The sequence below is a fragment of the Arthrobacter sp. zg-Y750 genome (assembly GCF_020907365.1).
Taxonomy (GTDB): Bacteria; Actinomycetota; Actinomycetes; order Actinomycetales; family Micrococcaceae; genus Arthrobacter_B.
In genome coordinates, this window is the sequence record NZ_JAJJOC010000001.1 from 1 (window position 1) to 114894 (window position 114894).

At 65.8% G+C, this 114894-nt stretch carries 100 protein-coding genes, 1 tRNA gene and 1 other RNA gene (1 of these 102 only partly in view); 45 read left to right on the forward strand and 57 right to left on the reverse strand.

Annotated features, from left to right (window positions below; all coding sequences use genetic code 11):
- A partial coding sequence (locus LOC57_RS00005) for a hypothetical protein (protein ID WP_229957416.1) occupies positions 1 to 231 on the reverse strand: 231 nt, incomplete at its 3' end.
- 392 nt (positions 232 to 623) lie between these two features.
- Between LOC57_RS00005 and LOC57_RS00010 the strand changes: the two genes are divergently transcribed.
- Positions 624 to 696 (forward strand) — tRNA-Arg (locus LOC57_RS00010).
- Positions 697 to 780: 84 nt separating this feature from the next.
- Here the strand turns inward: LOC57_RS00010 and LOC57_RS00015 are convergent.
- Positions 781 to 1257, reverse strand: coding sequence for a DUF6176 family protein (locus LOC57_RS00015; protein WP_229957418.1), 477 nt, complete (start codon positions 1255 to 1257; stop codon positions 781 to 783).
- A gap of 200 nt (positions 1258 to 1457) precedes the next feature.
- Between LOC57_RS00015 and LOC57_RS00020 the strand changes: the two genes are divergently transcribed.
- The 6 genes from LOC57_RS00020 (at position 1458) to LOC57_RS00045 (ending at position 6962) form a co-directional block, all read left to right on the forward strand.
- Positions 1458 to 2027: a TetR/AcrR family transcriptional regulator gene (locus tag LOC57_RS00020; RefSeq protein WP_229957421.1), complete on the forward strand. Its 570-nt coding sequence runs from the start codon at positions 1458 to 1460 to the stop codon at positions 2025 to 2027.
- 157 nt (positions 2028 to 2184) lie between these two features.
- Positions 2185 to 2970 carry an ABC transporter ATP-binding protein gene (locus LOC57_RS00025; protein WP_229957423.1) on the forward strand — a complete coding sequence of 262 codons (786 nt, stop codon included), beginning with the start codon at positions 2185 to 2187 and terminating at the stop codon, positions 2968 to 2970.
- Positions 2967 to 3683 carry an ABC transporter ATP-binding protein gene (locus LOC57_RS00030; protein ID WP_227913823.1) on the forward strand — a complete coding sequence of 239 codons (717 nt, stop codon included), beginning with the start codon at positions 2967 to 2969 and terminating at the stop codon, positions 3681 to 3683. Before LOC57_RS00025 ends, LOC57_RS00030 begins: the two co-directional genes overlap by 4 nt.
- Complete coding sequence (locus LOC57_RS00035) at positions 3683 to 4561, forward strand: branched-chain amino acid ABC transporter permease (protein WP_229957425.1); 879 nt, start codon at positions 3683 to 3685, stop codon at positions 4559 to 4561. Before LOC57_RS00030 ends, LOC57_RS00035 begins: the two co-directional genes overlap by 1 nt.
- Positions 4558 to 5685, forward strand: a complete 1128-nt coding sequence (locus LOC57_RS00040) for a branched-chain amino acid ABC transporter permease (RefSeq protein WP_229957427.1) — start codon at positions 4558 to 4560, stop codon at positions 5683 to 5685. Before LOC57_RS00035 ends, LOC57_RS00040 begins: the two co-directional genes overlap by 4 nt.
- Positions 5685 to 6962, forward strand: coding sequence for an ABC transporter substrate-binding protein (locus LOC57_RS00045; RefSeq protein ID WP_229957429.1), 1278 nt, complete (start codon positions 5685 to 5687; stop codon positions 6960 to 6962). The genes LOC57_RS00040 and LOC57_RS00045 overlap by 1 nt, the downstream gene beginning before the upstream one ends.
- Before the next feature lie 105 nt (positions 6963 to 7067).
- Here the strand turns inward: LOC57_RS00045 and LOC57_RS00050 are convergent, their stop codons facing one another.
- From LOC57_RS00050 to LOC57_RS00060, 3 genes are all read right to left on the reverse strand, one after another.
- Positions 7068 to 7520 carry a MaoC family dehydratase gene (locus LOC57_RS00050; RefSeq protein WP_227924920.1) on the reverse strand — a complete coding sequence of 151 codons (453 nt, stop codon included), beginning with the start codon at positions 7518 to 7520 and terminating at the stop codon, positions 7068 to 7070.
- A gap of 2 nt (positions 7521 to 7522) precedes the next feature.
- Positions 7523 to 8296: a 3-oxoacyl-ACP reductase FabG gene (gene fabG, locus LOC57_RS00055; RefSeq protein WP_229957431.1), complete on the reverse strand. Its 774-nt coding sequence runs from the start codon at positions 8294 to 8296 to the stop codon at positions 7523 to 7525.
- A 180-nt stretch (positions 8297 to 8476) separates the two neighbouring features.
- The gene (locus LOC57_RS00060) at positions 8477 to 9451 is read right to left on the reverse strand and encodes a helix-turn-helix domain-containing protein (RefSeq protein WP_229957433.1); all 975 of its coding nucleotides are present in this window, start codon (positions 9449 to 9451) and stop codon (positions 8477 to 8479) included.
- An 81-nt stretch (positions 9452 to 9532) separates the two neighbouring features.
- On the opposite strand from LOC57_RS00060, the gene LOC57_RS00065 reads away from it, so the two are divergent.
- Positions 9533 to 9736, forward strand: coding sequence for a hypothetical protein (locus LOC57_RS00065; RefSeq protein ID WP_227913816.1), 204 nt, complete (start codon positions 9533 to 9535; stop codon positions 9734 to 9736).
- Between the two features lie 69 nt (positions 9737 to 9805).
- Here the strand turns inward: LOC57_RS00065 and LOC57_RS00070 are convergent, their stop codons facing one another.
- Entirely contained in the window at positions 9806 to 10402 is a 597-nt protein-coding gene (locus tag LOC57_RS00070; protein ID WP_229957435.1) for a DinB family protein, read from the reverse strand.
- A gap of 112 nt (positions 10403 to 10514) precedes the next feature.
- On the opposite strand from LOC57_RS00070, the gene LOC57_RS00075 reads away from it, so the two are divergent.
- Positions 10515 to 11492, forward strand: a complete 978-nt coding sequence (locus LOC57_RS00075) for a helix-turn-helix transcriptional regulator (protein ID WP_227924924.1) — start codon at positions 10515 to 10517, stop codon at positions 11490 to 11492.
- Between the two features lie 34 nt (positions 11493 to 11526).
- Complete coding sequence (gene hrpA / locus LOC57_RS00080; protein ID WP_227924925.1) at positions 11527 to 15465, forward strand: ATP-dependent RNA helicase HrpA; 3939 nt, start codon at positions 11527 to 11529, stop codon at positions 15463 to 15465.
- 1766 nt (positions 15466 to 17231) lie between these two features.
- Here hrpA and LOC57_RS00085 read toward each other — a convergent pair.
- From LOC57_RS00085 to LOC57_RS00095, 3 genes are all read right to left on the reverse strand, one after another.
- Positions 17232 to 17660: an HIT family protein gene (locus LOC57_RS00085; protein ID WP_229957592.1), complete on the reverse strand. Its 429-nt coding sequence runs from the start codon at positions 17658 to 17660 to the stop codon at positions 17232 to 17234.
- Positions 17661 to 17753: 93 nt separating this feature from the next.
- On the reverse strand, positions 17754 to 18620 hold the full coding sequence (locus LOC57_RS00090; RefSeq protein ID WP_229957437.1) for a sulfurtransferase: 867 nt from the start codon (positions 18618 to 18620) through the stop codon (positions 17754 to 17756).
- Entirely contained in the window at positions 18620 to 19276 is a 657-nt protein-coding gene (locus LOC57_RS00095; RefSeq protein WP_227913811.1) for an MBL fold metallo-hydrolase, read from the reverse strand. Before LOC57_RS00095 ends, LOC57_RS00090 begins: the two co-directional genes overlap by 1 nt.
- Positions 19277 to 19377: 101 nt before the next feature.
- On the opposite strand from LOC57_RS00095, the gene LOC57_RS00100 reads away from it, so the two are divergent.
- Positions 19378 to 19821 (forward strand): Fur family transcriptional regulator, encoded by a 444-nt coding sequence (locus LOC57_RS00100; protein WP_227913810.1) that lies wholly within the window; start codon positions 19378 to 19380, stop codon positions 19819 to 19821.
- Between the two features lie 33 nt (positions 19822 to 19854).
- Here LOC57_RS00100 and LOC57_RS00105 read toward each other — a convergent pair whose 3' ends face one another.
- From LOC57_RS00105 to LOC57_RS00125, 5 genes are all read right to left on the reverse strand, one after another.
- Positions 19855 to 20739 (reverse strand): metal ABC transporter permease, encoded by an 885-nt coding sequence (locus tag LOC57_RS00105; RefSeq protein WP_227913809.1) that lies wholly within the window; start codon positions 20737 to 20739, stop codon positions 19855 to 19857.
- Positions 20726 to 21592 (reverse strand): metal ABC transporter ATP-binding protein, encoded by an 867-nt coding sequence (locus tag LOC57_RS00110; RefSeq protein ID WP_442860693.1) that lies wholly within the window; start codon positions 21590 to 21592, stop codon positions 20726 to 20728. The genes LOC57_RS00105 and LOC57_RS00110 overlap by 14 nt, the downstream gene beginning before the upstream one ends.
- The gene (locus tag LOC57_RS00115) at positions 21547 to 22506 is read right to left on the reverse strand and encodes a metal ABC transporter solute-binding protein, Zn/Mn family (RefSeq protein ID WP_229957439.1); all 960 of its coding nucleotides are present in this window, start codon (positions 22504 to 22506) and stop codon (positions 21547 to 21549) included. Before LOC57_RS00115 ends, LOC57_RS00110 begins: the two co-directional genes overlap by 46 nt.
- Positions 22507 to 22627: 121 nt before the next feature.
- Positions 22628 to 23692: a hemolysin family protein gene (locus LOC57_RS00120; protein ID WP_227913806.1), complete on the reverse strand. Its 1065-nt coding sequence runs from the start codon at positions 23690 to 23692 to the stop codon at positions 22628 to 22630.
- Positions 23689 to 25062 (reverse strand): hemolysin family protein, encoded by a 1374-nt coding sequence (locus LOC57_RS00125; RefSeq protein ID WP_227913805.1) that lies wholly within the window; start codon positions 25060 to 25062, stop codon positions 23689 to 23691. The genes LOC57_RS00120 and LOC57_RS00125 overlap by 4 nt, the downstream gene beginning before the upstream one ends.
- A gap of 468 nt (positions 25063 to 25530) precedes the next feature.
- Between LOC57_RS00125 and LOC57_RS00130 the strand changes: the two genes are divergently transcribed.
- The 6 genes from LOC57_RS00130 to LOC57_RS00155 all read left to right on the forward strand — a co-directional run bounded on the left by LOC57_RS00130 (position 25531) and on the right by LOC57_RS00155 (position 36521).
- Positions 25531 to 29349 carry a multifunctional oxoglutarate decarboxylase/oxoglutarate dehydrogenase thiamine pyrophosphate-binding subunit/dihydrolipoyllysine-residue succinyltransferase subunit gene (locus LOC57_RS00130; RefSeq protein WP_229957441.1) on the forward strand — a complete coding sequence of 1273 codons (3819 nt, stop codon included), beginning with the start codon at positions 25531 to 25533 and terminating at the stop codon, positions 29347 to 29349.
- 62 nt (positions 29350 to 29411) lie between these two features.
- Positions 29412 to 30011, forward strand: coding sequence for a GDSL-type esterase/lipase family protein (locus tag LOC57_RS00135; RefSeq protein ID WP_229957443.1), 600 nt, complete (start codon positions 29412 to 29414; stop codon positions 30009 to 30011).
- Between the two features lie 273 nt (positions 30012 to 30284).
- On the forward strand, positions 30285 to 32042 hold the full coding sequence (locus tag LOC57_RS00140) for an ABC transporter family substrate-binding protein (protein ID WP_229957445.1): 1758 nt from the start codon (positions 30285 to 30287) through the stop codon (positions 32040 to 32042).
- Between the two features lie 110 nt (positions 32043 to 32152).
- The gene (locus tag LOC57_RS00145) at positions 32153 to 33685 is read left to right on the forward strand and encodes an ABC transporter permease subunit (protein WP_229957447.1); all 1533 of its coding nucleotides are present in this window, start codon (positions 32153 to 32155) and stop codon (positions 33683 to 33685) included.
- A gap of 11 nt (positions 33686 to 33696) precedes the next feature.
- Complete coding sequence (locus LOC57_RS00150; RefSeq protein ID WP_227913800.1) at positions 33697 to 34740, forward strand: ABC transporter permease; 1044 nt, start codon at positions 33697 to 33699, stop codon at positions 34738 to 34740.
- The gene (locus tag LOC57_RS00155) at positions 34737 to 36521 is read left to right on the forward strand and encodes an ABC transporter ATP-binding protein (RefSeq protein ID WP_227913799.1); all 1785 of its coding nucleotides are present in this window, start codon (positions 34737 to 34739) and stop codon (positions 36519 to 36521) included. Before LOC57_RS00150 ends, LOC57_RS00155 begins: the two co-directional genes overlap by 4 nt.
- Positions 36522 to 36587: 66 nt before the next feature.
- Here the strand turns inward: LOC57_RS00155 and LOC57_RS00160 are convergent, their stop codons facing one another.
- Positions 36588 to 37553 (reverse strand): zinc-binding dehydrogenase, encoded by a 966-nt coding sequence (locus tag LOC57_RS00160; RefSeq protein WP_229957449.1) that lies wholly within the window; start codon positions 37551 to 37553, stop codon positions 36588 to 36590.
- Positions 37554 to 37693: 140 nt separating this feature from the next.
- On the opposite strand from LOC57_RS00160, the gene LOC57_RS16570 reads away from it, so the two are divergent.
- Positions 37694 to 37768, forward strand: a complete 75-nt coding sequence (locus LOC57_RS16570) for a 50S ribosomal protein bL37 (protein WP_369299106.1) — start codon at positions 37694 to 37696, stop codon at positions 37766 to 37768.
- A 93-nt stretch (positions 37769 to 37861) separates the two neighbouring features.
- Here the strand turns inward: LOC57_RS16570 and rsrA are convergent, their stop codons facing one another.
- Entirely contained in the window at positions 37862 to 38122 is a 261-nt protein-coding gene (gene rsrA, locus LOC57_RS00165; RefSeq protein WP_227913797.1) for a mycothiol system anti-sigma-R factor, read from the reverse strand.
- Positions 38119 to 38799 (reverse strand): sigma-70 family RNA polymerase sigma factor, encoded by a 681-nt coding sequence (locus LOC57_RS00170; RefSeq protein WP_227913796.1) that lies wholly within the window; start codon positions 38797 to 38799, stop codon positions 38119 to 38121. Before LOC57_RS00170 ends, rsrA begins: the two co-directional genes overlap by 4 nt.
- A 267-nt stretch (positions 38800 to 39066) precedes the next feature.
- On the opposite strand from LOC57_RS00170, the gene LOC57_RS00175 reads away from it, so the two are divergent.
- The 6 genes from LOC57_RS00175 (at position 39067) to LOC57_RS00200 (ending at position 44989) form a co-directional block, all read left to right on the forward strand.
- Complete coding sequence (locus LOC57_RS00175) at positions 39067 to 39615, forward strand: DoxX family protein (RefSeq protein WP_227913795.1); 549 nt, start codon at positions 39067 to 39069, stop codon at positions 39613 to 39615.
- A 5-nt stretch (positions 39616 to 39620) separates the two neighbouring features.
- On the forward strand, positions 39621 to 40946 hold the full coding sequence (gene aroA / locus LOC57_RS00180; RefSeq protein WP_229957451.1) for a 3-phosphoshikimate 1-carboxyvinyltransferase: 1326 nt from the start codon (positions 39621 to 39623) through the stop codon (positions 40944 to 40946).
- A 2-nt stretch (positions 40947 to 40948) separates the two neighbouring features.
- Positions 40949 to 42064 carry a ribosome small subunit-dependent GTPase A gene (rsgA, locus tag LOC57_RS00185; protein WP_227924934.1) on the forward strand — a complete coding sequence of 372 codons (1116 nt, stop codon included), beginning with the start codon at positions 40949 to 40951 and terminating at the stop codon, positions 42062 to 42064.
- A gap of 81 nt (positions 42065 to 42145) precedes the next feature.
- On the forward strand, positions 42146 to 42955 hold the full coding sequence (hisN, locus tag LOC57_RS00190) for a histidinol-phosphatase (RefSeq protein WP_227913792.1): 810 nt from the start codon (positions 42146 to 42148) through the stop codon (positions 42953 to 42955).
- A 2-nt stretch (positions 42956 to 42957) separates the two neighbouring features.
- Positions 42958 to 43731 carry a class I SAM-dependent methyltransferase gene (locus LOC57_RS00195; protein WP_227913791.1) on the forward strand — a complete coding sequence of 258 codons (774 nt, stop codon included), beginning with the start codon at positions 42958 to 42960 and terminating at the stop codon, positions 43729 to 43731.
- A 166-nt stretch (positions 43732 to 43897) separates the two neighbouring features.
- Positions 43898 to 44989, forward strand: coding sequence for a carboxylate-amine ligase (locus tag LOC57_RS00200; protein ID WP_229957453.1), 1092 nt, complete (start codon positions 43898 to 43900; stop codon positions 44987 to 44989).
- A gap of 7 nt (positions 44990 to 44996) precedes the next feature.
- Here the strand turns inward: LOC57_RS00200 and LOC57_RS00205 are convergent, their stop codons facing one another.
- The gene (locus LOC57_RS00205; RefSeq protein WP_227913789.1) at positions 44997 to 46709 is read right to left on the reverse strand and encodes an alpha,alpha-phosphotrehalase; all 1713 of its coding nucleotides are present in this window, start codon (positions 46707 to 46709) and stop codon (positions 44997 to 44999) included.
- A 199-nt stretch (positions 46710 to 46908) separates the two neighbouring features.
- Here LOC57_RS00205 and LOC57_RS00210 point away from each other — a divergent pair, with 199 nt between their 5' ends.
- On the forward strand, positions 46909 to 47409 hold the full coding sequence (locus tag LOC57_RS00210) for a DUF1269 domain-containing protein (protein WP_227913788.1): 501 nt from the start codon (positions 46909 to 46911) through the stop codon (positions 47407 to 47409).
- Positions 47410 to 47481: 72 nt separating this feature from the next.
- Here the strand turns inward: LOC57_RS00210 and LOC57_RS00215 are convergent, their stop codons facing one another.
- Complete coding sequence (locus tag LOC57_RS00215; protein ID WP_227924938.1) at positions 47482 to 47931, reverse strand: MarR family winged helix-turn-helix transcriptional regulator; 450 nt, start codon at positions 47929 to 47931, stop codon at positions 47482 to 47484.
- 142 nt (positions 47932 to 48073) lie between these two features.
- Here LOC57_RS00215 and LOC57_RS00220 point away from each other — a divergent pair, with 142 nt between their 5' ends.
- Together LOC57_RS00220 and LOC57_RS00225 are read left to right on the forward strand one after the other, a co-directional pair.
- Entirely contained in the window at positions 48074 to 49276 is a 1203-nt protein-coding gene (locus LOC57_RS00220; RefSeq protein WP_229957455.1) for an ABC transporter permease, read from the forward strand.
- Between the two features lie 90 nt (positions 49277 to 49366).
- Positions 49367 to 49753, forward strand: coding sequence for a hypothetical protein (locus LOC57_RS00225; protein WP_227913785.1), 387 nt, complete (start codon positions 49367 to 49369; stop codon positions 49751 to 49753).
- On the opposite strand, the gene LOC57_RS00230 is transcribed toward LOC57_RS00225, so the two are convergent.
- The 8 genes from LOC57_RS00230 to prfB all read right to left on the reverse strand — a co-directional run bounded on the left by LOC57_RS00230 (position 49750) and on the right by prfB (position 56359).
- Positions 49750 to 50382 (reverse strand): uracil-DNA glycosylase, encoded by a 633-nt coding sequence (locus LOC57_RS00230; protein WP_229957457.1) that lies wholly within the window; start codon positions 50380 to 50382, stop codon positions 49750 to 49752. The two genes, LOC57_RS00225 and LOC57_RS00230, sit on opposite strands and share 4 nt — an antisense overlap.
- Before the next feature lie 268 nt (positions 50383 to 50650).
- Positions 50651 to 51022, reverse strand: a transfer-messenger RNA (tmRNA) gene (gene ssrA, locus LOC57_RS00235).
- 65 nt (positions 51023 to 51087) lie between these two features.
- Complete coding sequence (locus LOC57_RS00240; RefSeq protein WP_227913774.1) at positions 51088 to 51447, reverse strand: hypothetical protein; 360 nt, start codon at positions 51445 to 51447, stop codon at positions 51088 to 51090.
- Positions 51444 to 51917: an SsrA-binding protein SmpB gene (gene smpB / locus LOC57_RS00245; protein WP_227913773.1), complete on the reverse strand. Its 474-nt coding sequence runs from the start codon at positions 51915 to 51917 to the stop codon at positions 51444 to 51446. Before smpB ends, LOC57_RS00240 begins: the two co-directional genes overlap by 4 nt.
- A 44-nt stretch (positions 51918 to 51961) precedes the next feature.
- Entirely contained in the window at positions 51962 to 53362 is a 1401-nt protein-coding gene (locus LOC57_RS00250) for a M23 family metallopeptidase (protein ID WP_227913772.1), read from the reverse strand.
- Positions 53363 to 53435: 73 nt separating this feature from the next.
- Positions 53436 to 54338 carry a permease-like cell division protein FtsX gene (gene ftsX, locus LOC57_RS00255; protein WP_227924943.1) on the reverse strand — a complete coding sequence of 301 codons (903 nt, stop codon included), beginning with the start codon at positions 54336 to 54338 and terminating at the stop codon, positions 53436 to 53438.
- Positions 54335 to 55084, reverse strand: coding sequence for a cell division ATP-binding protein FtsE (gene ftsE, locus LOC57_RS00260; RefSeq protein WP_227913768.1), 750 nt, complete (start codon positions 55082 to 55084; stop codon positions 54335 to 54337). The genes ftsX and ftsE overlap by 4 nt, the downstream gene beginning before the upstream one ends.
- A 156-nt stretch (positions 55085 to 55240) precedes the next feature.
- Complete coding sequence (gene prfB / locus LOC57_RS00265; RefSeq protein WP_227913766.1) at positions 55241 to 56359, reverse strand: peptide chain release factor 2; 1119 nt, start codon at positions 56357 to 56359, stop codon at positions 55241 to 55243.
- A gap of 159 nt (positions 56360 to 56518) precedes the next feature.
- On the opposite strand from prfB, the gene LOC57_RS00270 reads away from it, so the two are divergent.
- A complete protein-coding gene (locus LOC57_RS00270; RefSeq protein ID WP_227913764.1) occupies positions 56519 to 56824 on the forward strand; it encodes a hypothetical protein in 306 nt (101 codons plus the stop codon).
- Positions 56825 to 56854: 30 nt separating this feature from the next.
- Here LOC57_RS00270 and LOC57_RS00275 read toward each other — a convergent pair whose 3' ends face one another.
- On the reverse strand, positions 56855 to 58405 hold the full coding sequence (locus LOC57_RS00275) for a DUF2142 domain-containing protein (protein ID WP_231700390.1): 1551 nt from the start codon (positions 58403 to 58405) through the stop codon (positions 56855 to 56857).
- Between the two features lie 203 nt (positions 58406 to 58608).
- Between LOC57_RS00275 and LOC57_RS00280 the strand changes: the two genes are divergently transcribed.
- Entirely contained in the window at positions 58609 to 59124 is a 516-nt protein-coding gene (locus LOC57_RS00280; protein WP_227913761.1) for a GtrA family protein, read from the forward strand.
- Positions 59125 to 59127: 3 nt separating this feature from the next.
- On the opposite strand, the gene LOC57_RS00285 is transcribed toward LOC57_RS00280, so the two are convergent.
- The 8 genes from LOC57_RS00285 to LOC57_RS00320 form a co-directional block, all read right to left on the reverse strand.
- Positions 59128 to 59583, reverse strand: a complete 456-nt coding sequence (locus LOC57_RS00285; RefSeq protein ID WP_227913760.1) for a hypothetical protein — start codon at positions 59581 to 59583, stop codon at positions 59128 to 59130.
- Positions 59580 to 60029 (reverse strand): hypothetical protein, encoded by a 450-nt coding sequence (locus LOC57_RS00290; protein ID WP_229957461.1) that lies wholly within the window; start codon positions 60027 to 60029, stop codon positions 59580 to 59582. The genes LOC57_RS00285 and LOC57_RS00290 overlap by 4 nt, the downstream gene beginning before the upstream one ends.
- Positions 60013 to 60357: a TadE family protein gene (locus tag LOC57_RS00295; protein ID WP_331460617.1), complete on the reverse strand. Its 345-nt coding sequence runs from the start codon at positions 60355 to 60357 to the stop codon at positions 60013 to 60015. Before LOC57_RS00295 ends, LOC57_RS00290 begins: the two co-directional genes overlap by 17 nt.
- A 53-nt stretch (positions 60358 to 60410) precedes the next feature.
- Positions 60411 to 60680, reverse strand: a complete 270-nt coding sequence (locus LOC57_RS00300; protein ID WP_227913758.1) for a hypothetical protein — start codon at positions 60678 to 60680, stop codon at positions 60411 to 60413.
- Between the two features lie 53 nt (positions 60681 to 60733).
- Positions 60734 to 61666, reverse strand: a complete 933-nt coding sequence (locus LOC57_RS00305; protein ID WP_229957463.1) for a type II secretion system F family protein — start codon at positions 61664 to 61666, stop codon at positions 60734 to 60736.
- Positions 61666 to 62517, reverse strand: coding sequence for a type II secretion system F family protein (locus LOC57_RS00310; RefSeq protein WP_227913755.1), 852 nt, complete (start codon positions 62515 to 62517; stop codon positions 61666 to 61668). The genes LOC57_RS00305 and LOC57_RS00310 overlap by 1 nt, the downstream gene beginning before the upstream one ends.
- Positions 62514 to 63743 (reverse strand): CpaF family protein, encoded by a 1230-nt coding sequence (locus LOC57_RS00315; RefSeq protein WP_229957465.1) that lies wholly within the window; start codon positions 63741 to 63743, stop codon positions 62514 to 62516. Before LOC57_RS00315 ends, LOC57_RS00310 begins: the two co-directional genes overlap by 4 nt.
- A gap of 147 nt (positions 63744 to 63890) precedes the next feature.
- On the reverse strand, positions 63891 to 65120 hold the full coding sequence (locus LOC57_RS00320; protein ID WP_229957466.1) for a hypothetical protein: 1230 nt from the start codon (positions 65118 to 65120) through the stop codon (positions 63891 to 63893).
- 181 nt (positions 65121 to 65301) lie between these two features.
- Here LOC57_RS00320 and LOC57_RS00325 point away from each other — a divergent pair, with 181 nt between their 5' ends.
- Positions 65302 to 66186 carry a glycosyltransferase family 2 protein gene (locus LOC57_RS00325; protein ID WP_229957468.1) on the forward strand — a complete coding sequence of 295 codons (885 nt, stop codon included), beginning with the start codon at positions 65302 to 65304 and terminating at the stop codon, positions 66184 to 66186.
- Between the two features lie 3 nt (positions 66187 to 66189).
- Here LOC57_RS00325 and LOC57_RS00330 read toward each other — a convergent pair whose 3' ends face one another.
- A complete protein-coding gene (locus tag LOC57_RS00330; RefSeq protein WP_229957470.1) occupies positions 66190 to 67170 on the reverse strand; it encodes a D-alanyl-D-alanine carboxypeptidase family protein in 981 nt (326 codons plus the stop codon).
- Between the two features lie 231 nt (positions 67171 to 67401).
- On the opposite strand from LOC57_RS00330, the gene LOC57_RS00335 reads away from it, so the two are divergent.
- The 5 genes from LOC57_RS00335 to LOC57_RS00355 all read left to right on the forward strand — a co-directional run bounded on the left by LOC57_RS00335 (position 67402) and on the right by LOC57_RS00355 (position 73490).
- Positions 67402 to 69924: a GH25 family lysozyme gene (locus tag LOC57_RS00335; RefSeq protein WP_229957472.1), complete on the forward strand. Its 2523-nt coding sequence runs from the start codon at positions 67402 to 67404 to the stop codon at positions 69922 to 69924.
- A 74-nt stretch (positions 69925 to 69998) separates the two neighbouring features.
- Entirely contained in the window at positions 69999 to 70742 is a 744-nt protein-coding gene (locus LOC57_RS00340) for a glycosyltransferase family 2 protein (protein WP_227913879.1), read from the forward strand.
- The gene (locus tag LOC57_RS00345) at positions 70742 to 71161 is read left to right on the forward strand and encodes a DUF2304 domain-containing protein (RefSeq protein ID WP_227913736.1); all 420 of its coding nucleotides are present in this window, start codon (positions 70742 to 70744) and stop codon (positions 71159 to 71161) included. The genes LOC57_RS00340 and LOC57_RS00345 overlap by 1 nt, the downstream gene beginning before the upstream one ends.
- Positions 71162 to 72271, forward strand: coding sequence for a glycosyltransferase family 4 protein (locus tag LOC57_RS16475; protein WP_229957474.1), 1110 nt, complete (start codon positions 71162 to 71164; stop codon positions 72269 to 72271).
- Positions 72272 to 72299: 28 nt separating this feature from the next.
- Positions 72300 to 73490, forward strand: coding sequence for a hypothetical protein (locus LOC57_RS00355; RefSeq protein ID WP_229957476.1), 1191 nt, complete (start codon positions 72300 to 72302; stop codon positions 73488 to 73490).
- Here the strand turns inward: LOC57_RS00355 and LOC57_RS00360 are convergent.
- From LOC57_RS00360 to rfbB, 3 genes are read right to left on the reverse strand one after another with little or no spacing between them, the layout of a single operon-like run.
- Entirely contained in the window at positions 73487 to 74533 is a 1047-nt protein-coding gene (locus LOC57_RS00360; protein WP_229957478.1) for a hypothetical protein, read from the reverse strand. The two genes, LOC57_RS00355 and LOC57_RS00360, sit on opposite strands and share 4 nt — an antisense overlap.
- Positions 74530 to 75963 (reverse strand): bifunctional dTDP-4-dehydrorhamnose 3,5-epimerase family protein/NAD(P)-dependent oxidoreductase, encoded by a 1434-nt coding sequence (locus tag LOC57_RS00365; protein ID WP_331460618.1) that lies wholly within the window; start codon positions 75961 to 75963, stop codon positions 74530 to 74532. Before LOC57_RS00365 ends, LOC57_RS00360 begins: the two co-directional genes overlap by 4 nt.
- Positions 75960 to 76958 (reverse strand): dTDP-glucose 4,6-dehydratase, encoded by a 999-nt coding sequence (gene rfbB / locus LOC57_RS00370; RefSeq protein ID WP_227913729.1) that lies wholly within the window; start codon positions 76956 to 76958, stop codon positions 75960 to 75962. Before rfbB ends, LOC57_RS00365 begins: the two co-directional genes overlap by 4 nt.
- Positions 76959 to 77011: 53 nt before the next feature.
- On the opposite strand from rfbB, the gene rfbA reads away from it, so the two are divergent.
- Together rfbA and LOC57_RS00380 are read left to right on the forward strand one after the other, a co-directional pair.
- The gene (gene rfbA / locus LOC57_RS00375) at positions 77012 to 77893 is read left to right on the forward strand and encodes a glucose-1-phosphate thymidylyltransferase RfbA (RefSeq protein WP_227913727.1); all 882 of its coding nucleotides are present in this window, start codon (positions 77012 to 77014) and stop codon (positions 77891 to 77893) included.
- A complete protein-coding gene (locus tag LOC57_RS00380) occupies positions 77890 to 79935 on the forward strand; it encodes a DUF6541 family protein (RefSeq protein WP_229957482.1) in 2046 nt (681 codons plus the stop codon). Before rfbA ends, LOC57_RS00380 begins: the two co-directional genes overlap by 4 nt.
- Positions 79936 to 80018: 83 nt before the next feature.
- On the opposite strand, the gene LOC57_RS00385 is transcribed toward LOC57_RS00380, so the two are convergent.
- From LOC57_RS00385 to glf, 4 genes are read right to left on the reverse strand one after another with little or no spacing between them, the layout of a single operon-like run.
- Positions 80019 to 80744 carry an ABC transporter ATP-binding protein gene (locus LOC57_RS00385; protein WP_227913724.1) on the reverse strand — a complete coding sequence of 242 codons (726 nt, stop codon included), beginning with the start codon at positions 80742 to 80744 and terminating at the stop codon, positions 80019 to 80021.
- Between the two features lie 2 nt (positions 80745 to 80746).
- Entirely contained in the window at positions 80747 to 81640 is an 894-nt protein-coding gene (locus tag LOC57_RS00390) for an ABC transporter permease (RefSeq protein ID WP_229957484.1), read from the reverse strand.
- Between the two features lie 11 nt (positions 81641 to 81651).
- A complete protein-coding gene (locus tag LOC57_RS00395) occupies positions 81652 to 83673 on the reverse strand; it encodes a glycosyltransferase (RefSeq protein WP_229957486.1) in 2022 nt (673 codons plus the stop codon).
- The gene (gene glf / locus LOC57_RS00400) at positions 83670 to 84854 is read right to left on the reverse strand and encodes a UDP-galactopyranose mutase (protein WP_227913717.1); all 1185 of its coding nucleotides are present in this window, start codon (positions 84852 to 84854) and stop codon (positions 83670 to 83672) included. Before glf ends, LOC57_RS00395 begins: the two co-directional genes overlap by 4 nt.
- A 467-nt stretch (positions 84855 to 85321) precedes the next feature.
- Here glf and LOC57_RS00405 point away from each other — a divergent pair, with 467 nt between their 5' ends.
- Positions 85322 to 89338 (forward strand): FtsK/SpoIIIE domain-containing protein, encoded by a 4017-nt coding sequence (locus LOC57_RS00405; protein ID WP_229957488.1) that lies wholly within the window; start codon positions 85322 to 85324, stop codon positions 89336 to 89338.
- A 15-nt stretch (positions 89339 to 89353) separates the two neighbouring features.
- On the opposite strand, the gene LOC57_RS00410 is transcribed toward LOC57_RS00405, so the two are convergent.
- On the reverse strand, positions 89354 to 89770 hold the full coding sequence (locus tag LOC57_RS00410; protein WP_229957490.1) for a hypothetical protein: 417 nt from the start codon (positions 89768 to 89770) through the stop codon (positions 89354 to 89356).
- A 329-nt stretch (positions 89771 to 90099) separates the two neighbouring features.
- Between LOC57_RS00410 and LOC57_RS00415 the strand changes: the two genes are divergently transcribed.
- Positions 90100 to 90348, forward strand: a complete 249-nt coding sequence (locus LOC57_RS00415) for a WhiB family transcriptional regulator (RefSeq protein WP_055239553.1) — start codon at positions 90100 to 90102, stop codon at positions 90346 to 90348.
- A 102-nt stretch (positions 90349 to 90450) separates the two neighbouring features.
- On the opposite strand, the gene LOC57_RS00420 is transcribed toward LOC57_RS00415, so the two are convergent.
- The 4 genes from LOC57_RS00420 to LOC57_RS00435 form a co-directional block, all read right to left on the reverse strand.
- A complete protein-coding gene (locus LOC57_RS00420; protein WP_227913712.1) occupies positions 90451 to 91932 on the reverse strand; it encodes a sensor histidine kinase in 1482 nt (493 codons plus the stop codon).
- A 12-nt stretch (positions 91933 to 91944) separates the two neighbouring features.
- On the reverse strand, positions 91945 to 96786 hold the full coding sequence (locus LOC57_RS00425) for an NAD-glutamate dehydrogenase (protein ID WP_229957492.1): 4842 nt from the start codon (positions 96784 to 96786) through the stop codon (positions 91945 to 91947).
- Positions 96787 to 96869: 83 nt separating this feature from the next.
- The gene (locus tag LOC57_RS00430; protein ID WP_229957495.1) at positions 96870 to 98180 is read right to left on the reverse strand and encodes an AAA family ATPase; all 1311 of its coding nucleotides are present in this window, start codon (positions 98178 to 98180) and stop codon (positions 96870 to 96872) included.
- Positions 98177 to 98899 carry a hypothetical protein gene (locus LOC57_RS00435; RefSeq protein ID WP_229957496.1) on the reverse strand — a complete coding sequence of 241 codons (723 nt, stop codon included), beginning with the start codon at positions 98897 to 98899 and terminating at the stop codon, positions 98177 to 98179. Before LOC57_RS00435 ends, LOC57_RS00430 begins: the two co-directional genes overlap by 4 nt.
- Before the next feature lie 262 nt (positions 98900 to 99161).
- On the opposite strand from LOC57_RS00435, the gene LOC57_RS00440 reads away from it, so the two are divergent.
- Complete coding sequence (locus LOC57_RS00440; protein WP_227913704.1) at positions 99162 to 99401, forward strand: helix-turn-helix domain-containing protein; 240 nt, start codon at positions 99162 to 99164, stop codon at positions 99399 to 99401.
- Positions 99402 to 99470: 69 nt separating this feature from the next.
- Here the strand turns inward: LOC57_RS00440 and LOC57_RS00445 are convergent, their stop codons facing one another.
- A complete protein-coding gene (locus tag LOC57_RS00445) occupies positions 99471 to 100037 on the reverse strand; it encodes a hypothetical protein (protein ID WP_227913703.1) in 567 nt (188 codons plus the stop codon).
- 282 nt (positions 100038 to 100319) lie between these two features.
- On the opposite strand from LOC57_RS00445, the gene LOC57_RS00450 reads away from it, so the two are divergent.
- Together LOC57_RS00450 and LOC57_RS00455 are read left to right on the forward strand one after the other, a co-directional pair.
- A complete protein-coding gene (locus LOC57_RS00450) occupies positions 100320 to 101099 on the forward strand; it encodes a LysM peptidoglycan-binding domain-containing protein (RefSeq protein ID WP_229957498.1) in 780 nt (259 codons plus the stop codon).
- Positions 101100 to 101170: 71 nt separating this feature from the next.
- A complete protein-coding gene (locus LOC57_RS00455; protein ID WP_227913701.1) occupies positions 101171 to 101791 on the forward strand; it encodes an Rv3235 family protein in 621 nt (206 codons plus the stop codon).
- Between the two features lie 32 nt (positions 101792 to 101823).
- On the opposite strand, the gene secA is transcribed toward LOC57_RS00455, so the two are convergent.
- The 7 genes from secA to mtrA form a co-directional block, all read right to left on the reverse strand.
- Positions 101824 to 104610: a preprotein translocase subunit SecA gene (gene secA, locus LOC57_RS00460; RefSeq protein ID WP_227913699.1), complete on the reverse strand. Its 2787-nt coding sequence runs from the start codon at positions 104608 to 104610 to the stop codon at positions 101824 to 101826.
- A gap of 89 nt (positions 104611 to 104699) precedes the next feature.
- Positions 104700 to 105914 carry a winged helix-turn-helix domain-containing protein gene (locus LOC57_RS00465; protein WP_229957501.1) on the reverse strand — a complete coding sequence of 405 codons (1215 nt, stop codon included), beginning with the start codon at positions 105912 to 105914 and terminating at the stop codon, positions 104700 to 104702.
- A 26-nt stretch (positions 105915 to 105940) separates the two neighbouring features.
- The gene (hpf, locus tag LOC57_RS00470) at positions 105941 to 106672 is read right to left on the reverse strand and encodes a ribosome hibernation-promoting factor, HPF/YfiA family (RefSeq protein WP_227913696.1); all 732 of its coding nucleotides are present in this window, start codon (positions 106670 to 106672) and stop codon (positions 105941 to 105943) included.
- Positions 106673 to 106797: 125 nt separating this feature from the next.
- Complete coding sequence (locus tag LOC57_RS00475) at positions 106798 to 107466, reverse strand: ComF family protein (protein WP_227913693.1); 669 nt, start codon at positions 107464 to 107466, stop codon at positions 106798 to 106800.
- A gap of 428 nt (positions 107467 to 107894) precedes the next feature.
- A complete protein-coding gene (locus LOC57_RS00480; protein WP_229957503.1) occupies positions 107895 to 109670 on the reverse strand; it encodes an LpqB family beta-propeller domain-containing protein in 1776 nt (591 codons plus the stop codon).
- The gene (mtrB, locus tag LOC57_RS00485) at positions 109660 to 111372 is read right to left on the reverse strand and encodes an MtrAB system histidine kinase MtrB (protein ID WP_229957505.1); all 1713 of its coding nucleotides are present in this window, start codon (positions 111370 to 111372) and stop codon (positions 109660 to 109662) included. The genes LOC57_RS00480 and mtrB overlap by 11 nt, the downstream gene beginning before the upstream one ends.
- Position 111373: 1 nt before the next feature.
- Positions 111374 to 112051, reverse strand: coding sequence for an MtrAB system response regulator MtrA (gene mtrA / locus LOC57_RS00490; RefSeq protein ID WP_227913687.1), 678 nt, complete (start codon positions 112049 to 112051; stop codon positions 111374 to 111376).
- A gap of 222 nt (positions 112052 to 112273) precedes the next feature.
- Between mtrA and LOC57_RS00495 the strand changes: the two genes are divergently transcribed.
- The 3 genes in view from LOC57_RS00495 to LOC57_RS00505 are tightly spaced (each overlapping or abutting the next) and all read left to right on the forward strand, a layout consistent with a single transcriptional unit that may run on beyond the window.
- Positions 112274 to 113599, forward strand: coding sequence for a hypothetical protein (locus LOC57_RS00495; RefSeq protein ID WP_229957508.1), 1326 nt, complete (start codon positions 112274 to 112276; stop codon positions 113597 to 113599).
- A complete protein-coding gene (locus LOC57_RS00500; protein WP_229957510.1) occupies positions 113596 to 114258 on the forward strand; it encodes a DUF4129 domain-containing protein in 663 nt (220 codons plus the stop codon). Before LOC57_RS00495 ends, LOC57_RS00500 begins: the two co-directional genes overlap by 4 nt.
- Positions 114255 to 114894 carry the 5' portion of a DUF4350 domain-containing protein gene (locus LOC57_RS00505; protein WP_229957511.1) on the forward strand. Its footprint extends 656 nt past the window's final position, so the window shows 640 of its 1296 coding nt (coding positions 1–640); its start codon is at positions 114255 to 114257; the stop codon falls past the right edge of the window. The genes LOC57_RS00500 and LOC57_RS00505 overlap by 4 nt, the downstream gene beginning before the upstream one ends.

Sequence of the window (114894 nt, forward strand, 5' to 3'; positions counted from 1 at the left end):
CCGGAAGAGGGTTTCCATCCGGTTCAGCATCCGGGCCCGCTGCGCCTCCGCCCACGCGATCAGGTGTGCGACCCGGACCAGCACTTCACCCACAGCCTGGTCGTCGAAGGATTCAAGGTTCTGCAGAGCCAGGGTTCCGCTGAAACCATCCGGAAAATCAGTGCCGGTTCCGCAGGAACGCCCACCCGCGCCGCCGTCGTCAGTGCCGGCGCCCGAGGCCGCTCGAAACACCGCTAGTGAGCACTTCTGACCGGGACCGTCCCCGGTATCAGCCCCGTCTTCAGCGGCCCGGTGTCCAGTTCCTGTTTGTTCAGTTTTCTGTCCGGTTACCGGCCCGGCATTCCCGATCTGGTCCATGCTTAAGGCTTTCATCCGGCACTGACATTTCCGGGCAAAAACCGGCCGAAACGGACACGTTGAAGCACTTCAAATACCCGTCTTTACAGCGCCACTACGTACGTCCGGGAAACCGCCGATATGCATCTGCGCTCCCAACCAACAGCGTTCAATTCCCGAGCATGGGATCCCGCGAATCCGTGCGGATCCGGCAGGGTTTTCCAGCACCGGCCGAAACCTGCTAAGCTTCTTGAGTCCCACAGGACGTCCGGTTTACCGGTGTCCTTGCCCTCGTAGCTCAGGGGATAGAGCGGTTGCCTCCGGAGCAACAGGCCGTAGGTTCGAATCCTATCGAGGGCACTTTGAGACACACGGAAGAACCCCGCAGCTCCATGCTGCGGGGTTCTTTTGCTTTGCACCCCTCTTGCGCCACGCCCCGATGCGCTAATCGATGCTTTCTCCCGGCTGCGCATCGGACAGCGGGATACCCGCCTGCTCGACGGCGGCCCGCACCGCAGGCGGAGGCAGGAAAAAACGCGGCTGCAGCTCTTCCCAGCCCTGATGCTTGGTTTTCTTCCCGAACTCGAGATGCGCCTGGTCCAGCGGGTTGTCTGGAACAAGTCCGGGGCTTGCCTCCCCCATCATTTGGAAGTGGTACATCCACCACGACCCGTCGGCCTCCTGGTTAAGGAACGTCGCCTCAACAGCCATGAGTTCCCGGTCCAAGGTGGCGAGACACTCCTCGTACCGCTCGTGGAGCATGGCCATCCAGTCATCGAAGGACGATTCCCGCCCGTCCAGCAGCTTCGCGCGGCTCAGTTCCATCCGCATTCCCGGCGGGACCGACGCCGGCATGGGCCAACCCGCAAAGTCCGGACCGGCAGGCTGAAACGGGATAGGAGCGTAGTTCTGTTCCTGCATGCCGCCACTGTAAGGCCGGCACCAGCGTTTTCCCGAAACCGGAATCATGCGGGCCGCGCAAAACAATTCCGCCAAAAACCTTGCGCTCTGCAGACCTTCCCGGGTTATGGTGTTCGCACATACCAACCGGTCGGTTCTGAGCTCTCCGCCGCCGGACCCCGAATACCCGCGAGAAACCCGGACCCGCCGCAATGAAAACCATGAACATCAAAGAAGAGTTGGCACGGACCTCCGTGGAGCTCTTCGCGCGGCAGGGCTACGCCAAAACCAGCGTCCAGCAGATTGTGGACGCTGCAGGAGTAACCAAGGGGGCGCTGTATCACTACTTCAATTCCAAGGATGACCTGCTCTTCGACATTTACGACCGCATCCTGACCCTGCAGCACGAGCACCTGACCGAGATCATCGGGCGGGGGCTGCCCGCTGCGGAAACCCTGCGGCTGGTGTGCGAGGACCTGGTTCGGACCTCCATTGACTGGATCCGGGAGGGGACAGTCTTCTTCCGTTCGCAGCACATGCTGAGCGAAGACCGATTGGAAGAGGTGCAGCGGCGGCGGCGCGAGTTCAATAAGGCCTTCACCCGCATCCTGGTCCGAGGCCAGGAGGACGGAGTGTTCCGCACCGATATCCCCATTCCGGTACTCGCAGCAAACTTTTTCTCAGATCCGCACTACCTCTCCTACTGGTACTCCCCCGGCGGGGCCATCAGCCGCGAGACGGTAGCAGCCCAACTGACCGACCTTTACCTGGCGGGCCTGCAGGCAAAGTAGCCGAAGCCAGCACCACTGCACCACCAGCACCACTGCACCTCCAGCACCACCAGCACCACAGCACCTCCAGCACCACAGCACCACCGCACCTCCCTCCCTACCGCAACACACGCGCCACCACAGCACGCAAGGTAAGAGCAGAGACGATGGAGTACTCATGCAGGAGCAACATACCGACCGGTCGGAACCGCCGCGTCTGCAGCTCAACGGGATCACCGTCCGGTTCGGCGGCCTGTCCGCCCTGGACTCGGTGTCCCTGGATATTCCGGCCGGCGCGGTCGTGGGGGTGATGGGACCCAACGGTGCCGGCAAAACCACCCTCTTCAATGTCATCTGCGGAGTTTTCCCGCCAACCGGGGGCAGCCTGGCTCTGGACGGCCGGGATTTCCACCCCCGTCCGCACCGGCTTACCCGCCACGGCGTGGCACGCACCCTGCAGGGTTTGGGCCTGTTCCCGGGGCTGACCGTGCTGCAGAACGTGATGGCGGGACTCGCTGCTGAATCCCGCCGCGGAGCGGACCTGCTGGCCCTGCCCGGCGCCGTCCGGCAGGAGGATCAATTCAGGGACCGTGCGCTGGCCGCGCTCGCTGCCCTCGACGTCGCCGGCTATTCCGCAGCACTGCCGGACACCCTGCCATACGGCATCCGGAAGAAGGTGGCCCTGGCCCGGGCACTGGTGAGCGAACCGCGGCTGCTGCTGCTGGATGAACCCGCCGGCGGGCTGGCCCACGAAGACATCGAGGAACTCGCGTCGCTGATCCGCACCATGCCCGGCAACGGCTGCTCGGTGGTGCTCGTGGAACACCACGTTGACCTGGTGATGGACGTCTGCGACCGGATCGCGGTGCTGGACTTCGGCAGGCTGATCGCAGAAGGAACGCCGGCAGAAATCGGTGCGGACCCTGCTGTCGCCGATGCCTATCTGGGGGTCGACGTCGCATGAGCGGCGGACTGGTCCTGGAGGGCGTGAATGCCGGCTACGGCGCCGTCCGGGTCCTGCACGACGTCGGGCTCACGGTGGAAGAGGGTTCCATCACCGCGGTGGTGGGAGCCAACGGCGCAGGAAAAACCACGCTGCTGCGGACCGTCACCGGCCAGCTGCGGCCGTGGGCCGGCAGCATCCGGCTGGGCGGCAAAGACCTCACCCGCGTCCCGGTGGAGGCCATGGTGCGGCAGGGAGTAGCGCTCGTTCCCGAAGGCCGCGGCGTGATTACCGAACTCACGGTGGATGAGAACCTGCGCCTGGGCGGGCTGTGGCGGCGCGACCGCAAGGCGGCAGCCGCTGTCCTGGCGGAGATGTACACACTGTTCGAGCCCCTGGCCCGCCGCCGGAAAGCCCCCGGGCACCAGCTCTCCGGCGGCGAGCGCCAGATGCTTGCCCTCGGCCGGGCACTGATGGCCGCACCATCGCTGCTGCTGCTGGATGAACCGTCCCTCGGGTTGGCGCCGAAGGTAACCGCCCAGATCCTGGGCATGCTCCGCAGCCTCCGGGACGACACCGGGCTGACCGTACTCCTGATTGAACAGAACGTCCGCAGCGCCCTGGCCGTCGCGGACCACGGCATCATCCTCAACCTGGGCCGAATCGTCGCAGCACGGCCCGCAGCCGAGCTGGCCGCCGACACCGGCCTCCGCCACACCTATCTGGGGTTCTAATGGACAGATTCCTTTTCCTCACCTTCGACGGACTGGCACGGGGTGCTGTCCTGGCGGCCTTTGCCCTCTCCCTGGTCCTCATCTGGCGAGCGGCGCGGATCGTGAACTTTGCCCAGGGCGCCATGGCAGTGGCCGCCACATACATCGCCTTCACCGTCACCGCGCTGACCGGCAACTACTGGGCCGGCCTGGCGGCGGCGCTCGCTGCCGGTTTCCTCATCGGAGCCCTGGTGGAACGCGGCGTCATGCGCTTCGTGGGTAACTCCTCGCCCTTGAACCCGGTCATCGCCGGGCTGGGACTGCTGCTGGTGATCCAGGCGGTCCTGGGCATGGTCTTCGGCAACAGCTACCGGACCATGACAACGCCGTTCAGTTCCAACCCCGTGGAAATCTTCGGCATCACCGCGGTCTCCTCCTACGACCTGTTCGTGTTCGCCTGCATTGCCCTGCTGGTGGGAGCCCTGGTGCTGCTCTTCACCAAAACACCTCTGGGGCTGCGGCTGCGTGCTTCAGCCTTTGCGCCGGACCTCGCCCGGCTGCTGGGGGTGCGGACATCCCGGATGCTCACCCTCGGGTGGGCTCTGTCCTCGGCCCTGGGTGCGCTCGCCGCACTGCTGGTAATCCCGACCGAACTGGGATTGAACCCGCACGCGGCCGACACGGTTTTTGTGTACGCCTTCACCGTGTCCGTCATCGGCGGACTGGATTCGCCCGCCGGCGCCGTCATCGGCGGACTGGCCGTGGGTGTCCTGCTCAGCTGGGTAAGCGGCTACCTGGGCGCCACCCTGGCCCCCGTCGCCGTCCTGGTCCTGCTGCTGGCCGTACTGCTTGTCCGGCCCGGCGGCATTTTCGCAATGACCAAGGAGCGAACCGTATGAGCGTCCTTCTGCGTTACTTCGTTGCCGCCGCCGCGGCCGTCTTCCTGATCGGCCTGACGTTCATCATCCCGTCCTTCACCTCCTACCAGCTGGCGACGGCGTGCGCCTACCTGTGCGGGATCGCCGGGCTGACCCTGCTGACCGGAGCCGGCGGGCAGCTCTCCCTCGGCCAGGCGGCCCTGATGGCCGCCGGTGCCTACACTTACGCGCTGACCGCCAATGCGCTGGACGACGCCGGGGTGGAGGGTCCGCTGCTGCTCGTCGTGCCGCTGGTCGCGGCCGTGGCCGGTGCAGGTGTCCTGGGCCTGGTGATCGGCTTGGCCGCCGGGCGGCTGCACGGGCCCTATCTGGCCGGTTTCACTATGGCCCTGGTGGTCGCGCTGCCCGCAGTAACCAGCACGTTTTCCTCCGTGCTGGGCGGAGACCAGGGACTGTGGGTCACGGTTCAGAAGCGTCCGGCAGCCCTGCGCGGGACCGTGTCCACGGAGGCCTGGCAGGCCTGGCTCGCCGTCGTCTGCGCCGTGGCGGTCATGGCGGTGCTGGCCAACCTGCTCCGCGGGCGCTTCGGCCGTGAACTGCGTGCCGTGCGGGACAACCCCGTGGCAGCTGCGCTGGCCGGGATCAACCCGGCCCGCACCAAGGTGGCTGCCTTTGTGATCAGCTCGGCTGCGGCGGGCATGGGCGGCGGCCTGCTGGCCTACACCACGCAAAGCGCCAGCCCCGGAGCCTACTCGCTGGTGTTCTCACTGTTCCTGTTGATGGCCGCCGTGGTCGGCGGCATCGGCTCGCTCACCGGAGCGGTCTGGGGTGCGGTGCTCCTGGTGGCCCTGCCCCACCTGATCGGCACGGCCACCTCCCGGTTGGCACTGCCCACGGATTTGGCGCAGCGCCTGGACGGCAATCTCTCCGTAGCCATCTTCGGGCTCGTCCTGGTCCTGGTGGTGCTGCTCGCTCCGCAGGGCATCCAGGGCCTGCTTGTGAAGCTTTGGCACCGGACCGGTTTCAAACGTTCCGCTTCCCTCGTCCGGTCCGCGGCGCCTGCGTCCGCCCCGCGTCCGGCCTCCCCGCCTCTTCCGATCCGGCACCAGCCGGCGGAGCAACCCGCAACCCAGAAAGGTCAATGATGACTCGTTCCCCGCTCCGCATAGGTGCCGCCGTCCTGGCAGCAGCAGCCCTTGGTCTATCCTCATGCGCTTCGCCTGAGGAAGGCTCCGACCCGGCTGCCGAAGACGTTCCCGGCATCACGGACACCACCGTCACGGTGGGCACCCATCAGCCGCTGACCGGCCCCGCGGCTGCCGGCTATTCCACCATCTCCCCGGCCACCCAGGCCTACTTCGACTATGTGAACGACAACGGCGGCGTCAACGGCCGGACCATCGAATACATCGTGAAAGATGACGGCTACAACCCGGCCAACACGCAGTCCGCGGTGCGGGAAATGGTGCTCCAGGACGAGGTGTTTGCCCTGGTGGGCGGACTGGGCACGCCGCCGCACAGCGCCGTCCTGGACTTCGTCAACGACAACGAGGTGCCGGACCTCTTTGTCGCTTCCGGTTCCCCCACCTGGGACCAGCCCGACGAGTACCCCTACACCTACGGCTTCATGGTGGACTACCCCACCGAGTCCCGGATCCTGGCCACCTATGCCCAGGAGGAGTTCCCGGACAAGACCTATTGCTTCTTCGGCCAGGACGATGACTTCGGCGACGAGTTCAAAGCCGGCTTGGAAGCGGTGCTGGGTTCCGACGGGCTGGCCGATGCCCAGGTCTATTCCACGGCCAATACCGACATTGCCGCCCAGATCAGCGCCATGAAGGAAGCCGGCTGCGAGGTCAATTTTATGGCCACGATCAACGGCTTCAGCGCCCAGGCCGTGGGAACCGCTGCCAAGCTGGGCTACTTCCCGCAGTGGATGGCCTCCTCTGCCGGAGGAGACTACAACACCCTGTCCGGCTATCTGGGTGAAAACACGAACAAGCTGCTGCAGGGGTTCGTCAGCGCCAACTACCTTCCCGCCTATTCGGAAACCGAGGATGACTGGATCAAGAAGTTCCGGGAAATCAACGAGGAGTACAACGCCGGCGCCGCCTTCGACGGGAACACCGTCTTCGGAATGTCCATCGGTTACCTGTTCGTGGAAGCCCTGAAGGAGGCCGGAGAGAATCCCACCCGCGAATCCCTGCTTGAGGCACTGGAATCCGGCAATGTCACCGGCAACGGCCTGGTGCCCCTGGGCTTCAGCGGGGACAGCCACCGCGGCTACACCGGAGCCATGCTGACCCGGGTGGATAACGGGGTGCAGTCCTACTTCGGCACCGCGTACACGGTCGACGGCGACGACGTCCAGGAATACACCGGGGAACGCAGCGCTATGCCCGCCAACGGGCTGCCGGACTAGGCCCGCCGGGCATCCCGCCTAAACCCGAAACAAAGGAGGGCCCGTTCGCAAACGGGCCCTCCTTTGTGGTTACTCCAGCACGCTTTCTTACTCGAGCACGCTTTCTTACTCGAGCACGTAGAGCGAGATCGACTCGGCCACTGCGGCCGGCTTGTCCACGCCCTCAATCTCCACGGTCACCAGCAGTTTCACCCGCACGCCACGGTCCACCTGCTCCACAGAGGCAATTTCGGAGCGTGCCCGCACCCGGCTGCCCACCGGCACCGGGTGCGGGAAACGGACCCTGTCCAGGCCGTAGTTCACGCCCATCACCATGCCGTCCACCCGGAACCGGCCGGAGGCGAGCGCCGGCAGCAGGGCCAGGCTGAGGTAGCCGTGGGCAATGGTGCTGCCGAAGGGGCCATCGGCGGCTCGCTCGGGATCCACATGGATCCACTGGTGGTCATCCGTGGCATCGGCAAACATATTGATGCGTTCCTGGTCGATGGTGATCCAGTCGCTGGTTTCCACGTGTCCCTCTGCAGCGGACAGCTCCGCAACGGATCCGAAGTGTGCCACCGCTAGTCCTTGGGTCCGCCGGCGACGTACAGCACCTGGCCGGAGACGAAGGAGGCTTCCGCACGGGCGAAGAACGACGCGGCAGCAGCTATGTCCTCCGGGGTACCTGCCCGGCCCACCGGTATCTCCTTGGCGGCGTGCGCCATGAAGTCCTCGAACGGCACCCCCACGCGCTCCGCCGTCGCCCTGGTCATGTCGGTTTCGATGAATCCGGGGGCAATCGCGTTCACGGTGACGCCGTAGCGGCCGAGCTCGATGGCCAGCGTCTTGGTGAAGCCCTGGATGCCGGCTTTGGCGGCGGCATAGTTGGCCTGGCCCCGGTTGCCGAGGGCGGAGGTGGAGGAGAGGTTGATGATCCGTCCCCACTCCTCCGTCACCTGGTGGGCCTGCACCGCCCGGCTCATCAGGAACGCGCCGCGCAGGTGCACCCCCATAACGGCGTCCCAGTCCGTCTCGCTCATCTTGAACAGCAGGTTGTCGCGCAGGATGCCGGCGTTGTTCACCAGGATGGTGGGCGGGCCCAGTTCCGCGGCGATCCGGGCCACGGCCTGTTCGACGGCGGCGGCATCGGACACGTCCGCGCCGATGCCGAGGGCTTCTCCCCCGGCGTGGCGGATGGCTTCGACGGTCCGCGCGGTGTCTTCCTCCCGGAGGTCGATGACCGCTACGGCATGGCCGTCCGCGGCCAGCCGGGCGGCAACGGCTGCGCCGATTCCCCGGCCGGCACCGGTAACGACGGCTACACGTCGGGTGGAGCTTACTGGTGTGTCAGACATGGCTCTCCTTGGTTGCCGTCCGTGCCTCAGTGCGCGGACCGGCGTGGCGGGTGTGGCAATGTGCAGGTGTGGCAATGTGGGGCCGACAATACCGACCAGCCGGTATGCAATGCAATGGTGGTCCGCAGCCTGGCGGCGCCGCGCCGCGGCGGATGGAGCTGCGCTGCGCAATGGCAGGCCTTACCCGGCCGCCGCAGCACTCCGGCCCCGGAAGGTCCGGCGGTAGGCTGCGGGGCTGACGCCCAGTCCGCGGCGGAAATGGTGGCGCAGCAGCTCGGCCTGTCCAAAACCGGTGGCCCTGGCCACTTCATCAATGCCCAGGTCTGTATCCTCCAGCAGTTCCTGGGCCCGCAGCACCCGCTGGCGGGTGAGCCAGGCGGCCGGCGTGGAACCGGTCTCGGCCTTGAACCGGCGTGCGAAAGTCCGCTCGGACATGCTGGCCCGGGCTGCCAGGTCCTTCACTGTGTGCTCCTTGCCCAGGCTTTCTCCCATCCAGACCAGCATCTCTTCGAGTGTCTCGCAGGCCGCGGCCGGAACCTGCCGGGCGATGAACTGGACCTGGCCGCCGTCGCGGTGCGGCGGGACCACCATGTCCCGCGCGATGGCGGCGGCGACGCCTGCCCCCAGCTCTCCCCGCACCAGGTGCAGGGCGGCGTCGATGGCCGCCGCGGTCCCGGCACTGGTGAGGATGTTTCCGTCCTGGACGTAGAGCACGTCCTCATCCACCTCACACTGCGGAAACCGTTCCGCGAGTTCACGCGAGTACATCCAGTGCGTGGTGGCCCTGCGGCCGTCCAGGAGCCCGGCTTCGGCCAGCACGAAGGCGGCGGAGCAAACGCTCATCACCCATGCACCGCGCTCATGGGCAGCCCGGAGCGCCGCCGTCACGGATTCCGGCACACGGTTTCCGGTCCCCTCGGAGGGTGCCATCACCACCAGGTCCGCCCGGTCCGCGGCCTCCAAGCCGTGCTCAACGTTCATGCTGAATCCGGCCTTGGTGCGGACCGGTCCCGGCACCGGCGTGCACACGGTGAAGTCAAAGGCGGGCACACCTCCGGGCCGCTCCGTCCGGTCGATTCCGAAGACCTCGGCCAGCACCCCGAGCTCGAACACCGCCAGTCCGTCCAGCACGATCACCGCCACCGTTTTCAGCATGCGGCCAGTATGGCAGTTTCTTCACGCTAATGGTCCTTTCTGCCACTTATTTTTCCGGGAGGACCGCCGCAGGCTGGGGGTATGGAATTTTTGTCAGCATTGGTCATTGTGTTCCTCCTGGCGGCGGGATTTGCCGCGCTCCTCACTGCGACAGTCCGTGCCGTGCGCACCGACGGAACCGGGCACCTTCCCCCGCTCACCACGGAGGGCAGCGATGATGTGCCGCCGGCGTCCGGCTTCGATGCCGTGCGCGGCTACCAGCAGCTGTACGGTCATCGGCACTAGGGTGCCGCAGCAGCGGCGCCGGGTAGCCGCCGCACCCGAGGCATGTCCGGGAGCAGCCGATTCGGTTGGTCAGCGCAGGCCGTTGGCGTACAGGTCCCGCAGCAGCGCAATCTCGGCCAGGTGGTGGATCATCTCCCGGTTGATGTGCAGCACCAGCGCGGACATCGGCTCCTGCGCCCAGCGGCCCTCCGCCTCACCGGCCGGAGCGGCCAGCTCCCCGGGGCTGAGCGCCGACACCGCGGTAATCCAGGCTGCGTAGTACCCGTCCAGCAGTTCGAGGGCCTCCTGAGCGGTACCGGGATAGTCGAAGTCCTCATAGCTCGCCGGCCGGCCGCCGAAATGGGCGGCGTTCCGCATGCCCAGGACAGCGACGAGCAGATGCGCCACCCGCCAGGCGATGGTGGTGACCGGCGCCGGCTCCGGCTCGGGAAAGGCAAAGTCGATGGTGAAGTCTCCGCTCCCGCCCTGCACCGGAGCCATGCTGGTACCGCGCGGGCGCACGTTCCAGCATCCGGGCACCGGTTCCCAGAAGTACTCGGCGTCAGTGAGGCCGGCAAGCCGGGGGCGGGCCTGGTTCTCCCAGTGCCACGCGAGCTGCTCGGCCAGCTCGGCCGCCGGCACGCGTTGCTGCTCCACTCGGTTCTCCTGCTGCTGGTCCTGCGTCATGGCTGCGCCTTTCCTTGGGGATTCGTGTGATTGGGGATTCGTACGGAAGTTTTCCCAGCCTAGAAACAGATCAGGACAGCTTTTGACCTGAATACGGCGTAGCTTGATGTCCATGTTGGAAACCTCAGCACGGCTGCTGCAACTGCTGTCCCTGCTGCAGCTGCGCCGCGAATGGACCGGGTCCGCCCTGGCGGAGAGGCTGTCCATCACCGAACGCACCGTGCGCAGGGACATCGGCAAGCTGCGCACGCTGGGCTATCCCATTTCCGCATCCCCGGGTATCGCCGGCGGCTACCAGCTGGGAGCCGGCGCACAGCTGCCCCCGCTGCTGCTCGACGACGACGAAGCGCTCGCCGTCGCCCTCGGGCTGACGGCGGTGGCCACCGGACCCGTGACCGGCATCGGCGAAGCCTCCGTTCGGGCACTGGCGAAGCTGGAGCACGTGCTGCCCGGCCGCCTGCGGCCCAAGTTCTCCGCGCTGCGCCAATCGGTCTCCACCCTGTCCGGGCCGCCCGGCGGGGTGGACCCCGGCATCCTTACCGCTTTTTCCGCCGGGATCACCGAGCACCGGGTTGTTTCCTTCCGGTACACCGGCGCCGACGGCGGATCCGCCCGCCGCATGGTGGAGCCCTACCGGCTGGTCAGCACCGGGCGGCGCTGGTATGCCGTGGCCTGGGACCTGGAGCGCTGCGACTGGCGGACCTTCCGGGTGGACCGCTGCGACAGCACGCCGGCCCAGCGGGAACGCTTTACGCCCCGTCCACTGCCGGCCCGGGACCTTGCCGCCTACGTGCAGGAATCCATTACCCGCAACCCGTACCGCTACACCGTGGTGGTGCGCCTGGCCGCACCGCTGGCCATGGTCGCCGAACGCGTGCCGCCGGATGTCGCCAACCTCAGTGCGGACGGGCCGGGGCACACCATCCTGCGCGGCGGCTGGGATTCGCTGGACCTGCCGTTGATCAACCTCACGGCCTGGGGTGTGCCTTTCGAGATCCTCGAGCCGCCCGAGATGCGCGAGCGTGCCCGCCGCGCCGTCACCCTGCTGCAGCACGCCGTCGAAATCCCGCCCACGGCGGAATCTCCCTAAGCGGCCCGAGCCAAGCCACTAGACTGGTGGCAACATGGCACTGACAATTTCCTATCCCGCCCAGCTGCCCGTTTCGGAGCGCCGCGAAGACATCATGGCTGCCATCGCGGCCAACCAAGTCACCGTTATTGCCGGTGAAACCGGGTCCGGTAAAACCACCCAGATCCCCAAGATGTGCCTGGAACTGGGGCTGGCGGAAAAGGGCCTGATCGGCCACACCCAGCCGCGCCGCCTTGCCGCGCGAACCGTGGCCGAGCGCATCGCGTCCGAGCTCGACGTCGAAATCGGCGACGAAGTGGGCTTCCAGGTCCGGTTTACCGGCGAGACCAGCCGCAAGACCAAGGTCAAGCTGATGACCGACGGTATCCTGCTGGCCGAAATCCAGCACGATCCGAAGCTGAAGAAGTACAGCACCATCATCATTGACGAGGCCCACGAGCGCAGCCTCAACATCGACTTCATCCTCGGCTACCTGCGCCGGCTGCTGCCCGAACGCCCGGACCTGAAGGTGATCATCACCTCGGCCACCATTGATCCGCAGCGCTTCGCGGAGCACTTCGCCCTGGACGGCAAGCCGGCGCCCATCATCGAAGTGTCGGGCCGCACCTTCCCGGTGGAAATCCGCTACCGTCCGCTGAACCAGCCCGCGGACGGCGGCAGCGACGACGACGGCCCCGAAGACGAACTCGAAGAGGACCGCGACCCGGTGGACGCGGTGTGCGACGCAGTGGACGAACTTTCCCGCGAAGCGCCCGGCGACGTCCTCGTGTTCTTCTCCGGCGAGCGCGAAATCCGCGACGCCGCCGACGCCCTGCGTTCCTCGGTGGCACGCAACCCCCGGCTGGCGAACACCGAGATCCTGCCGCTGTACGCCCGCCTCTCCCTGGCCGAGCAGCACAAGGTCTTCTCCCCCGGCCGCAACCGCCGGATCGTGCTGGCCACCAACGTCGCCGAGACGTCCCTGACCGTGCCGGGCATCAAATACGTGGTGGACACCGGCACCGCCCGCATTTCGCGCTACTCGCACCGCACCAAGGTCCAGCGGCTGCCCATCGAACGCATCTCCCAGGCCTCGGCGAACCAGCGCTCCGGGCGCTGCGGCCGTGTTTCGGACGGCATCGCCATCCGCCTGTACTCGCAGGAGGACTTCGAGTCCCGGCCCGAGTTCACCGACCCGGAAATCCTGCGCACCAACCTCGCCGCCGTCATCCTGCAGATGGCCGCCATGGGCGTGGCCAAGGGCCCCAAGGATGTATCCGACTTCCCGTTCGTCCAGCCGCCGGATTCCAAGGCGGTCAACGACGGCGCGGTGCTGCTGCGCGAACTCGGTGCCCTGCATCCCAAGGGCGGCATCACCCCGGTGGGCCGCAAGCTCTCCCAGCTGCCGGTGGATCCGCGGCTGGGCCGGATGATCGTTGAAGCGGGCCAGCGCGGCTGCGCCAAGGAGCTCATGGTCCTGACCGCCGCCCTGACCATCCAGGATCCGCGCGAGCGGCCCTCCAAGGACGATCCGGCCCGCGCGCAGAAGGCCGCGGAAATGCACAAGCGGTTCGTGGACGAGAAGTCGGACTTCACCGGCTACCTGAACCTGTGGCGCTACGTCCAGGAAAAGCAGAAGGAGCTGTCCTCCTCCGCCTTCCGGCGGCTGTGCAAGAACGAGTTCCTGAACTTCCTGCGCATCCGCGAATGGCAGGACCTGTTTGCGCAGCTGCGCCAGCTGGCCAAGCCGCTGGGCATCACCCTGTCCCCGGACCCGGTGGACCCGGTGGGCCGGCATAAGGAAATCCATATGTCGCTGCTGGCCGGGCTGCTCAGCCACATCGGCCTCTATGACCAGCGCAAGCGCGAATACGCCGGCGCCCGGGGTACCCGCTTCGCGGTGTTCCCCGGTTCGGCCCTGTTCAAGAAGTCCCCGGACTGGGTGATGGCGGCCGAACTGGTGGAGACCTCCCGGCTGTGGGCGCGGGTGGCGGCGTCGTTTGATCCGCTCTGGGCCGAGGAAGTGGCGCCGCACCTGGTCAAGCGCACCTACAGCGAGCCGCACTGGTCCAAGAGCCGCGGCGCGGTAATGGCCTATGAGAAGGTCACCCTGTACGGCGTTCCCGTGGTCCCCCAGCGAAGCATCAACTACGGCCGGATCGATCCGGTGCTCTCCCGCGAGATGTTCATCCGCCACGCCCTGGTGGAGGGCGACTGGCGCACGCACCACAAGTTCTTCCACCGCAACCAGGCCTTGCTGGCCGAAGTGGAGGAACTGGAGAACCGGGTCCGCCGCCGCGGCCTGCGCGTGGATGACGAGACCCTCTTCGAGTTCTACGACGAGCGCGTGGGCGCCGACGTCGTCTCCGAGCGGCATTTCGACAAGTGGTGGAAGTCCGCCCGGCACGAGAACCCCGCCCTGCTGGACTTTGACCCGGACGCCCTGCGCACCGACAACGCCGAGGGGCTGGACGAGAACGACTTCCCCAAGTCCTTCTTCTACGGTTCCTTCGAGCTGCCGCTGACCTACGAGTTCACGCCCGGCGTGCCCGGCGCCAACGACGGTGTCACGGTGGAAGTGCCGGTCCTGTTCCTGAACCAGCTCACGCCCGGACCCTTCGCGTGGCAGATCCCGGGGCTGCGCGCCGAACTCATCACCGCCCTGATCAAGTCCCTGCCCAAGGCGGTGCGGAAGAACTTCGTTCCGGCGCCCGACGTCGCCCGCTCGGCTGCCGCTGCGCTGGCCGCGGACTTCGACCCTGCCTCCGATGAGCTGGAGCCGTCCCTGGAACTGGTGCTGCGCCGGCTCAAGGGCTCCATCATTCCGCCCGGTTCCTGGAACTGGGACGCGGTGCCGGCGCATCTGCGGATGACCTTCACCGTGGTGGATTCCGCCGGTCGGGTGCTGGACGAAGGCAAGGACCTTGCGGCACTGCAGGAGGCCCTGGCCCCGGCCACCCGGCGCGCCATTGCCGAGTCACTGGGCGCCACGCCGTCGACCGTTCAGCCGCGCGGACCCAAGGGCGCCAAGGGTTCCAAGGGTTCCAACGGGTCCAACGGGTCCAACGGGTCCAACGGCAAGGCCCCCGCTACTGCGAACGGCAGCGGTTCCTCCTCCTCCGTGGCGGAGCGGACCGGACTGACCGAGTGGAGCATCGGCACCCTGGAGAAGCAGGTCCAGCGGCTGGTGGCCGGCCACACCGTGACCGGTTATCCGGCGCTGGTGGATGAAGGCAGCACGGCCGGCGTGCGGATCTTCCAGAGCCCGGGTGAACAGCGCACGGCAATGCGCGCCGGAGTCATCCGGCTGCTGGTGCTGCGGGTACCCAGCCCGGCTAAATACGTACTGGAGCACCTGAGCAACACCGAGAAGCTGACCTTCAGCCAAAATCCGCACGGCAGTGTGGCTGCGCTGATCGAGGACTGCACGCTGGCCGCAGTGGACAAGCTCACCCCGGAGGTGCTGCCCTGGACCCGCGCGGAATTCGATGCACTTTATGAAACCGTTCGGGCTGAACTGATCGACACCGTCTTCACCGTCACCGCCATTGTGGAGAAGATCCTCGCCAGCACCAGGCGGATCACGAAGGCGCTCAAGGGCACCACTTCGCTGTCCCTGATCAGCGCCCTGAACGACATCCGGGCACAGCTGGACGCCCTGGTGTATCCGGGGTTCGTGGCCCGAACGGGCTACGCCCAGCTGATGCACCTGCCCCGCTACCTGGCCGGCATTGAGCGGCGCCTGGAGAAGCTGCCCGGCAACGTGCAGCGCGACGGGCTGTCCATGGCAGTGGTCCAGCGTCTGGAGGATGAGTACGACGACGCCGTGGCGGCGCTGGCGCCCGGCCGCGGCACTCCCCCGGAACTTGCCGAGGTGCGCTGGATGATCGAGGAACTGCGGATCAGCTTCTTTGCCCAGGAACTGGGCACGGCCCGGACCGTTTCGGAGAAACGGATCCGGACCGCACTGAACTCCGCGCTGGCTCCGGCCTGAGGCACCCGCCCGGCCGATTCACCGGCCGGGTGCCCCAACGGAGCCAGTTGCGTCGTGCTAGCTCTCCCTGCGTCGTGCTGACAGCAGCAACACCGACCCGGCGGATAGGACGAGTAACGCGGTTCCCGTGACCCACATGCCTTCTGCACCGGTAGAGGCAAGTCCGGATTCAGGAACGCGCTGGGCAGGATTTGCCTGGATACGCACCCCTGAACCGGGAGTCGCAGCACCCTGGCCTGTGGTGGTGGGCGTGACTCTTGGCGGTATGCCATTGCCGGCGCCGGCGGGCGGAGCCAGAGGTGCAGTGACCGGCAACTCCGGCAGCGTGGTGTCGCCAGGCAGACCGGGTGTACCCGCTGACGGGCTACCGGAAGGCTGATCCGATGCCGGACCCGACGGGGCGTCCGACGGAGTGCCGGTCGGCGAGTCCGTAGGAGTGCCGGTCGGCGAGGCCGTCGGGTGCGACGTGGGAGTGCCGGTCGGCGAGGCCGTAGGAGTGCCGGTCGGCGAGGCCGTCGGAGTGCCGGTCGGCGAGGCCGTCGGAGTGCCGGTCGGCGAGGCCGTCGGAGTGCCGGTCGGCGAGGCCGTCGGATGGGCCGTGGGAGTACCCGTCGGCGGATCCGACGGTTCATCCGGGGTATCTGACGGCGGCAGCGCCGGGCAAACCCGGGGCGGGTCTGTGGGCTCTCCCGTAGGCGGATCAGTAGGACTGTCCGTCGGCGGAACCGTCGGCTCATCGGTAGGCGGCCCAGTCGGACCATCCGTCGGCGGAACCGTCGGCTCATCCGTAGGCGGAACCGTCGGACCATCCGTAGGCGGAACCGTCGGCTCATCCGTAGGCGGAACCGTCGGACCATCCGTAGGCGGAACCGTCGGACCATCCGTCGGCGGAACCGTCGGACCATCCGTAGGCGGATCAGTGGGACTGTCCGTTGGCGGAACCGTCGGCTCATCCGTCGGCGGAACCGTCGGACCATCCGTCGGCGGCCCAGTCGGCTCATCCGTTGGCGGAACCGTCGGTTCAACCGTAGGCTCACAGTCCGGAATTACCCATATGTTATTGAGGCTTTCGTTCCAGACATCCAAGAGGTCAACGGCCGGGAAATTCGGGTAAGTGATTGTCTGCGGCCAGGTAAAGGGGGCGACATGCTGAATGTTGTACTCCGCAAGCGCCCAATCCTGCCCGCAGATCCCAGGGGGTAGTAAGTCCCATACGCCCGAAAACGTCCCATAGCCCGGTTGCGAGTCCAAGAGGGTTTGCGGGCCTGAATTACCCCAGTCCGCAATACCGTCCGGATCGACTTTCCGATAGAGGTAAAGCCCGCGTTCAATAGTCTGGTCATAATCTGGGTCAACCAGCTGCAGTTCAGGGACCACCACGGTTTCGCCGGGGTCTGCGACGGCCGGTCCACCCATCGCAATGAACCAGCCGGCCATGACGGCAATACCGGTCACCAAGGCTGTTCTGTATCCCCGGCGCCGCTTGTTGCGCATTCCGTTCGTTGTCCTGAGTTCTTCATTTTCGAGGTTCCGCATTGTCCTTCTCACTCATCCGATAAACGCCAGCAGGCGTCATCTTTGATGAGTGATTACAGACTGACCACAGTAATTAAATACCTGAATTCAATACCTGTTCCGGTAAAACAGTGATTCCGTTAATTGTGATACAGGGACCGGATTCAAGAGTCTGAAACCGAAAACGGTCCGGTTCGTTTCGGAGAAACGAACCGGACCGTGCCGGAGGCTGCATTTGAACCGGTGCCAGGTTAGGCCTCGGTAACGAACTCCCCGTAGCCTGCGTTCCGGAGTCCCTGGCGCAGCTTCTGGGCGTTGGCCTCCATTCGCTCCGGATCCGGGTTGGACTCGGCCCGGCTGAAGTCGAAGTCCTCCATCGAGTTGGCCGGCCAGACGTGCAGGTGCAGGTGGTCCACCTCGAACCCGGCAACGGTCAGCCCGGCCCGCTCGGAACCGAACACCTCCACCTGTGCAGCGCCGATGGCCCGGGCAACGGTGATGAGCTTCTGCATCAGCTCCGCCGGTGCGTCCGTCCACTTATTGATCTCCTGCCGCGGAACCACCAATACGTGGCCGTCGCTGAGCGGACCGATGCTCAGGAACGCCACCACCTCGTCGTCCTTCCAGACGAAACGGCCGGGAATCTCCCCATTGATGATTCGCGTGAACAGGGTGGGCATGGGTTCTCCTTCAGGGTGCTCCGTGCGGTCGACGGCGGGCAGGGGTGCCCGGAACGGCGGCGGGACGGGTCGGCCGGTAAACATGATTCGACGCTACCCCTTTTCGTGCGGCTCTTCAGCACGGTCGGGTTCGGATCCGGTAGCCACCGGCGCGCCGGGAGTGTTGGACCACTGCGACCAGGATCCCGGATACAGCGCCGCGGGGATCCCTGCCTGTGCCAGGGCGGCGACTTCGTGGGAGGCGAAGATGCCGGAGCCGCAGTAAGCCGTCACCGGCGCCTCGGGACGTACGCCCAGTGCCTCGAACGCGCTGCGCAGTTCAGCCGGGCTGCGGAAGGTGCCGTCCGGTGCCAGGTTGTCGGTGGAAGGACGGTTCACAGCTCCGGGAATGTGCCCGGCGCGGGGATCCACCGGTTCGGTGTCGCCCCGGTAGCGTTCCGGCGCCCGCGCGTCGATCAGCGTCCCGGCCGCGGCCAGGCCTTCCACGTCCTCCAGGCCGGCCACGGGCATGTGCCCCCAGGACAACTCCGCAGTCCCCTTCTGCACGGTGACAGGACCGGTCTCCAGCGGCAGGCCGGCGGCCCGCCAGGCCCCCAGCCCGCCGTCGAGCAGGCGTACGTCCTCCCACCCCGCGTGCCGCAGCAGCCACCAGGCGCGGGCGGCGGCCGTGCCGGCGGCGTCGTCATAGGCCACCACCGTGTCGCCGGGATTCAGACCCCAGCTGCGCGCGGCGTCGGCGAACGACGCCGGATCCGGCAGCGGGTGCCGGCCCTCTGCAGGGACCGCCGGTGCGGACAGCTCGGTATCCATGTCCACGTACACCGCTCCCGGCAGGTGTTCCTGCAGGTACTTTTCCCGCCCGTTGCTGGCGCCCAGCACCCACCGCACATCCAGCAGCACCGGCGGGCGGTCCGTTTCCAGTGCCTGTGCCAGATCCGGTACGGAAATCAGGACATCCACTACAGCTCCACGCTTTCACCGGCGGACAGGTGCCGGTACTCGGTCCCGTAGGTCTTGCCGAACCGGGTGACGTGGCCTTCAACCATGCCCAGCCCGGTCTCATTCAGCAGTGCGTCGTGAATGGGATACGCCCGCTCGGCACCGGTGGCGATGACGAAATCGAGTACCTCACCCAGCTTGGACCAGGGCGCGTGGACGGGCACCAGCACGGTGCGGGGGCGCAGGCCGTTCGGGACCACTAAGGAGTCTCCGGGGTGGTAGACCCTGCCTTCGACGAGGTAGCCGATGTTGGCCACCATGGGGATCAGCGGATGGATCAGGGCATGCTGGCCGCCGAAGGTCTGGATGCCGAACCCGGCAATGGTGAACGCCGTGTTGGGCTGCACCTCATGGATCCGGGCGGCGAGGTCAGGTGCGTCGGCACGCAGCAGGTCGGCCAGGGACTGGGGGGCGAAAAGCTCCAAGCCGGGCTGCTGCTGCATTTGCGCGAACACCCGAGTGCGGTCCAGATGGTCCGCGTGCTCATGGGTAACCAGGATGGCGTGGGCGCCGTCCAGCGCCTCGTCAACCTCGGAAAACGTGCCGGGGTCCAGCACCAGGACGTTGCCGCCTTGTTCGAAACGGACACAGGAGTGCGTGTACTTCGTCATTTTCATAGCGCCACCCTACTCCGGCGGGATGCGGGCGGGCAGGACGCTGCCGCAGGCCGGCTGATAATCTAGGGGTTCGCCCGACCAATACGCCTGGAGGAACCGCCGTGTCACCAGAGACATCCCGGACGTCCAAGCGGGCACCGGAAACGCGTGTGACCCGCCAGCGCCTGGCAGTGGGCCGCACCTTGGACGAACTGGACGACTTTGTCAGCACCCAGGAACTTTTCCGGTTGCTGCAGGAGCGCGGTGAACGGATTTCGCTGGCCACCGCCTACCGGATCCTGCAGTCCATGGCTGACGAGAATCTGGTGGATGTCCTGCGCACGGGCGACGGCGAGGCGCTGTACCGGCGCTGCGCCGTCGGACACCATCATCACCATTTGGTCTGCCGCGAGTGCGGCAAGGCGGTGGAGGTGGAAGCACCGGCCGTCGAAAGCTGGGCGGCAGGGCTGGGCGCCAGGCACGGGTTCACCGAGGTGGCCCACACCGTTGAAGTCTTCGGGCTGTGCCCCGAATGCAGCGCCGCCAAAGCAACCCCGTCACCCTAGGTTCCGGCAGCCGGCCCAGGTTCGGGGTAACCCTTAGGCCCCGGCGGTGGCCGTGTTCCGGCTCAGTTCACGCCGGGAACCGCTGCGGACGCGCCGGATAATCCGGCACACCAGGTAGATCACGAAGGACACCGTGGTGACGTACGGGCTGATCGGAATCCGGCCGCCCAGGGCCAGCAGGATGCCGCCCACCGACGAGACCAGCGCAAAGGCCACGCTGAGGAACACCACCAGCCGCGGCGAGGAAGTCACCAGCAGTGCCGCAGCCGCAGGGGTGATCAGCAGCGAAAGCACCAGCAGCGCCCCCACCACCTGGATGGACAGGGCTACGGCCAGGCCCAGCAGGAACATAAAGACAATCGACAGCACCCGGACCGGCACGCCGCGTGCCTCAGCCAGGTCCGGATCGGCGCTGGCGAAGGTCAACGGCCGCCAGATGAAGAGCAGGGCTGCCACCACCACGGCAGCCACGCCGGCCAGCAGGTTCAGCTGGACGGCGTCCACCGCGACTATCTGCCCGGTCAGCAGGCCGAACTTGTTGGCGGAGCGGCCTTCATAAAGGCCCAGGAACAGGATGCCCAGGCCCAGTCCGAAGGGCATGATCACCCCGATGATCGAATTCCGGTCCCGGGCCCGCAAGCCCATCACGGCAAGCAGGACGGCGGCGGCAACGGACCCGGCCAGGGAGCCGACCACCACGTTGGCCCCGATCAGCAGGGCGAAGGACGCGCCGGCGAAGGAGAGTTCGGCAATGCCGTGCACCGCAAAGGCGAGGTCGCGCATCAGCACGAAGGTGCCGATCAATCCGCCGACCAGCCCCAGGATGGCTGCGGCCCAGATGGAGTTCTGCACCAAGGGCAACAGCTCGCCGTAGTCGCTGAAGTCAAAAACGGCGTCGAAGAAGCTACGCAGGTCCAAGGTCCCCCTCGCTTTCTCCGTGGTGGTGGGTGGTGGCGTCCGGAATGCCCAGGACCACAATGCGGCCATGGCTGCGCAGCACTTCAACCCGGCTGCCGTACATTTCGGACAGGACGTCGCTGCGCAGCACCTCGGCAGGCGTGCCGGTGCGGAACTGGCCGCCCGCGAGGTACAGCACCCGGTCCACGTATTCGATCACCGGGTTGATCTCATGGGTCACAAACACAACGGCGGAACCGTCGTCGTGGCAGCGCTGCTCAATCAGCGAGCTGATCGCCTGCTGGTGATGCAGGTCCAGGGACAGCAGCGGCTCGTCGCAGAGCAGCAGGTCCGGGTTGGTAGCCAGCGCCTGGGCGGCACGCAGCCGCTGCAGCTCACCCCCCGACAGCTGTCCCACGGGTTCATCGGCGTAGGAGGTGGCCCCCACCTGCTCGAGCAGCCGGTCCACCCGGCGCCGCACCGGTGCCCGGCGCAGGCGCAGGCCCCAGCGGTCGCCGTCGACGCCGAGCCCCACCAGGTCCCGGCCGCGCAGCGGCGTGCCGGGGCTGAAGGACTTCTGCTGCGGTATGTAGCCGATGTCCTTGCTGCCGCGGTGCACGTTGCGGCCGTTGATGGTCACGGTGCCGCCGGTGAGGGGCTGCAGCCCCAGCAGGACCTTCAGGAAACTGGTCTTTCCGGAGCCGTTGGGCCCCAGCACGGCCAGGAACTCCCCCGCGTTGATGTCCAGGTCCAGGTTCTTCCACAACGTGCGGCCGCCGAAGGAGAGACCGGCATCGCGCAGCCTGACCACCGGCTCTGCGGGAGGCTTCACTGCAGCACCCTTTCCATGGCGGCTGTGTTGGCGGTCATCCATTGCAGGTAGTCCTGCCCTTCGGGCAGGGTTTCAGTGAAGTCCAGCACCGGCACGTCCGCATCCTGCGCGGCTTCACGGACCGCTTCGGTCTGGGATGTGGAGGTCTGTTCGTTGTAGCCCAGGAAAGCGATTCCGCCGCCGGTGACCAGATCCTGCATTTGACTCAGGATCCGCGGCGGTACATCGGAGCCTTCCTCGACGGCTTCGGTGAAGTCCGACGGCGTCACGTTGTGCAATCCGGCTTCCTCCACCAGATAGTCCGGCACCGGCTCGGTCAAGGCGACGTCGCGTCCCCCGGCGGTTTCCCGAAGGGCAGCCAGGGAGGCGTTGATCTTCTCGATGCCAGCATTGAAGTCCGCGGCGTTGCTGCGGAAGGTTTCGGCGGCACCGGCGTCCAGGCCGGCCAGGCGTTCCGCGGCGGCCTCGGCCAGCAGGCCCATGGCTTCGGGGCTGTACCAGACGTGCTCGTTGAACGAACCGTGGTTGTGCCCGGCGTGGTCTTCGGCGTGATCTTCCCCGGCATGTCCATCCCCACCGGAGTCCTCAAGGCCGGAGATTTCCACAGCGTTGAGGATGTCCTCCGCGGGGATTCCCTCATCCTCCGCGAGTTTTTCCATAAAGCTGTCATAGCCGCCGCCGTTCAGCACCACCAGATCGGCCTTGGACACGGCCAGGCGGTCCCGTGCAGTGGCTTCGTAGGAATGCGGGTCCTGGCTCGGCCGGTCAATCAGCGCTGTCACTTCCACGTTTTCGCCGCCCACCAGGCTCAGGATGTTGCCGTATACGTCCGTGGACGCCACCACGTTCACTACGTCGTCGTTAGCATCTTCCGGTTCCCCGCTGCCGGAGCAGCCGGCCAACGCCAGAGCGCCGGCCATGAGGGTTGCGGCCAGACGGGCGGGGATGCGGCGCATAAGGGGGTGTGCTCCTGATAGGCGTGGGTAAGGTAGCGCGCCCGGCCGGCGCCGGATCCTTCCCAGCATAACCTAAACGCGAATCGTTCGCATCTAGATTATGCCGGGCCGGCGCATTCAGTTACAGGCTTTCACCCGTCCGCCGGAACCCCTGCGCCTGGGTGGCATCCCGGATCTCTCCGATGAGCTGTTCGATGATGTCCTCCAGGAACAGCACGCCCCGGGTGGTTCCCTCCCGGTCCAGCACGCGGGCCAGGTGGGAGCCGGTGCGCTGCATTACGGCCAGCGCATCTTCGATTTCGTCATCCAGGCGCAGGTTGGCCAGGGTGCGGACCTTGTTCTCCGTGATCGGCCGTTCATAGGCTTCCAACGGAATCGACATGATGTCCTTCAAGTGCATGTAGCCGGTCAGGTTTCCCGCTTCGTCCACCAGGACAAAGCGCGAGAACCCGGTCCGGCCCACCGCCCGCTCGAATTCGGCAGGAGTGGAATCGGTCCGCAGCGTCACCAGTTCCTCCAGCGGCACCATGACCGTGCCGGCGGTCTGCCCGGAGAATTCCAGTGCCCCGGAAATGATGCCGGAATTATCGGCAACCGTCCCCAGCTTGGTGGACTCTTCGACGATGGACTGCATTTCCTCCAGCGTGAACGCCGAGGCCACTTCGTCCTTGGGCGTGATGCCCATCAGCCGCAGGGCATGGTTGGCCAGCCAGTTCAGCGTGCCGATGACGGGCCGCACCAGCTTCGAGATGAACACCAGCGGCGGTGCCAGCAGGAGCACGGCCCGGTCCGCCACGGACACCGAGATGTTCTTGGGGACCATCTCACCGATGGTTACGTGCAGGAAGGTGACCGCCAGCAGCGCCACCAGGAAACCTGCGCCGTCGGCCGCCTCTACCGGCAGTCCCACCGCTTCCAGCGGCACGGACAGCAGGTGGTGGATGGCCGGCTCGGCCACGGACAGGATCAGCAGCGAGCAGACGGTGATGCCAAGCTGGGCGCAGGCAAGCATCAGCGAGACGTGCTCCATGGCCCACAGCGTGGTTTTCGCCCGCTTGCTGCCAGCCTCGGCATACGGCTCGATCTGGCTGCGGCGCGCGGACATCACGGCAAACTCGCCGCCTACAAAGAAGGCGTTGCCCAGCAGCAGGACCACGAGCCAGAAAATTCCTGCCAGGTCACTCATCGGATGCCTTCCCTGCGTGCCGGCCGTTCTGCAGCGGCAGCGTCCTCGTCCTCCACATGGGATTCATCCTGTTCTTCGTCCTGCGGAATGAAGCTCACCCGGTCAATGCGCCGGCCGTCCATCCGTTCCACTTCCAACAGGCCGCCGGGTACCGGAACGCGGTCCCCGGCCCGGGCAATGCGGCCCAGTTCAGCCATGATGTAGCCGCCCACAGTTTCATAGCCGGCTTCGTCGGGCATCCGCAGCAGCGGCACCAGTGCCGATACTTCGTCGGGACGCATGATTCCGGGGAAGTACCAGGCGCCGGAAGCGCTCTGCAGTACGCCGGGCTTGGCCTTGTCATGCTCGTCGGACACCTCGCCGACAATTTCCTCGACCAGGTCCTCGAGCGTGGCAACGCCGGCGGTTCCGCCGTATTCATCAAGAACGACGGCGAGCTGCAGGTTCGCGTTGCGCAGTTCCGAGAGCAGGGAATCCAGGTGCACCGTTTCCGGCACCCGCAGGACCTCGCTCATGATCGCCGCCGCAGGGAGCGTGGCCCGCCGGCTGCGGGGTACGGCCACAGCCTTCTTTACATGTACGACGCCGCGGATATCGTCCGGGGAGTCCCCCAGCACCGGGAACCGCGAGTAGCCGGTCCGGCGCGCAGCTTCGATGACGTCGGCCACCGGCTGTTCGGCGTCGATCGTCTCCAGCCTGATGCGCGGGGTCATCACGTCGGCCGCTGTGCGGCCGGCAAAGGAGAACGTGCGGGAAAGGAACGCTGCGGTGTCCTTGTCCAGGGTGCCCATTTCCGCCGACCGCCGCGCCATGGACGAAAGTTCGGACGGGGTCCGGGCGCCGGAGACCTCTTCCTTGGCCTCAAGGCCGAAGAGGTGCAGGATGCGGTTGGCAAAACCGTTCAGCAGCAGGACGGCAGGCTTGAACACCACGGTGAAGGCCAACTGCGGCCGGGCCAGCGCCTTGCCGATGCGGAAGGGCATGGCAATAGACATGTTCTTGGGGATCAGTTCACCCAGCAGCATGGAGAGGAACGTTGCCAGGATCATGGCAACGGTGACCGAGACGGAGGCCACGGCCACGGGCGGCAGTCCGACGGCCGTCAACGGTGTTTCCAACAGCCGGCCCACCGAGGGCTCCATAACGAAACCCGTCAGGAGGGTGGTCATGGTGATGCCCAGTTGGCAGCTTGAAAGCTGGGTGGAAAGCGTGGTCAGGCAGCGCAGCAGCGGTTCGGCTGCCTTGTCACCGTTTTCCACTGCGCGGCGGACGGAGGGCTGGTCCAAAGCCACCAGGGCGAATTCCACTGCGACGAAGAAGCCCGTGCCAAGAATAAGCAGCAGGCCGAACAGCAAATACAGCCATTCCATGTCAGGCCACCGCCATTAAAGAAAGGGGTGAGTGCGGTGCAGCGAAACGTTCAGACGGAGGGTGGTCGACTGCAGCCGAACTGGAAGGCTCCGAAGAAGCGGCAGGCGAATGCTGGGGTGAACGTGTGCGGGCTTTGCCGGCTCGGGGCGCACCGGCTGCGGCAACCGCAGTCCGGGACGCAGGCCGGCGCCTAGAGAAACTGTCCATAGGAAAGCCAGTTTACAGGTTTGCGCCGCCCCCGCCACAGCCGCTTCCGGAGGCTGCGCCATACCCTTCCCGGGCTGATCGGCAGGCAAGGCGTTCATGCAACAGTGCGGGATTGGCCACATCTTCGAATATGTCACTAGACTGGCATGAAGTCTCGGTCACTGCGCACCGGGCCGCACCAGCAAGTCTTGAGGCGGAACCGCTCAGATTTCATGGTGCCATCAGGGCAAACGGCAACTCATGGAAGAGGCGTATATCTAGTGCCAGACCAATCCAACCACCGCCTGCCGGAGGAATTCGGGGGCAACGAGTGGCTTGTCGATGAACTGTACGAACAGTATTTGTCGAACAAGGATTCCGTTGACAAGAAGTGGTGGAGCATTTTCGAATCCTTCAAAGCTGAAGACGCCAAGTCAGGCAATGGTTCAAATGGCTCCAACGGCTCCGGTGCACCGTCAGAGCTCGGTGCCCACCCGGTAACCCGGCAGCTGCCGGCCGTACGGGCAGAGTCGACCGCCCCCAACGCACCCAAGGCATCCGGCGAGTCCCCCGCTGCAACGCAGCAGTCGGGCAAGCCGCCGGTGGCAAAGGAAACCGCCAAGGCCGCTACCCCGGCTGAGGCCCCCAAGGCCGAAGCTCCCAAGGCTGCTCCCATCCCCGCACAGCTGCCCAAGACCCAGCCCAGCGATGCCGCCACCGAAGAGGACAAAGTCACCGTCCTGCGCGGACCGGCCAAGGCCATTGCCACCAACATGGACCTGAGCCTGACCGTTCCGACGGCCACCACGGTGCGGGCCATTCCCGCCAAGCTGCTGATCGACAACCGGATCGTCATCAACAGCCACCTGGAGCGTGCCCGCGGCGGCAAGGTCTCCTTCACTCATCTGCTCGGCTACGCCATTATCCGTGCCGCCGCCCAGTTCCCGTCCATGAACGTGCACTACGACGAAGTGGACGGCAAGCCCGTTGCCGTCCAGCCGGCACACGTGAACTTCGGCCTGGCCATCGACATGCCCAAGCCGGACGGCACCCGCCTGCTGGTGGTACCGAACATCAAGAAGGCCGAAACCCTGAACTTCTCGGAGTTCTGGCACGCCTATGAGGACCTGGTCAAGCGGGCCCGCGCAGGCAAGCTCGGCGCCGACGACTACCGCGGCACCACCATATCGCTGACCAACCCGGGCGGCATCGGCACCGTGCATTCTGTGCCCCGCCTCTCCAAGGGCCAGGCCGCCATCATCGGCGCCGGCGCCCTCGAGTACCCGGCGGAGTTCCAGGGCGCAAACGAGAAGATCCTCGCCCGCAACGCCATCAGCAAGGTCATCACCCTGACCTCCACCTATGACCACCGCGTCATCCAGGGTGCCGGCAGCGGCGAGTTCCTGCGCATCATCCACCAGCTGCTGCTGGGCGAGCAGGGTTTCTACGATGAGATCTTCGAATCCCTGCGCATCCCGTACGAACCGGTCCGCTGGAGCCCCGACATCCAGGTCAACCCTGACGAGCAGATCAACAAGGTTGCCCGGATCCAGCAGCTGATTCACGCCTACCGGGTCCGCGGCCACCTGATGGCCGACACCAACCCGCTGGAATACGTGCAGCGCCGCCATGCGGACCTGGACGTCCTCAACCACGGCCTGACGCTCTGGGACCTGGACCGCGAGTGGCCCACGGGCGGCTTCGGCGGCAAGCCGATGCTGAAACTGCGCAAGATCCTCGGCGTCCTGCGCGATGCGTACTGCCGCACCGCGGGCATCGAGTACATGCACATCCAGGACCCCGAAGAGCGCCAGTGGTTCCAGGACCGCCTGGAAACCAAGTACACCAAGCCCACCCGCGAAGAGCAGCTGCGTATCCTGAGCAAGCTCAACGCTGCGGAAGCCTTCGAAACCTTCCTGCAGACCAAGTTCGTGGGCCAGAAGCGCTTCTCGCTGGAAGGTGGCGAATCCCTGATTCCGCTGCTCGATGCGGTGATTTCCGGTGCCGCCGACGACGGCCTCGAAGAGGTTGGCATCGGCATGGCCCACCGCGGGCGCCTCAACGTGCTGACCAACATTGCGGGCAAGACCTACGCCCAGGTCTTCCGTGAATTCGAAGGCACACAGGATCCGCGCAGCGTCCAGGGTTCCGGCGACGTGAAGTACCACCTCGGCACCGAGGGCACCTTCACCTCCGACAACGGAAACCAGACCAAGGTCTACCTCGCAGCCAACCCCTCCCACCTCGAAGCCGGCGACTCGGTGCTCGAAGGCATTGTCCGCGCCAAGCAGGACCGCCTGGATAAGGGCGACGAATTCCCCGTCCTGCCGATCCTCGTGCACGGCGATGCGGCCTTCGCAGGGCAGGGCGTGGTGGCGGAAACGCTGAACCTCTCCCAGCTGCGCGGCTACCGCACCGGCGGCACCATCCACGTGGTGGTCAACAACCAGGTGGGCTTCACCACCTCCCCCACCTCCTCCCGCTCCTCGGTCTACTCCACCGACGTCGCAAAGATGGTCCAGGCGCCCATCTTCCACGTCAACGGAGACGACCCCGAAGCAGTGGTCCGCGTGGGCCAGCTGGCGTATGAATACCGCCAGCGCTTCCACAAGGACGTTGTCATCGACATGGTCTGCTACCGCCGGCGCGGACACAACGAAGGCGACGACCCTTCGATGACCCAGCCGATGATGTACAGCCTGATCGAGGCCAAGCGTTCGGTACGCAAGCTCTACACCGAGTCCCTGATCGGCCGCGGCGATATCAGCCAGGACGAGGCCGAGCAGGCCCTGCGCGACTACCAGGGCCGCCTCGAGCGGGTTTTCGCTGAAACGCATGCCGCTCAAACCTCGCCCATCCCCGTGATCACCAAGGACACGGAAGCCATTTCCGACCTGGAGCGTCCTGCCGCCCAGCAGGAAGGCACCACGATCATCAAGCCGGCCAGCACCGCGGTTTCCCCCGAGGTCCTGGCACACATCGGCAAGGCCCACGTGGCTGTGCCGGAAGGCTTCACCGTCCACCCGAAGCTGAAGTCACTGCTGGAGAAGCGCGAGCAGATGTCCCGCGAAGGCAACATCGACTGGGGCTTCGCAGAGATTGCGGCCTTCGGCTCGCTGCTGATGGAAGGCGTCCCCGTACGCCTTGCCGGCCAGGACTCCCGCCGCGGCACCTTCACCCAGCGCCACGCCGTCTTCCACGACCGGGCCACCGGCGAGGAATGGATGCCGCTGGCGGAGCTGGACCCGAACCAGGCGAAGCTGTGGATCTATGACTCCCTGCTTTCCGAATTCGCGGCCATGGGCTTCGAATACGGCTACTCGGTGGAACGCCCGGACGCCCTGGTGCTCTGGGAGGCGCAGTTCGGCGACTTCGTCAACGGTGCCCAGACCATCATCGATGAGTTCATCTCCTCCGCCGAGCAGAAGTGGGGCCAGCGTTCCTCGCTGGTGCTGATGCTCCCGCACGGTTACGAGGGCCAGGGTCCGGACCACTCGTCCGCCCGCATTGAGCGTTTCCTGCAGATGTGCGCGGAAGACAACATGATTGTTGCCAACCCGACTACGGGTGCCTCGCACTTCCACCTGCTGCGCCGTCAGGCGTACAGCCGGCCGCGGAAGCCCCTGGTCGTCTTTACGCCCAAGCAGCTGCTGCGCCTCAAGGCAGCGGCAACGTCGGTGGAGGACTTCACGCACGGCGAGTTCCAGCCGGTTATCCCCGAGCATGCCGAGCTGGATGCCAATGCCGTGGACCGGGTACTGCTGGTCTCCGGACGGCTGTACTACGATCTGCTGGCCAACCGCCAGAAGACCGGGGACGAGAAGACGGCCATTGTCCGGGTGGAGCAGCTTTACCCGATCCCGGTCGACGAGATCCGCGCCGCCGTGGGCAAGTACCCGAATGCGGAGATCGTCTGGGCACAGGATGAGCCGGCCAACCAGGGCCCGTGGCCCTTCATGGGCCTGAACCTGCCGCAGCACCTGGATTCCCGCCTGCGGCTGGTCTCCCGGCCGGCGTCGGCGTCCACCGCCACCGGCTCGGCCAAGCGCCATGCCGTGGAGCAGGACATCCTCGTGAAGAAGGCCTTCGAACGTCAGTAGGCTAGGTTTGGGGTGGGGCGCTTCGGCGTCCCACCCTGTTTTTTGACTTGAGAAGGTGACTAGTGGAACAACGCAGAATTCGGCTTGCTGCGGTGGGTGATGAGCTGCTGGCCGGACACGGGGATCCGCGGGCACTCGGCTGGCTGGGGCGTGTCCTGGCCCGCACCTCGCCTGACAACGTGAACCTTCAGGCCTACAGCCTTGCCGCGCCCCATGAGGGCACGGAGGCCCTTGCCAACCGGTGGCTCGCGGAAGCGGGACGCCGGTTCGAGGACGGCTGCGACAACCGCCTGGTCATCGGACTGTCGGACCGTGACTTGGATCTGGAGCTCACCACGGCGCGGAGCCGGCTGAACCTGGCGAACATCCTCGACGGTGCGGCCCAGATGAGCATTAAGGTCTTTGTCGTCGGGCCTCCCCCGGGGCTGAACCCGGAGCGGAACCGGAAGCTCGCGGACCTGTCTGCAGCCTTCGGCGATGTCACCACGCGGCGTAAGCACATGTACGTGGACACCCTCAATCCGCTGTTGAACCATGAGCAGTGGCGCACGGATCTGGCTGCCAACGGCGGAACGCCAGGCCAGGCAGGTTACGGCCTCATGGCATGGCTGGTACTGCACCGCGGCTGGTACCAGTGGCTCGACCTGCCAGATATGAACTAACTGCACGCTGCTGGCCTGCACAGCCTTCACAAGGCCCTTCCGGATTGCTCCGGGAGGGCCTTTCTGCATGCATTTTCATCTTGTTTTCATGCAGCTCCCCATTTGTTCCCCCATGAGGCCACGATCAGGTAACGATCAGTTAACAACCCGTAACTTGTCTCACACCGGAAACATTTAGTGGTTAGTGTTTCTCCACATGTGGCGGCAATCACTCGCCGCGTGGGGGGCCATCTTTGGTGGTTCCTGACTCCTCATCACCAGTTAGGACTACAGATGCGTACTAAGCGCACGGCAGCTCTTGCCGCACTCTCCGTAGGCGCCCTGTTCCTGGGCGCCTGTGGATCCGCCGGGGGCGGAACCGAAAGCGAAGGCGGTGCCGACGAGACCGAAAACCTTGCCTCAACCATCACCGTCGCCATCAGCCAGGCTCCGGACGCGTACAACTCCGGTACGGCCAACACCAACAGCACGTACAACACGTACGTTGACAACCTGGTGCACAGCAACTTCGTGGAGTACAGCCCCAACGGCGTTATTCACAACGAAGAATTCGGCACCATGGAGAAGACCAGCGACGATCCGCTGACGGTGAAGTACTCCATCAACGAAGACGCCAAGTGGTCCGACGGTACGCCCATCGACTTCGACGACGTCCTGCTGAACTGGGCCGCCTACTCGGGCAAGACTGTGGGCGCCGACGGCGAGAACATCTTCCAGCCCTCCTCCACCAACGGTTTCTCGCAGACGAAGATGATCGAAGGCGAAGCAGGCGACAAGGAATTCGAGATGGTCTTCGAAACTCCTTACGCCGACTGGGAAGCCCTGATGATCGGCCCGCTCATGCCCGCGCACATCGCTGCGGAGCAGGGCGGACTGAGCACGGAGAACAACGGCGAGGCCCTGATCAAGGCCATCCAGTCCAACGACGTTGCCGGGCTGACCCCCATGGCCGATTTCTGGAACACCGGCTGGAACTACGAGGCAGACCTCGCCAAGCTTCCGGATGCCAAGCTGATCCCGTCCTCCGGTCCGTACATGCTGGACAACGCCACTGACGGCACCCTGACCCTCAAGCGCAACGAGAACTACTGGGGCGACGAGCGCAAGGGCAAGACCGAGAACATTGTCTTCAAGGCAATCGAAGACACCGAGGCCGTTCAGGCCCTGCAGAACGGCGACGTCGACATCATCGAGCCGTCCGGCGCAACGGTTGACACGAAGACCGCCATCGAAAACATCGGTGACAGCGTTGAAATGCTGACCGGTCCGGAACTGACCTTCAGCCACATCGACCTGGACCAGTCCGAGAACGGTGTGTTCAAGGATCTGGCCGTACGCCAGGCCTTCGCCAAGTGCGTACCGCGTGAGGACATTGTCGAGAAGTTCGCGAAGCCGGTCGACGAAAACGCCACCGTGGACAACCTGCGCGAGTACCAGCCGGGCCAGGAAGATTACGAAGACGTCCTGGAAGGCGCGCCGTCGGCCAGCGACTACGACGAAGTGGACCTTGAGGGCGCCAAGAAGCTGCTCGCCGACGCCGGCAAGACCACCCCGGTCTCCGTGCGCCTGATGTTCTCCTCTACCAGCCAGCTGCGTGCGGACATCGTCACCTTGATCAAGAACTCCTGTGACCAGGCCGGCTTCGACATCGTTCCGACCCCGGACCCGAAGTGGAGCGCCAAGCTCGACGAGCCCGGAGCATGGGATGCCATCCTGTTCGGTTGGGCCGGATCCGGCCTGGCCGCCAGCGCGCAGTCCATCTACGTCTCCGACGGTGAGCAGAACTACGGCAAGTTCACCAACACGGAACTGGACAAGCTCTGGGACCAGATCGCCAGCTCCACTGACGCAGAAGAAGTCAAGGAACTGAAGACCAAGGCCGAGGAAATCCTGGCCGCAGAGGTCTACAACGTGGTCCTTTACGCGAACTCCGGAGTTGTTGCGCACAGCTCCAAGATGGAGAACGTGGAATTGAACCCGAGCCAGAACGGCATCACTTGGAATGCCTACAAGTGGACCAAGCAGGCCTAGCCATACCACGCTAGCCGCAGCATAAGCGGGGATGGGCAGACCTCAGTGTCTGTCCATCCCCCTGCTTATGCCCGCAGTGTTCTTTAGCCCCACCCTCCAAGGAGCCCTCGGTGTTTTACTTCATTCTTAAAAGAGCGGTTTCCTCGTTCTTCATCCTCCTCGCCGCGACAGCCCTCATGTTTGTCCTGGCCATCAATTCCGGCGATCCTTACCACGACCTCGCAGAGCTGCGCGGTCCGGACAAAGAGTCCCGCATCGCAGCCCGCACCGAAGCCATGCACCTCGACCAGCCGGTCCATATCCGGTACATACTCTGGCTGCAGGAAATCGGCCGCTGCATCGTTCCGGGCGGGGCACAGTGCACCCTCGGCCTGGACCGCGTAGGCAACCCGGTTGTGGAGCAACTGCAGTCCGCGGTCGGCTCGACCTTCCGGCTGGTGATCGTAGCAACGGTGCTGGCGATCATCCTCGGTGTCCTGGTCGGCGTCGTCACGGCCCTTCGCCAGTACAGCGTGTTCGACTACTCGATCACCTTCGTAGCCTTCCTGCTCTTCTCCATGCCGCTGTTCTGGCTGTCCACGCTGCTCAAGCAGTACCTGGCCATTGGACTGAACACGTGGCTCGCGAATCCGGCCATGTCCTATCTGGGCATAGCGGTGCTGGGACTCGTGGCCGGTTTGATCTGGATGATCGTCATCGGCGGCGACACCCGCCGTCGGGTACGGGTCTTCGGCATAGCCGCAGTGGCAACCTCTCTGACTTTCCTGCTCCTGCTGATCACCGGATGGTTCAAGACTCCGGGTTTCGGTCCCTTCGGTGTCCTGGTCAGTGCCTTCGCCATCGCGGTGGGCGCCACGGCCCTGTTCGCCGGGTTCCGGCGCCGCCGCGTGGTCTACGCGACCCTTGCAACGGCAGCCGCAGGATTCGTCGGTTACTTGGTCACCATGCCCCTCATGGAAGATCCCAACTGGCTCACCATCGCAGCGCTGGCGGTCGTGACTGTGGCCGTGTCTGCGGCCATCGGCCACTTTGTCGGCGGACCCTACGCCAAACAGGCGCGCCAGCTGACCGCCGTCGTCGGGCTGCTGATCGGTTTCATCGTCTTTTTGGACGCCCTCCTGCACGCCTACCCGTCGCTCTCACGCAAGAACGGCGGCCGGCCGATCCCCACCACCGGTTCCTCCACTCCCAACCTGGAGGGCACGTTCTGGGAGGTGAACCTGGATTACGCGCTGTATCTGATTCTGCCGACCATAGCCATCATGCTCATCTCCTTCGCCATGTACACCCGCTACACCCGGGCCAGCCAGCTGGACGTCATGACCCAGGACTACATCCGCACCGCCCGGGCGAAGGGCCTGAGCGAGCGGACCGTGGTTGTGAAGCACGCCTTCCGCAACGCGATGATCCCCATCACCACCCTGATGGCCTTCGACTTCGCCGGTGTCCTCGGCGGCGCCGTGGTCACGGAGTCGGTATTCGGCTGGAACGGCATGGGCAAGATGTTCACCGACGGGCTCACCAACGTGGACCCGAACGTCATCATGGCGTTTTTCCTCGTCACGGGCGTGGCCGCGGTGACCTTCAACATGCTGGCTGATATCGCGTACGCCTTCCTCGACCCGCGCATCAGCCTGAACTGATTGGCAGACCAATGACAGATAACAAGATTTCCCCTGACGGGTCGAAGGAGTCCAGCCCGGAGCTGGCAGCCATGACGCTGGCCAGCCAGCGGACCGTCACGGCAGACTCCCCCGCTACGCAGGGCGTCGTCGCCGAACCGAAAATCACTGAAGCCAAGAGCCAGTCCAAGCTGGTCCGCGAACGCTTCTTCCGGCACAAGGGTGCCATGGGCGGCATGATCGGCCTGCTCTTCATCGTGGTGCTGGCCTTCACCTCCATCGGCCTGAGTGTTGGTCCCGTGCAGATTCCGGGCTGGTGGAAGCACACCTTCTCCGAAGTGATGGAAACATCCAACGGCGGCAGGCCCACCCTGTCCTGGACCGGGCTGGGTGAACACCCCTTCGGCCAGGATGCCCTGGGCCGGGACTACTTCGCCATGACCATGCGCGGGGCCCAGATCTCCCTGACCATCGCCTTCATTGTCGGTATCGTCGGCACCGTCATCGGCACCGTGGTGGGTGCCCTGGCCGGCTACTACCGCGGCAAGGTCGAAGCCGTCCTGATGCGCTTCACCGACGTCATCATCACCATCCCGCTGCTGGTGGTTGCCGCAGTCCTGTCCACCATCGTGGCCAAGGCCGGCATCGTGGTCTTCGCTGTCTTCCTGGGCATGCTCACCTGGACCGGCCTGGCCCGCATTGTGCGCGGCGAGTTCCTGTCCCTGCGGGAAAAGGAGTTCGTGGAAGCGGCCAAGTCGGTGGGCGCCACCTCGAGCAGGATCATCTTCAAGCACATCCTGCCCAACACCGTGGGCGTCATCATCGTTTCCGCCACGCTGGCCATCTCCGGAGCCATCCTGCTGGAAACCGCCCTGGGCTTCCTGGGCCTGGGCGTGCAGGAACCGGACACCTCACTGGGCAAGCTGATCAACGAGAACCGGTCCGCGATGACCGTCCGCCCCTGGGTCTTCCTGTGGCCGGGCATCTTCATTGTGGCCATCGCCCTTGCCGTGAACTTCATCGGTGACGGACTCCGGGATGCGTTTGATCCCCGACAGACAAGGAACAAGCAATGACCTCCACACCGGTATACAGCGACACCCCGGCGGCGGGAACAGCATCCGCCATCCTTGAGGTCAGCGGACTCGGCGTCGACTTCAACGTGGACAACGAGTGGGTCATGGCCGCCGAAGACGTGAACTACAACGTGTACCCGGGCGAAATCCTGGCCATCGTGGGCGAGTCCGGATCGGGTAAGAGCATGTCCTCCATGGCGTTGCTCGGCCTGCTCCCGGGCAACGGGCGCTCCACCGGCAGTGCCAAGCTGCAGGGCAAGGAACTGATCGGTGCGCCGCAGTCGGCGCTGCGGAAGATCCGCGGCAATGACATCGCCATGATCTTCCAGGAACCCATGACCGCACTGAACCCGGTGCTGACCGTCGGTGAGCAGATCAAGGAAATCATCGAGCAGCACACCGACGCCTCGCCGGCACAGGCGCGCGAGCGAGCCATTGAGCTGCTGCGCATGGTGGAAATCCCGGATCCGGAAACCCGCTACGGGAACTACCCGCACCAGTTCTCCGGCGGACAGCGCCAGCGCGCAATGATTGCCATCGCCATCGCCAATGATCCGATCCTCCTCATTGCCGACGAGCCCACCACCGCATTGGACGTCACCGTCCAGGCAGAGGTTCTGGAACTGCTGCGCAAGCTCAACAAACGCCTGAACAGTGCCATCCTGTTGATCACCCACGACATGGGCGTGGTGGCCGACCTGGCGGACAACGTGGTGGTGATGCAGAACGGCCGGATCGTGGAAGCGGCCTCTGTCGCGGACCTCTTCGGTGCCCCGCAGCAGGACTACACCAGGTCCCTGCTCGACGCCGTGCCGCACCTGGGCTCAAAGGTCGGCGGCGTGCTCGCCGCGGTGGAGGTGGAGGACGACGGTTCCCTGCAAATCACCGAGGCACCCCGCCAGGTGATGGTTGAATCCAACGAGGTGACCGACCCGACATCGTCGCAGACCCCGGCGCTGCAGTTGGAGAACGTCGCCATCGAATACCCGGGCCGGTTCCGCCAGCCGGCGTTCCGTGCCGTGTCCGATGTATCGTTCACCATCATGCCCGGCGAGGTCATGGGCCTGGTAGGCGAGTCCGGATCCGGCAAGTCCACCATTGGACGCGCCGTGACCGGGCTGCTGCCCGTGGCCGAAGGCAGCGTGCGGATCAACGGGACCGATATTGCCGGGCTTTCGCCCAAGAAGATGCGTCCGCTGCGGCGGAAGTTCGCCATCGTTTTCCAGGACCCGGCGGCGTCGCTGAACCCGCGCATGTCCATCGGCGAAAGCATCGGCGAGCCGCTGTTCCTGCACGAGAAGCTGTCCAAGGCAGACCTGGACAAGCGCGTGGAGAACCTGCTGGATGACGTGCAGCTGCCCAAGAGCTTCCGCAACCGCTACCCGCATGAGCTTTCCGGCGGCCAGCGCCAGCGCGTGGGTATTGCCCGGGCGCTGTCGCTGCGGCCGTCGCTGCTGGTGGCGGATGAACCGACGTCGGCCCTGGATGTCTCCGTCCAGGCCCGGGTGCTGGCGCTGCTGCAGGACCTGCAGCGCGAGTACGGCTTTGCGTGCCTGTTTGTCAGCCACGACCTGGCCGTGGTGGAAATCCTGGCCAGCCACATTGCCGTGCTGAACAAGGGCCGGATGGTGGAACAGGGCTCCACTGAGCAGGTGCTGAAGTACCCGCAGGATCCCTACACCCGGCGGCTGCTGGCAGCTGCCCCGGTCCCGGATCCGGCAGAACAGGCCTACCGGCGGGAGCAGCGCAACGCCCTGCTCTCCGCCGGCGGCACCGAGTAGGAACAGCACCAGGCGGCAGCTCCCGGACAGGAGCTGCCCCGGGTACGGCCCGGAACGGCGGCGGCGTCAGTGGCGGAAGACGATCTTCCCCACGACGTCGCCGTCCTGCATTTTCCGGAAGCCCTTTTCCGCTTCCTCCAGCGGCAGCACGGAGTCGATCTCCGGGCGCACTCCGGTGGCCAGCAGGAACGCCACCAGGCGCTGCAGCTCGGCACGGGTCCCCATAGTGGATCCGAGGACCTTCAGCTGCAGGAAAAACACGCGGTTCAGGTCCGCCGGCGGGTTGGGTCCGCTGGTGGCCCCGCAGGTCACCAGGGCACCGCCGGGCTTCAACGACTTCAGCGAATGGGCCCAGGTGGCCTCGCCCACCGAATCGAAAACCGTGTCCACCCGCTCCGGCAGCCGGGCACCGGCGTCGAACACCTGTTCCGCGCCCAACCGCAGGGCGTGCTCCCGCTTGGCTTCGCTCCGGCTGACGGCCCATACCCGGTACCCCGCAGCGGAAGCCATGCTGATCAGGGCCGTCGCCACTCCCCCGCCGGCGCCCTGGACCAGGACAGTGGATCCCGGCGCCGCAGGGTTGACCGCGAAGAGCATCCGGTATGCCGTCAGCCAGGCGGTGGGTAGGCAGGCCGCCTCCTCGAAGCTCAGCCCGGCCGGCTTCGGCACCAGGTTGCGTTCGGGAACCCACACTTCATCGGCCATGGCGCCGGGGTGTTTCTCCGAAAGCAGGCTCCGCCGCGGATCCAGGGTTTCATCCCCTTCCCAGCCCGGGGAGGACACAACGGCGTGGACAATAACCTCGTTGCCGTCGTCGTCGATGCCGGCGGCGTCACAGCCCAGGACCATGGGCAGGCGCTCGTCCGGCAGGCCCACCCCCTGCAGGGACCAGAGGTCGTGGTGGTTCAGCGCAGAGGCCTTGACCCGTACGCGCCGGAAACCTTCCGGCGGCTGAGGCGTCTCGAGCTCCCCCACCCGCAGGCCGCTGATCGGATCGCCGGCGGATTGGGTTTGTGCGTATACGGCTCGCATCTGGAAACTCCCTTGTTCGTTTTGCGGCTCTTCGTGACCCCAATCCTAGGGGTGGTGCCGGGCACAGGACCGTTTAGGCGTGCACGCGGGGCATGTGGGACACTGGAGGGCAGAACTTTTCGGAATCAAAGGAGGCAGCTATGAGCAAGCGTGCACGCAAGCGTCGTGACCGTAAGCGCGGCGGCGCTAACCACGGTAAGCGTCCCAACACCTAAGCAAGAATGGTGAGCCGCGTGGCCATTTTTGGCCAGGCACAGAAAACCCCCGGTACCAGCAGGTACCGGGGGTTTTTCATGCCTGCGGCGGTCTTAGTGGTCCGCTGTCTGGATCTGGCTGATGCGGCTGAGGATGCTTGCCTTCAGCGTCTCGGGAGCCGCTTCGGTGCATGAACGCTTCACCACGGAGCGGATGACGCATTCCAGGTCGTGTTCCTGCGCGCACTCGGGACAGCCGTCAAGGTGTTCCTTGATTTCCACGAGGTCCTTGTGGGACAGCGCGCCGTCCAGGTACTCGTACAGCCGTTCGATGCGGGCGTCTTCGCAATCGCCCAGGCTCTGGCAATCGCTCATAGCTCATTCCCCTGTTTCTTGGTTGATGCGCCGGTTTCGGCTGCGGGCACTTTGCCCTTGATGCCGCGGTCGCGGGCATACTCCGCCAGGAGTTCGCGAAGCATCTTGCGCCCGCGGTGCAGGCGGGACATCACGGTGCCGATCGGCGTGTTCATGATTTCTGAGATTTCCTTGTACGCGAAACCCTCCACATCGGAGAAGTACACGGCAAGCCGGAACTCCTCCGGAATGGACTGCAGGGCATCCTTGACGTCGGAGTCGGGCAGATGGTCCAGCGCCACGGCTTCTGCGGAGCGCAACCCCGTGGAGCTGTGCTCGGCTGCGCGGGCCAGCTGCCAGTCCTCAACGCCCTCGGAATTGGCCTGCAGGGGTTCCCGCTGCCGCTTCCGGTAGAGATTGATGTAGGTGTTGGTCAGGATGCGGTACAGCCAGGCCTTGAGGTTGGTTCCCGGCCGGTACTGGTGAAAGGCGGAGAACGCCTTTGTGTAGGCCTCCTGCACCAGGTCTTCCGCGTCAGAGGGGTTCCGTGCCATCCGCATGGCTGCTGAATAGAGCTGGTCCACGTACTGCATGGCATCCTGCTCAAAGCGCAGCTTGCGTGCCTCGTCCGATTCGGTGGCAACGTCAAGTTCGAAGTTTTCCACGTGGGGGCTGCCTTCCGGCGCATCAGTTCTCATCACCTCCCAGTCTACGGTGCGGGCGGGCACCCGTACGCGTAGCTTCGGCTCCGGCGCAGTCTGCACTGCGGTCAGCGTGGCAGCTGGCACTATGGCGTCTCCTCAACAGTTGAAAGCACATCCTGATACTGGTCCCAACGACGGCGCCGGTCCCCCTATTCCCGCCGGAGGCCCGGATTGTGCCAAAGCCGCACGGAGCCGGACTAAGGTGGAGGCAGCACCAAATGTTGTTTTTCGCGTAACTTGTGGATTCGCCAGGAGGCACTTATGTCGTTAGTCCGTTTGATTGCACGCCCGCTGCTCGCCACCGGTTTTGTTGCCGTGGGCGTGGAGCGCCTTCGCAATGTTGACCAGACCGCCGAACAGCTCACCCCCACCCTTAACCTCATCGGCAAAACCGTACCGGCTGCTGCGGGGGCCGCTTCCAACCCCGTGCTGGTGGCCCGGGTTGCCGGGTACACCCAGGTAGCTGCTGCCTCCCTGCTGGGCATGGGCAAGTTCGCCCGCCTGGCGTCCCTGCTGCTCGCCGGCACCACCGCTCTGAACTCGGTGGTGGAGTACCGCAACGCAGAGGCTTCCACCGCTGCCGAGCGCAAGGAGCGGCGCAACCAGCTGCTCAAGAACCTCTCCCTGATCGGCGGCGTCCTGCTCTCCGCTGTGGACACGAACGGCCGTCCGGGACTGGCCTGGCGTGCCAACCACCTGGCCGCCGACACGGGCCGCAAGGGCCGTGCCGCTGCGAAGGCGGTCAAGAAGACCACCGGCAAGCAGCTCAAGGCCGTGTCCAACGCTGCGTCGGACATCGTGGGTTCCTAGCACCAATGACTGCTCCGAACGCCGGGTTGCCGGCACCCTGGCCCGCGCCCTTCGCTGCCTCGCCCGTGGAGGCAACCGTCTCCGTTCCGGGGTCGAAGTCGCTGACCAACCGCTACCTGGTCCTTGCCGCCCTCGCGGACGGCAGGTCCAGGCTGCGGGCGCCCCTGCATTCCCGGGATTCGGAGCTGATGGTTTCCGCCCTCAGGGCGCTTGGCGCCGTTGTCACTGAAGTCGAGGGCAGCGGCGCGTTCGGACCCGATCTGCTGGTTGATCCCCTGCCCGCTGTCCTCCCCGCCGCGGCCGGTCCGCGGCGGGTGGACTGCGGGCTGGCCGGCACCGTGATGCGTTTTGTCCCGCCGCTGGCTGCCCTCGTGCCCGGCAGCACCGTATTCGACGGCGATCCGCACGCGCGGGTACGCCCCATGTCCGCTGTCATCGATGCGTTGCGCGGACTTGGGCTGCAGGTGGACGACGGCGGCCGCGGGACCCTGCCTTTTACGCTCACCGGGTCCGGGGCCCCCTCCGGCGGCCGGCTGGTGATCGACGCAAGCGCATCCTCACAGTTCGTATCCGCCCTGCTGCTGGCCGCCCCCCGCTTCGAGAACGGCCTGCACCTGGTCCACCGCGGTCCGGCCCTGCCCAGCCCGGACCACGTCGCCATGACCGTGCATGTGCTGCGCAGCGTGGGCGTACAGGTGGACGATTCCGTTCCCAATGAGTGGCAGGTAGCGCCGGGCCCCATCGCCGCGTTCGACACAGCCATTGAACCGGACCTTTCCAACGCCGGCCCATTCCTCGGCGCTGCCCTCGTCACCGGCGGCACCGTCCGCATTACCGGTTGGCCCGCCGAAACCACCCAGGTGGGCGACAAATGGCGCAGCATCCTGCCCGCACTCGGCGCTGAGGTCCACCTCGCGGACGGCACCCTGACCGTCACCGGCAGCGGCCGGATCTCCGGCGCGGAGCTGGCCGGCACCAGCGAACTTGCCCCCACTGTCGCGGCGCTGTGTGCGCTTGCCGACTCTCCGTCCGTCCTTACCGGGATCGCGCACCTGCGCGGCCATGAAACCGACCGGCTGGCCGCCCTGGTCACGGAAATCAACCGGCTCGGCGGCGACGCCGAAGAAACACCAGACGGGCTGCTGATCCGCCCGGCCGCGCTGCACGGCGGCACCTGGAACACGTATGCGGACCACCGCATGGCCACGGCCGGGGCACTGATCGGCCTGGCCGTCCGCGGCGTCGAGGTGCAGGACATCGGCACCACCGCCAAAACCCTCCCCCAATTTCCCGAGCTGTGGCAGCAGCTGACCCAAACGGCGGTGGCATAACCATGGCGCGAAGCACCAGCGGCTGGGACGAATCCGACGTACGCGTCCGGCCCAACAAAAAGGGTTCACGCCCGCGCACCAAGGACCGTCCCGCCCATGACGACGCCGTCATCGGCCGGATCATCACCGTGGACCGCGGACGGTACACCGCCGTCGTGGACGAAGACACAGCAGATGAACGAACGGTCATTGCCGCCCGCGCCCGCGAACTGAGGCGCACTCCCGTGGTCGCCGGAGACCGGGTGGCACTGGTGGGCGATGTGTCCGGTGCCCCGGATACCCTGGCGCGGCTGGTCCGGGTGGAGGAACGCGCCACCGTCCTGCGGCGCAGCGCCGACGACACCGACCCGGTGGAACGCGTAGTGGTGGCCAATGCCGACCAGCTGGTGATCGTGGTGGCGGCCGCGAACCCGGAACCGCGCACCGGGTTCATTGACCGTGCCCTGGTGGCGGCGTACGACGCCGGCATCTCCCCGGTCCTGTGCATCACCAAGGCCGATATCAAGGACCCGGCGGAACTGCTGGCCAACTACGAGCACCTGGACCTGGAAGTCATCATCAGCCGCACCGCCGCCGCTGATGCCTCCGGCATCGACGCGCGTTCCGACGACGGCCTCTCCGCCAGGCTCCAGGGCACGGCCGTCGAAGCGCTGCACGGGGTCCTGGAAGGCAACGTGAGTGTGCTGGTGGGTCCCTCCGGTGTCGGCAAGTCCACACTGGTCAACGCCCTGACCGGCTCAGCACGGGCCACCGGCGGCGTCAACGCGGTGACCGGCCGCGGGCGGCACACCTCGTCATCAGCGCTGGCGCTGCGGCTGAGCAACTCCCCCGCGGGCAGCTGGATCATCGACACCCCCGGAATCCGCTCCTTCGGCCTAGCGCACGTTGACCCGGACCGGATCCTGCAGGCCTTCCCCGACCTCGAGCCGGGAACCGCCGCTTGTGAACGCGGCTGCCGGCACGATTCGGCCGCCGTCGGCTGCGGACTGGATCCGTACGTTGAGCAGGGCCAGGCCGGTCCGGCCGGACCGGCCCGCCTGGCGTCGCTGCGCCGGCTGCTGGGTACCGGAACGCGTACCGAAAACAAGTCCTCCGCCAAGGAGCTGGGTGAGCAGTAGCCCGGCCGGTTGCCGGGACACCGCCTGCTTTACGGGCGTAATGCCGGGCAGCGGCCGCCGAATAAGGATAAGTTGAACAGTATGCCGTTCGTTCAAAACTACAACGATGACCTGCGCCTGGCCCATGTGATGGCCGATTCCGTGGATGACCAGACCATGTCGCGCTTCCGGGCCCTGGACTTGAAAATCGAGACCAAGCCCGACTTCACGCCGGTCACCGACGCCGACAAGGCTGCAGAAGATGCCATCCGCGGTCAGCTTTCGCGTGCCCGCCCGCGGGACGCGGTGCTGGGCGAGGAGTTCGGCTCCAGCGGCTCCGGTCCGCGCCGGTGGATCATCGACCCGATCGACGGCACTAAGAACTTCATCCGCGGCGTCCCCGTATGGGCCACCCTCATTTCCCTGGTGGACGACGGCGTGCCCGTCCTCGGCGTCGTCAGCGCTCCTGCGCTGGGCAAGCGCTGGTGGGCCGCCACCGGCACGGGTGCCTACATGGGCCGTTCGCTGGCCTCTGCCACCCGCTTGCAGGTCTCCAACGTTTCCCGGCTCTCCGACGCCTCACTGTCGTACTCCAGCCTGGGCGGCTGGAAGGACCGCGGAAACCTGGAAGAATTCCTAGACCTGACTGAATCCGTCTGGCGCACCCGTGCATACGGCGACTTCTGGTCCTACTGCATGGTCGCCGAAGGCGCCGTGGACATCGCCTGCGAGCCGGAACTGAACCTCTACGACATGGCGGCACTGGTACCTATCGTCACCGAGGCGGGCGGCCGGTTCTCCTCGCTGGAGGGCGAGGACGGCCCGTTCGGCGGCAATGCGCTGGCCACCAACGGGACGCTGCACAGCGAAGTGCTGCAGCGACTGAACCCCGACTTGGACGATCTGCTCTAACAGTGGGTACTTCCGGGCCCCGGCTGGAAGCGCTCCGGCGCCGCCAGCTGGCTGACAGCTATCAGGCCGGCGGGGAGCACTATGACCGCATCCGGCCCGGATACCCCGCCGAGGCCGTGGACTGGCTGGTTTCCCGCCCCGGCTTCCCGCCGGTCCGGGACGTGGCGGACGTCGGCGCGGGCACCGGGAAATACACCCGCGTCCTGCAGGCTGCCGGCCTGTCCGTGCACGCCGTGGACCCGTCCGCGGACATGCTGGCACAGCTCTCCCGCTCACTCCCGCAGGTTCCGGTCAGCGTCGGCACCGCGGAAGACACGGGCCTGCCCGACCGGTCTGCGGATGCGGTCACGGTCGCCCAGGCCTGGCACTGGTGCGATCCGGGAGCGGCCAGCCGCGAGTTCTCCCGGGTGCTGCGCCCGCACGGGATCCTGGGCTTGGTCTGGAACCAGTTGGACGTCAGTGTGCCGTGGGTGCACCGCTATTCGCGCATCATCCACGCCGGAGATGTACTGCGCCCGGGATTCCGCCCGGAGCTGGGCCCGGAATTCATCCTGGAATCCTCCTCGACCGTTCCGTGGGCGCAGCAGATGACGCCCGAAGACCTGTTTGAGCTGGCCAAGTCCCGCGCCTTCTACCTCTCCGCAGATACCGCTGCACGCGAAAAGCTGCACTCCAACCTCACCTGGTACCTGTACGAACACCTCGGCCACCATCCCGGGGAAGTCCTGGACCTGCCCTATCTCACTCTCACCTGGCGGGCGGTCCGGGCAGCCTGAACAGTCCGGCGTCCGGCGGCGCCGGGCCGCCCGCTTCGTCCCGGCCAACGGCCTCCTGCGTGAACCGTGTGCTTCCGTACGCCGCCGTCCCTAGAATTGGGAAACCCCGGCGAATTGGCAAACACCGGCGCATCCGAAAACCCCGGCGTATCAGGGAGATGAGCACATGGCCCTAACCTTCGGGATCGAGGAAGAATTCCTCCTCACCGATCCCCGCACGGGACTGCCCACCCAGGTCCCGGGACTGGCCCTGGCGCTGGCCTCCGGCGCTGCGGACAACTTCACCAGCTCCGCCGAGCTCCTGGACGCACAGGTGGAGAGCTCCACCCGGGTCTGCACGGACCGGCACGAGGCAATGGAGGCACTGCTTGGCTTCCGTACGGGGCTGGCGGCGGCGGCCGCTGCCGCAGGAGCCGCGGTTGCCGCCACCGGTACAGCTCCCCTGATGCCCTCAACTGCCGCCGTCTTTAATGACTCCGAACGGTACCAGAGCATGGGAATCCTGGCCGGGGCGGTAGCCAATGAGCAATACGTGAACGGCACCCATGTCCACGTCGGCATCGACTCGCGCGAGAGCGGGGTGCGGGTCCTGAACGGGCTGCGTCCGTGGCTGGCCCTGCTGGGCGCCCTGAGTGCCAATTCGCCGTACTGGCGCGGCGGGGACACCAGCTTCGCCAGCTGGCGGATGGTCCACTACCGCCGCTGGTCCGTACAGGGCTGCCCGCCGCTCTTCAAGGACGCCGAAGACTACGCCCGGCGCCTCGCCGGGCTCCTGGCCACCGACGTCGTACCCGACGCCGGCCACGTGGGCTGGGCAGCCCGGCTCTCGGAGCACTTTCCCACCGTGGAGGTCCGGATTGCCGACGCACAGCTGCAGGCACGGGACTCCGTGCTGCTGGCAGTGCTGGTCCGGGCGCTGGTGGCAACCCTTGCCTCAGCCGGAAATGAGGGGGACGCTGCCGCTGTTCCCGATCCGGAGCTGCTCGACGTGGGCCTGTGGCAGGCTGCACGGTTCGGCCTGGGCGGAAACCTGTTGGCCCATCACGGCGGCAGCATCCCGGCCGCCGACCATCTGGCCGCGCTGCTGGACTACGTGTCACCGGCCTTGGACGCGAACGGAGACCGGGACTTCGCACTGGCAGGAATTGCCAGGCTCCTTGCCGCCGGCACCGGCGCGGAGCGGCAGCGGGCCGCCGTGCACTCAGGCGGTTTTACCGCCCTTGCGGACCTCTACGCCGAAACGCTGACGGCCGAGTAGGCACTCCTCAGCCGCCCGGGTACGTTGAAATATCCAGCACCCGCGCCTCCCATGGGCGCAGCAGGTGGTGATCACCGACGTCGCCGTAATTACCCAGCACCAGTGTTCCGGTTTCGGCGTTGGACGGTATGCCGAGCTCATCGCCGGATACATTTCCCAGGACCAGCAGGGCCTGGTCCCCCCGCGTGCGCTTGTACGCGAACAGTGTCGGGTGTTCGGGGTCCAGCATGCGGAAATCACCCAGCGACACCAGTGCCGATTCATGTCGGAGCTGAATCAGCCGCTGGTAATACCGGAAAACCGACTTCTCCGCCGCCCGGTCCGCTTCCACGCTGACCGCGGGATAGCTGGCGCCCAGCGGAATCCACGGCGTGGTTGCGCCGAACCCCGCATTCGGTCCGCCGGTCCACTGCATGGGGGTCCGAGCGTTGTCCCGGCTCATCCGCCGCAGGGCTTCCAGCGCCGCCTGCCGGTCCATGCCCTGCTCCAGCGCCTCGGCATAGTAGTTCAGCGATTCCACGTCCCGGTACTGATCGATCGAGGTGAACCCGGCACTGGTCATGCCGATCTCTTCGCCCTGGAAGACGTAGGGCGTACCCCGCTGCAAATGCAGCAGGGTGGCCCACATGGTGGCCGATTCATACCGGTACCGGGCTTCGTCGCCGAAGCGGGAGACGACGCGCGGCTGGTCGTGGTTGCTCAGGTAGAGGCTGTTCCACCCCGTTTCCGCCAGGCCTCGCTGCCACCGGTTCCAACTGGTTTTCAGGTCCGCCAGGGACAGGGGGCGGTAGTCGAACTTCCCGCCCGGGCCCTGGTCCAGGCTCACGTGTTCGAACTGGAAAACCATGTCCAGTTCGTGCCGCCGGCGGTCCGTGTACAGCCGGGCCTGGTCCACCGTGGCCCCGGGGGTCTCCCCCACGGTCAGGTACTCCCCGTCACGCTCGCTAAAGACCCGCCGGTGCATCTCCTGCAGGTACTCGTGGATGCGCGGCCCGTTGACGTAGTAGGGGCTGCCGTCGCCCCACACCCCGGAGGGTTCCGTCACTACCCCGTCCGGCAGCGCGGGGTCCTTGGAAATGAAGTTGATGACGTCCATGCGGAAGCCGTCCACCCCTTTGTCCAGCCACCAGTTCATCATTTCGTAGACCTTCTCCCGTACCCGGGAATGTTCCCAGTTCAGGTCCGGCTGCTGGGGCGCGAACAAGTGCAGGTAGTACTGGCGGGTGAGCTGGTCGTAGGTCCAGGCGGACCCGCCGAAGAGGGACCGCCAGTTGTTCGGTTCTGCGCCGGGCTCCCCGGGCTCGAAGCCCGGCCGCGCATCCCGCCACCAGTACCGGTCCCGTTTCCGGGAGCTGCGGGAAGACCGGGAGTCCACGAATCCGGGATACTCGCTGGAGGTGTGGTTGACCACGAGATCCATGACCAGTTTTATCCCCCGGTCGTGCAGCCCGCCGAGCAGTTCCTCAAACTGTTCATTGGTGCCGAAGAGCTCGTCGATCCGGCGGTAATCGCTGATGTCGTACCCGTTGTCGTACTGCGGGGACTGGTGGACCGGCGACAGCCAGACCACGTCGATACCAAGGTCTACGAGGTGGTCAAGGTGCTCGATGATGCCGCCGATGTCACCGACCCCATCCCCGGTGGAGTCGGCAAAGCTGCGTGGATAGATCTGGTAGACGACGGCGTTTGCCCACCAGGCAGGACGGTTGGGATTCTCCATGGACGTCCGTCCTTTCACAGTGTCCCAGCATTTTACGTCCCGGTATCCGGCCAGCACAGGGCTGCCGGACGTTACGGGGCCGGCTGGGCGGGGGACGGCCTTTTCGCTTGAACGGGCACCGGCACGACACTAACGTTGGCCCTGCAGAGGGGTCCCGCGCGGGCGCTTCCTCACAACTCAAACGTTTGGAGTAACTGCCATGGCAACACTTACCGTTTGGAAATTCTCCGATTCCGGGGCCGCGGAACGCGCCACGGACACCCTTGCAAGCCTGCAGTCCCAGGGGCTGATCAACGTGCAGGATGAAGCAATCGTCACGTGGCCCCGGGACAAAAAGAAGCCGAAGACCATCCAGGAACACAACTTGGTCGGAGCCGGCGCCCTGGGTGGAGGGTTCTGGGGACTGCTGTTCGGCCTGATTTTCTTTGTGCCGCTGATCGGCGCCGCGGTGGGCGCGGCCGTGGGCGCACTGTCCGCGTCCATGGTGGACGTGGGCATCAGTGATGACTTTATTGCCCGGATCCGCCAGGAAGTTACTCCCGGAACGTCGGCGCTGTTCGTTCTTTCCTCCGATGCCGTTGAAGACCGCGTAGCGGACGCCTTCAAGGGCTATGAGGGCATGAAGCTGATCTACACGAATCTCTCGAAGGACGAGGAAGAAAACCTCCGGGCGGCATTCTCCGAGGCAACCCCCGCATAGCGGGCAAGGCAGCGCGCGCCTACCGCGCGGCCGGAACGGGACGGCAGCCACGGCTGCCGTCCCGTTCCCCTGTCATGAGTTTCCGGGTTCCTCGTTAAACCTCTTGAGGGCCGCCAGGAAATCCTGCAGTTCCGCCTGGCTCCAGCCCCGGAGCCGGGACTTCACTGCGCTGCGTTGGACGGAGAGGGACGTCTCCAGGCGCCGGAGCCCTTCATCAGTCACGTACAGCATCCGGCCGCGGCGCCCCTGCCCCTGTTCTTCCTCCCCGGCAGTGACGAGCGACAGGTCCGCCAGCGCGTGGAGCTGCCGGGAGACCGTGGAACGGTTCAGGGAAAACGCGGACGCGATGTCAGTGGCCCGGCAGCCGGGGTGGGCACCAATGAAGGACAGCAGCGAATGTTCCACCTGGGTTAGGGGCGCATTGATCCGCCGTGAGCGGGCCAGCGCCCGGCGGTAGATCGCTTCGATCTCGTCGTAGACGCTGTCGACTGGATCATCTTGGGTTTCCTGCTTTTTCACCACGTATCCAACCTACCCTCCCGGCACCTGATCCTCCCGGCGGGCGCTGGCTGTTGCATTATGCAACAATGGTGTGTTCACCAAAGTTGCATAACGCAACACTGCGGCGGTGCTCCGCTGCGCTTCTTCTGCTTCGAGAGGTTCCATGTCCGACCCCCATTCCGGCCCCGATCTATCCGACGGCTCCCCCCGCTCCACCGAACTCGTGCTGGCAGAAACGGTACCGGCAACAGGCCCCGGCGCCGCTGCATCACCCGCACCCGATGCACACGTCGCACCACCCGCGGCCCGCCATACGGAGCGCCGGGCCCAGTATGGACGCCGCGGGTCGGTCCCCGACGCCGGTTTCTGGCGCTCACTGGGAGCCCACATCCTGATCCCGTTCTTCCTTGCGGCGGGAATGGGGCTGGCCTACCTCGGCGCCTTCCACGAACCGGAGCCCCGCCATCTCGCAGTCGCCGTGGTGGGAACCGGCGCGCAGGCAGAGGTCTTCGCCCAGCGGTTGAACGACTCGGCACCCGACAAGCTGGACGTACGCACGGTTCCCGATGCCGGGGAAGCGCGGCGCCTGATTACCGACCGCGATATCTCCGTGGCCTACGAAACCGGATCGGACGACGCCACTCTGTACGTCTCCACGGCCGGTTCCGCCACCACGGCAGAAGTAGCCAAGAAGATCTTCCTTCCCCTTGCCTACGAGTCGGAAAAACCGCTTCAGGTGGTGGATGTCGTACCCACCAACGAACACGATCCCACCTCGCAGGGACTGTTCTTCCTGCTCGTGGCCATGAGCGTGGGCGGCTACTCCAGCGCCGTGGCGATCTCCGCCGTCGCAGGCCGCATCAGCGTCCTGTGGCGGGCTGCGGTTGCCCTGGCGTCCTCCGCAGTGATCGCCGCGATGGGCGTCATCATTGCCGGACCCGTTTACGGCGTCATCGAGCACAGCCACTGGGGGATCTGGCTGTTGACCTGGCTTTACGTGGCCACGATCACCCTTCTCGGCGTCGCAATGTACCCGATGCTGCGGAAGTGGACCACCCCCACGCTGACCCTGTTGTTCGTGATGCTCAACTTCACCAGTTCCGGGGGCATCTTCACCTTTGAGACGGTCCCCCCATTCTTCGCTGCCCTCGGGTCATTCTGGAACGGGGCGGCCTGGCTGCATGCGGCGCAGGGCCTCGTGTACTTCCCCGGGCAGGCCTTTGGCACCGACCTGCTGAAACTGGCCATCTGGCTCGCCGCCGGCGCCGGCCTGCTGGCGCTGACCCACCTGTGGAGCGTCCGCCGCACGCGGCTTGCCGATGAGCTTGCCCGCGCACGGGAGGACGAAGAGGGCCTGGCCGCGTAGCACCTCATTACAGCGAAGCGGGGCCGTTTCCGGGGACTGACAGCATCCCCGGGACGGCCCCGCACGTTTTTTCCGCGTATCGTTTAACCGATGACTACACGACGCCAGGCCGCACAGATCCTCGATATTCCACTGGAAATGGCGACGCGCCACGGCATTCCCGCACGTCTCAGCGACTCCGAACTGGCGCAGCTGCAGGCCAACCCGCCGGGATGGCTGGTGCAGTCCCGCGCCAACCGGACCGGAAAACGGCCGGTCTGGGTAACGCTGACGTGCACGGTCTGCGGGTACACGGAAACGGCACGGCCCAAGAAATGGTGGCCGGAATTTACGTTCCTGGCCTGCTTCGACCACAGCGTCCGGGAACTGCCGGAACTGGCCCCGGGCGCCGTACGCAGCGAATACGAGGGCGTGGGCTCCCGGTTCATCGGCGTCGTCGACTCGCCCGTGGAGCAGCCCCGGGGTGAAGGGGCCTAGCGGGAAGCGCTCAGGCCCGTTCTGGCCATCGCATCGGTGTACGCTGCCCGCATGTCATCCAGGGCCTCCTGCTGCCGCTCAGCCGTGGCGCCGAACGAGCGTCCGGAAAGCGAACGGGCCTTGTACACCTTGATGCTGCGGCGGTAGATCATGCGGTTTTCGGTTTTGAGGAACGTTGCCGCCAGCCGCTGGGCTTCGGTACCGTGCGCTACGATCACCGAGGCCCGCGGTACCAGGGCCAGGAAGCGCAGAAGCGGCCGCAACCCTTCCTGCACCTGTTCCTTGGCCAGCTTGCCGTTAGGCTCACCGGGTACGTGCCAGGGGTAGGTATTCCACGGCATCACGAACTCGGGACGCAGCCCGGCCTGCCAGTGGACGCCCAGCAGCCTGGCCATGGCCTCGTTATCGCCGGCCGTAATGAAACCGGACTCATGGGCGTCGCCGATGTTGGAGAAGAGGCTGACGATGCGGCACTCGCCGATATCGTGCATGGGGTCGATGTACGGGACCTGGCTGCCGGGCTTCATCTCGGCCAGCGAGTCGCAAAGCTGGTTCACGTCCGCAACATTGGGGTCGTACCGTCGGTTCCAAAGGTCATCATGCTGGGATTCAACTGCCGGGCTTTGCATAAGGTGGTGCGTCTCCTACAAGGTCTTCCGACCGGTTATATCGCCCGCCCCGGGTCCTGCCGGCGCGGGTAGTGCGTTAGTGCAAGTTTACCAATGCAGCCCCGCTTGCCCGGCGGGAAAAAGCCCGTCGGCAGGCTAAAACCCTCGGGTGTGAGAAATGACTCCCCAAGGCAGCGCGTAAACCCTTAAACACAGAGCGGGAAGCGTCCGGAGACGCTTCCCGCTCTGAGGCAACTCCCAGTGCAGCATTTCTGCCCATTGGGACCTTCAGTGGAGATGGGGGGAATCGAACCCCCGTCCGATGTCGCTTTGTCAGGGCTTCTCCGGGCGCAGTCTGCAGCGGATTTTCTCGGTCCCTGCCATCACGCAGACAAGTGGCTGATCCGGACCCAGCCGTCTAAAAGTCCCGAACACCCCAACGGCGAAGGTGTTCAGCAGTGGCCCTCTAAATGACGCCAGGCACCGGGGCGAGAGCATCCCCGGGCTGACGGACTATGCCTTACTGCTTAGGCAGCAAGAGCGAAGTCAGTGCGCTTTGATTCGGCACTTATTGGTTTACAGAGATCGTTAACGAGATAACCCTGTATCCTCGGCCCGCTTCCCCTGTCTCAACAAAACATCGTCGAAACCGGTCATCCCCTTATTGAGTTGCCAATCCGGCCGAAGCCGGAACACCTATTGTAGCGCATGCGGCACCGGCGGCGCTCAGAAGGTGATGCCGAAGACCACCACGGGCGCCCGCCAGACGATCAGCAGGACCCAGGAGAGCGCCACGAAAAACACGGACAGGATGCTCAGCGCCGTCATGCCTGCAGCCTTGCGGCGGAAGGCCCAGAGGAACAGCGCCACGTTGGCCAGGACCAGCGCCGGCGCCGCCCATACCAGAAGGTGCGCCAGATAGAGGTAATAGACCGCGAAGAACGGCACCACTACCAAGATGACCACCGGCACTACGGCCAGCACGATCAACAGGTCAATGACGGCAACCGCCCAGGTCCAAACCGGCTTGCGGGCCGATGCTTCCTCAGCGGTTTCTTCCTGTGCTTCCCAGAACGTGCCGCTCATGCGCCGCGGTTCTTGTCCCGCATGGCACGCAGGGCCTCGCGGTTGTCCTGCTTTTCCCGCAGGGTTTGGCGCTTGTCGTACTCGCGCTTACCGCGGGCGACGGCTATTTCGACTTTTGCCCGTCCGTCCAGGAAATAGAGCTGCAGCGGCACAATGGTGAAACCCGACTCGCTGGTCTTGCGCATGATCTTTTCCAGCTGCTCCCGGTGCAGCAGGAGCTTACGGCGGCGGCGCGCTGAATGGTTCGTCCAGCTGCCGTTGAGGTACTCCGGAATGTAGGCAGCTTCGAGCCACAGTTCGCCGTTGTAGAAGGTGGCAAATCCGTCCACCAGCGAGGCCCTGCCCTCGCGCAGCGACTTGACCTCGGTGCCCATCAATACCATTCCGGCCTCGTAGGTGTCGAGGATTTCGTAGTCATGCCTGGCCTTGCGATTGGTGGCCACTACCTTCCGGCCACTTTCCTTAGGCACGGGGCAACTCCTTAGTAGGTTGAAACGAAAGTTCCATTGTAGGCCTACAGGAGTGACATCGGGTCAACCGGGTTACCGTTCAGGATGGTCTCGAAGTGCAGGTGGCAGCCCTGGGCGTTTCCGGTCTGGCCGATGTAACCGATCAGCTGGCCGGCGTTGACCCACTGGCCCTGGGCAACAACGTACTGGGTCATATGGTAGTAATTCGTGGCCAGGACGTTGCCGCCCACCACTCCGTGATTGAGCACCACGTAGTTACCCGCGCCGATCATTTCCGACTGATTAGTTGACGGAACGGCCCGCCAGACCTCTCCGGCCGCGGCAGCATAGATAGGGGCTCCGCACCCGCCGGCAAAGTCGGTGCCCGCATGCAGGTAGCCGCCCTTGCCGTAGAAGTCGATGGTTCCGGCAGGGGTCGCCCGCCATCCGAAACCGGAAGAAATGGGTGCATTCATCACCGGATACCGCAGCCCGAAGGATGCCGAGGGGGCGCTTGGTGCCGGCATCTGCTGCGGGGCGCCGCCGCCTCCCCCGGCAGCGGCCGCGCGGTTGGCGGCATCAATCCGGGCCTGTTCGCGCTGCCGGTATTCCTCCAGCAGGACCCGCTGCCGCTCGGCAATATCGGCGTTGATCTGCGCGCTTTCCTGCTCCAGGTTGGCCATCTGCGCTTGGAGCTTCGGCTTCTGGGCCTCCAGTTCCTGGTTCATGGCCGCGGTTTGTGCGATGAGGCCGTCGACCTTTTCCTTTTCGACTGCTGCAGCGTCCCGGGCCGACTGCTCGGCCTTCAGCGCTTCCTCTGCCTGTGCCTTCAGCTTGCTGATTTCTTCGGCCACGGCTGCCAGCCGGGCCTCTGAATTGACGTTGTTCGCATTCTGCTGGGAGAGCTTCTCCACTGCGGCGTTCTGTCCCTTGAGCGCCTGCTCCGCCATGCCCAGGGAGTCCGACAGGCTGTCGGCACCCTTGGCGCCGAACATCAGGGAAAGGGTGGAGGGAACTCCACCGTTCTTGTAGGCCTGGGAAGCGATCTGCCCAATGGCCTTTTCGGTGGCCGCGATGTCTTCGCGGTCCTTCTCGATCTGGGCGGTAATGGTTTTGTGTGTCTCCTGGGCAAGGGCCACGCGGTCGTTCAGTGCACTGACCTTGCCGGCAGCGCTGTCCACGCGTCCCTCGGCGTCGGCCAGCGACTGCTGGGCGGCAGGCAGCTGGCCCTGGTAGATGTTCAGCTTGGCCACGGTTTCGGCAATGTCTTCGCCAAGGTACTCGTAGGTCTGCTGGACCTTCTGCTTTTCGGCCTCGACGCCTGCCAGCCGGTTTTCCAAGTCATCAGCGTTGGCAGCAGGCCCGGTGAAGGCCACCGAAAAGGTCAGGGTGAGGAGAACGGCGGCGGCCGCAGCCGCGCGTGCTGCGGGAGCACGCCCGGGACGTTTTGGGACAGCATTATCCATTGACGAGACTCTCCATGTTCCTGCGGCTTCCGATCCTGCACCTTCGGTGCCGGCGCTTACTTGCTTCATGACTCTAGACCTTCAGATACCGGCGGAGCGTCAACAGCGAGGATACCCCCGCCAACAGCGCACCGAGAACAAGTAGGACGGGTGTCAGGTACAGCACCTGCTCCGAGGAGATGAAAGCGGTGGTGGGGTACTGCCGGGCCAGTGCGCCGATGAAGAAGTGGGCGGTGCTCCACAGTGCCACGGAGGCCAGGATTGCCCCGATGACGGCGGCAATCACGCCTTCGAGCACGAAGGGCAGCTGGATGACGGCCTTGGACGCGCCGACCAGGCGCATGATGCCGGTTTCCCGCCGGCGGCTGAAAGCCGATAGCCGGATGGTGGTGGCTATCAGCAGGATGGCGCAGATCAGCATGACTGCGGCCACGCCCAGGGCAGCCACGGAGGCGAGGTTCAGGTAGGTGAACATCTTCTCGAAGAGCTCGCGCTGGTCACTGATGGACTCAACCCCCGGTTTCGAGGAGAAAGCCTCGTTGATGACCTCGTACTTTTCGGGATCCACCAGGGACACCCGGAAGGATTCGGGCAGCATGTCGGCCGTTATGCTGTCCACGATCGGCGAATTGGCGAACTGCTCACGGAAATGCGACAGCGCCGTTTCCTGGTCTTCGTACTCCACGGATTCGACGTACTTGTCGGCCCGCAGATCCGCTTCAATCGCGTCACGCTGTTCGTCCGTGACGGCACCGGAGGCGCAGGAGGCAGAGACATCATTGTCGGTGCACAGGTAGACAGCCACCTGCACGCGGTCGTACCAGTAGCCCTTCATCTGCCCGATCTGCAGCTGCAGCAGCCCGGCCGCACCCACGAAGGTCAGCGATACAAAGGTCACCAGGACAACCGAGATGACCATGGACAGGTTGCGGCGAAGCCCGGAACCGATTTCCCCCAGGACAAATGCGAGCCTCATTCGGCAACCCCGCTCTCGCGCCGCGCCGGAACATCGGGCGCGGTGCGCGTTTCCGCCGCAGGTTCACCCAGGTAGATGCCCTCGTGCTCGTCACGGATGATGTTGCCGTTGCGCAGTTCCACCACGCGCTTGCGCATGGCATTAACAATGTCATCGTCGTGGGTGGCCATCACTACGGTGGTGCCGTTCTGGTTCACCCGGTCCAGCACCTTCATGATGCCCAGGGACGTTGCGGGGTCCAGGTTTCCGGTGGGCTCATCCGCCAGCAGGATGCCGGGCTTGTTGACGATGGCCCGGGCAATGGCAACGCGCTGCTGCTCGCCGCCGGAAAGTTCATGCGGCATGCGGTCTTCCTTGCCCTCCAGACCCACGGTCTTGAGCACTTCCGGGACGGAGTCGCGGATGACGGCGCGGCTGCGTCCGATCACCTGCATGGCGAACGCCACGTTGGCGAAAACGGTTTTATTGGGCAGCAGGCGGAAGTCCTGGAAAACGACGCCGATCCCCCGTCGCAGCCGCGGTACGCGCCAGCTGGGGATCTTGGCGACGTTGGCGCCTGCCACGTACACCGTTCCCCGAGTGGCGTGCTCTTCCTTCATGATCAGCCGGATGAAGGTGGACTTGCCCGATCCGGACGCACCGACCAAAAAGACGAACTCGCCGCGGTCCACGTCAAGGCTGACCGAGTTGAGCGCCGGCCGGGAATTCCGGTCATAGAGCTTGGTGACATTGTCGAAGGTAATCATGACTACTTAGTGCCCATGGAGCAGCCGGAGACACGGGCCTTGGTTCGGGATATGGGCACCGGCCCCTCGACTATAGCCAGCTTCGAAGGCGATCAGCCATAACCGGGCACCGCGTGTCGACCAGGCGTGCAGTTCCGAGCCTGCGCCCGGCCGGTCCTACTTCGTGGCCGGGATGCTGCCGGTGGCGCGCCAGCGGATGCCGGCGTCAATGAAGTCGTCGATCTCGCCGTCGAACACTGCGGAGGTGTTGCCCACCTCGTGTTCGGTCCGCAGGTCCTTGACCATCTGGTAAGGGTTGAGCACGTAGGAACGCATCTGGTCTCCCCAGGAGGCCTTCACGTCACCGGCGAACGCCTTCTTCTCGGCGTCCTCCTGCTCCTTCTTCAGCAGCAGCAGGCGGGACTGGAGCACGCGCATGGCGGCGGCACGGTTCTGCAGCTGCGACTTTTCGTTCTGCATGGACACCACGGTGCCGGTGGGAAGGTGGGTCAGGCGCACCGCGGAGTCGGTGGTGTTCACGGACTGGCCGCCGGGGCCGGAGGAACGGAAAACGTCCACACGGATCTCGTTGTCCGGGATGTCGATGTGGTCTGTCGCCTCAATGAGCGGAATAACTTCGACGGCGGCAAAGGAAGTCTGCCGGCGGCCCTGGTTATCGAACGGGCTGATGCGGACCAGCCGGTGCGTACCGGCCTCCACCACCAGGGTGCCGAAGGCGTAGGGGGCCTTCACCTCGAAGGTGGCAGATTTCAGTCCTGCTTCTTCGGCATAGGAAGTGTCCAGCACCTGTGTGGGGTAACCGTGGCGTTCGGCCCAGCGCAGGTACATGCGCAGCAGCATTTCGGCGAAGTCGGCGGCGTCCACTCCCCCGGCTCCTGAGCGGATGGTCACCACGGCCTCGCGGGCGTCGTATTCGCCGGAGAGCAGGGTGACAACTTCCAGCTGGGACAGGGATTTGCGCAGGGATTCGAGCTCCGCCGCGGCCTCGGCCTTGGAGTCTGCGTCGGACTCATCCTGTGCCAGTTCCACGAGGACCTCAAGGTCATCGATGCGGGACTGGATAGTCCGGAGCCGTTCCAGTTCGGACTGGCGGTGCGAGAGCTTGGAGGTGATTTTCTGCCCTTCGGCAGGGTCATCCCAGAGGTCCGGAACGCCGGCCATCTCGCTGAGCTCTTCGATGTCCTCTTTGATCTTTGCCACGTCCGAGACCTCTTCAATGGAGGCGAAGGTGGAGCGGAGGGCGCGGATTTCTGCGGGAAAATCTATTTCTGCCATGGTGCTAACAGACTACGCCATGTCCCTGTGCCGCTGCTGATCCGCCGTCGTACTTCCGCCGCAGCCGATCCGTGACGCGCCGGGCCGCCCGCAAGGCTGTCCCGGCAGCCCGCGCTAGATTAAAGGAACGGACAATTTGCCTTCCGGAAGGAGCCTGTTTTGGCCGATCAGCAGGGACACCCGCAGCGCGGACGCATGTACACCCTCGATGAGCTCAACGACCTGGCGGAGGAGGGCGACCCCTGGGCCATGGGCAAGGTGGATGAGTGGGAACAGCACTTTGCCAACGAGTTCGCCGGTTCCATGACAGACCGGTGCCCTGACGAGGACTGCGACCAGTTCGGTGAGCGCGTGACCATCTGTTACGGCGAGGACGGCCAGATCCTGGACATCGACCACGGGGGCTGGGGCCACGGGCCGGCCCGGGACAAAGCTGCGGCAGAGAGCGAACGCCGCGCGTCCTAGCTCCGGAAAGGGACGCTCCCGGCGAGCAGGTCACTGGCTGACGGCGGCGTGCCTTCCCGGAGATGCAGGTTGCGCTGTCAGCACCGGCTGCTTTGCCGTCAAAAAAAGATACCTGTACGCCAGGACCGCACCCGCCGCCATCACCATGAGATAGGCCAGGGTCAACCCTTGCCAGGTGCCCGGAGGCTGCCACGCCGGATCAAGCATTTCCTTCCAGCGGACCATCTCGTCTAGACCTACCGTGTACCGTCGAAGAACATAAACGAAGGCATACGTGTGGACCGCGACCGCTGTGGCCAGCAGCCACTTCGCTGCGCTCCGCGCCCACAATGATTTCGGGAAGGGCTTGAACCTGAGGGCCACACCGCAGGCCAGCAGCAGCACCACTATGAGTGCCAGCAGATAGCGTCCCTGCCATATCCACCCGAGTTCCTGCACAACCTTCGCCTGCATTAGGGGCGGAACTGCAACAGCCGCGATGATGAGCAAATAGATACCCCACCGGCCGCGCACGGGACGTGATGTGATACCGGCCAGGAGAACGACCGCCATGGTGAAGTACCAGAAAATGTAGATGCCGGATGGCAGACGGGTGTCCAGCCAGCCCATAAAACCGATGTAACCGGTAGCGTAATCAAAGGTGCGATCCAGCATAATTGCCGCTGCTGTACTGGGATCAATATCCAGCGGTTCTCCCACCAGACTCTTAAAGCTTTGCGCTTTCACAAGCCACAGCAGGCTCAGCAAACATCCGGCCCCCAGGACCGCGATCATTGCTTGGCTGAACCTATCCGCCAGCACCCTCCCCAGCGGACGGTACCCATAGCTGAATACGGCGGCTGCAACTGCCAAAAGGAGCCACATAAGAGAGACCGGTCTCGTATTGGCAAGGAGAGCACCGGAAACGGCCACCATGAGAATGTTCAGCCGAACCGCAGTTAGTCCCGGATGGTTTTCGAGAACGACACAGAGATTCATGAAAACCGCCGCCGCGGCCGCAATCTCAAGGGCGTTCGGGTTCACTGAACCACTCAGGAACAAGACCATGGGGGTCAACGCCACCAAAGCGGCCGCGAAAGGCCATTTGGGTTTTCGTAGCTGCCCGGCGGCACACATTGTGGAGGCGAGCAGGGCAGCGCATAGCAGCCCGCTGAGTATCCGCATGCCGTAGACGGCCGGAGCACCGCTAAGAAACAAGGTCGGCAGGCCGGCTACAAGGTAGTAGATCGGGTTGTAGTTACCCGCACTGGTGCCTGCCGCTTCCAGCCCGTTGTCAGTTGCATCGAGGGGTGGCGCGCAGTCTGCAGTTACCCATGCCTTGAACTCATAACATTTTCCGTCATCGAGATGCGCCAAGTACCGCGGAACGTTAACCACGGTCTTTTCGGATTGCTGCCCGTTGAAGATGCCGATGAGCTGACCCCGGGCCACAGAGGCCGCCCGCACCACGTGCGCGTCTTCGTCCGGCACTGACAGCAAAGGGGAAGCAAGGGACCATATGGTCGTCAAAAGTCCAAGAATCGCGAATACAACCGGAAAGGACAGTTTGGGACGGCTTGCGTGGGGTCTCTTCTGGTGCATTCTTAGGTGTGTTCCTGGATGTAGGGTCGGGAGTAAAAATTGCTCGGCCGGCCTCAGCCGGGGCTATGCTTTGTCAAGTGTAGCGGCAGGGCGCATGGAACCGCGGTTCCACAACTGTTGATGTTGCGGCTATGTTTGGAAGGCTGCCGCTGTTCCCGGGCGGCCGCAGGAGAATACAACGTTCAGGCTATTTGAAGGATACGATGCCGCAGGCACCAAGAAATGAGCAGCATCTGTCCCTTAGGATCCTGCGTCATCGAACAGTCAAGTTTCTTGCCGTGGGCGGATTTTCCTTCATTATCGATCTCGGCCTGCTGGTTCTGTTGCACGAGGTGGGCAACCTTGATCTGTGGGTCGCAACGCCCATCGCATTTATCGTCAGCCTGGTTTTCAACTTCCTAATGCAGCGGAGTTTCACCTTCCGCTCCACGCACAAGCCGCTTATGAGCCTTCTGAAGTACTTGCTCTTAGTTGCGCTCAACGTTGCGGCGACGGACATTATTGTGAATTGGTTCGCCGGGGCCGGCCTAGGCTATTCGACCGGAAAGGTGGTTTCGACCGTCGCCACCATGGTCTGGAACTACTTTATTTACAAGTATTGGATTTTCCCTGCCGCCTCCCCTGACCGGAGGCCCCTGGTCGCTGACATCCTTTCCGTTGAAGCCGCCCCCTATGAGGGCGGCTACGGCCACCACGACGACGCTGGACGGCGGGCCTGACAGCTACTGCAGCAGGCGGGCCCGCGCCTCACTGACCGCTGTGACGGTAATTCCTTCCGGCACCAGGAAATTCACGACCGGCGGATGCACCCGTGCGGTCAGAACCACGTGTGCGGTCCGGCCGTCCGCAGTGCCGGTTTCCTCCTCTACGGCCAGGCCGGGGAGCCGTTCGTGCGCCCGTGTGTCGGTCAGGTAGCTGCGGGCCGCGGCGCGTACGGCATCGGGATCCAGCACCGTTGCAGGCCCTGCTCCGGCCGAAGGTTCCCCCAGCGAGAAGGTGTCCGCTGCCGCTACAGCTGCTCCGTCGGCGGCGGAGAGCAGCTTCTTCTGTCCGATATACACGGAGGACGCTGCCATCACCACTGTGACGGTCAGCAGGGTGAGCAGGGCATACCCGATGATCAGTACTCCTACCTGCCCCAGCTCGTCTCCGCTCCCCCGGCGGGCGGCATGCTTCATCCGAAGCGCTCCACGACCTGGGTGGATTCGGAGTCCACGGTCACTGCCGAGGCGCCGGGCCAGGGCAGCCCGGGCATCGGAACATCCACCTGCACACGGACGGTGACTGTCGAGCCGGGCTGCAGGCACTGGGCCGGGCAGCTGATCTCCATCCGCATCGCTTCCGCCGGCAGGCCGAAGTCGCCCAGTGCCAGTTCGGCAGCATCCCCGGCACGCTGCTCTGCCGCTGAGGTCCCGGGCGCTGAGGCATACACCTTCGCGGCGGCGTCCGCCGCGCCGACGGCGGCAAAGGAAGCGGCTTGGACCTGCCCCGCGGCCATCACCAAATAGACCACCGGAACCATCAGGAGCAGGCCGAGGAAGATGAATTCAACGACGGCGCTGCCGGCTTCGGTGTCCGCCGGCGTTGGCGCAGGCGCCGGCCCGCGGTCAGCGTGAAGGCGCATGGCCGGAGACCTCTATCCCGTCCTGCGGACCGATCAACCCGATCACCGGCAGGGGTGCCCGCACCGTGATTTCCAGCATCCGAACACCGTCCACCACCGTCTCGCTGCTTCTCACGTCCGCGGCATACTCCCCGCCCAGGGCACCTTCAATCAGCCCGGATGTCCGTTCTGCCCCATCGGCCGGGGAACGGTCCGCGAGGGCGCCGTAGCGCGCCCCGCTGGCAGCTGCGTCGATAAGGGTGTTGCGCACGTGCAGTACCAGTGCCAGCTGGATGACCGCCATGAACATGAGGCTTACCAGCGCCCCCACCATCACGAAGTCCACCACGGCAGAACCCTGCTCCCGCGCTCCGGACGTCGCTTCCCGGGCTGCCTGCCGGGCTATGGCTGCACCTGTTCCATGGCGGAGTCGAAGAGCCGTTCCAGGGCAGGCTGGACTACCACGAGGAGTCCGGCGACCAGGATGGCGGACATCAATGTGATCATCACCCAGCCCGGTACGTCTCCGCGCTCCCGGTCGGCGGGAGCAGCGGCCGCCTTGAACTGCTGCACCAACCGGTACCACCATCCCGCCGCAACGGCTACTACCGTCTTCCACGCTTCCACCGGTTCGCGCGTGCTGTCCCGGTGCCTGCTCTGGCGTTGTGCCATGTTGAGTCCTTTGCTCGAATCCGTCTGCCTCTTGTACTTCCCTCACCAGCTGCCTATAGCCCCAGGCGCAGCAGCGCGAGCCCGGGGAACACGGCAAACAGGATGGTCAGGGGAAGAATGCCGAAAATCACCGGCGCCATCATGCCGATCTCTTTTTTGCCGGCCGTTTCCATCAGTTCGCGCTTGGCTGCGTCCCGCACATCCTGGGCCTGGGCACGCATAACGTCGGCTAGCGGGGTGCCCCGGTCCACCGCCACGCTCACGCCGTCCGCGAACCGGCTCAGCGGCGCCAGCCGGATCCGGTTCGAAAAGTCCTGCAGCGCTTCGGTGAGGGGGATCCCAGACCTGGTTTGGGCGAGGACTTTGCGGAACTCCCCGGCCAGTTCGCCCCGGGCCGCAGCAGAGACCCGTTCAAGTGCACCAACCGCACTCTCCCCCGCGCCCACTGCGAGCGCCATCATTTCGGCCAGGCTCGGAAACTCCGCCAGGATCCGGGCATTGCGGAGTTTGATCCGCTGAGTCAGCACGTAATCACGCAGCAGGAAACCGGCAGCGGCACACGCTGCCGTGCCCGCCACCACGGAAAACGCTCCGATACGCCCGCTCCCCGCCAGCAGCACACCGGCCGTCCCTCCGGCCAGCAACCCTGCCCCGGCCCACAGAACCTGTTCCGCCCGGAAGTCCAGGACCGACTTTTGGCCGCCGGCCTGTTCCAGACGCACGGCCAGGGGGCCGTTGGCCGGGGAAAGCCGGTTCAGGCGCCGGACCGTGTCCCGCAGCACCGGCCGCAGAATACGTTCCAGGGTGCCGAAAGGGGTGATGTCCCCCTGCGACAGCAAGCGGGAGGCCGGCGTGACTGAGCGCAGGTGCGGTTCCACCCGCTCGGCAAAGGAGGTGCCCCGCGCCGCCGGCAGCCTGGCGGCCAGCAGCAGGAGTCCGAACCCCAGGAGGACACCGGCAAGTACGGCCAAGGGGCCGGCGGGCATCACCGCAGCACCCTTACATCTTCAGGCAGGGCGCCGATCCGCAGCATCAGCCGGTAGCAAAGGATCGAGACCGCCATACCCGCCGCCAACACCGCAGCCCCGGCACCGGTGTTGTAGGCGGCCGCTGTTTCCGGCCGGGCGGCCAGCAGCAGCAGCACGGCCCACGGCGCCGCCACTGCCAGACGGGCCGCGTTGACCGTCCACGACTGCCGCGCCAGCAGCTCGCTCCGCGTGCGGGCGTTCTCCCGCAGGAAACCGGCCAGGGTACCGAGCAACCGTCCCAGATCCGTGCCGCCCACCTGACGGGTGATCCGCAGGGCCTCGACAATACGGTCTGCCACCGGATCAGCCAGCGCGTCCTTCAGCCGGTTCAGCGCATCCTCGAAATCCCCTGCGGAGCGGTAATCGGCCGCGAAGGCACGGAAGTAGCCGCGCAATTCGCCGGGCCCGTTGTCCGCCAACTGGATGAGTGCCTCCGGAAGCGGCAACCCGGCCCGGATCGCCGAGCGGAGGTGGTCAACGACGTCGGGCCACAGCTCGGCCAGCGAAGCCCGCCTGCGCCGGGCCTGCATCCGTACCAGTGTGTAAGGCAGCCCGGCCCCAAAGAGACCGAAACAGGCGGCAATCGGCAGGGACAGGGTAACGATGAAGAACCCGGCCAGCACCAGCGCTCCCGTGCCCGCGCAGGTGGCCAGCAGCCCTGCCGCACTGACCCGTTCAATACCTGCCTGGCGCAGGAGTTCCTCAACGCGCGCGGTTCGGCGCCGCGCTGGAGCCGGTCCACGGTTCCAGCAGGACTGCCACAAAAGCAGCAGCCCCAGCCCGAGGCACAGCCCGGCAGCAGCGCTCATGCCCGGGCCTCCAGTAATGCGGCCACATCGATCCCTGCTTGGGCGAACTTCTCCGCAGCCGGCATGGACGACGCGGTCGCGGCCAGTTGCCCGCCGCCGGTGCGGGAGAATACCGACGACGTTTCGATGACCCCGTTTTCCACCCGGCGGCCCAGCGCAACCACTTCCGTGACTTCCCGACGTCCCGACGGTGTCCGTGCGCAGTGGACCACCAGGTCGATGCAGGCGGCAACCGTGGGAACCACGAAGGCGCTGGAAATATTGCTGCCGGCCAGAAGGGGAAGCGTGCATAGCTTGGTAACGGCGTCCCGGGCACTGTTGGCGTGGATGGTGCACATGCCGGGGAGGCCGGCATTCAACGCAATCAGCATGTCCAGGCTCTCCGCTTCCCGGACTTCCCCCACGATCAGGCGGTCCGGACGCATGCGAAGTGCCTCTTTCACCAGCCGGCGCAGCGGAATCTCGCCCTCGCCTTCCAGGTTTGCCTGCCGGCACTGCAGGCCCACTACGTCGCGCAGCGGCAGCTGCAGCTCGAAGATCTCCTCCACCGTCACTATCCGTTCCCTTGGCCCGATGGAGGCACCGAGACAGTTGAGCATGGTGGTTTTGCCGGCCTGCGTGGCCCCGGAGACGAGGATGTTCAGTCCGGCGCCGACGGCGGCGCCGAGGAAGCGGGCCGCCGGCGCGGACAATGTGCCAAGCTCCACCAGATGCTCCAGACGCCGCGCCCGGGCCACGAATTTGCGGATGTTCACTGCCCAGTGGCGCCTGGTGACATCCGGAATGGCCACGTGCAGGCGGGAGCCGTCCGGCAGGGCGGCGTCCACGAAAGGCGAGGAAAGGTCCAGGCGGCGCCCGGAGGACTTCAGCATGCGCTCCACCAGCAGCCGCACCTGCTCGGGTGTAAGCGACAGTGAGGTCAGTTCGGACCGGCCGTCCCGGGCCAGGTAGATTTCCGCGGGCGAGTTGATCCAGATTTCTTCCACGCCCGGGTCATCGAGCAGCGGCTGCAGCACGCCGAAGCCAGCCACCGAATCAAACACCTGCTGCCGGACGCTGTCCAGCCGGCCCAGCGGGGGCAGCGATCCAAGCAGGGAACGTTCGTCGTAGTCCGACACGGCCGCGTCCACCAAACGCCGTACTTCATTGACCTGTTCCTGCGGATCCAGGCCGCGCACGCGGATGAGCTCGCGCACCTCGTCCTCGACGATCCGCATGGCGTCCATGCTTCTCCCCCGCCCCCCGCTGACCGGGCCGGCGGCCCGGTTTACTGTGCCCGGCCCCTCACCGGGGCCACGGGCGACACACTAAGGCTGCGCGCACACAGGCGCGAGGGTACGGACGGACCCTGTGGATAAGCTCCGCCGTGACGCTCAGAGGGCCGGCTTCCGCACCTTGGTCAGTGCGCGGAAATGGATCGCGACGCCGGCCAGCGGGCCGATCAGCAGGCTCAGTACGCAGCGCACCTCGGTGGAAAACGGCAGGAGCAGGATCAGGAAGGCAAGGACGGATGCGGTCAGCCAGCCGGCCGTGTAGGCCCGGTGGCGTCCGGTGGCCAGCAGCGCCATACCCGACAGGGTCAGCACGGCAATTCCCGCCGTTGCCACGGTCAGCGCCGCCAGGACCCATCCCTGGATCCGGTAGTCGTCGCCGAAGAAGGTCATCAGCCACGGTCCCGCCCACCAGGCCAGCACGGCGCCGGCGCCGCCCAGGGCAAGCACTGCCAGGATTGGCCGGGACAGTGCTTTCCAGCCTTTGCCGTCTTCGGCCCGCAGCACCGCATTGATTGCCAGCCCCTGGAAAGCCACCAGGGGCAGCATGATGGGTGCCCGCGTCAGGGAAATGGCCAACAGCACCGGGGCTGCAGTGGCGAAGTCCTCCGGCGGCGTCGTGACCTTCACCAGCAGCGGATAGGACACCACCAGGGCGGCCGAGGCGGCAGCGGATACACACGCCTGGGCCGTACCGCGCAGCAGTAGTCCCAGCCGGACATCACCGTGGGCGCGCAGCCCGGCGCGGGCGGCAGGCGAGAACAGGACCAGCGCAGGCCACGCCAGCAGCGCAGCCAGGCAGGCAGCTTCCAGGCCCTGCAGGCCCAGCCCCAGGCCGGCAGCCCCTGTGACAGCAGCCAGGCGCAGCCCGGCTTCCAGCAGCACCAGCTTGGAATAGGGATGCCACTGGTCCATCGCCTGCAGCGCGCCCGACAACGCAGCATGAACGGCGAACACGAGGCTTGTGGCCAGGAGGATGCCCACGATGGTCCACTGCTGGCCCGAGCCGCCGATGCTGAACGGCACGGTCACCGCCGCCACGGCTACGGCCAGCACCGTGCCTGTGATCAGCGCACTTGCCGTGATGGACCCGCCCCTCGGCGTACCCGCCGGAGCGAGCAGGCTGCGGCCCACCGCCCGAGTGGACTCGGCCGCGATTCCGTTCAGGATCCCGTACACGGCAAAGAGTGCTCCCCAGAAAGCGAGGAAATCTGCATTGGCCGAGGCAGTGAGGCTCCGCGCTGCCACCACCAGGATCAGGAACCCGGACAACGCCGCGAACACCGACACCGCACCCACGCCGGTGGCCTGTCGCGAATCGATGCCGGGCACTCGGTTCTCCTATTGTTAGCTGCCGGTCCGTCCCATAGCATCAACCTGCTCCATGTGCGGGCCGGGAGGAAGTAAATCCCGCCCACACTACGCGCCGGACGGGTTTCAACGCCACAGCCGGGGCGGCGCTGCACGCTCTGTATTTCCTCGTCCCCGTTGTCCCGACGGAAGGAAAGCGGCAATGGAAACAATCGATGTGCTCCTGCCCTACTACGGCGACGTGGGCTTCCTGAAGGCGGCAGCGCAGAGCGTACTCGACCAGGACTACCCTGACTGGCGGCTGGTGGTCCTTGACGATGCGTATCCCGACGACGAACCCGCCCGCTGGTTCGCGGCACTCGCCGATCCGCGGGTAACTTACATCCAGAACCCTGCGAACCTTGGTGCCAGCGGGAACTACCGCAAGGCGCTGGCTCTCGCGGAAGCACCCATTGTGGTGATGATGGGCGCTGACGACCTGATGCTGCCGTCCTATCTGAGTGCCGTGGCAACCGCGCTTACCGCCCACCCGGATACGTCCGTGGTCCAGCCGGGAGTGGTGGTCATTGACGAATACGGTGCCCGGAGCCGGACCATCACCGACATGGTCAAGCGGCTTGCCTCACCCCGGCCGCGGCCCGAGTTGACCATCGGCGGCGAGGACATGGCCGCCAGCCTGCTGCATGCCGGCTGGCATTACTTTCCGTCCCTGGCCTGGCGGACCGAAGAGATGCAGCGGTTCGGCTTCCGGCCGGGGTACGACGTCGTCCAGGACCTCGCACTCCTGCTGGACATCGCGGCCGCCGGCGGTTCCATGCTCCTGATCAGCGATCCCGTCTTCCAGTACCGGCGGCACAGCAGCTCAGACTCGTCCGTACGGGCCATAGACGGACGGAGGTTTGCGGAGGAAAGGCGGTTCTTCCGTGAGGAGGCGGCCAGGTTCCGGGGGCTGGGCTGGAAGAAGGCGGCACTGGCAGCGGACCTCCACTGGACCTCGCGGCTGCACGCGCTGCTGGTGCTGTTAAGGAGCGTGCGCAGGCCAACAGTTCAGGGCACCGTTGTGCTGGGACGGCACGTCCTGACCTGACTGCTAATAGCCCGGGGCGGGCGCCAATCCAAGATAGGTTTCCAGGGTCCCTGCTCCTGAGGCCCGCAGGCCGGCAGCCATGGAGTCGCCGACATAGCGAAGGTGCCACGGCTCGTACGCGTAGCCGGTCACGGGTTCGGCGCCCTCCGGGTAGCGGACAATAAACCCGAAGCGGTGTGCATTCGCTTCGACCCACTGGCCGGCAGGGGTTTGTGCAAAACACGCCTGCAGCTGGCAGGAACCGTCGGCTGCGCCGACGTCGGCAGCCAAACCGCTTTGGTGCTCGCTGTGGCCGGGACGGGCAGAGATCCGGTCCGCTGCCTCCACGCCGTAGCGGGCCACATAAGAGTCGTAAACAGCCGACTGGGCGGAGTAGGAGCGGTAGGCGCTGACCAGCGCCAGATCCACACCTGCTGCTGCCGCGTCAGCCTGCATCCGGCTGAAAGCGTCAGCCGCCTCTGCCCGCAGTGTGCTGCCGCCCGCCGGAACCAGATCTGCCGGAGCATAGTCCGCGGGCCCAAACGGCCGCTGCTTGTTGACCACCGCGCCCACCGAGGCGGGGTCGTCAATATCGCGCTGCACTGCTGCCCCGGTGGAAGGGGACCAGGTGATCAGCCCACGTTGGAAGTGCTGGCGGCAGCTGCCGTCGCCGCAGACCGGAGCCTCAACGGGATAACCCAGCGGCCCCTCCTCGGCAGCCTCTGCTTCCCAGGCCGCACGGATGGCGCCCCAAACCGGCATGGCGCCGGTTGCCGGGGTCCATACAATGGCACCGTGCTGGTAGGTCCGTATGCAGCCGTTGTCGCGCTGGCCGCAGGTTTCCCGCCCGGTGGGGGCACCGAGGCCGCCGGAGGAACCGCCAAAGGAAGCATGCGCGGAATCGATGGCCGTCTCCTGGCCCGCGGTCGCACCGGAAACACCGGCGAAGGCAGCAAGGAGGACCACGGCATTGGCCACCGCCAACGAGCTTCGTGTCAGACGCATGTTCCTCCTTTTAAACGCAGTTCCTCAGTGCATTATCGGCAGCAGGAACCCTATTCGTTAGGTGTCACCGGCAACTTTCCCCGCTACCCTTTACCGGCTTGGTGGCCGGGCGAACTGTTACTTCCAGCGTGGCGTGCCTGCCCCGGATCCTGCGAAACCGTCAGGTACGCTTTAGCTCGTCTTACAGCGAATTCGCTGGCATTTGGTTCCGCGCACTGTCTGGAGAAACTCTTGAAGAACCGTTACGTTTTCCGGATGGCCGGCGCGGCCCTGGCCCTCGCACTTAGTTTCAGCGTAGTACAGCCGGCTGCCGGCTGGGCGCAAAACCAGGCCGGTGAGCAGGCTGTGGAAGCCGTTCCCGGCAATACCCCCGCCGCCCAGACAACGGAGCCGGCGGACCCGGCTGTGCGCGAAGGTGAAACAGTTCCGTCAGCTCCGCCGGAGTCCGCGGCCGACGGACCTGCCCAGGCCCCGGCCGATGCCGCACAGACCCCCGGGAGCACTCCCTCACCGTCCTCCGCACCCACGGTCCCAGCCGATGGGGCTCCCGCGGAGGACACGGATCTATTGGATGAGGTTGGGCCGCTTGGTGCCCGCATGGGGCAGGGCCTGGAACGCCTGCTGACCACCGGAGACCCCCAGGTGCCCACGCCCGAGGAGACGGCGTTGCGCGAAGCCGCCGATGCGGGGGCCCTGCCGGCTCCGGAAGCCGTAACGCCCAACCCGATTGCCGGGCCTGCCGCAGCTGTGGATCCCGCCGCCTCCCGCTCGGCAAAAGCCCCCGGCACGCTCCGGATCGAGGCGGCTTTCACCGCCTCTGATACGGCTGGGGTTTCCCCCGCCGCTGATTGGCGGCCGCAGGGACTCCAAGGCCTCGATGTAAGCAGCCATCAGGAAAACGTTGACTGGGCCGCAGCGTGGAACCAGGGCGCACGTTTCGCGTACGTCAAGGCAACCGAAGGAACGTCTTACACGAACCCGTATTTCGGGCAGCAATACAACGGGTCTGCAAACGTTGGAATGTACCGCGGTGCTTATCACTTCGCCCTTCCCAACCTTCAGGAAAGTGGTGCAGCACAGGCCAACTATTTCCTGGACCACGGCGGCAATTGGGCTTCCAACACCGGAACGCTGCCGCCGCTGCTGGATATCGAGTACAACCCTTACGCATCCATGGGCAACACCTGCTACAACCTTTCCGCCGGACAAATGGTTTCCTGGATTGCGTCCTTCTCTGACGCCGTTTATGCCCGGACCGGCACCTTTCCGCTGATCTACACGACCACCGACTGGTGGCGCACCTGTACCGGCAACTCGGCCCAGTTCGCCAATCACCGGCTGCACATCGCCAACTACAACACGGTAGGCGCGGGCACCCTGCCCAACGGCTGGTCCACCTACGCTATTTGGCAGTACAGCAGCGCCGGCCCCTACGTCGGCGATTCCAACGTGTGGAACGGCAATGAGGCCAGCCTCGAAGCTGCCACCCGTTACGAGGTCCCGTCCTCCTACGAGAACGTCCGCAGGGCCAGCGGCGTCGGGATTCCCCTGTCCAGGCTGGTGTGCGGGCTGCAGGCCGGCGGTTGCCTCCAGGACTTCCAATCCGGCAGCATCTACTCCACGCCGTCCACGGGCACCCACGCCGTCAGTGGCTCAATCAGGTCAGCTTGGTGGGCCACCGGCGGCCAGGGCGGTGCCTATGGCTACCCCATCTCCGAGCAGGTCTGCGGGCTCAAGGACGGCGGGTGCCTCCAGGACTTCCAGCACGGCACGTTCTACGCCACGCCTTCTAACGGCACCCACGGCGTCAGTGGAAGCATCCGGTCCGTCTGGTGGGCAGCAGGCGGCCAGGGCGGCCCCCAGGGCTACCCCATCTCCGACCTCGTCTGCGGCCTGAAGGACGGCGGCTGCCTCCAGGACTTCCAAAACGGCACCTTCTACGCCAGTGCCGTATCCGCCGCCCGCCCGGTCACCGGAGCCATCCGTGCCGCGTGGTGGGCGGCGGGCGGCCAGAACAGCTCCTACGGCTACCCCATCTCCGACCAGGTCTGCGGCCTCAAGGACGGCGGCTGCCTCCAGGACTTCCAAAACGGCACCTACTACATCACCCCGGCCAACGGCACCCGCGCCGTCACCGGCACCATCAGGAAATCGTGGTGGGCAGCAGGTGGCCAGGGCGGCCCCCAGGGCTACCCCGTCTCCGACCAGGTCTGCGGCCTCAAGGACGGCGGCTGCCTCCAGGACTTCCAAAACGGCACCTACTACATCACCCCGGCCAACGGCACCCGCGCCGTCACCGGCACCATCAGGAAATCGTGGTGGGCAGCAGGTGGCCAGGGCGGCCCCCAGGGCTACCCCGTCTCCGACCAGGTCTGCGGCCTCAAGGACGGCGGCTGCCTCCAGGACTTCCAAAACGGCACCTACTACATCACCCCGGCCAACGGCACCCGCGCCGTCAGCGGCACCATCCGCTCTGCATGGTGGGCAGCGGGCGGCCAGGGCGGCCCCCAGGGCTACCCCATCTCCGAGCAGGTCTGCGGGCTCAAGGACGGCGGCTGCCTCCAGGACTTCCAAAACGGCACCTACTACATCACCCCGGCCAACGGCACCCGCGCGGTCACCGGCGCCATCCGCTCTGCATGGTGGGCAGCGGGCGGCCAGGGTGGCGTCTACGGCTACCCGGTCTCCGACCAGGTCTGCGCATCAGACAGAATCTGCGTACAGGACTTCGAGAAGGGCACCATCAAGAAATGAGTGAGTCCCCCCTCCGCCGTTTCCCGCGCCGGGGAACGGCCCCCGGCGCGGAGCACGATGCAGTCATTGGTATGATGGCCTCGATGCCTTCCTCAACCCGCACCCTAGTGATTATTCCTGCCTGGAATGAAGAAGCCGCCCTCCCGGAGACCATCCGTGAAATCAAGGTTTCCGCCCCCGACTGCGATGTCCTGGTAGTCGATGACGGTTCCACCGACGGCACCAGGCGAAGCGCCCTGTCCGCCCGGGTAGACGTACTGACCCTCCCCTTCAACCTGGGGGTAGGCGGCGCCATGCGTGCCGGCTTCAAGTACGCCTACTGGCGGGACTATGACGCCGTCATCCAGGTGGACGCCGACGGGCAGCATGATCCGCGGGACATCCGGCGGGTCCTCGCCGGACTTGAACACTCCGACATTTCCATTGGTGCACGGTTCGCGGACCGCGGCAGCTACGAGGTTCGCGGCCCCCGCAAGTGGGCCATGCAGTTCCTGGCCGGCGTCGTGTCCAGGCTCGCCGGCACCAAGCTGACGGACGTCACCTCCGGATTCCGCGCCGGCAACCGCCGGGCCATCCGGCAGTACCTGGAGCACTACCCCGCCGAATACCTCGGTGACACCATAGATTCGCTTGTCGTGGCCATCCGCAGCGGTTGCTCCGTCACCCAGGTGCCGGTGGAAATGCGTCCCCGCCAGGCGGGCGTGCCGAGCCACAACCCGTTCAAATCCACCATCTACCTTGCACGGTCGGGGCTCGCACTGCTGCTGGCATTGACGCGGAAGCGCTCAACGCTCCCCACCGCAGAAAGCATGTCCTAATGTCCCCCGGCAGCATCATCACATTCGCTATTGCCTTCCTGACGGTCGCGCTGGTGTTCCGCATGCTCCGGCGCGGACAGCTCAGGGAGAAATACGCCATCCTGTGGCTGTCCCTGGGCGTGGTGACCCTGGTACTCACGGCGTTCCCCCAGATCCTCCTCTGGACCAGCCAGCTGCTGGGAGTTCAGGTTCCCGCGAACCTTATTTTCGCCGTCGCGCTGACCCTTCTCGTGGGCGTTACCCTTCACCTGTCCTGGGAACTTTCCACGGTTGAGGAGGAAGCCCGGGTCCTCGCCGAGGAAGTGGGCATCCTCCGCACCACCGTGTCCCGTATGGAGGACACCCTCGACAGCCTGGCCCGCGGGCACCTGCTTGAGCAGCCCACGGACGAGGCCGGACGAACGGACCAAAGGAACTAAGTGCCCGAGCGCCAGCACCACATTGCCTTCATCGTCAACAACTACCCGCCCAAGGTGGGCGGCCTCGAACAGCACGTCTTCGCCCTGGCCAAAAGCCTTGTAAAGCTGGGCGTCAAAGTGACGGTGGTTGCCCTCGGCAGGGACATCGGCGATTGGGACGATGACGGACTCAACGTCGTCCGGCTCCGCGCAACACCCATGGTGGCCGGCGTCATTTCCTGGCCGTTGCCGGGAACCACTATGCGGCTCACGCGCTACCTGCGTTCCATCGGCGTCACGCACGTCTCCACGCACACCCGCTTCTTCCCCATGTCCGTGGTGGGTGTACGTGCGGCACGGCGCCTGAAGGTACCGTCCATCCACACCGAACACGGCTCGGACTACGTCCGCGGCGTCTCTCCGCTGGTGGGAATGGCAAGCAACACCGTGGACCGGACGCTCGGCCGGTACGTACTACGGACCGCAACCAAGGTCCTCGCGATCTCCGAATCCGCCCAGGCCTTCGTGCAGCAGCTCTCCGGCCGCCGCGCCGCCGTCTTCCACAACGCCATCGACGTTGCCGCCTTCACCGGTGTCGAGCCGGAACTTCCCGCAGAGAAGCTGGTTTTCCTGGGCAGGATCGTTCCGGGCAAGGGCTGGGAGCGGGCCCTGGCCGTGGCGTCGAAGGTCCTTCCCGAGCGTCCCGGCGCGAGCATGCACTTCATCGGCGACGGCGCCGAACGCGCGTCCCTCGAAGCTGCAATCGCGCCGCTCCCCTTCAGGGACCGGATCCATGTGCATGGCTACCTGCGCTCCCCCGAAATATGCCGGATCCTCAGCGGAGCCATCCTGCTGAACCCCACCCGCCTGGCCGAGGGGTTCCAAACCACCCTGCTCGAGGCCGTGGCTGCCGGAGCGGCCGTTGTCAGCACACCGGTAACCGCCGCAAAATACCTTGCCGAACGTGCACCATCAGTGGTCGTCGTCGATGACGACGACGACGCCCCCTGGATCCGCGCCACCGGGCGCCTCCTGGCGGACGGCTGGGCACCGGCTCCCGCCGAGTTCATAGCATCCTTCGACTGGGCCGAGCGCGGCCTGGAATACCTCGCCGTCCTGGACGAGCAGTGACCGCCCCCGGATTCCCGGGGAGCCGGTGATGAGCCCGCGCCTGCGCCTCTTGGTGCAAACCGTGTTCGGCGCCATGGCTTCAGCCCTGGTTCCGGTGCTGGCACTGCTCACCCTTGATGCCGCAGAGTACGGAACTTTCTCACTGGCGTACCTGATGTTTGCCTTCGGCTGGTCCTTGGAGCTGTCGATTATCTGCGACACCTGGGCCAGATCCGTCCGGCAGAAAACCGGTCCCAACGGCTGGCGGGAAGTGAGTCACGCCCTGATCCAGCTGTGCACGCTGGCCGGAGTGCTGGGCGGCGTGCTGGTGTTCGTTTTCTTCGGCGAGGGCGCAAACGCGGTGGCCATGGGCCTTGCCGTGCTCTTCAACCTTTACCGGCTGGGCGGCCGCTTTTTCAACGCCGCCTCTGCCAATTCAGGCCGTGCAGCCGTCTCCGATGCCCTGACGGTGCTGGTCTTCGTGGCCGGCTGGGTAGCCGGATTGCTGCTGGGCTTCACGGGACTGCTGCCCTTTGCCGTGGTCTGGGGCTTGTCCAACCTGGTCGGAGCCCTGGTCTTTATGCCTGTATGGGGCGGCCGTCCCTACGGCATCGGCGGCTGGATCAGCTCCCACCGCAAAACCATCAAGCCGCTGCTCACTGACTCGGTGCTGATGGATGTGGGGGCCATTGCGGTGCCCACCCTCTTCGCTCCGTCCCTGGGGCCGGCCAACTTCGGCATCTACCGGGGCATAGCCAGCGTTGCCACGCCCGTGCAGTTGATCCTCGATCCCCTGCGTCCGGTCCTCTCCCACGTCGAGCCCAAGACTTCCAGCGGGCCCAAGATCCTGGCAGGCGTACTGGGTGCCGCCGTTTTCCTGTCCCTCGCCTGCTACGCGGTCCTGGTTGCGGCCGTGCCGCGCACTTTCCTCCAGGACACCGTGCTGGGCAGCGTTGCCGGCTACGCACTGCCTGCCTCGGTGTTTGTGGCCTCCAACCTCTTCGGCCATTTCTACTACGTCTGCTCGCGGGGCCAGCTCGTGGCCCGGAGGCTGTATCTGGGACGTGTTGTGCAAACGGTGCTCAGCGTCCTGGGTCCGACGGCGGGGCTGCTGGCCTACGGGCTGTCCGGCGCCATTTGGGGCTTCACGCTGGCCAGCGTGGCCTCTTCGGTTGTGTGGTTCGTGCTGCTCCGCCAGCAGGCCACGACGGCTGCCTCCGCCGCCGCGGCTCCGCGCTAGCCTCCGATGACCTGCAGCCATTCGCTGCGCCATGCCTGGAAGCTGAACTGCTCCGTGACCGTCTTGTAGGCACGGTCTCCCAGGGCGGCGCGTTCCGCGTCACCGGCGGCAAGCATGTCATGAATGGACGCTTCCCATTCGTCTGCCGTGGAGGGCGCCTCGGCGCCCATGGCTGCGAGGACCGAGCGGTTGGTTCCCACCGGGCTGCCGAGCGCTGGAAGCGCTGCGGCGCCGTACTGGAGCAGCTTGTAGGCGCACTTACCGCGGGCAAACGGGTCATCCGCCAGCGGCATGATACCCAGGTCTGCGTTGTGCAGCTCCTGGGCGAAACCGCTTTCGCTCCACTGCACGCGGTCAACGATCGCGTCCAGGGGTCCGAGGGAACGCTCCCCCGCACTGATGACCCGAAGCCGGATCGGCCTGACCCGGTTGACGCGGAGCAGGGCATCGGCGATAGGCGGCAGGAACTGTTCCGTGGCCGGGGACCCAAGCCACACCAGAGTCGGGACCTCGTTCAGCGAGTAGTCCGTTTTCTTCGGGTACAGGTCGGGGTTCACGCAGCTGGGGATCATCGTGACGTTGCGTGAAAACTTCGATGCTTCTTCAGCGAGATAGTCGTTGCCCGCGATAATCCGGTCAGCCGCCTCGACGGACCGCCGCCATACTTTGTCCTTGGGCCAGAGGCTGTAGGGAAACGGCGCGGCCGAGTGGAAGATGGCGTCGTCGAAGTCGTAGACGGACGTCTCGGCGCGCTGCAGCAGCTTCGCCTCCAGCCGGCCGTTGCTGAGCGGGGAAGCTTCCCGGCTCATCAGCAGCACACCCGGAATGGTTTTCATCGCCAGCCGGCGAAGGGCTGTTTCTGCGCCCAGCGCCTTGTCCACGTTCCGGGCAAGGGTGGCGATGCTGTTGTCGCCTTGGTCCGTGTAGGTGTACTTCCGGGCGTCCAGGCCCAGGAAGTCCAGCCATTCGTAGATGCGGACCCGGGCACTGCTGCCTTTGCGTCCGTAACTGGCCACCGTGGTCAGGTTGTGCACGCCGCTCATTCGGCACGCTCCCGGTCCGCGAGCCCGGCGACGTACGCTGCAAGCCGTTCCTGCGCCGGCGGGGGCGTGAAGCCCGTGGCACGCAGCTTGTCCAGGTCCAACACGCTGTTCAAGGGCCGCGGAGCCGCGCTGCGGCCGGCAAAGTATTCTGCTGTGCTTACGCCCGTAACCCTGTCACCGGGCTTACCCAGGAGGACAAAGACTTCCCGGGCCACATCCGCCCAGGCCATGGACGGGCCTTCATTGCTGACGTTATACGTGCCGTAGGGGGCGCCCGCGTCCAGGAGGTGCACGATGGCGCCGGCGAGGTCCTCGGCGAAGGTCAGCCTGCCGATCTGGTCATCAACAACGCTGGGGGAAACACCGCGCTCCGCCAAAGCCGCCATGGTCCGCACGAAGTTGTGCCCCTCACCGATAACCCAGCTGGTACGCAGGATATAGTGCCGGGGAACGGTGGCGACGGCGAGGTCGCCGGCCGCCTTTGTTTGGCCGTAAACACCCAGCGGCGCGAACGGTTCATCCTCCGGGTGGCCCGCCCGGGCTCCGTCAAAGACATAATCGGTCGAAACATGCACGAGTGTAAGGTGGTGCTCCTGCGCCAGCCGGGCCAGTTCAGCCACTGCCGCACCGTTGACCTGCCAGGCGTCCGCGCGGCCGCTGCCCTCGGCGTCGTCAACCGCCGTATAGGCCGCAGCGTTGATGACGGTCGAGTAGTTCTTCCAGTCCACCTGCGCCAGGGCCGATGGATCACTGAGGTCCAGCTCGCCCCGCCCCGCGAATTCCACGTCGGTGCGGCCGGCCAGCGCCTTCCGCAGCGCCTTCCCCAGCTGGCCGTTGGCGCCGAGCACCAGGGTCCGGCGCGGCGGCATGGGCGGAACATCCGAAAGCCGGGGATGGACACGGTCCTTGGCGGAGATTTCGGCACCGGCCAGGTCCAGCGGCCACGGGATCCCGGCCGTCTCGTCGGCCAGGTTCAGGAACACATACTGCGACTGGGCTTCCGCTGACCAGTGGTCATTGACCAGGTAGGTGTACGCGGTGGAGTCTTCCAGGGTCTGGAAGGCATTACCCACGCCGCGCGGAACGTAAACGGCGCGGGACGGGTCCAGTTCGGTGAAGAACGTGCGGCCGAACGTGCGGCCCTCGCGCAGATCCACCCAGGCCCCAAAAATCCGTCCCGAGGCCACGGAGACGTACTTGTCCCAGGGCTCGGCGTGGATACCCCGTGTGGCACCCTTCTTGGTATTGAAGGAGACGTTGTTCTGGACCGGGTTGAAGTCCGGCAGGCCAAGCGCAACCATCTTTTCGCGCTGCCAGTTCTCCTTGAACCAACCGCGGTTATCGCTCATTACCGGCAGTTCACATACCAGGAGGCCGGGAATGGGTGTCTCCGTGACGGACAGCGGCTTTGGGCCGGACGCGCCGGTCACTGTCCCTGCTCCTGGTACTTCGCTTCGGTGGCCTGTTTCTGCGGGCGCCACCACTGCTCATTGCGCCGGTACCAGTCCACGGTTGCTTCCAGTCCGTCCTCGAAACGCCCGTAGGCGGGAGTCCAGCCCAGTTCGGACCGGAGCTTCGACGAGTCGATCGCGTAGCGAAGGTCGTGGCCGGGGCGGTCCGCTACCAGGTCGAAGGCGTCCTGGGGCTGGTCCAGCGCCTTGAGGATCAGGGCCACGACGTCGCGGTTGGACATCTCCCCGTCGGCGCCGATCAAGTACGTTTCTCCGATCCGGCCCTGCTCAATGATCCGCAGGACGGCGGAGGAATGGTCGTCTGCGTGGATCCAGTCCCGGACGTTGGCGCCGGAGCCGTAGAGCTTCGGTCGGACGCCGTCGAGGACGTTGGTGATCTGCCGCGGAATGAACTTCTCCACGTGCTGGTAGGGGCCGTAGTTGTTGGAACAGTTGCTGATGGTCGCCTGCAGTCCGAAGGAGCGCATCCACGCCTTGACGAGCAGGTCGGAACCGGCCTTTGTGGAGGAATAGGGGCTCGAGGGGTTGTACGGCGTGTCCTCGGTGAAGCGCTCCGGGTCATCCAGCTCCAGGTCCCCGTACACTTCATCGGTTGATATGTGGTGGAACCTGGTGCCGTGGCGCCGGGCGGATTCGATCAGCGTGTAGGTGCCGATGATATTGGTATCCAGGAACGGACGCGGATCATGGAGCGAATTGTCGTTGTGCGATTCAGCGGCGAAGTGGACGACGACGTCGGCGGCTTCCACCAGGGGGTCGACGGCGGCGGCGTCGCAGATATCACCGACCACCAGCCGGACGCGGTCCTGCGGCAGCGATTCCAGGGAGCGGGGATTGGCAGCGTAGGTCAGCTTATCCAGGACCGTCACCACGTAGTCGGTATGCCGAACCAGATGGTGGACGAAGTTGGAACCAATGAATCCGGCTCCGCCGGTCACAAGAATGTTTCGCATGATTCAAGCCTACTAGTTTGGTGAGGCTACCTTTGGCACGCGATGATGGACGCATGCGTGGAATAATTCTCGCCGGCGGCACAGGATCCCGGCTACATCCAATCACCATGGGCGTCAGCAAACAGCTGGTTCCGGTCTACGACAAGCCGATGATCTACTACCCGTTGTCGACCCTGATGCTGGCCGGCATCCGCGACATCCTGATCGTCACGACTCCTGCGGATTCCGAGCAGTTCCAGCGGCTGCTGGGCGACGGTTCCCGCTTCGGCGTTTCCCTGTCCTATGTGGAGCAGAAGTCGCCCGACGGCCTCGCCCAGGCATTCATCCTCGGTGCGGATCACATCGGCAACGGCCCCGTGGGCCTGGTACTGGGTGACAACATTTTCTACGGTCCGGGCATGGGTACGCAGCTGCGCCGGTTCACTTCCCCGGACGGCGCCGTGATCTTCGGCTACCAGGTGGCCGATCCCACTGCCTACGGTGTGGTGGAGTTCGCGGACGACGGCAAGGTCCTCTCCCTTGAGGAAAAGCCGTCCGACCCCAAGAGCAGCTATGCGGTCCCGGGACTGTATTTCTATGACAACGACGTCATTGAAATTGCCCGCAACCTCCGCCCCTCCCCCCGGGGAGAACTGGAGATCACCGACGTCAACTCCACGTATCTCGCGGAAGGACGCCTCAAGGTCGATATCCTGCCCCGCGGCACGGCCTGGCTGGACACGGGCACGTTCGATTCCCTGAGCGAAGCCACCGACTTCATCAAGACCGTGCAGAAGCGCCAGGGACTGTCCATCGGCTGCCCGGAAGAGATCGCCTGGCGGCTGGGTTACCTCAGCGATGAGGAACTGCTGCGGCTGGCCGCGCCCCTGGTGAAGAGCGGGTACGGCGCGTACCTGCAGAAGCTGGTGGATTCCGAGCAGGGCCGCCGTCGGTGAACTGGGTATACGTTCTCCCCTATTTCTTCTCCGGCTTCGCCTTCCTGTTCGTACCGGGGGTTGCGGTGGGTCTGGCCCTGGGGCTCCGGGGCGTCCCGCTCATCGGGCTCGCAGCGCCGCTGTCCATCTCGGTCATCTCCTGCACGGCCGTGGCCAGCGGAATCCTCGGACTGCCGTGGGGCTGGCCCCTCGTCGCGGCCGCCACCGCGGCTGCCGCCGTCGTTGTGTTCCTTGTCCGCCTCCTGGCTGACCGGTTCGCCGCCCGCAGCCGCCCGACCGGCCGCAGGGCCGCCGCCGTCGACGTTCAGGCGGGGTTCCCGTGGCAGGGTACGGCACCTGCCCTGGCTGGCATTGCCGCCGGTGCGCTGATCATCGCGTGGCGCTTCATCCACATGATTCACCGTCCGGAATACATCTCCCAGACATTCGACGGAGTCTTCCACCTCAACGCCACCGAATACATCCTGGAGACCGGTACGGCGTCGTCGCTGACCATCGGGCGGATGGTCAATGAAGGCGCGGACATCTCCTTCTACCCGGCCGCCTGGCACGACTACATCTCCCTGCTGGCATCCACCGGCAGCATTTCCGTTCCCGAAGCCATCAGTGTCGGGAACATACTGATCGCAGGCCTGGCCTGGACCACCGGATGCGTTTTCCTGGTCAGCCGCATTCTCGGCACCCGGCCCATGCCGCTGCTGGTGACGGGTGTCCTGTCCGCAGCCTTTGCCGCTTTCCCCTACCTGATGATCGATTTCGGTGTCCTGTACCCGAACCTGCTGGCGATTGCCCTCATGCCCGCCTGCCTGGGCCTGGCCGTGTCGGCCGCAGGTGCCTCCGTCCGCAAGGACCTTGGCCGGTGGACAGCCCTGGCTGCACTTGTGCTGGCCCTCCCCGGCATGCTCCTGGCGCATCCCAGCACGCTGATTTCATTTATTGCCCTGACCCTTCCCTTGGCTGCACTGGCCGCCGCCCGGTCATGGCAAGGCCTGCAGGGCAGGGGCTGGCTGCGGGTCCTGCCACTCGCCGGAACCGCCCTCTACGGTGTGCTGACCGTGGTGCTGTGGAGCAGGATCCGTCCTGATCCCACGGCGGCAACATGGTATCCGGTCGAATCGGCGGCGCAGGCGGCCGGTGAAGCCTTCCTGAGCGCTCCGCTCGGCCGACCGGTGCCGCTTATGGTGGCAGTCCTGACCTTTGTAGGCGTCGTGTACTGCGCACGCAACTTCCAGCGGCTCTGGTGGCTGCTGGCCTCCTTCGCGGTCAGCTGCATGCTGTTCGTTATTGTGGCCGGCTTCCCCTGGGGGGATCTCCGCACAGCCTTTGCCGGCGTGTGGTACAACGACCCGTACCGCCTGGCGGCCCTGCTGCCCGTCCTGGGCCTCCCCGTGGCCGCCGTCGGCGCCTGGTCGGTGGTTGAGGCTCTCCGCGGCGCATTCGCCGGCCGTTTTGGGACCAGGCATGCGGCTGCAGCTCCGGGGACGACGGACGGCGCCGAGGCAATCGAGTCCGTCAAGACACCACGCGGCCGCTACGTTTTGCCGACCGTTGCGGTTGTCCTGCTGGTGGTTCTGGCCTTGACCACCCAGGGGAAGAGCATCGACACGGCGCAGGCGTCCGGCGCAGCGAACTTTGCCCTGACGGACGATTCGCCGCTGCTTTCCGCTGATGAGTCCGAGCTGCTGGAACGGGTTCCGGAGGAAGTCCCGGAGGACGCCGTCGTCGTCGGCAGCCCCTGGACCGGCGCCTCGCTGGTTTATGCCCTGTCCGGGCGCCGGACACTGATGCCGCACATCTTCTATACGCTCTCCCCCGAGGGCCAGACCGTGGTCGACCGCCTGGACGAGATGCTCACGGATCCCGCCGTCTGCCAGGCCGTCGAGGACCTGAACGCCTACTACGTTCTCGACTTCGGACCAAAAGAGGTTCACGGCGGCGACCACCCTTACGCCGGGCTGGATGATGTCGGCGCCGCGAGCGGGTTCGAGCTCGTGGACCAGGAAGGCAGTGCCAAGCTGTACCGCGTAAGCGGCTGCGGGTAGGCCGTTCCTGGAACCTGAGCCTTAACGCCGCCGGCCCGGTACTCCCTGCAGGGGGTACCGGGCCGGCGGCGTTTAAGGGTGCGTCAGGCGCGCATGCGGGCGACGACGTCGTCCACAGGTCCGTCCATAATGACCCTGCCGTGCTCCAGCAGGACACCCCGCTTGCAGATCCGGGAAACCAGGTCCAGGTCGTGGCTGACCACAACGAGGGTCTTGCCCTCCCCCGCCAGTTCCTTGATCTTGTCGATGCACTTCTTCTGGAAAGGCTCGTCGCCCACGGCCAGAATTTCGTCCACGAGGAAGACCTCAGGGTCGGTGTGGACCGCCACGGAGAACGCCAGGCGAAGGTACATACCGGAGGAATAGAACTTCACCTCGGTGTCGATGAACTGGCCGATCTCGGAGAACGCGACGATGGAGTCGAACTTCTCGTCGATCTCCTGCTCGGTCATACCCAGGATGGCACCGTTCAGGTAGACGTTGTCGCGTCCGCTCAGGTCATGGTGGAAACCGGCGCCCACTTCGATCAGCCCCGCTACGCGTCCACGCGTCCCCACAGTCCCGCTGTCCGGGTGCATAACGCCAGAGATGTGCTTGAGCAGTGTCGACTTGCCGGACCCGTTCAGCCCCAGCAAAGCAACGGTCTCGCCCTGCTCAACTTCAAGGGAAACATCCTTGAGCGCATGGAATTTCTCCGACAGATCGCCTTTCCGGCCCTTGATCAGCCATACAAAGGCTTCCTTCATGGAACGGGTATGCCGCAGCACAAACTGCTTGTTGACGTTGCGGATTTCGATGGCATTAGCCATTTTTAGAGCTCCTGGGCAAAACGGCCTTCAAGGCGGCGGAAGACAAACTGGCCGATTATCAGCACCAGCAACGATACTGCCAGCCCGATCGGCAGCCATTGGGACAACAGATGCGGCGGTATCGGTTCTGCTCCATCGGTGGTGGGAAGCCAGAAAGCAAAGTGGAAGGATTCCACGGCGACGGTCAGCGGATTGAACTGATAGATCGTGAAGGCGACATCGCCGAGCTTGTCCCGAACCATCATCCAGGAATACAGAACCGGAGAAGCCCAGGTCGCGATCATCAGCAGCATGTCCACGAGGTTTTCCGCGTCCCGGAAGTACACGTTGACCGCGCCGAACAGAAGGCCCAGCCCTGTCGCGAGGAGAGCGACGACGACGAACCCAACCACGGCCGAAGCCAGCTGCAGCAGGGACGGCCGCCAGCCGTTGAAGAAGCAGGCGACTATGAGGATCACAATCTGCGGCACGAAATGCACGGCTGAGACCCAGACGGAAGCCACCGGGAACAATTGCCGCGGAAGATAGATCTTCTTGATCAGGCCTCCGTTACCGACAATGGAACGGGATGCATTTCCCAGCGCCTCGGTAAAGAAGTTGATCAGCACAATGCCGGAAAACAGGTAAATGGCATAATTGGGCAGCCCCCTGGGATTGCCAGGGCTCTGTTCAAGACCCAGGAACACCCCAAGCGCGATGTAGAAGACGACAAACTGCACTCCGGGCTTGACGTAGGACCATAAGATGCCGAGGACTGATCCCCGGTACCGGACCTGCAGCTCTTTTGCCACCAGGAGCTTGAGCAGGAATCGCGACCGGACTACGTCAAGAAGGCCTCGGCCCATCCCCGGCCGGGTCATCGCCGTCGACGATGACCCGGCCCCAGAGTCACTCATGGGTGCCCCGCCTAAGCATTCTTGTCCGTTCCCGGGTCCACAGCCATGGCAGCGAATGTCTCGCTCCATGCCGCGGGGGAAGTGTATTCGGGCAGCTCGTTGCGGTATTCAACAGACAACCGGTCCCACTTCTGCAGAAGCTCCTTGTGCAGCTTCAGGCTGCGGGCAATCATTGCCCGGAACTTCTCATTGTCCCGCTTGTACCAGGATGCTCCGGTTCCGTCGGCTGAAGATACCAGGGCAGAGTCCAGCTGCGACAGCCTCCACCACCGGGCATCCATTGCCGGCACAACTGCTTCCGGATGTTCCAGGGCCTTGTCCCGCACGGGCATGATCTGCCGCGCCGCACCGGTTACCGCCTTGGTGAAGGCTGCCGGCATGCTGCGCGGTGCCGAAGGCATGATGCCCCGCTTGGGGGGCCGGACCCGCTGCGTGGACGGGAATGCTCCCACGTCGGTGGAGACCTGCGCGTCGGAGAATTCGCTTCGGCGCTTCCGGATCTCCGGCAGCTTGGTCTTAATGGTGTCGTGCAGGTGCCCGGGACCCTTCAGCACATCCTCCAGCGCTTCAAGCCGGAGCTCCACCGCTGAGTACTGCATGGAAAGCAGATGCCGCACGTCGACGGCGAAGCTCTCCTTCATGAGGTTTCCGCCCTTTTTGTACGGCGAGTAGATCATTGCCGCGACCCACCGGTTGCGCTGGTGGAAGTACGCCTGCCAGTCGATGGTGTCGTCCTTCTCCGTCCAGGGCATGTGCCACACAGCGGCGCCCGGGAGGGAGACCGTCTTGTAACCGCATGCCTTGGCACGGATGCCGAACTCTGCGTCGTCCCACTTGATGAAAACAGGAAGGGGAAGGCCGATGTCCCGGATGATCTGGGTGGGAATCAGGCACATCCACCATCCGTTGAAGTCAACATCCGCGCGGCGGTGCATCCACGGCGTGGTGCGGAGGTTGCTTGCGCTGAAGTCGTGGCCTTCCTTGGTCTCCTGGTTCGGACCCCAGTAGAAGCGCCACTCGTTGATGCTCTCGCCGAAGGTATGCAGCACCGAGCGCTCGTAGAGGTTGAACATGTGCCCGCCGACGATGGTCGGGGTGCGGGTGAAGTCGGCGAACTGGACGGCCCTCAGGACGCCCTCCGTCTCGACCATCACGTCGTCGTCCAGCAACAGGCAGTAGGTGCTCGTGCCGTCGTTGATGGTTTCGTACATGCCGCGCGCAAATCCGCCGGAACCGCCCAGGTTGCCCTGCTCCACCAACCGGAATTTGTCTCCCAGTACTGCCGCGGCTTCCTCATAGCCTTCCTCATCGCGGACCTTCTTGGTGCCCTGGTCCGTGATGATCAAGCGGTCCATGACCGCCAGGAGCTCTTCGGACTCGGCGAAGGTGCTGAGGTGGCGGACACAGAAGTCCGGCCTGTTGAACGTTGTGACGGCAATCGAAACAGATCCCGGTACAAAGCCTTCCGGCTTCGGTACCGACCACTGGGCGTTCAGGAGATTGACGCTGGAAGCGTGCGAGACCAGGTCAAACCAGTACCAGCCGCCGTCGCCGAACTGCTTGAGCGGCAAATCGATGGACAGGACGCCGCCGGTTTCCGTGGTGAGGCTCTCCACGCGGTTGGACGTGCCCCGCGCCGAGGAACGGTACACAACGACCGTTGCTTCGGCATCGGTCTCCACCGTCAGCCGGACCTGCTCGACATCGTTGTGCGCACGCCAATAGCTCGCCGGAAATGCGTTGAAGTAGGTCCCGAAGGATACGCGGCTGTGCTCCGAAAGCCGGACCTCGCGGCGGCCCGTGATGAAGTCGGACCGGCTGGATGCGTTGCCGGTGACGGCGCTTACAGCCGCGCCGCTGCGTGAGTTGCGTGAGCTTTCTTCTACGACGCGCTGGGCGGAGTTGAAGTCCACGTAGAGCGGCAGGGTGTCCATGTCGCCGTCAACCGGCAGGACGATCCGGTGGACCGTTTGCCACTGGGTGTCGGCAGCCGTCTCGGCCACCTCAGTTTTGGTCTGCGTTGCTGTGCTCACGCGTCAACTCCTCCGCTTTCAAGTTTCGCTCCACCGGTGAAGTGGGGCTTGATCTTATTGTCGTACATCGACAATGCCGAGCCGATCGCCATGTGCATGTCCAGATACTTGTAGGTGCCGAGCCGTCCGCCGAAGAGGACGTCCGTTTCGCCCTTTGCGAGGTCCCGGTATGCAAGCAGCTTTTTCCGGTCCTCCGCCGTGTTCACGGGGTAGTACGGCTCGTCGCCCTTTTCCGCAAAGCGGGAGAACTCCCGCATGATTACGGTGGCGTCCTTGGTGTAGTCGCGCTCGGGGTGGAAGTGCCGGAACTCATGGATCCGGGTGTAGGGAACGTCCTCGTCGGGGTAGTTCATGACCGAGGTTCCCTGGAAGTCCTCAATCGGAAGGACTTCCTGCTCCAGATCGATGGTGCGCCAGGACAGGTCACCTTCGGCGTAGTCGAAGTAGCGGTCGACGGCGCCGGTGTAGACGACCGGCACCTGGCCGCGCGTAGCGTCGCGGGAGAACTCGTGGTCACCGAAGAAGTCCGTCTCCAGGTGCACCTGAATGTTGGGATGATCGGCCATCCGTTCAATCCATGCGGTGTAGCCGTCTACCGGCAGGCCCTCGTACTTGTCGTTGAAGTACCGGTTGTCGTAGTTGTAGCGCACGGGCAGCCGGCTGATGATTTCCGCCGGCAGGTCCTTGGGGTCCGTCTGCCACTGCTTGCCGGTGTAGTACTTGATGAAGGCCTCGTACAGCGGGCGGCCGATCAACGAGATGCCCTTGTCGTTGAGGTTGGCCGGGTCGGTTCCGGCAAGTTCCCCGGCCTGCTCCTGGATCAGTGCCCGGGCCTCGACCGGGCCCATGGAGGACCGGAAGAACTGGTTGATCGTGCCCAGGTTGATGGGCATGGAGTACACCTCGCCCTTATGGCTGGTGTAGACCTTGTGCACGTAGTTAGTGAAGCCGGTGAAGCGGTTGACGTATTCCCAGACCCGCTCGTTGGAGGTATGGAACAGGTGCGCACCGTAACGGTGCACTTCAATCCCTGTCTGCGCTTCGTTCTCGCTATAGGCGTTGCCGCCAATGTGGTGGCGCCGGTCCAGGACAGCGACTTTCAGTCCCAGTTCCTTAGCGGCACGCTCGGCTACGGTCAGGCCGAAAAAGCCCGACCCTACGACGACGAGGTCAACGTTCACATTTACTCCTGTATATTTCCGGTACGCCCCAACCGGGCAGGCACCCGACGGTCAAGGTTATCCGAGATTTCGGCTTCAGGCATTTTCGACGGGGCGCGGCCGCCGTCAGACGGCGCCTCTCGGAGCGTCCTGCCGCCGTAGCACCGGCGTTTTGGCAGTACGGCCGGGACGTTGGTTATTGCCCCAAGAGGCAAAGTGACGCGGCCGAACCGGATCTGTTCCCCGTACTGCAGTTTACTGCGCCCGGCATTGCCGTCTGTCAGGGGCCGTCCTGTCCTCCACTGCCGCATTCTGCGCGACCCCTGTCCCGGGCAGCTGTGCGGCCGGGGTACGGGGAGGCCTGCAGCCCTAGCCTTTCTCCATCCGCTCAACGAGTCGAGGAGGGCCCCTTGCTGCTTCATGTAACCCTTGCCGCTGCGCCGGGCAGCCCCCCTGGGCCTGTGGGTGGGAGATGGAGCCGACGTGAGGTGGTGATCGAGTTAACAGGTGCTGCCGGCAGCCACGATGTTCAGGCCCGGCTCGCTGAGCGCTACGGCGCGTCCTGCTTCAGCATCGGGGGATTACCGCTGCACACGCTGAGCCCCGGCCGCGCTCCTTTTGTAAACGGGGCCGTCATTGTGTGCTCCGCCGGCAGCTCCGGACCGCCGGGCGGCCGCACTGCACGCGGGACCTCGGAAACGGGGACGGCCTCCCTGCTGATGGTTGTGTGCAGCGGACCCGACGCCGGGGGCATCACGCCCCTGCAGCGGGGCACCTACCGGATCGGGCGCCTCGGTTCTTCCGAAGCCCGGGCCGAGCGGCGGATAGGCATCTGTGACCCGGCACTTTCCCGGGACCATGCCCTGCTGGTGGTCGGCACCGATTCTGTTCAGGTGCGAGACCTTGGTTCCGCCAACGGCACCTGGGTCGATGGCAGGCGCATACGCGAGGCTGTCGTGGACACCGGCTCCGTGCTGCGGTTCGGCTACAGTTCCTGCCGGTTGGTGCTGCCTGCCGCTGTTCCGGACCCCGAAGCGGCCCCCGCTGATCCCTTTGAGCCGCAGACCGTACAGCTTTCCGAACACGCACAAAAAACCGGCCTCCTGCTCTTGGGGGCGCTCCTGCCGCTGGTCCTGGGCGTGGTCCTCGCCTTGGCCACCGGGATGTGGATGTTCCTGGCCTTCAGCGCGCTGTCCGCCGTGACTGCTATGGCAGGGGCTGCCGGGGCACGGCGCAGGCGCCGGGAACAAGCTGCTGCCATCGCCCTGGCTGCCGCAAAGGATGCCCGCGGGCGGCACCTGGCAGCTCCGGACCCGGGAACCATGGCCCTGGCCGCCGTGCTCGGATCAACGGGCCGCTTCATCAGCGGGGTGCCGGCTCCGGTTGCTGCGCCCGCTCCTGCTGCGCCGCAGGGCCCGGCAGCCGAATACCCGGTCCGCATCGGCATGGCACCCCAGCCCGCAAATGTGGTGCCTTCCCCTACCGCACAGCGTTTTTCTGCTCCGGTGATCCCCGACGCCCCCGTAATCCTCCGGCTGGGCAAGGACCGCGACATCTGCCTTCAGGGACCGGAGGCTGGCGCGCTGTGCCGGACTATCCTCCTGAACGCCGCATCTAATGCGGCTGCCGGCTCAGCCCTGCGCGTTGTATGCGCCGGCCGTCCGCCGGACCTGGAGCCGGCCGCACGCTTCCTCCCCGGCGTTACTCTTGCAGCGCTTCCCGATCCAGGCCCGCCCGCACTGCCGCCTGCCGCGGCACTTTTGCGGTCGCATCTGGAGCAAGCAGCGCCCGAGGCGGAAGCTGCCGTTATTGTGCTGTGCATCCCCGGCGCTTGGGCACTGTACGCCCAGGACCTGGCTGCCGCCCTTCCCGGCCCCCTGCGGGCCCGGATATGCGTCATCCGGCTCGGCGGCGGTCCCGCGGCGTCAACGGTGACTGTGTCATCCGGGCGGGGAACCCGGAGCGACGGCCCGGACACGCTGGAGTTCATACCGGACCTGGTGCAGGCCGCCGGCTTCGAACGCCTCAGCCGGGCAGCGGCACTTTCCCGGCACGCGGCCCCGGCAGCCGGCGGCCATGCTGACGCAGGGCGGGAAGATACCGGCCGGATTCCGTCGACGGCCGCCTTTGGTGAGTATCATCCCTCCTCCCCCGACAAGCTCCTGCGCGGCTGGAAACTCCCTCCCGGCGGCGCCGGGGCAGTTGTCGGAGTATCTGCCGCCGGACCAGTCACCCTGGACCTGGAAAAGGACGGCCCGCACTTCCTCGTGGCCGGAACCACCGGCTCGGGCAAATCCGAATTGCTGCGCAGCTTCGTCGCATCCCTGGCGGCCCGGGAGCCGCCCAGCGGCGTAACGTTCCTGCTCATCGATTTCAAGGGCGGTTCAGGCCTGGCACCACTGGCAGGCCTGCCGCACTCCGTGGGCCTGCTGACGGATTTGTCGGCCGGGAACGTATCCCGCGCACTTACGTCCCTGCGGGCCGAAGTCCGGCGGCGCGAAGCGCTCTTCGCCGGAACCGGAGCTGACAGTATCGCCGCCTACAACGTCCGCCCCGGGCCTGCAGGCACTCTTCCCCGCCTGCTCGTGGTGGTTGACGAATTCCGGATGCTGGCTGACGAGGTGCCCTCCGCCCTGCCGGAACTCCTGCGCATCGCCGCCGTCGGACGGTCCCTTGGCCTGCATCTGCTGCTGGCAACCCAGCGGCCGCAGGGAGCAGTGACCAGCGACATCCGGGCGAACATTGCCACCACCATTGCCTTGCGGGTCTCGTCCGCTGCCGAATCCCGCGATGTCCTCAATTCCGACTGTGCTGCCGGCATCCCTTCCGCCCTGCCGGGCCGGGCCTTCATTGCCAGAGGCGGTGGGCAGCCGCTGGCCTTCCAGTGTCTTTCCACCGCGCAGCACCCCGGCGGCAGCGGCATTGCCGTGACGGATCTGGCAGAGTATCTCCTCGCTCAACAAGAGGGCCCCCGGGAACCGTCCGCCGCCGCCCCGGATGCCCTGCAGGCCTACTGCTCGGCAGTCCGGCGTGCTGCGGAAAGGGGAACCTATCCGTCGCCCTTCCGCCCGGTTCGGCCGCCGCTCCCCCGGACCCTCACCCGCGAGCTCAGCGCACAAGCAGCCGCGGCATCGGCTGGGTGCGGTGCTTCCTCAACCGGGACAGTCCTGCTCGGGCTGCTGGACGACCCTGAAAACCAGAATCAACGGGAACTGTCCTGGCATCCGGGCACCGACTCCCATCTGGCGGTACTCGGTTCGCCGCGGGCCGGAACATCCGACTGCCTGCAACTGGTCACCTCCGGACTGGTGGCGGCCCAACCAGGCCGGCACCTGTATATCCTCGACGCTGACGGCAGCCTCGCCTGGTTGGCAGGTGCCGGGCAGACAGGCGCCTATGTGGGCCCGCAGGACACGAAACGCGCAGCACGCGTGCTCGCCTTTTTGGCCGGTGAAGCAGTGGCCCGGATGGCTTCCGCCGGAGGCGCCACCGCCGGCGGAAGCCACACTTCCCGGGCAGCCGAGATTACCCTCGTAGTTTCCGGATGGGCACGCTGGAGCACAGCCTTCCGTTCGGGGCGGGGCCTGGCGGGCGAAGATGACCTGGCGGACCTCGTCCGGGACGGAGAACGGGCGGGTATATGCGTAGTCATCGCCGGTGAGCGGGAACTGCTCAATTCCCGGTGTTTCCCGCTCATCCCCAACCGGTTGTTTTTTCCCGCAGATGCAAGCGCAGAGACGCTGCTGCTGTGGCCGCGGCTTCCGGCCATGGACCGCATCATCGGCCGCGCCCTGGTCCAGGGACGGATCGGAACGGCGGAAGGCCTTGCCGCGCAGCTCCTCGGACCGGAGCCGCACTCCGGGCTGCCCGGGTTGCCTGACGGGGTCCCTCCCCCGCACCGGATAGAGCCCCTGCCCGCGTTCGTTGCACCGGAGCGCCTGACAGCGCAGACCGGCACCGATTCCGTGGCAGTGGGTCTATGCGGAGATGAGCTGGGCACGGCCGCGGCGCAGGTCCCCCGGGGGTCGGTTTTCCTAGTGGCCGGCCCGCCCGGGTCGGGGCGCACGTCTTTCCTGCGCCAGATGCAGCGGGCGGCACATCCCTCATTGGATATTTTTTCCGGAAACAGTGCCGAGGACTTCCAGGAAAACCTCGACGTGTTCCTGGCGGCGCCCGGAACCGGCCTGGTCCACCGCCTGCTGCTGCTGGTCGATGACGCTGATCTGCTGCCGGCTCCGGTCCACCGCAGGCTTGCCGAGCTGCAGTCCCAGGGCGCGCGGCTCGTACTGGCAGCCGCATCCGGACCGCAGCTGACGGCCCGGGTGCCGCTGGCCCTGCAGGTCCGTTCGGCACCGCGGGGAGCACTCCTGTGTCCCGCGTCGCCCGTGGACGGGGATATCTTCGGCATCCGGATTGATACCGCGGTCAGGCGTCCTCCGGGCAGATGCTTCCTCGTGGAAGGAACACAGTCCGTGGAAGCCCAGACGGCCTATCGGGACGAATGAGGACCTTCACACGGCTCAGAAGGTTTTGGCGCCGTCGGTCAGCCGGCTTGTGTGGGCAAGTACGGGCTTGGTGAACAGCAGCACCAGCACGGCCGCGGCCGGCAGGAGCATCGCCAGGCCGGCGAGGACCAGTCCCGCCTGAAGCGTGGGAACGGCGATGATGACCACAAAGAGCTGCCAGACCACCGCTGCCGAGCGGGTCCACCGGTATCCGCGGAAAAAGAAGTGGCCCACGGCGAGCAGCCACACCGCAAGTGCTACAGCGAAGACCAGGGTGAAGATAGCCCCGCCCATGGACAGCGGCGTTGAAGTCGCAAGCTCATAGCCGTACCAACCGGCGAAGGCGAGGAGGCAAAGCGCTTCCAGTACGAGAACGGCAGAGATCACCAGGACGGCCGGGGTGCGTTTTGGTGCGTTTGGGGGTGTTGACACATAGGCAGAATACCGGAGACAGGCGCCGCCGGCGCTCCCTCCGCCGGTTAGTGGCGGACCGTGCAGCCCGCAGTAAGCCGCAGCACCGTGGCCGTCGGAGGGACCGCGCCGTCCCGGCAGGGCCCCGGTACAAAACACCCGTACTGTGATGCATCCCTCAGCACTGTGGCCATAATTTACGCTGCTTACCCCTTGTTTGCTTTGGCCTGACGTGCCACGCTAGATACAGGGAAATCAGGGGCCGAGACCGGCCCCTTTAGTTTGTAGTTGCTCGTGAATGTTTTCACAAACACGTAGGAGTCAACTCTTCAGAGGAGATAGTGATCAACATGGATTGGCGGAGCCGCGCAGCTTGCCTGGATAAAGATCCGGAGCTTTTCTTTCCCGTGGGCAACACAGGCCCGGCTCTTCTTCAAATCGAAGAAGCCAAGAGTGTATGCCGGCGGTGCCCGGTCATCGATACGTGCCTGCAGTGGGCCATCGAAACAGGCCAGGATGCAGGTGTCTGGGGCGGCATGAGCGAAGACGAGCGCCGCGCACTGAAGCGCCGCGCCGCCCGCGCACGCCGGGCCTCATAGCAGGACTTTCCGGAACGCCGGGTACGTCAAAGGGCCGTTGCCTCGCAGCAACGGCCCTTTTGCGTACCCGGTGTCTTTGCTGCCGGGTCCGGTTGGAACTGCTCAGGTGCGCCGGTACTCGGTATCGAGCCCCATTTCGATGGTGACCTGGGTGCCGCTGTTTTCGCCGGCGGACCACTCGATGGTCCCGTCGAGTTCGCTCTGGACCAGGGTCCGGACAATCTGCAGCCCCAGACCCTCCCTCCGCGGTCCCGGCGGCAGGCCCACGCCGTCGTCGGACACAGTGACGGTGAGCCTTTCCTCGCGCCCCGCCGGGCCGTGGCGACGGGCAGACAGGCCCACGGTTCCGCGGCGGCCTGCCAGTCCGTGCTCGACGGCGTTGGTCACCAGTTCGTTAATCACCAGGGCCAGCGGCGTAGCGAGGTCGCTGGGCAGTTCACCGAATGATCCTTCCCGGCGGGTGCGCACTTCCTGCGTAGGGGAAGCCACCTCGGCGGACATCCGGAACTGGCGGTCGATCAGCTCGTCAAAGTCCACGTTTTGCGTCAGTCCCTGGGACAGTGTCTCGTGCACCAGGGCGATGGTGGAGACGCGGCGCATGGCCTGGGCCAGCCCCTGCTTGCCTTCCTCACTCTCCATCCGGCGGGACTGCATCCGCAGCAAGGCGGCCACGGTCTGCAGGTTGTTCTTCACCCGGTGGTGAATCTCGCGGATGGTGGCGTCCTTGGAAACCAGTTCCATCTCCCGGCGGCGCAGCTCCGAAACGTCCCGGCACAGCACCAGGGCACCGAAGCGTTCCTTTTCGTCCCGCAGCGGAATGGCCCGCAGGGACAGGCTGACGCCCCGGGACTCGATCTCGGTGCGCCACGGCATCCGGCCCGTGACTACCAGCGGCAGCGTTTCGTCCACCATGCGCCGGTCCTTGAGCAGGGCCGTAGTGATTTCTGCCAGGGAACGGCCTTCCAGCGTTTCCATGTCCCCCAACCGGCGGAACGCGGACACACCGTTGGGGCTGGCATACTGCACAATCCCCTCGGCATCCAGCCGGATCAGGCCGTCGCCTACCCGCGGAGCTCCCCGGCGCGATCCGGTGGGCGTGGCGAAGTCCGGCCACAGCCCCAGGGTTCCCATCCGCAGCAGGTCATAGGCACACTGCCGGTACGTCAGCTCCAGCCGGGAGGGCATCCGCGAGCTGGACAGATCCATGTGTGAGGTCACCACTGCCAGGGTCCGTCCGTTCCGTACAAACGGGATGGCTTCCACACGCATGGCCGTCTCGGCGGTCCAGCTCGTTTCACTGGACCGCTCGATGTGCTGGCTGCGCCATGCTGTGTCCACCAGCGGCTGCAGGTCGGCCCGGATGCGCTCCCCCACGAAGTCGCTGTGGAACACGGTGTGCGACGTCGAGGGGCGGGCATGGGCCAGGGCCACGTACCCGCCCTCGGGCACCGGGAACCACAACGCCAGGTCGGCGAAGGCGAGGTCTGCCACCATCTGCCAGTCCCCCACCAGCAGGTGGAGCCATTCGGCGTCCCCCGGACCGAAGTCGGCGTGGTCCTTGATCGGGTCGGTAAAGATTGCCACGTGTACTCCGGACTAGCGGCGGACGATGGAACGCAGCAGGCGCAGCGCCACGGACAGTGAGGCCATGTCGTCCTGCTCCAGGCGGTTCACCTCGTTGAACATCTTCGTGGCACGCTGCAGGTGGTCTGCGTTTTCCTCTTCCCAGGTTTCCATGCGCTGTACCGGATCGGCCGCGTCGAGCTCAGGCGTTGCTTCCAGGGCAGCCGTGGTCATGTCCGCGACAGTCGAGTAGAGGTCGTCACGCAGGGCAGCGCGGGCCAGGGCCTGCCACCGGTCATCCCGGGGCAGCTTGGTGATCCGCTCGAGCAGGTCATCGATGCCGTAGCGGTCATAGACCGCGTAATACACGGCTGCCACGTCCGCCGCGGGTTCCCCGGCAGTCCGGCTGACGCGGGCGACGTCGAGGAGCCCGAAGGATTCGAACTGCTCGGCCCAGTAGCTGCCCAGGGCAGCGGGAACGTCCAGCTCCCGGGCCTTGTCCTCCAGCTCCTGCACCCGCGCTGCGTCGCCGCCGCGCAGATAGCGGGTCAGATCCGAAAGCAGCGGCCGCACCACCGGCTTGTACGCCTCGATGTCCTCGGCAATGGTGGTGCCCCGGCTCACATGGTTCACGAACCAGCGCACCGCGCGGTCCAGGAGCCGGCGCAGGTCCAGGTGCATCATGGACCAGGTCTGGGTGGAGAACCCGGCCGGCAGGGCGCCGAGTTCCGCAAGGACGCTGTCCACGCCGTAAATCTCCCGCAGCGCGGTGAAGGCGCGTGCTGCTTCGGCTTCGGTCGCGGACGTTTCCTCGATGATCCGGAAGGCGAAGGTGATGCCGCCTATGTTGATCATGTCATTGGCGACCATGGTGGAGATGATCTCGCGGCGCAGCGGGTGGGTGTCCAGCTGGTCCCCGAAACGCTCCACGATCTGCTTCGGGAAGTACCGGCGCAGGGTGCCCGCAAAGTAGGGGTCGTCGGCCAGGTTGGAGCGTGTGAGTGCCTTGGTCAGTTCGATCTTGGCGTAGGCAGCCAGCACAGCCAGTTCCGGCGAGGTCAGTCCCTCGCCGGCGGCGATGCGCGCATGCAGTTCCTCGTTGGTGGGCAGTGCCTCCAGTTGCCGGTCGAGGTCTGCGTGCTCTTCGAGCCAGTCCATCAGCCGCTCAAAGCTCGGGCTCCATTCCAGGACCCGCTGCCGGTCATTGAGCAGCAGCATGTTCTGGTCGATGTTGTCCTGCAGGACCAGCTGTCCCACCTCGTCGGTCATGGAGTGCAGGAACGCGGCGCGTTCCGCCGGGTCCAGCCGTCCGGCTGCGACCATCCGGTCGACGAAGATCTTGATGTTCACTTCGTGGTCGGAGCAGTCGACGCCGGCGGAGTTGTCGATGGCGTCGGTGTTAAGGATGACGCCGGCGCGGGCGGCTTCTATGCGGCCGCGCTGGGTCATGCCCAGGTTGCCGCCTTCGCCCACCACCTTGACCCGCAGGTCCCGTCCGTCCACGCGGATCGGATCATTGGCTTTGTCGCCGACGTCGGCCGAGGTTTCGCCGGAGGCCTTCACATAGGTACCGATGCCGCCGTTGTAGAGCAGGTCTACGGGTGCCTTCAGGATGGCCTTCAGGAGTTCCGGCGGGCTCATCTTGGTTACCGAATCGGCGAGCCCAAGCACCGCGCGGACCTCGGGCGAGAGCGGGATGCTCTTGGACTGCCGCGGGAAGATCCCGCCGCCGGCACTGATCAGCGTCTCGTCGTAGTCCGCCCAGGAGGAACGGGGCAGTTCGAAGAGCCGGCGGCGTTCGGCGTGCGATGCGGCCGGGTCCGGGTTGGGGTCCAGGAAAATGTGCCGGTGGTCGAACGCGGCCACGAGCTTGATGTGTTCGGACAGCAGCATGCCGTTGCCGAACACGTCACCGCTCATGTCGCCCACGCCCACCACCGTGAAGTCCTCGGTTTGGGTGTCGATGTCCAGTTCGCTGAAGTGCCGCTTGACCGATTCCCAGGCCCCGCGGGCGGTGATGCCCATGGCCTTGTGGTCGTATCCGACCGAGCCGCCGGAGGCGAAGGCGTCGCCCAGCCAGAAACCGTACTCCGCCGAGATGGAGTTGGCGATGTCGGAGAACGACGCCGTGCCCTTGTCGGCAGCGACCACAAGGTAGCTGTCGTCCCCGTCGTGGCGGACCACGCGGGACGGCGGAACCACTTCCTCGCCGGTTTTCGTGACCACGAGGTTGTCGGTCAGGTCCAGCAGGCCGCGGATGAAGGTGCGGTAGCTGTTTTTGCCTTCTTCCATCCACGCTCCGCGGTCCACGGCGGGATCAGGCAGCTTCTTGGCGTAAAAACCGCCCTTGGCGCCGGTGGGCACGATCACGGCATTCTTGACGGTCTGCGCCTTCACCAGGCCAAGGATTTCAGTGCGGAAGTCCTCGCGCCGGTCAGACCAGCGCAGTCCGCCGCGGGCCACTTCACCGAAGCGCAGGTGCACGCCTTCAACCCGCGGGGAGTAAACCCAGATTTCATACTTCGGGCGCGGGAACGGCGCACCGTCAATGGCGCCGGTGTTCAGCTTGAAACTGACGTATGCCTTGTCCTGGTAGAAGTTCGTGCGCAGGGTGGCGTTGATCAGGGTGGCGAAGGTCCGCAGCACCCGGTCGGCGTCGAGCGTGGGAACCTGCTCAAGGCCGGCCTCCAGTGCAGCGCCCGCCTGCTCGACGGCGTCACGGCGCTCTTCTTCGGTCAGGTCCGGGTTAAAGCGGCCTTCGAACAGCGCGATCAGGGTGTGTGCGACGTCGGGATTCGCCAGGAGCGTGCCGGCAACGAAACCGTAGGAGTTGGCGGTGCCGACCTGGCGCATGTATTTGGCGTACGCACGCAGGATCACCACCTGGCGCCAGTGCATGCCCTGCTGCAGGATCAGCCGGTCAAAGGCGTCGGACTCGGCGGTGCCCGACATACCGGCACGGAAGGCTTCGGCCAGCAGCGTACCGGTCTTCAGCGGGTCGATGCCCGCCGGGTACACCAGGCCCAGGTCATACAGGTAGAAGGTGGTCCCGTCGCCGCGCCGGATCTCGAACGGCCGCTCGTCCAGGACTTCGAGGCCGAGATTGTGCAGGAACGGCAGGATCTGGGTCAGCGACTTCGGCTCGGTGAGGTACAGCTTCAGCCGGGCGTCCGCCTGTCCCTCGCCGTCCCTGTCCTCGGGAACATAGACGAAGAGCTCCGGGGCCGTGTCGGGCCGGGCAACCCGTGCCTCGAACCGGGCAATGTCCTCCATGGCGTCTTCGACTTCGTACGCCACCCGGTAGGCGGCGGGGAAGGCATCTGCCCACAGGGCGGAAAGCTTTTCCGCCTCAGGCCGCGCGAATTTGGTGCGGACCACTTCTTCGATGCCCTCGGACCAGGACCGGGTGGCCGTGACCAGCCGTGCCTCCAGTGCCGCGGTATCGACGTCGGTGATCTCCCCGCCGCGCGGGAGCCGGATGCGGAAGAACAGCCGGGCCAGCGCGGACTCGGTCATCCGGGCCTCGTAGTCGATGGACTCGGCGTTGAAGGTGGCACGCAGCTCGTCCTGGATGCGCAGCCGGACCGGCGTCGTGTAGCGGTCGCGCGGCAGGAACACCAGTGCGGACATAAACCGGCCGTAGATGTCCGGGCGCAGGAACAGCCGCGTGCGGCGCCGTTCCTGCAGCCGCAGGATGGCCAGGGAGGTATCCAGCAGTGCGGCCGGATCGATCTGGAACAGTTCGTCGCGCGGGTAGGTCTCCAGGATGGAGAGCAGGTCCTTGCCCGAGTGGGAGTCTGCAGGGAATCCGCAGCTGCGCATAACGTCGCGGACCTTGTCACGGACAATGGGGATGCTGCGGACGGATCCGGTGTAGGCACCGGTGGAGAACAAACCGATGAAGCGGCGCTCACCGTTGACGTTGCCCTGCTCGTCAAAGCGCTTCACGCCCAAGTAGTCGAGGTAAGCGGGGCGGTGCACGGTGGAGCGCGAATTGGCCTTGGTGATCACCAGGGCACGTTTCTCGCGGGCTTTGGCCCGGCCCGCCCCGGTCAGCCGGTGGATCCGGCGGGAGGAGGACTGCCGACCCAGCAGGCCCAGGCCGCTGCCCTCGGTGGGCCGGAGTGCGTCTTCGCCGTCTTCGGTGATCAGGTCATATTCCCGGTAACCCAGGAAGGTGAAGTTGCCGTTGTCCAGCCAGGTCAGCAGTTCCCGGGCCTGCTGCAGGTCGGGAATATCGCGGGCGCCCGGAATGGTCTCCAGTGAGCGGGCAATCTCGTGCACCTTGGTCCGCATGGCGGGCCAGTCGGACACCGCTACGCGGACGTCGTCCAGGACTTTCCGAAGGCCCTCAACCAGCTGGGTCCGCTTTTCTTCATCGGCAATCCGGGCCACCTCGACGGCGATCCAGGACTCCACCCGGGTGGTGCCGCCGTCCCCGCCCAGCAGGTCGGCCAGATTGGGGAGGGCTGCGGTGTCCCCGCTGGACACGCCGGCGGCAGCAGGTACGCGCCGCACCTGCTGCAGTCCGCCGGTGACCGCATCGCGGGTGGCAAGGAAAATGGGGTGGACCACCAACCGGATGGCGGCGTTGCGGCGGACCACTTCCGCCGTGACGGAGTCAACGAGGAAGGGCATGTCGTCCGTGACGATAAGGATGACGCTGGTATCCCCCTGGTCCACGACGTCTACGGCAGCGGTTCCCTCCGCCCGGGTCAGGGCCAGCTCCATATGCTTCTGGGCCCGCTCCCGCAGTACCGACGGCGGGTACGCCTGGGCATCTTCACGCGCCAGATGCTCGTAGTAGTTCCCGATGAATTCATCCAGGGAAGTGTCCGAACTTAAAAGATCCGCCATGCTGGATCCTGACGACATGTAATACGCCTCCGATAGTACTTACGTCAGGCTGCCCCTTTGCAGCCTCCTCGTATTGAGCCTAGCTCTGAATGGGTGAAAGGTCACTTTGCGCTCCTGCCGCGCCGCCGGGGCCGCCGCCGGGAAGCCTGCACACCCGCCAGCTCTGCAACAGCAGCCCGCAGCGCCGATGCCGGAGCGGTTTCCAGCAGGGCTGTTCCGGACAGCAGGGCGGCGTCGGCGGCGTCGTAATCCGCCGGCAGGAAGGCAATGATCTCCTGCCCGGGGCCGAACCGTTCCCAGGCCCCCTGAAGCTGGTTTTCCGGGTTCCTGCCCACGGCGGAGGCGCGGACTTTGTTGAGCACAATCTGCGGCCGGGCAGCGGGAACGGCGGCGGCCAGGTCCGACAGCGCCCGGACCAGGCGGGGCACGCCCACCGAATCGGCCGCGCCGACCGCGTAGAGGGTGTCCGCCGCTTCGAGCACCAGCAGCGTTGCGGCGTTGCGCCGCGGCGCCATGGTGTCGAAGCTCAGTTCCTCATCACTTTCCAGTGAGAATCCACAGTCGATAATGATCTCGTCCACCATCCTGCGTGCGGCGGCCAGGACACCTGCGAGCGCTGCCGGGCGCAGCTCAATCCAGCGGTCGGCCCGGGTAACGCCGGTCAGCACCGGCAAGCGGTGCCCCCGCAGGGAGACGTCCGCGCAGATCCGGGCAAGGGCAGCAGCATCCAGCATGCCCTGGTCCGCGAGCCGGCAGGCCTGCGCAAGGCCGGCAGACTCATCCAAAAGCCCCAGGCTAACCGCCACGCTGGACCCGTAGGTGTCGGCGTCGACCAGCAGCACGCTCCGCCCCGCCGCTGCGGCTTCCGCGGCCAGGTTTACCGCCAGCGTGGTGCGTCCCGGTGCGCCCGTGGGGCCCCAGACAGCGGTGACGGTGCCGGCACGGACGTCCGGCTCCTCTGCTGCCGGTGCACCGCCGTCGGGTGCCTCAATCCCGGTGCCAAAGGAGGCCGCCGGGTCGGCAAGGGCAATGCCGGCCGCCAGGCCGCGCCCCGCACCGGAGTGTTCCAGCGCCTGCACCGCCGTCGAGATCAGTCCGGCCAGCGTTTCGGCCTGCACAGTGCCGGGCGCGTTGGTGATGCCCATGGCCTCCAGCCGCTGGCGGAGGAGGAAATCGTCAGCGAGCGCGACCAAGGCCACGCCCGCTGCCCCCAGCCGTTCCGCGAGGGCAGCAGTCAGTTCTGCGGTGTCGCCCGCGACGACGGCAGCACGGACGATACCGGTCTGCGAGAGCGCTACCAGTTCAGTCAGTTCCGCGCACCGGCGCACCACCGTCACCGGTCCCTGCAGGCGTTCCAGCCCGTCCAGGACACCGGCGGTGGCGGCCCCGACGGTGGCTACGGGGATGTTCACTTGCCCGCGGCAGGATTGGACACCACAGTGACCTTTGCCTGGTTGGAGAGCGCGCTGAGCAGCAGGGGCAGGTCCGAGTCATCCACCAGCACCAGCAGTTCAGTACTGCGGTTGGCCCCCAGCGCTGACTCGGTAACCGTCAGCTCCGATATTTCCGCCGCTTCAATCAACCGCTCCGGTTCCTCAAAGCCGTTCTGCGCGTTGGGCATGGAAGCCCAGATATCCACCCGCGAACCGGTTTCCGTACTGGCCGGCAACGGGTCCTCCACGCGCAGGCCAACCGGTTTGCGGTCCAGCGTAGCCGGTTCAGCCAGAGCCGACAGGGCCACCAGCTCACCTTCGCGGAGGACTGTTCCCGCCACCACGTCAGGGGGTACTCCTTCGGAAACGGTCAGGTATCGCTTTTCCGCTCCGCCCAGCCGGACCGGTACGGCCACGAGGTCCTCGCCGCGGACCGGGCTGCCGGGGGCTATGTCGTGCCGGACGGCGTACACCTGCGTGGTCCTGTCCGCGCCGTCGACCAGGGCGACCACGCCGGCCACGGATCCCAGCACCAGGAGCACGCCCAGCAAGAGCCTGGGGTCGCGCCAAGAGGGTTTCCGCAGCCGGGCTGCGGCCGGCGCGGGACGGATGGTGCGGCCGGCGGCGGGACGGTACGCCGTTCTCAGGCCAGTCTCCGTGCCCGCACTGCTGCCGCCCTCGCCCAACCTCTGGCTCATGCTCCCCCGATTCCCCTTGCCCTTCCGGGCAGTCCCGATAGCCCCCGCCGGTGATGCTCTTTACCCCTGCGGACCATGCTCTTTACCCGCCCGGGCCCTGCTGGAGCCATTGTGGGGTACCTGCACCCGGATTGAAACGGTGGTCCCCGCGGGAAGCGGTATCTGTGGATAACCACGGAGCCGGTTTTCGCTGATGCCAGACTGGTGCTGCTGATGTACAACGGGTGGAAGCCGCAGTGGTGCGGTGTGAAAGGTGAGTGCCGTGGGCGAGAAGAGATTCCTGACGCTGGCCGATGTCGCCGAGGTACTGAACATTTCCTCCTCGCAGACCTACGCCCTTGTACGCAGCGGGGAGCTGCCGGCCATCCAGATCGGCGGCCGTGGCCAGTGGAGGGTGGAAGCCCAGCAGTTGGAGGAGTACATCTCCCGGGCCTACCGCAAGTCGGCGGCAGCGGTCCGCCAGGGCATACCCGTGGAGGAGAACAGCACCCCCGGGGCCTAGCCGCCAGCGTCCCTTGGGGCCACCTGCCGCCATCGCGTCTTTCCAGCACGCATCATTCCAACACCGGAGCTATTCCCACCCGGAGTCCCGGGACAGGACCGCGGCAACAGACGCCGTCGGCAGGACGTACATGCCCGTGACGTTGCTGCTGCGCCTGGCGCCGCCGCCCGGAACCGCTGCCAGTTCCAGGAAATCGCCGCCGACCCGGTCGATGGTGCCGTGCAATGCTGTTTCGGCGGCTGTTCCCGCGCAGCGGACAGTGACGGTACTGCGGTCCCGTGCTATCCCGCGCAGCGCCGAACCCAGACCTAGGTGCACGGCCCCCGCCTGCAGAGCGGCATAGCGGTCCATGCCCCGAATCCAGGCCACGTGTGACAGGACCACCAGCACCTGGCCGCCGCGCTGCTGTTCCAGCACCGCCCATCCGGTCCCCGTCTGCCGCAGGGTTCCCTCCGCCCTGCCGGCCAATCCCAGATCAAAAACCAGGTGTTTTCCGGACTGGCTGCGGAGCCTGTCCTGAAGACTCACGCCCTGCACTTCGATGCGGACGCGCTCGGCGATCTCGTCCTCGGCTTCAAGCGCGGCAGACGCGGCCATCTGTGCCTCCATGTCCCTGAACAGGGCATCCCATCGCATCGGCCAAGGCTAGCCTCCAGCGGCCCATGGTGACCACTCTGGACACTGATGGAAGCGAAGTGTAGACACGACCATCACACGGGCCAGACGACAACAAGAGCGTCTATTCCCGGCGTAGATGCACCACCACTCGTCAACGGCAACAACATGCAACACACGAACAAAATCGACCCAAACGGCAACAAATCACCCAAACAGCAGCAAAGGACCAACAAGGACCAAAGCGGCCTTGACCGGGACTCGTTGCAGGGCAAAGCAAAACGAACATTTACGGAGGGTGCAATGGCAGCATCGATTGTCCGTTCCGGCCCGGGGCCGGACGCATTCATTGCCGGCGGTGTTGCTCTGCTGGGCGCGTTCCTCCTGTGGTGCGGGGCCGTGCTGCTGCCCTCCGCAGCGGCGGCCGGTCACGCCTTGTTTTCACGCGCAGCCGCGCCATCCTCCGTTTTTGCCTTCCTCGCGGGTTTCGGTGCCGCTGCCGCAGGCATCCTGCTGACGTTGTGGTGGGTGCTCGGATCGCTTTGTGCGCTGGTCGGCTGCCTGCTGCATCGGGCAGGCTTTCCTGCCGCCGGCACCCGCGCACTGTTCCTGGCCCCGGGGCCGCTGCGCCGCCTGGCCGCTGCCCTGCTGGGGTTCTCCCTCGCCGCCGGGTCCGTGCCGGCCGCGGCCCTAGCGGTTCCGGAGGCCGCCGCCCCGGCCGCCCCGGCCGCCGCCTCCACAGGGGCTGCTGCTGACCCAGCCGGCGCGGCTGGGCCTGCTGCCGGCACGGAGCCGGGAGCGGGCGGTACTGCAGACGCGGTGTCCCCCCTCTGGCGGCCGCTTCCCCCGCAGCCTCCGGGTGGCGGCCTCCTAACCGGGACACCCCGGCAAGAAACGGGTCAGGTGGTTGTAGCGGCTGGAGATACCCTCTGGTCTTTGGCCGGGCAGCAACTCGGTCCGGGCGCCGGCGATGCCGAGATAGCAGCGCTCTGGCCGCGGTGGTACGAGCTGAACCGGGAAACCATCGGACTTGATCCGGGCCTGATCCACCCCGGTCAGATACTCACGGCACCACCGCTTTAGTGACCGCTTCCCCTGCAGCCATCCTTCATCCCCGCACTTTGGTGTTCCATCTCCCCGCTAAGGACCACACCATGACCAGCGTGATTTATCTTCCGGCCCCCGAAGCTCCGGTTGCATCCGAGGCCGGAAACAGCGCCCCGCCCATAGCCGTTTACCGTGCTCCCCTGCAGGACCTGCTCCCGGCGCCCGTACCTGCCTCGCCCAGGGAAACCGCAGTACCGCCGGCACCTGCTGCCGGGGAACCCCCGGCCGGTCCCGGCAGCATGGCCGGGCCGGGCACGGAAGGTGCACAGGGAACCGCCGCCCATTGGCAGTCCGAGCCGGCCGACGATGCCCGGGTGAAGGCCATCTGCCAGTCCGTAGCACTGGCTGCCCTGGAGGTGCTGGGCGGGGTTCGTCCACTGCAGCAAATGTCCCGCTGGCTGGATCCCGAAAACTACGAGCGGATGCAGCTGCGCGCCAACCTGGTGCGCGGACTGCGGCAAAACCCTGCGGGGCGGTCCCGAACGGCTCCGGATCCGCAGCAGCTGCACCGCGGCGTCCGTATCAGGTCCTGCCGGATCTGCCCCGTAGCGGAAGGAATCTACGAGGGCGCAGTAGTGGCGCTGGAAAACGACAGAGCCCGCGCCGTTGCGCTGAGGGTTCAGCTGCGGCGCGGGCTCTGGCGGGTTACCGCGTTGGAAATCGGCTAGGCCGACCTGTTCTTAGCAGGCCTGCCTCGCGCTTACTTGCGGCGTTTTCCCTTCTTGGCTCCGGCCTTGCCGGCGGGCTGTGCTGCCTTCCGCGCTGCCGGTGCTGCCTGTGCTGCCTGCTTGGCCGCCTTGGCGCTGTCGCCTGCCGTGGTGCGTTCCACCCTGGTCTCCACGCCGCCCTGGCTGTCGGGGGCAGTGAACTGCAGGCTGGCGGGCTGCCGGGGCGCATCCAGGCCGGCAGCCTTGATCACCGGAGCGCCAACGACGCCGCGTGCATCCTTGACGCCTGACAGGGCGCTGGGTGCCGTGGCGGCCGGCTCGCTGACCTGCACGTCGGCGTTGAAGAGGTAGCCGATGCTCTCCTCGCGGATGGCTTCCATCATGGTCTGGAACATCACGAAGCCCTCGCGCTGGTACTCAACCAGCGGGTCGCGCTGCGCCATGGCGCGCAGGCCGATGCCTTCCTTCAGATAGTCCATCTCGTACAGGTGTTCCTGCCACTTGCGGCCGATTACCGAGAGCACCACGCGGCGCTCCAGTTCGCGCATGGTGGCCGAGCCCAGGGCTTCCTCGCGGGCCTGGTAGGCCAATTTGGCATCGGAGAGGATCTCGTTGTGGAGGAAGTCGCGGGTCAGCCTGGACCGGCCGCCGGCTTCCTCCACCACTTCGTCGATGGTGAGACCGATCGGGTACAGGGTCTTGAGGTTCGTCCACAGCTGCTCGAGGTCCCAGTCGTCGCCGTGGCCCTCGGCAGTAGCTTCGTTCACCACCGCGGTCACAACGTCTTCCAGGAAGAAACCGATCTTCTCCTGCAGGTCACCGCCCTCAAGGATGCGGCGGCGGTCGCCGTAGATGGCCTCGCGCTGGCGGTTCAGGACGTCGTCGTACTTCAGGACGTTCTTGCGCTGTTCGGCGTTGCGTCCCTCCACCTGTCCCTGGGCGTTCTGGATGGCCTTGGATACCAGCTTGGATTCCAGCGCGACGTCGTCGGGCATGGAGGAGCTGTTCATGATCCGCTCGGCGGCACCGGAGTTGAACAGGCGCATCAGGTCATCGGTCAGCGACAGGTAGAAGCGGGATTCACCCGGATCGCCCTGCCGGCCGGAGCGGCCGCGCAGCTGGTTGTCGATGCGGCGGGATTCGTGGCGCTCCGTACCCAGGACGTACAGCCCGCCGAGGTCAATGACTTCCTGCTGCTCGGCGGCTACGGCGTGGCGTGCCTTCTCCAGCGCTTCGGGCCAGGCCGCTTCGTAGTCCTCGGGGCTTTCGTTCGGGTCCAGCCCTCGGCGTTCCAGCTCCGCGATGGCGTTGAACTCGGCGTTGCCGCCGAGCATGATGTCGGTACCGCGGCCGGCCATGTTGGTTGCCACGGTGACGGCGCCCTTGCGCCCGGCCTGGGCCACGATGGCGGCTTCACGCGCGTGGTTCTTGGCATTGAGGACCTCGTGCCGGATACCGGCCTTGGCCAGCTGTTTCGAGAGGTATTCGCTCTTCTCGACGCTGGTGGTGCCCACGAGGACGGGCTGGCCCGAAGCATGCCGTTCGGCTATGTCCTTGACGACGGCGTCGAACTTCGCCACTTCGTTCTTGTAGATCAGGTCCGACTGGTCAATGCGGGCCATCGGCTTGTTGGTGGGGATGGGGACCACACCGAGTTTGTAGGTGCTCATGAACTCGGCGGCCTCGGTTTCGGCCGTACCGGTCATGCCGGCGAGCTTTTCGTAGAGGCGGAAGTAGTTCTGCAGGGTGACCGTGGCCAGCGTCTGGTTCTCGGCCTTGATGGTCACCCCTTCCTTGGCCTCGATCGCCTGGTGCATGCCTTCGTTGTAACGGCGCCCGGCCAGGATGCGTCCGGTGTGCTCGTCGACAATCATGACTTCGCCGTTGAGGACCACGTAGTCCTTGTCCCGCTTGAAGAGTTCCTTGGCCTTGATCGCGTTGTTCAGGAAGCCGATCAGCGGGGTGTTGGCCGCTTCGTACAGGTTGGAGATGCCGAGGTAGTCCTCGACCTTTTCGATACCCGGCTCCAGGATGCCGACCGTGCGCTTCTTCTCGTCTACCTCGTAATCGGTTTCCAGCGTCAGCCGCTGGACCACCTTGGAGAACTCGGTGTACCAGCGGTTCACATCGCCGCTGGCGGCGCCGGAAATGATCAGCGGCGTACGGGCCTCATCGATCAGGATGGAGTCCACTTCATCAACGATGGCGAAGTGGTGCCCGCGCTGGACCAGTTCGGCTGCACTCCACGCCATGTTGTCGCGCAGGTAGTCGAAGCCGAACTCGTTGTTGGTGCCGTATGTGATGTCGGCGGCGTACTGCTCGCGCCGGGTCGCGGGATCCTGGTTGGACAGGATGCAGCCGCTGGTCATGCCGAGGAAGCGGAAAACCCGCCCCATCAGGTCCGACTGGTACTCGGCCAGGTAGTCATTGACGGTCACAATGTGCACGCCGCGGCCGGTCAGCGCGTTCAGGTAGGCCGGGGCGGTGGCAACGAGGGTCTTGCCTTCACCGGTTTTCATTTCGGCGATGTTGCCCAGGTGCAGGGCGGCGCCGCCCATCAGCTGGACATCGAAGTGCCGCATGCCAAGGGTCCGGCCGGCAGCTTCGCGGACCGCCGCGAAGGCTTCGGGCAGGAGGTCGTCGAGGGACTCGCCGTCGGCGTAGCGTGCCTTGAGGCGGTCCGTTTCACCCCTGAGTTCGGCATCGGTCATGCCTTTGAACTCATCCTCGAGCACGTTGATCGCGTCGGCGTAGTTACGCAGTGTCTTCAGCGTTTTCTTATCGCCGGTACGAAGAACTCGTTCGAGTAGTGATGCCACTGATTTGCTCCCAATCTAGTTGCCGAAATCTGGCGTCCCCAGTCTACGTGAGAGACGTGCGGCGGACGGCCGCGGTTCCCGGTTGACGGTTATTCCCTGCATACTGCCAGCTTCAGGGCCGCAGCAAGGTCCCCCGCCGGACGTACCTCAATCTCCCCAAGCCCAAGCCACTGTGCCATGAGCGCAAGCTCGGCAGCCAGTTGACGCGCCGTGTGGCCCGGGGCATCCGGTTCCGCATAGGCGCCTTGAACCAGCAGCTTACCGCCGGCACGGTCTGCTTTGATGTCCACCCGGGCAACCAGGTCCTCTCCCAGAAGGAACGGCAGGACGTAGTAGCCGTATCTGCGGGCGGGAGCAGGAGTGTAAATTTCAATCCGGTAGTGGAAGCCGAACAGCTCCTCGAGCCGGCGCCGTTCAAAGACCAGCGAATCGAACGGGCTGAGCAGGGCCTGTCCGGCCGCTGCCAGGGGAACCACGGCCTCCGCGTGCAGGAACGCCGGCTGCTTCCACCCGGCCACCTCCACCTGTTCGAGGATTCCCTTGCGGACCAGTTCCGCCGCGGCGTCGGCGGTTTCCCGCACCGGCAGCCGGAAGTAGTCGGCCAGTCCGCGGACGGTGGCGACGCCGTGTGCCCGGGCAGCGGCCTCGGCCAGCCTCAGTACGGCCTGCTGCGGGTCAGACGGTTCCAAGGCTGCAGCCCCGGCCGGGTGGATCCGGGCGGTGGGCGCGTAGAGACGTTCGAACTGGGGCGTCCGTCCTGCAGAGCTGACCAAGCCCGCGGCAAACAGGTCTTCCAGCACCCGCTTGCCGGCATTCCAGTTCCATCCCCAGTTTGCGGTGGCCCGTTCCGTGCTGTGGCCCAACAGTTCCGCGGTCTGGCGGGACGTGAGGGGCCGGGCTGCCGACTCCAGGATTTCCAGGATGCGCCGGCGCAGGTCCTCGGCCAGCGCCGCCGGCATGGAATGGGCTGTCATCCAGGTCCGCCGCTGAACGGCCCGGAGGTCGGCGAAAAGGTCGGGCCGCACATAGCTTGCTTCGTGCGCCCAGTACTCCACCATCCGGCGCGGACGGCGGTTGGCCATCCGGTCCAGATCCGGCTGCCCGTAGGGCCCAAGCCGGGAAAACAGCGGCAGATAATGGCTGCGGGTCAGAACGTTTACGGAATCGATCTGCAGCAGCGCCAGCCGCTCAAAGGTGCGGCCCACCTGCCTTGAACCAACAAGGCCGGTGGGCCGCGCACGGGCCAATCCCTGCGCCGACAGTGCCGTGCGGCGGGCCTGGCGGAGCGAGAGCTTGGGTTTCATCCACTCATCTTAGGGCGGGGAAACCCTCACGCGGTGGCCCGTTCATCGACGGGCGTTTCAGTGACCCGGTAACCCCGTGTTTCCTCACGCGGCTCTTCGGAGCCTTCAGCGCACTTGGAGTCCAGGGTAATCACACCGTAGGTCCAGCCCCGGCGGCGGTAGACCACCGAGGGGGCTCCCGTGGCTGAATCGACGAACAGGTAGAAATCGTGGCCTACCAGTTCCATGTTGTCCACGGCGTCGTCAAGGCTCATGGGGGCACCCGGGAAAACCTTGCGACGGATCAAAACGGGGCATTCACCGTTGGCCTCTTCCGCTGCGGCGTCATTGCCGGTCGGCTCAGCGGACTCTTCCTCTGCGGTTGAACCCATCTGGGCGTAAAGCGGTTCGGAGGTGCTCACGGGACCCAAATCAGCGGTGGCTACCCGGACCGGTACCGGTGCGTGGCGTCCGTGGTGCACCTTGCGCCTGTCGCTCGCCCTGCGGAGGCGTTCCAGCAGCTTTCCGTACGCGATGTCGAAGGCAGCGAACTTGTCTCCGGACGTTGCTTCGGCGCGAACCACCGGTCCCCGCCCGGTCACCGTGATTTCCACGGTCAGGGCGCTGTCTGCGTCCCGGACGTTCCCTTGCTTCGTGACCCTGGCTTCCACCCGCTGGACTTTGTCGCCGAGCGCTTCGACCTTGCCGATCTTCTCTTCGGCGTACTCGCGGAACCGGTCAGATACTGCAACGTTGCGTCCGCTGATCATGAATTCCATGGTGCCCTCCAATATATTTCGGTGACACAACAACGGCCGCTGCCAGTTTCCTTCACGGCCGTTGCCGCAGGATAACCCCGCTTCTTGAAGCTATCCATACCAACACGTTAGAACACTGCCGACCTTTATTCACGTCCCCCTATTCCGTTTCCATACTCTTGCGGATGCGCCCCCGCAGCGGCACCGGATCCGGGAGAAGTGTTACGTCCCGGGGCTGGTGTGGCAGCCATAACCGCCGCGCAGAAGACCCCCGCACCTTCGGCGCGCAGCGCCCGGACGGTTTCGCCGATGGTGGCCCCGGTGGTGAGAACATCATCAACCACCACACAGCTGACCCCCACGAGGCTGCCCTCCCCGGCACCTCCGGTTCCGCGGCTGCTGCGGGACGGCGCCGCGGTCATGGTGTTGCGGACGTTACGGCGCCGATTCCCACTGCCCAGCCCCTTTTGTGCCAGGCGCCGGCCGTCCGCTGCCGGGCTGCCCGCCCTGCCGGGGAGGAACGGCACGGCGCTCCCGTACCCGCGCACGTAGGACACCAGGGGTGCGGCGGAACACCCGGGCGGCAACAGCCCTGCGCGCTCTAGCCGCCTGATCAGCAGGGCCAACGGGGCGTAACCGCGCCGGCGCATGGAACGGGCGGATCCAGGGACCGGGACCAGCACCAGTGTGCGGGAGCCGGACAACCGGAACGCCTCCTGCGCTGCCTCCTGCAGCACCCCGGCCAGCACCGGGACAAGGAAACCGGCCAGGTCCGTGTGTCCGCGGTTCTTGAAAGCGAGCAAGACTCGGGCCAAGTCCCCGCGGTAAGTTCCGGCGGCCAGGACCGGCAGCGGTGCAAACGCTGCAGATTCGGCAGCTTGGGCGGCCGGGAGCGCGGCGGCGCCTTCCTGGACGAAACATGGCCGTATGGTCCCGCGGCGCGCCTTCGCCGCGCAACTGCTGCACAAGGAACGGTCCGGAGCACCGCAGGCTGCACACGTGACAGGAACGAGCCCTGCGGCAAGTCCGGACAGAGCCGCAGCTGCCGCCTGCCCTGCCGGTGAGAAGACCAACCGGTCAAGTGCCCGGCTCGGTGCCGGGAAGAAAAGTGCCGGTAAGGAAATACGCATGCTGCCATGCTGACCCCGCCCGGGCGGCGCCGTCCGCACCGTGGACGGCAAGGTGCACCGCTACGGCCCGCGGGAGCACCGGCCGCCGGCTGTGGAGGAGCGGTGCGGAAGCGTCAGCCCGGGAAGGCCGGGTCCCGCACCCCTTCGGACCGAAGCGCCCAGCTGCTGCCGACCTTGTTGAAGATGCCGGCGTCGGTCTGGATAAAGACGTCCTCGGTACCGTTGCCGGCGCTGAGCCCCAGGATCCCTTCCTTCGGCGCGAGCAGCTGTGCTTCCCGCCCGGGACCAAGGATCACCGGGACGGACTCCTGCGCCCCGGTCCGGACAGCGACAACCGTATCCTCGCTTGCCCACTTCACCCGGTCCACTGCACCCGCTTCCGCCGGCACCTGCAGCGTTGCCGGCGTCGTCAGCGATACCGGAACGCCTTCTGCCGAACGGACGATCCCGGCAATCATCACACTGCTGTTCCCGCCCTGGGCGGCCGCAACCAGTACCCGCGTGCCGTCACGGGAAACCCTGAGCTCGGTGACGCCCAGCCCTTCGAGCCAAGGCGCTGACAGAACTGCTGCCGCGTCACGGTTGCCGCCGGGGGGAATGGCCAGGACCGCGGTGCCGGAACCGGAGGGCTGAGTGGTCCAGACCCACTGTTTCGGATCCACGCTGGGCGCGGTGAACCGGGCGCCCTCGGCCGCTACCCGGACCTCCTGACCCTTTCCGGTAACCAGGAGGGTGTCTTCCTGGCTGTCCAGGAAGGCGATGGTGGCCCCGTCGGCAGACGTCGCGGGGCTCCTGGGTCCGTATCCGGCCACCGACGGCACACCCTCGACGGCGGTCGGACCGTCGCCGTAAAAGGCCAGTTCGCCCTGATAGACCACAATCTGGGTGGCGCCGGCTGACGGATCGGCAATGGCGGACCGTACTTCGCCGTTGCCCTTGCCGAGGTCCACGGAATGCCCGCCTTCGGTCATGGCAACCGAAGTGATGTTGTTCAGGCTCCGGAGATTCTGTTGCAGCTGTGCGGTCATCTGCTGCCGGTTCAGGTCGGTGGCGTCGCTCAGCGAATCTGCGGCCAAATCCACGGTGGCTTCTCCGGAGGCCACGGGCACGGCGTCGCGGGCAAGTTCGGTACCGGACGGGAAAGCGCTGACGACGGCGCCCTGCAGGTGGGGTGCCGGCCCCACCAGGACCGCGTTGACGATGTTCGCAGCTATGCCTGCGCGCCGGATGAACCACCGGGTGTCCGGCACCCAGTACTCGTAGTCGCTTGAGTAGAAGTACAGGTTGTGGGCCATAAAGACGGCCGGGAAGCTGGCCAGGGACAGCATGATGCCGTCCGGAACGGCGGTGAGCCGCCACTCGCCGTCTACCTTTTCCGCCTGCACCGGAATGCTCTCGGTGCTTCCCGCCGGTGCTTCGATCCGGATCCCCTGGATGTCAACGGTGCTCTGTACCTCCAGCTGGATCTGGAACAGATTCGGATCCGGAGTAGCGACAACCCGTGAAGAGCGGTAAACAGTGGCCCGCTGGGCCGGAGACCACGTTTCGGCCATCCCCGGGGACAAGAACTGGCGGGCCACGCTGTAGTCGTCGGCGGCCCCCTTGCCTGCCTCCATGAAGCCGCGGATGGTTTCCTGTGCCGTAGCGCCGGCAGCCGGGCCTTCAGGCGAAAAGACCGCTTCCTCCTGCTGCTCGTCTCCGCGCTGGGCGGAGGCGGTGCCCACCGGGCCGACGGTGGGTATGGAGGAGCATCCTGCCAGCGCCAAGGCAGCACCGAGCACCAGGGCCAGCAGGCGGGCGAACTGCCCGGGTCCCCGGACAGCGGTTAGCCCAATGGAAGCGTGTGGGGACGGGGCCGGCTCGGCGGACGGCATTGGGCTAAAGGACATCGGTCTCCTCCGAGGAAACTGCCGCGGTCAGTGCCAACGGTCCGGCAGCCGCCTTGCGGGGTGACAGCGGCACTGGCGAGGCTTCGAAGTCCCCTCCGTGGCGCCGCGGAAGCGTAAGCCGGAAGCAGGAACCGTTGCCGGGCTCGCCCCACGCCTCGAGCCATCCGCCGTGCAGCCTGGTGTCTTCGGCCGCAATGGACAGGCCCAGGCCGCTGCCGCCCGTAGTGCGTGCCCGGGCCGGATCCGCCCGCCAGAAGCGGTCGAACACGTGCCCGGCATCTTCCTCGGTCATGCCGATCCCGTGGTCGCGCACGGCAATGCCGACGGCGTCGGCATTTGCGGCCACCGCTATCTCGATGGGCTCGCCCTCCCCGTGTTCCAGTGCGTTGACCAGGAGGTTGCGCAGGATGCGTTCGATGCGCCGCGGATCGGCGTCCACCACGCAACTGGACTCCTTGGAAACAACCGTGACTTCCGAGCCGGAGTTATTCGCCAGCGGTTCGGTGGCGTCCATGACGTCGCGCACAATGTGGAAGACATCGGTGGGTTCAAGGTCCAAAGCTGCGGCGCCGGCGTCGAACCGGGAGATCTCCAGCAGGTCGGCCAGCAGCGCCTGGAAGCGTTCCACCTGGTGGTAGAGCAGTTCCGTGGAGCGCCGGTACATGGGGTCGAAGCTTTCGCGGGCATCGTAGAGGACCTCGGCAGCCATGCGTACGGTGGTGAGCGGGGTCCGCAGTTCGTGCGAAACATCCGAGACGAAAACCTGCTGCATACGGGAGAGTGTAGCGAGCTGGGTGATCTGGTCCTGCAGGGTTCCGGCCATGTGGTTGAAGGACGCCGCGAGGCGCGCCACTTCGTCCTCTCCCTTGACTTCCATGCGCTCCTGCAGCTCGCCGGCGGCCAGCTTCTCCGACACTGCCGCCGCGTCGCTGACTGCGCCCAGGCCGGCCTTGGCCACAATCCAGGCAATAGTGCCGCTGATGGCCAGCAGCAGGAACCCGGCGATCCAGAGGATGCGGTGGATTTTGTTGAGCGTCTCCTGCATGGAGGACAGGTCATAGATCAGGTAGAGCGCGTACTCCGCATTGTTCGGCGGCAGCGTGACCTTGGTGCCAAAGGCGATACCGGGTTCGCCGTGGGCCAGCTCAAGCGGGGACCAGTAGACGTTGCCGGCGTCGGCGTCGCCGGCTTTGCCCGCGGCGACGGCGTCGCTCAGGGCCACCGGGATTCCGCCGGCAGTAATGTTGCCGCTGTTAATGGAGTAGTTCACAAACAGCGGGTCGTTGGTGGGCAGCGGGGTCAGGAGATAGGTCCGCTGGGCGTCCGCCCCCTGCCCCTGCAGCAGTGGAAGCGTGTCCATGACCAGTCGGTCGGTGCTCTCCCGGTCGCTGGCCGTGGTGTCCCGGAAGTTGTTCTTCACGTTGGACAGGCCGGTGGTGGCTTCGGTCTGGAACTGGGCCAGGCGTTCCTCGTAGAGGGAACCGGCTATCTGGTGCGAGAGGAAGGCGCCGATGCCCGCACCGGCGAGTGCCACCAGCAGCAGGGTGGACACGACGGTCTTGAACTGCAGGGACCGCCGCCACTGCCGCGCGATCCGGTGCAGCGTCGCTCGGCGGACGGTTTCGCGCAGGCGCCGGGCGGCCTGCAGTGACTTGTTGAGGATCGGGGATTTCCCGGCCGCCCCGGCCAGGAATCCCGGCAACTTAGCTCTGGCCCGCTTTGTATCCGACACCGCGCACCGTCAGTACAATCTCGGGTGCTTCGGGGTCGCGTTCAATCTTGGAGCGGAGCCTCTGCACATGCACATTCACCAACCGCGTGTCCGCAGCGTGGCGGTATCCCCAAACCTGTTCCAGGAGCATTTCCCGGGTGAAAACCTGCCACGGCTTGCGTGCCAGCGCCACGAGCAGGTCGAACTCAAGCGGAGTCAGCGAAATGCTGTCTCCTCCACGGGAGACGGAGTGGCCCGCCACGTCGATGGACACTTCGCCGATACGCAGCGTTTCCGGGGACTTCTGGTCGCCCGGGCGCAGCCGCGCCCGGACCCGGGCCACCAGCTCGGCGGGCTTGAACGGCTTGGGCACGTAGTCGTCGGCTCCCGATTCCAAGCCGCGTACGACGTCGGCCGTGTCGGATTTCGCGGTGAGCATCACGATGGGGGTATCGGCTTCGCTGCGGATCTGCCGGCATACTTCGATACCGTCGATACCGGGCAGCATCAGGTCCAGCAGCACGAGGTCGGGCTTGCTGTTCCGGAAGATTTCCAGTGCCGAGGAGCCGTCTGCGCAGAACACCGGTTCGAACCCGTCGTTGCGCAGCACAATGCCGATCATTTCGGCCAATGCCTCGTCGTCGTCTACGACCAGTATGCGTGACTTCATAGCTCCCTGTTTCGCTGCTTGCGTCCGTCCGCGCGCAGTTGCGCGCTGGGGCCAGCAGTCCTGGCGGCTGCCGCTCCCCCAAGGCGTGCGTTGCCGCCCAAGTTAATCCCTATCATCCTAGAGGACACAAATACGGCCGCGGCTCGCCTCCTGTGCCGATTCGGGGCCGGATAACTATAGTCGAGGTAATTATCACGACTGGCTGCGGGGGAAACGGGTCAAATGAGCGAGCAGGAACACACTGGGCCGGGCAACGGACCGGACGCCGGTCCGGGTACACCGGGTCCGCCGGCTGCTCCAGGGGCAGCAGATGGTACCCCCGGTGCGTGGCAGCAGCCTGCCCCTAACCAGTGGGGCCAGCAGCAACCCGCCCCCAACCAGTGGGGCCAGCAGCAACCCGCCCCCAACCAGTGGGGCCAGCAGCCCAACCCGTGGGGCCAGCCGAACCCGTGGGGACAGCCGAACCCGTGGGGACAGCCGAACCCGTGGGGACAGCCCGCAGGCGGGCCCATGCCTCCTGGTGCGTACATCCCCCCGCCCAAGCCGGGCATCGTCCCGCTGCGCCGGCTGGGCGTGGGCGAAATCCTGGACGGCGCCTTCCGTGCCTGCCGTCGCAGTGCCGCGGCGACGTTCGGCAGCGCGCTGCTGATCCAGGCTTTCATAGCGCTCGTCACGGTTATCCTCGGTTTCATTTTCGGTGACCAGATCGTCATCGACCCCGTGACGGGTGACTTGTCAGATGCCGGCATGTCCGACGACGAGGTGCTTGGGTCCACGCTCAGCATCCTGTCCCTGTTCGGCTGGGTGGCGTTGGGAAACACGGCCGGAGCCCTGCTGATCCAGGGCCTTATGGTGATCCCGGTGGCCCGCGCCGTGCTGAACCTCAAGACCGGTTTCGGCCAAACGTGGCGGATCCTGGGTCCGGTCCTGCTCCGCCTGGCCGGACTCATACTGTTGCTGATGGCCGCGTTCCTTGCCGCCTTCACCCTGCTGGTCCTGCTTTTCAGCCTGGTCATCTACATGCTGGGCGACGCGGGAATCGTCGTCACGGTCCTCGGTTCGCTGGCTTCGATAGCCCTCCTCGCGTGGGTATCGGTAAAACTCATGGTGGCCCCTGCGGTACTGGTCCTGGAAGGAACCGGCGTGTTTCGTTCCCTGGCCCGGGCCTGGCAGGTGACACGGACAAACTGGTGGCGCGTCTTCGGGGTGCTGTTGCTGACCGGACTGATCACTTCGGTGCTGATGCAGGTCCTGAGTGTCCCGCTCGGCCTCATCACGTCCCTGTCACTCGGCGCGGACCCGGCAAACAGCGGCACGTTCGCGCTGCTCATGACAGCGCTTTCGCTGCTGGTTGCCGGCATCGCCTATACCTTCCAGGGTGCCGTGACTGCCCTGCTTTACGTGGACCTGCGGATGCGGCGTGAAGGGTTCGATATCGCCCTGATGAGGGAGCAGGAGAATCCCCGCATCCAGGACCCCGATTTCCTGCCGGGCAGGGCCGCGCCGGCCGCGCCCGGCGGCACCTACCACGGCCCGGGAATGCCATGATTCCCACCCGGGTTCCCGGTGACGTGCCGGTGGATCCCGAGTCGGACCAGGCACGGGAGTGGCTAAGCGATGAACTGTCCCGGGACATCTATGCAGACGCCGAACCAGGGCTGCTTCAGCGTGCGTGGAAGGCCGTGACCGAGTGGCTGGGCGATTTGCTTGACGGACTGGAGGGCCTCGACGCCGGGCCGGGGACGCTGGTCCTGGCGCTGGCCGCCGCGGCGGTTGCCGTCATTGTTGTCCTCATATTCCGGCCCCGCTTCTCCTCCGCCGCGAAAAAACCCGGGAAAGTCTTCGCGCAAGACCTGATCGAAGCTGCGCAGCAGCACCGTGCACGCGCCGAACAGGCCGAGGCTGCGCAGCGCTGGGACGAGGCACTCGCGGAACGGTTCCGCGCTATGGTCCGGTCCGCCGAGGAGCGGGTCGTCTTCGAGGCGCGCCCTTCGCGGACCGCTGCCGAAGCAGGCGCCGCCCTGGCGTCGGCGTTCCCCGAAGCCCGTACGGAACTCCTGTGGCTTGGCCGGCGCTTTGATGAGGTCATGTACGGTACAGAGCACGCTGCCTCCGACGACTGCCGGCGGGCCGCCGCGCTGGACGGGGCATTGGAATCCGCCCGTCCTGCCTTGTCCCCCGAACCTGCCATGGCGGCACCCCGGTGACTGGTACGCGCACCCCCTCTCCCCCGGTCCCCGCCGGCCTGCCCGGCCTGCCCGGCCTGCCCGGCCTGCCCGGCCTGCCCGGCCTGCCCACAACGGATACCGGCGGGAGCCCCGGGGGATCACCCGCAGTCCGTGCTGCCGGCCCGGGCCGAGTGCTTGGCTGGTTCCGCCGGCACCGGGTCCTGCTGGCACTGGTCCTGGTCCTGGCCGTTGTGGCGGCCCTCTCGGTCTTTGCCCGCCCCCGGCAGGACAGTGAGCCCCTGTCGCCGGACAACGCGGCTCCGGACGGTGCCATGGCAGTCGCGGAGGTCCTGGCCGGCCAAGGCGTAAAAGTGCAGCATCCGCAGGACCTGGCCGAGGCCTATGCCGCCCTGGACGCGAACCCCGGTGCCACGCTGCTGTTCCTGGACCCCCGGGAGTTCCTCAACAGCGAGCAGCGCGAAGAACTTGCTGACGAGGCGGGGCGGGTGGTCCTGGTGGCGCCGTCCTTTGCGCAACTGTCGGATTTCGCACCCGACATCCGTCCCGCCGGTGTCGTACCCGACGACGCCGCCGGGCAAAGTGCCGAAGCGCGCTGTTCCGACGAAGACGCCCAGGCTGCCGGCACAGTCAGCGCCGGAGGCCAAAGCTACCGCG

Excerpts from the sequence above, each read along its gene's own strand:
- LOC57_RS00015 (WP_229957418.1), bottom strand. The coding sequence starts at position 1,257 with ATGCAGGAACAGAACTACGCTCCTATCCCGTTTCAGCCTGCCGGTCCG.
- LOC57_RS00020 (WP_229957421.1), top strand. The coding sequence starts at position 1,458 with ATGAACATCAAAGAAGAGTTGGCACGGACCTCCGTGGAGCTCTTCGCG.
- LOC57_RS00025 (WP_229957423.1), top strand. The coding sequence starts at position 2,185 with ATGCAGGAGCAACATACCGACCGGTCGGAACCGCCGCGTCTGCAGCTC.
- LOC57_RS00030 (WP_227913823.1), top strand. The coding sequence starts at position 2,967 with ATGAGCGGCGGACTGGTCCTGGAGGGCGTGAATGCCGGCTACGGCGCC.
- LOC57_RS00035 (WP_229957425.1), top strand. The coding sequence starts at position 3,683 with ATGGACAGATTCCTTTTCCTCACCTTCGACGGACTGGCACGGGGTGCT.
- LOC57_RS00040 (WP_229957427.1), top strand. The coding sequence starts at position 4,558 with ATGAGCGTCCTTCTGCGTTACTTCGTTGCCGCCGCCGCGGCCGTCTTC.
- LOC57_RS00045 (WP_229957429.1), top strand. The coding sequence starts at position 5,685 with ATGACTCGTTCCCCGCTCCGCATAGGTGCCGCCGTCCTGGCAGCAGCA.
- fabG (WP_229957431.1), bottom strand. The coding sequence starts at position 8,296 with ATGTCTGACACACCAGTAAGCTCCACCCGACGTGTAGCCGTCGTTACC.
- LOC57_RS00060 (WP_229957433.1), bottom strand. The coding sequence starts at position 9,451 with ATGCTGAAAACGGTGGCGGTGATCGTGCTGGACGGACTGGCGGTGTTC.
- LOC57_RS00065 (WP_227913816.1), top strand. The coding sequence starts at position 9,533 with ATGGAATTTTTGTCAGCATTGGTCATTGTGTTCCTCCTGGCGGCGGGA.
- LOC57_RS00070 (WP_229957435.1), bottom strand. The coding sequence starts at position 10,402 with ATGACGCAGGACCAGCAGCAGGAGAACCGAGTGGAGCAGCAACGCGTG.
- LOC57_RS00075 (WP_227924924.1), top strand. The coding sequence starts at position 10,515 with ATGTTGGAAACCTCAGCACGGCTGCTGCAACTGCTGTCCCTGCTGCAG.
- hrpA (WP_227924925.1), top strand. The coding sequence starts at position 11,527 with ATGGCACTGACAATTTCCTATCCCGCCCAGCTGCCCGTTTCGGAGCGC.
- LOC57_RS00085 (WP_229957592.1), bottom strand. The coding sequence starts at position 17,660 with ATGCCCACCCTGTTCACGCGAATCATCAATGGGGAGATTCCCGGCCGT.
- LOC57_RS00095 (WP_227913811.1), bottom strand. The coding sequence starts at position 19,276 with ATGAAAATGACGAAGTACACGCACTCCTGTGTCCGTTTCGAACAAGGC.
- LOC57_RS00110 (WP_442860693.1), bottom strand. The coding sequence starts at position 21,592 with ATGGATGACCGCCAACACAGCCGCCATGGAAAGGGTGCTGCAGTGAAG.
- LOC57_RS00115 (WP_229957439.1), bottom strand. The coding sequence starts at position 22,506 with ATGCGCCGCATCCCCGCCCGTCTGGCCGCAACCCTCATGGCCGGCGCT.
- LOC57_RS00120 (WP_227913806.1), bottom strand. The coding sequence starts at position 23,692 with ATGAGTGACCTGGCAGGAATTTTCTGGCTCGTGGTCCTGCTGCTGGGC.
- LOC57_RS00125 (WP_227913805.1), bottom strand. The coding sequence starts at position 25,062 with ATGGAATGGCTGTATTTGCTGTTCGGCCTGCTGCTTATTCTTGGCACG.
- LOC57_RS00140 (WP_229957445.1), top strand. The coding sequence starts at position 30,285 with ATGCGTACTAAGCGCACGGCAGCTCTTGCCGCACTCTCCGTAGGCGCC.
- LOC57_RS00150 (WP_227913800.1), top strand. The coding sequence starts at position 33,697 with ATGACAGATAACAAGATTTCCCCTGACGGGTCGAAGGAGTCCAGCCCG.
- LOC57_RS00155 (WP_227913799.1), top strand. The coding sequence starts at position 34,737 with ATGACCTCCACACCGGTATACAGCGACACCCCGGCGGCGGGAACAGCA.
- LOC57_RS00160 (WP_229957449.1), bottom strand. The coding sequence starts at position 37,553 with ATGCGAGCCGTATACGCACAAACCCAATCCGCCGGCGATCCGATCAGC.
- rsrA (WP_227913797.1), bottom strand. The coding sequence starts at position 38,122 with ATGAGCGATTGCCAGAGCCTGGGCGATTGCGAAGACGCCCGCATCGAA.
- LOC57_RS00170 (WP_227913796.1), bottom strand. The coding sequence starts at position 38,799 with ATGAGAACTGATGCGCCGGAAGGCAGCCCCCACGTGGAAAACTTCGAA.
- LOC57_RS00175 (WP_227913795.1), top strand. The coding sequence starts at position 39,067 with ATGTCGTTAGTCCGTTTGATTGCACGCCCGCTGCTCGCCACCGGTTTT.
- aroA (WP_229957451.1), top strand. The coding sequence starts at position 39,621 with ATGACTGCTCCGAACGCCGGGTTGCCGGCACCCTGGCCCGCGCCCTTC.
- rsgA (WP_227924934.1), top strand. The coding sequence starts at position 40,949 with ATGGCGCGAAGCACCAGCGGCTGGGACGAATCCGACGTACGCGTCCGG.
- hisN (WP_227913792.1), top strand. The coding sequence starts at position 42,146 with ATGCCGTTCGTTCAAAACTACAACGATGACCTGCGCCTGGCCCATGTG.
- LOC57_RS00200 (WP_229957453.1), top strand. The coding sequence starts at position 43,898 with ATGGCCCTAACCTTCGGGATCGAGGAAGAATTCCTCCTCACCGATCCC.
- LOC57_RS00205 (WP_227913789.1), bottom strand. The coding sequence starts at position 46,709 with ATGGAGAATCCCAACCGTCCTGCCTGGTGGGCAAACGCCGTCGTCTAC.
- LOC57_RS00210 (WP_227913788.1), top strand. The coding sequence starts at position 46,909 with ATGGCAACACTTACCGTTTGGAAATTCTCCGATTCCGGGGCCGCGGAA.
- LOC57_RS00220 (WP_229957455.1), top strand. The coding sequence starts at position 48,074 with ATGTCCGACCCCCATTCCGGCCCCGATCTATCCGACGGCTCCCCCCGC.
- LOC57_RS00225 (WP_227913785.1), top strand. The coding sequence starts at position 49,367 with ATGACTACACGACGCCAGGCCGCACAGATCCTCGATATTCCACTGGAA.
- LOC57_RS00230 (WP_229957457.1), bottom strand. The coding sequence starts at position 50,382 with ATGCAAAGCCCGGCAGTTGAATCCCAGCATGATGACCTTTGGAACCGA.
- LOC57_RS00240 (WP_227913774.1), bottom strand. The coding sequence starts at position 51,447 with ATGAGCGGCACGTTCTGGGAAGCACAGGAAGAAACCGCTGAGGAAGCA.
- LOC57_RS00250 (WP_227913772.1), bottom strand. The coding sequence starts at position 53,362 with ATGGATAATGCTGTCCCAAAACGTCCCGGGCGTGCTCCCGCAGCACGC.
- ftsX (WP_227924943.1), bottom strand. The coding sequence starts at position 54,338 with ATGAGGCTCGCATTTGTCCTGGGGGAAATCGGTTCCGGGCTTCGCCGC.
- ftsE (WP_227913768.1), bottom strand. The coding sequence starts at position 55,084 with ATGATTACCTTCGACAATGTCACCAAGCTCTATGACCGGAATTCCCGG.
- prfB (WP_227913766.1), bottom strand. The coding sequence starts at position 56,359 with ATGGCAGAAATAGATTTTCCCGCAGAAATCCGCGCCCTCCGCTCCACC.
- LOC57_RS00275 (WP_231700390.1), bottom strand. The coding sequence starts at position 58,405 with ATGCACCAGAAGAGACCCCACGCAAGCCGTCCCAAACTGTCCTTTCCG.
- LOC57_RS00280 (WP_227913761.1), top strand. The coding sequence starts at position 58,609 with ATGCCGCAGGCACCAAGAAATGAGCAGCATCTGTCCCTTAGGATCCTG.
- LOC57_RS00285 (WP_227913760.1), bottom strand. The coding sequence starts at position 59,583 with ATGAAGCATGCCGCCCGCCGGGGGAGCGGAGACGAGCTGGGGCAGGTA.
- LOC57_RS00290 (WP_229957461.1), bottom strand. The coding sequence starts at position 60,029 with ATGCGCCTTCACGCTGACCGCGGGCCGGCGCCTGCGCCAACGCCGGCG.
- LOC57_RS00300 (WP_227913758.1), bottom strand. The coding sequence starts at position 60,680 with ATGGCACAACGCCAGAGCAGGCACCGGGACAGCACGCGCGAACCGGTG.
- LOC57_RS00305 (WP_229957463.1), bottom strand. The coding sequence starts at position 61,666 with ATGCCCGCCGGCCCCTTGGCCGTACTTGCCGGTGTCCTCCTGGGGTTC.
- LOC57_RS00310 (WP_227913755.1), bottom strand. The coding sequence starts at position 62,517 with ATGAGCGCTGCTGCCGGGCTGTGCCTCGGGCTGGGGCTGCTGCTTTTG.
- LOC57_RS00315 (WP_229957465.1), bottom strand. The coding sequence starts at position 63,743 with ATGGACGCCATGCGGATCGTCGAGGACGAGGTGCGCGAGCTCATCCGC.
- LOC57_RS00325 (WP_229957468.1), top strand. The coding sequence starts at position 65,302 with ATGGAAACAATCGATGTGCTCCTGCCCTACTACGGCGACGTGGGCTTC.
- LOC57_RS00330 (WP_229957470.1), bottom strand. The coding sequence starts at position 67,170 with ATGCGTCTGACACGAAGCTCGTTGGCGGTGGCCAATGCCGTGGTCCTC.
- LOC57_RS00340 (WP_227913879.1), top strand. The coding sequence starts at position 69,999 with ATGGCCTCGATGCCTTCCTCAACCCGCACCCTAGTGATTATTCCTGCC.
- LOC57_RS00345 (WP_227913736.1), top strand. The coding sequence starts at position 70,742 with ATGTCCCCCGGCAGCATCATCACATTCGCTATTGCCTTCCTGACGGTC.
- LOC57_RS00355 (WP_229957476.1), top strand. The coding sequence starts at position 72,300 with ATGAGCCCGCGCCTGCGCCTCTTGGTGCAAACCGTGTTCGGCGCCATG.
- LOC57_RS00360 (WP_229957478.1), bottom strand. The coding sequence starts at position 74,533 with ATGAGCGGCGTGCACAACCTGACCACGGTGGCCAGTTACGGACGCAAA.
- rfbB (WP_227913729.1), bottom strand. The coding sequence starts at position 76,958 with ATGCGAAACATTCTTGTGACCGGCGGAGCCGGATTCATTGGTTCCAAC.
- rfbA (WP_227913727.1), top strand. The coding sequence starts at position 77,012 with ATGCGTGGAATAATTCTCGCCGGCGGCACAGGATCCCGGCTACATCCA.
- LOC57_RS00385 (WP_227913724.1), bottom strand. The coding sequence starts at position 80,744 with ATGGCTAATGCCATCGAAATCCGCAACGTCAACAAGCAGTTTGTGCTG.
- LOC57_RS00390 (WP_229957484.1), bottom strand. The coding sequence starts at position 81,640 with ATGAGTGACTCTGGGGCCGGGTCATCGTCGACGGCGATGACCCGGCCG.
- LOC57_RS00415 (WP_055239553.1), top strand. The coding sequence starts at position 90,100 with ATGGATTGGCGGAGCCGCGCAGCTTGCCTGGATAAAGATCCGGAGCTT.
- LOC57_RS00425 (WP_229957492.1), bottom strand. The coding sequence starts at position 96,786 with ATGTCGTCAGGATCCAGCATGGCGGATCTTTTAAGTTCGGACACTTCC.
- LOC57_RS00435 (WP_229957496.1), bottom strand. The coding sequence starts at position 98,899 with ATGAGCCAGAGGTTGGGCGAGGGCGGCAGCAGTGCGGGCACGGAGACT.
- LOC57_RS00445 (WP_227913703.1), bottom strand. The coding sequence starts at position 100,037 with ATGCGATGGGATGCCCTGTTCAGGGACATGGAGGCACAGATGGCCGCG.
- LOC57_RS00450 (WP_229957498.1), top strand. The coding sequence starts at position 100,320 with ATGGCAGCATCGATTGTCCGTTCCGGCCCGGGGCCGGACGCATTCATT.
- LOC57_RS00455 (WP_227913701.1), top strand. The coding sequence starts at position 101,171 with ATGACCAGCGTGATTTATCTTCCGGCCCCCGAAGCTCCGGTTGCATCC.
- LOC57_RS00465 (WP_229957501.1), bottom strand. The coding sequence starts at position 105,914 with ATGAAACCCAAGCTCTCGCTCCGCCAGGCCCGCCGCACGGCACTGTCG.
- hpf (WP_227913696.1), bottom strand. The coding sequence starts at position 106,672 with ATGGAATTCATGATCAGCGGACGCAACGTTGCAGTATCTGACCGGTTC.
- LOC57_RS00480 (WP_229957503.1), bottom strand. The coding sequence starts at position 109,670 with ATGTCCTTTAGCCCAATGCCGTCCGCCGAGCCGGCCCCGTCCCCACAC.
- mtrA (WP_227913687.1), bottom strand. The coding sequence starts at position 112,051 with ATGAAGTCACGCATACTGGTCGTAGACGACGACGAGGCATTGGCCGAA.
- LOC57_RS00495 (WP_229957508.1), top strand. The coding sequence starts at position 112,274 with ATGAGCGAGCAGGAACACACTGGGCCGGGCAACGGACCGGACGCCGGT.
- LOC57_RS00500 (WP_229957510.1), top strand. The coding sequence starts at position 113,596 with ATGATTCCCACCCGGGTTCCCGGTGACGTGCCGGTGGATCCCGAGTCG.